Annotated in this window: 70 protein-coding genes and 1 pseudogene; 22 read left to right on the top strand and 49 right to left on the bottom strand. The window is 53.8% G+C overall.

Features of this window, described 5'->3' with window-relative positions; all coding sequences use genetic code 11:
• Nucleotides 1-410: 410 nt before the first annotated feature.
• Genes wecB through CSC3H3_RS21310 form a run of 4 tightly spaced genes read left to right on the top strand, consistent with a single transcriptional unit; the run spans nucleotide 411 to nucleotide 7,874 of the window.
• Entirely contained in the window at nucleotides 411-1,562 is a 1,152-nt protein-coding gene (wecB, locus tag CSC3H3_RS21325; RefSeq protein WP_101286455.1) for a non-hydrolyzing UDP-N-acetylglucosamine 2-epimerase, read from the top strand.
• Complete coding sequence (gene nfrB, locus CSC3H3_RS21320; RefSeq protein ID WP_101286454.1) at nucleotides 1,559-3,733, top strand: cyclic di-3',5'-guanylate-activated glycosyltransferase NfrB; 2,175 nt, start codon at nucleotides 1,559-1,561, stop codon at nucleotides 3,731-3,733. Before wecB ends, nfrB begins: the two co-directional genes overlap by 4 nt.
• The gene (locus CSC3H3_RS21315) at nucleotides 3,730-6,912 is read left to right on the top strand and encodes an NfrA family protein (RefSeq protein ID WP_101286453.1); all 3,183 of its coding nucleotides are present in this window, start codon (nucleotides 3,730-3,732) and stop codon (nucleotides 6,910-6,912) included. Before nfrB ends, CSC3H3_RS21315 begins: the two co-directional genes overlap by 4 nt.
• Nucleotides 6,912-7,874: a DUF4434 domain-containing protein gene (locus CSC3H3_RS21310; RefSeq protein WP_245881428.1), complete on the top strand. Its 963-nt coding sequence runs from the start codon at nucleotides 6,912-6,914 to the stop codon at nucleotides 7,872-7,874. Before CSC3H3_RS21315 ends, CSC3H3_RS21310 begins: the two co-directional genes overlap by 1 nt.
• Nucleotides 7,875-7,943: 69 nt before the next feature.
• Here the strand turns inward: CSC3H3_RS21310 and CSC3H3_RS21305 are convergent, their stop codons facing one another.
• The 13 genes from CSC3H3_RS21305 to CSC3H3_RS21245 all read right to left on the bottom strand — a co-directional run bounded on the left by CSC3H3_RS21305 (nucleotide 7,944) and on the right by CSC3H3_RS21245 (nucleotide 36,504).
• Nucleotides 7,944-9,356: a TolC family protein gene (locus tag CSC3H3_RS21305; protein WP_165791894.1), complete on the bottom strand. Its 1,413-nt coding sequence runs from the start codon at nucleotides 9,354-9,356 to the stop codon at nucleotides 7,944-7,946.
• A 33-nt stretch (nucleotides 9,357-9,389) separates the two neighbouring features.
• Nucleotides 9,390-10,253 (bottom strand): efflux RND transporter periplasmic adaptor subunit, encoded by an 864-nt coding sequence (locus tag CSC3H3_RS21300; protein ID WP_101286452.1) that lies wholly within the window; start codon nucleotides 10,251-10,253, stop codon nucleotides 9,390-9,392.
• Nucleotides 10,254-10,312: 59 nt separating this feature from the next.
• On the bottom strand, nucleotides 10,313-12,505 hold the full coding sequence (locus CSC3H3_RS21295; RefSeq protein ID WP_101286451.1) for a biotin/lipoyl-binding protein: 2,193 nt from the start codon (nucleotides 12,503-12,505) through the stop codon (nucleotides 10,313-10,315).
• Nucleotides 12,502-14,370 carry an efflux RND transporter periplasmic adaptor subunit gene (locus CSC3H3_RS21290; RefSeq protein WP_101269179.1) on the bottom strand — a complete coding sequence of 623 codons (1,869 nt, stop codon included), beginning with the start codon at nucleotides 14,368-14,370 and terminating at the stop codon, nucleotides 12,502-12,504. Before CSC3H3_RS21290 ends, CSC3H3_RS21295 begins: the two co-directional genes overlap by 4 nt.
• Before the next feature lie 83 nt (nucleotides 14,371-14,453).
• Entirely contained in the window at nucleotides 14,454-14,750 is a 297-nt protein-coding gene (locus tag CSC3H3_RS21285; protein ID WP_101269177.1) for a DUF3467 domain-containing protein, read from the bottom strand.
• Between the two features lie 57 nt (nucleotides 14,751-14,807).
• The gene (locus CSC3H3_RS21280; protein WP_101286450.1) at nucleotides 14,808-26,909 is read right to left on the bottom strand and encodes an LEPR-XLL domain-containing protein; all 12,102 of its coding nucleotides are present in this window, start codon (nucleotides 26,907-26,909) and stop codon (nucleotides 14,808-14,810) included.
• A 562-nt stretch (nucleotides 26,910-27,471) separates the two neighbouring features.
• Entirely contained in the window at nucleotides 27,472-27,900 is a 429-nt protein-coding gene (locus CSC3H3_RS21275; RefSeq protein WP_101269174.1) for a universal stress protein, read from the bottom strand.
• Between the two features lie 12 nt (nucleotides 27,901-27,912).
• Complete coding sequence (locus CSC3H3_RS21270) at nucleotides 27,913-30,504, bottom strand: TRAP transporter permease (RefSeq protein WP_101286449.1); 2,592 nt, start codon at nucleotides 30,502-30,504, stop codon at nucleotides 27,913-27,915.
• Between the two features lie 185 nt (nucleotides 30,505-30,689).
• Nucleotides 30,690-31,667 carry a TAXI family TRAP transporter solute-binding subunit gene (locus CSC3H3_RS21265; protein WP_101269170.1) on the bottom strand — a complete coding sequence of 326 codons (978 nt, stop codon included), beginning with the start codon at nucleotides 31,665-31,667 and terminating at the stop codon, nucleotides 30,690-30,692.
• A gap of 213 nt (nucleotides 31,668-31,880) precedes the next feature.
• Nucleotides 31,881-32,732 carry a beta-keto acid cleavage family enzyme gene (locus CSC3H3_RS21260; protein ID WP_101286448.1) on the bottom strand — a complete coding sequence of 284 codons (852 nt, stop codon included), beginning with the start codon at nucleotides 32,730-32,732 and terminating at the stop codon, nucleotides 31,881-31,883.
• Nucleotides 32,729-34,069 (bottom strand): aspartate aminotransferase family protein, encoded by a 1,341-nt coding sequence (locus CSC3H3_RS21255; protein ID WP_101286447.1) that lies wholly within the window; start codon nucleotides 34,067-34,069, stop codon nucleotides 32,729-32,731. Before CSC3H3_RS21255 ends, CSC3H3_RS21260 begins: the two co-directional genes overlap by 4 nt.
• Nucleotides 34,066-35,001, bottom strand: a complete 936-nt coding sequence (locus CSC3H3_RS21250; protein ID WP_101269166.1) for a MurR/RpiR family transcriptional regulator — start codon at nucleotides 34,999-35,001, stop codon at nucleotides 34,066-34,068. The genes CSC3H3_RS21255 and CSC3H3_RS21250 overlap by 4 nt, the downstream gene beginning before the upstream one ends.
• 333 nt (nucleotides 35,002-35,334) lie before the next feature.
• Nucleotides 35,335-36,504, bottom strand: coding sequence for a mandelate racemase/muconate lactonizing enzyme family protein (locus CSC3H3_RS21245; protein WP_172963479.1), 1,170 nt, complete (start codon nucleotides 36,502-36,504; stop codon nucleotides 35,335-35,337).
• 97 nt (nucleotides 36,505-36,601) lie between these two features.
• On the opposite strand from CSC3H3_RS21245, the gene CSC3H3_RS21240 reads away from it, so the two are divergent.
• A complete protein-coding gene (locus CSC3H3_RS21240; RefSeq protein ID WP_101286445.1) occupies nucleotides 36,602-37,519 on the top strand; it encodes a LysR substrate-binding domain-containing protein in 918 nt (305 codons plus the stop codon).
• Between the two features lie 133 nt (nucleotides 37,520-37,652).
• Here CSC3H3_RS21240 and CSC3H3_RS21235 read toward each other — a convergent pair whose 3' ends face one another.
• The gene (locus tag CSC3H3_RS21235; protein WP_101286444.1) at nucleotides 37,653-40,058 is read right to left on the bottom strand and encodes a PIG-L family deacetylase; all 2,406 of its coding nucleotides are present in this window, start codon (nucleotides 40,056-40,058) and stop codon (nucleotides 37,653-37,655) included.
• A 13-nt stretch (nucleotides 40,059-40,071) separates the two neighbouring features.
• Nucleotides 40,072-41,301, bottom strand: a complete 1,230-nt coding sequence (locus tag CSC3H3_RS21230; RefSeq protein WP_157831982.1) for an ROK family transcriptional regulator — start codon at nucleotides 41,299-41,301, stop codon at nucleotides 40,072-40,074.
• Nucleotides 41,302-41,495: 194 nt separating this feature from the next.
• Here CSC3H3_RS21230 and CSC3H3_RS21225 point away from each other — a divergent pair, with 194 nt between their 5' ends.
• From CSC3H3_RS21225 to CSC3H3_RS21195, 7 genes are all read left to right on the top strand, one after another.
• Nucleotides 41,496-42,749 carry a sugar ABC transporter substrate-binding protein gene (locus CSC3H3_RS21225; protein ID WP_101286443.1) on the top strand — a complete coding sequence of 418 codons (1,254 nt, stop codon included), beginning with the start codon at nucleotides 41,496-41,498 and terminating at the stop codon, nucleotides 42,747-42,749.
• Nucleotides 42,750-42,766: 17 nt separating this feature from the next.
• On the top strand, nucleotides 42,767-43,705 hold the full coding sequence (locus CSC3H3_RS21220; RefSeq protein ID WP_245881427.1) for a carbohydrate ABC transporter permease: 939 nt from the start codon (nucleotides 42,767-42,769) through the stop codon (nucleotides 43,703-43,705).
• A gap of 1 nt (nucleotide 43,706) precedes the next feature.
• On the top strand, nucleotides 43,707-44,555 hold the full coding sequence (locus CSC3H3_RS21215) for a carbohydrate ABC transporter permease (protein ID WP_101269156.1): 849 nt from the start codon (nucleotides 43,707-43,709) through the stop codon (nucleotides 44,553-44,555).
• A 4-nt stretch (nucleotides 44,556-44,559) separates the two neighbouring features.
• On the top strand, nucleotides 44,560-46,071 hold the full coding sequence (gene argH, locus CSC3H3_RS21210) for an argininosuccinate lyase (RefSeq protein WP_245881426.1): 1,512 nt from the start codon (nucleotides 44,560-44,562) through the stop codon (nucleotides 46,069-46,071).
• A complete protein-coding gene (locus CSC3H3_RS21205; RefSeq protein ID WP_101286441.1) occupies nucleotides 46,068-47,147 on the top strand; it encodes an ABC transporter ATP-binding protein in 1,080 nt (359 codons plus the stop codon). Before argH ends, CSC3H3_RS21205 begins: the two co-directional genes overlap by 4 nt.
• Nucleotides 47,144-48,052: a carbohydrate kinase family protein gene (locus CSC3H3_RS21200; RefSeq protein ID WP_101286440.1), complete on the top strand. Its 909-nt coding sequence runs from the start codon at nucleotides 47,144-47,146 to the stop codon at nucleotides 48,050-48,052. Before CSC3H3_RS21205 ends, CSC3H3_RS21200 begins: the two co-directional genes overlap by 4 nt.
• A gap of 234 nt (nucleotides 48,053-48,286) precedes the next feature.
• Entirely contained in the window at nucleotides 48,287-48,730 is a 444-nt protein-coding gene (locus tag CSC3H3_RS21195; protein ID WP_101269315.1) for a MaoC family dehydratase, read from the top strand.
• Nucleotides 48,731-48,777: 47 nt separating this feature from the next.
• Here the strand turns inward: CSC3H3_RS21195 and CSC3H3_RS21190 are convergent, their stop codons facing one another.
• The 6 genes from CSC3H3_RS21190 to CSC3H3_RS21165 all read right to left on the bottom strand — a co-directional run bounded on the left by CSC3H3_RS21190 (nucleotide 48,778) and on the right by CSC3H3_RS21165 (nucleotide 56,026).
• A complete protein-coding gene (locus CSC3H3_RS21190; protein WP_101286439.1) occupies nucleotides 48,778-49,323 on the bottom strand; it encodes a GNAT family N-acetyltransferase in 546 nt (181 codons plus the stop codon).
• Nucleotides 49,324-49,331: 8 nt separating this feature from the next.
• Nucleotides 49,332-49,898, bottom strand: coding sequence for a helix-turn-helix domain-containing protein (locus tag CSC3H3_RS21185; protein ID WP_101286438.1), 567 nt, complete (start codon nucleotides 49,896-49,898; stop codon nucleotides 49,332-49,334).
• 417 nt (nucleotides 49,899-50,315) lie between these two features.
• A complete protein-coding gene (locus tag CSC3H3_RS21180) occupies nucleotides 50,316-51,434 on the bottom strand; it encodes a replication initiator protein A (RefSeq protein ID WP_157831981.1) in 1,119 nt (372 codons plus the stop codon).
• 875 nt (nucleotides 51,435-52,309) lie between these two features.
• Nucleotides 52,310-52,831: a hypothetical protein gene (locus tag CSC3H3_RS21175; RefSeq protein ID WP_101286436.1), complete on the bottom strand. Its 522-nt coding sequence runs from the start codon at nucleotides 52,829-52,831 to the stop codon at nucleotides 52,310-52,312.
• Nucleotides 52,831-53,706 carry a ParA family protein gene (locus tag CSC3H3_RS21170; protein WP_101286435.1) on the bottom strand — a complete coding sequence of 292 codons (876 nt, stop codon included), beginning with the start codon at nucleotides 53,704-53,706 and terminating at the stop codon, nucleotides 52,831-52,833. The genes CSC3H3_RS21175 and CSC3H3_RS21170 overlap by 1 nt, the downstream gene beginning before the upstream one ends.
• Nucleotides 53,707-54,814: 1,108 nt before the next feature.
• Complete coding sequence (locus tag CSC3H3_RS21165) at nucleotides 54,815-56,026, bottom strand: helix-turn-helix transcriptional regulator (protein ID WP_101286434.1); 1,212 nt, start codon at nucleotides 56,024-56,026, stop codon at nucleotides 54,815-54,817.
• A 1,984-nt stretch (nucleotides 56,027-58,010) separates the two neighbouring features.
• Here CSC3H3_RS21165 and CSC3H3_RS21155 point away from each other — a divergent pair.
• The 3 genes from CSC3H3_RS21155 to CSC3H3_RS21145 are packed head-to-tail and all read left to right on the top strand — an operon-like array spanning nucleotide 58,011 to nucleotide 74,559.
• Nucleotides 58,011-59,720 carry a ShlB/FhaC/HecB family hemolysin secretion/activation protein gene (locus CSC3H3_RS21155; RefSeq protein ID WP_133125882.1) on the top strand — a complete coding sequence of 570 codons (1,710 nt, stop codon included), beginning with the start codon at nucleotides 58,011-58,013 and terminating at the stop codon, nucleotides 59,718-59,720.
• 15 nt (nucleotides 59,721-59,735) lie between these two features.
• Nucleotides 59,736-73,745 carry a filamentous hemagglutinin N-terminal domain-containing protein gene (locus CSC3H3_RS21150; protein ID WP_101286432.1) on the top strand — a complete coding sequence of 4,670 codons (14,010 nt, stop codon included), beginning with the start codon at nucleotides 59,736-59,738 and terminating at the stop codon, nucleotides 73,743-73,745.
• A 46-nt stretch (nucleotides 73,746-73,791) separates the two neighbouring features.
• Nucleotides 73,792-74,559: a SapC family protein gene (locus CSC3H3_RS21145; RefSeq protein ID WP_245881425.1), complete on the top strand. Its 768-nt coding sequence runs from the start codon at nucleotides 73,792-73,794 to the stop codon at nucleotides 74,557-74,559.
• A gap of 159 nt (nucleotides 74,560-74,718) precedes the next feature.
• Here the strand turns inward: CSC3H3_RS21145 and CSC3H3_RS21140 are convergent, their stop codons facing one another.
• The 8 genes from CSC3H3_RS21140 to CSC3H3_RS21105 form a co-directional block, all read right to left on the bottom strand.
• Nucleotides 74,719-76,023: a TRAP transporter large permease gene (locus tag CSC3H3_RS21140; RefSeq protein ID WP_101270800.1), complete on the bottom strand. Its 1,305-nt coding sequence runs from the start codon at nucleotides 76,021-76,023 to the stop codon at nucleotides 74,719-74,721.
• Nucleotides 76,020-76,568: a TRAP transporter small permease gene (locus tag CSC3H3_RS21135; RefSeq protein WP_101286431.1), complete on the bottom strand. Its 549-nt coding sequence runs from the start codon at nucleotides 76,566-76,568 to the stop codon at nucleotides 76,020-76,022. Before CSC3H3_RS21135 ends, CSC3H3_RS21140 begins: the two co-directional genes overlap by 4 nt.
• Before the next feature lie 75 nt (nucleotides 76,569-76,643).
• Nucleotides 76,644-77,663, bottom strand: coding sequence for a TRAP transporter substrate-binding protein (locus CSC3H3_RS21130; RefSeq protein WP_101286430.1), 1,020 nt, complete (start codon nucleotides 77,661-77,663; stop codon nucleotides 76,644-76,646).
• 87 nt (nucleotides 77,664-77,750) lie between these two features.
• Nucleotides 77,751-79,169, bottom strand: a complete 1,419-nt coding sequence (locus CSC3H3_RS21125) for a UbiD family decarboxylase (protein WP_101286429.1) — start codon at nucleotides 79,167-79,169, stop codon at nucleotides 77,751-77,753.
• Entirely contained in the window at nucleotides 79,166-80,839 is a 1,674-nt protein-coding gene (locus tag CSC3H3_RS21120) for a thiourocanate hydratase (RefSeq protein ID WP_101286428.1), read from the bottom strand. The genes CSC3H3_RS21125 and CSC3H3_RS21120 overlap by 4 nt, the downstream gene beginning before the upstream one ends.
• 43 nt (nucleotides 80,840-80,882) lie before the next feature.
• On the bottom strand, nucleotides 80,883-81,974 hold the full coding sequence (locus CSC3H3_RS21115; RefSeq protein WP_101286427.1) for a thiohydantoin desulfurase: 1,092 nt from the start codon (nucleotides 81,972-81,974) through the stop codon (nucleotides 80,883-80,885).
• A gap of 5 nt (nucleotides 81,975-81,979) precedes the next feature.
• Nucleotides 81,980-83,239: a Zn-dependent hydrolase gene (locus CSC3H3_RS21110; protein WP_101286426.1), complete on the bottom strand. Its 1,260-nt coding sequence runs from the start codon at nucleotides 83,237-83,239 to the stop codon at nucleotides 81,980-81,982.
• Nucleotides 83,236-84,618, bottom strand: coding sequence for a dihydroorotase (locus tag CSC3H3_RS21105; RefSeq protein WP_101270812.1), 1,383 nt, complete (start codon nucleotides 84,616-84,618; stop codon nucleotides 83,236-83,238). Before CSC3H3_RS21105 ends, CSC3H3_RS21110 begins: the two co-directional genes overlap by 4 nt.
• A 239-nt stretch (nucleotides 84,619-84,857) precedes the next feature.
• On the opposite strand from CSC3H3_RS21105, the gene CSC3H3_RS21100 reads away from it, so the two are divergent.
• The 3 genes from CSC3H3_RS21100 (at nucleotide 84,858) to CSC3H3_RS21090 (ending at nucleotide 87,594) form a co-directional block, all read left to right on the top strand.
• The gene (locus tag CSC3H3_RS21100; protein ID WP_101270814.1) at nucleotides 84,858-86,180 is read left to right on the top strand and encodes a LysR family transcriptional regulator; all 1,323 of its coding nucleotides are present in this window, start codon (nucleotides 84,858-84,860) and stop codon (nucleotides 86,178-86,180) included.
• 129 nt (nucleotides 86,181-86,309) lie between these two features.
• Entirely contained in the window at nucleotides 86,310-87,071 is a 762-nt protein-coding gene (locus tag CSC3H3_RS21095) for an SDR family oxidoreductase (protein WP_101286425.1), read from the top strand.
• Nucleotides 87,072-87,180: 109 nt separating this feature from the next.
• Nucleotides 87,181-87,594, top strand: a complete 414-nt coding sequence (locus CSC3H3_RS21090) for a cupin domain-containing protein (RefSeq protein ID WP_101286424.1) — start codon at nucleotides 87,181-87,183, stop codon at nucleotides 87,592-87,594.
• A 76-nt stretch (nucleotides 87,595-87,670) separates the two neighbouring features.
• Here CSC3H3_RS21090 and CSC3H3_RS21085 read toward each other — a convergent pair whose 3' ends face one another.
• The 17 genes from CSC3H3_RS21085 to CSC3H3_RS21005 all read right to left on the bottom strand — a co-directional run bounded on the left by CSC3H3_RS21085 (nucleotide 87,671) and on the right by CSC3H3_RS21005 (nucleotide 105,824).
• Nucleotides 87,671-88,477 carry an IclR family transcriptional regulator gene (locus tag CSC3H3_RS21085; RefSeq protein ID WP_101270819.1) on the bottom strand — a complete coding sequence of 269 codons (807 nt, stop codon included), beginning with the start codon at nucleotides 88,475-88,477 and terminating at the stop codon, nucleotides 87,671-87,673.
• Between the two features lie 51 nt (nucleotides 88,478-88,528).
• Complete coding sequence (locus tag CSC3H3_RS21080) at nucleotides 88,529-89,725, bottom strand: aminotransferase class V-fold PLP-dependent enzyme (protein ID WP_101286423.1); 1,197 nt, start codon at nucleotides 89,723-89,725, stop codon at nucleotides 88,529-88,531.
• 11 nt (nucleotides 89,726-89,736) lie between these two features.
• Complete coding sequence (locus CSC3H3_RS21075; protein WP_101286422.1) at nucleotides 89,737-90,228, bottom strand: RidA family protein; 492 nt, start codon at nucleotides 90,226-90,228, stop codon at nucleotides 89,737-89,739.
• 87 nt (nucleotides 90,229-90,315) lie between these two features.
• The gene (locus tag CSC3H3_RS21070; protein WP_101270825.1) at nucleotides 90,316-91,227 is read right to left on the bottom strand and encodes an ABC transporter ATP-binding protein; all 912 of its coding nucleotides are present in this window, start codon (nucleotides 91,225-91,227) and stop codon (nucleotides 90,316-90,318) included.
• On the bottom strand, nucleotides 91,224-92,042 hold the full coding sequence (locus CSC3H3_RS21065) for an ABC transporter ATP-binding protein (protein ID WP_101286421.1): 819 nt from the start codon (nucleotides 92,040-92,042) through the stop codon (nucleotides 91,224-91,226). Before CSC3H3_RS21065 ends, CSC3H3_RS21070 begins: the two co-directional genes overlap by 4 nt.
• Nucleotides 92,039-92,929: an ABC transporter permease gene (locus CSC3H3_RS21060; RefSeq protein WP_101286420.1), complete on the bottom strand. Its 891-nt coding sequence runs from the start codon at nucleotides 92,927-92,929 to the stop codon at nucleotides 92,039-92,041. Before CSC3H3_RS21060 ends, CSC3H3_RS21065 begins: the two co-directional genes overlap by 4 nt.
• A 1-nt stretch (nucleotide 92,930) precedes the next feature.
• Nucleotides 92,931-93,908 carry an ABC transporter permease gene (locus CSC3H3_RS21055; RefSeq protein ID WP_101286419.1) on the bottom strand — a complete coding sequence of 326 codons (978 nt, stop codon included), beginning with the start codon at nucleotides 93,906-93,908 and terminating at the stop codon, nucleotides 92,931-92,933.
• Between the two features lie 82 nt (nucleotides 93,909-93,990).
• Nucleotides 93,991-95,628: an ABC transporter substrate-binding protein gene (locus tag CSC3H3_RS21050; protein WP_172963494.1), complete on the bottom strand. Its 1,638-nt coding sequence runs from the start codon at nucleotides 95,626-95,628 to the stop codon at nucleotides 93,991-93,993.
• Between the two features lie 54 nt (nucleotides 95,629-95,682).
• Complete coding sequence (locus tag CSC3H3_RS21045) at nucleotides 95,683-96,699, bottom strand: glycoside hydrolase family 3 N-terminal domain-containing protein (RefSeq protein WP_101286417.1); 1,017 nt, start codon at nucleotides 96,697-96,699, stop codon at nucleotides 95,683-95,685.
• A gap of 82 nt (nucleotides 96,700-96,781) precedes the next feature.
• Entirely contained in the window at nucleotides 96,782-97,261 is a 480-nt protein-coding gene (locus CSC3H3_RS21040; protein ID WP_101286416.1) for a GNAT family N-acetyltransferase, read from the bottom strand.
• A gap of 479 nt (nucleotides 97,262-97,740) precedes the next feature.
• On the bottom strand, nucleotides 97,741-98,784 hold the full coding sequence (locus CSC3H3_RS21035; protein WP_101286415.1) for an ABC transporter ATP-binding protein: 1,044 nt from the start codon (nucleotides 98,782-98,784) through the stop codon (nucleotides 97,741-97,743).
• 2 nt (nucleotides 98,785-98,786) lie between these two features.
• Nucleotides 98,787-99,761 (bottom strand): ABC transporter ATP-binding protein, encoded by a 975-nt coding sequence (locus tag CSC3H3_RS21030; RefSeq protein ID WP_101286414.1) that lies wholly within the window; start codon nucleotides 99,759-99,761, stop codon nucleotides 98,787-98,789.
• A gap of 1 nt (nucleotide 99,762) precedes the next feature.
• Nucleotides 99,763-100,698 (bottom strand): ABC transporter permease, encoded by a 936-nt coding sequence (locus tag CSC3H3_RS21025; RefSeq protein ID WP_101270842.1) that lies wholly within the window; start codon nucleotides 100,696-100,698, stop codon nucleotides 99,763-99,765.
• 1 nt (nucleotide 100,699) lies between these two features.
• The gene (locus CSC3H3_RS21020) at nucleotides 100,700-101,677 is read right to left on the bottom strand and encodes an ABC transporter permease (RefSeq protein ID WP_101270844.1); all 978 of its coding nucleotides are present in this window, start codon (nucleotides 101,675-101,677) and stop codon (nucleotides 100,700-100,702) included.
• A gap of 21 nt (nucleotides 101,678-101,698) precedes the next feature.
• Nucleotides 101,699-103,309, bottom strand: coding sequence for a gamma-glutamyltransferase (gene ggt, locus CSC3H3_RS21015; RefSeq protein WP_101286413.1), 1,611 nt, complete (start codon nucleotides 103,307-103,309; stop codon nucleotides 101,699-101,701).
• The gene (locus CSC3H3_RS21010; protein WP_101286412.1) at nucleotides 103,306-104,160 is read right to left on the bottom strand and encodes an alpha/beta hydrolase; all 855 of its coding nucleotides are present in this window, start codon (nucleotides 104,158-104,160) and stop codon (nucleotides 103,306-103,308) included. Before CSC3H3_RS21010 ends, ggt begins: the two co-directional genes overlap by 4 nt.
• 74 nt (nucleotides 104,161-104,234) lie before the next feature.
• Nucleotides 104,235-105,824 (bottom strand): ABC transporter substrate-binding protein, encoded by a 1,590-nt coding sequence (locus tag CSC3H3_RS21005; protein WP_245881424.1) that lies wholly within the window; start codon nucleotides 105,822-105,824, stop codon nucleotides 104,235-104,237.
• Nucleotides 105,825-106,025: 201 nt separating this feature from the next.
• Here CSC3H3_RS21005 and CSC3H3_RS25060 point away from each other — a divergent pair.
• The 4 genes and pseudogenes from CSC3H3_RS25060 to CSC3H3_RS20990 form a co-directional block, all read left to right on the top strand.
• A pseudogene (locus CSC3H3_RS25060) lies at nucleotides 106,026-106,202 on the top strand (helix-turn-helix domain-containing protein); the annotation flags it as partial.
• Between the two features lie 51 nt (nucleotides 106,203-106,253).
• Nucleotides 106,254-106,802, top strand: a complete 549-nt coding sequence (locus tag CSC3H3_RS21000; protein ID WP_245881438.1) for an IclR family transcriptional regulator — start codon at nucleotides 106,254-106,256, stop codon at nucleotides 106,800-106,802.
• A gap of 25 nt (nucleotides 106,803-106,827) precedes the next feature.
• Complete coding sequence (locus tag CSC3H3_RS20995; protein ID WP_101286410.1) at nucleotides 106,828-108,072, top strand: glycosyltransferase family 4 protein; 1,245 nt, start codon at nucleotides 106,828-106,830, stop codon at nucleotides 108,070-108,072.
• A gap of 111 nt (nucleotides 108,073-108,183) precedes the next feature.
• On the top strand, nucleotides 108,184-109,107 hold the full coding sequence (locus tag CSC3H3_RS20990) for an SDR family NAD(P)-dependent oxidoreductase (protein WP_157831980.1): 924 nt from the start codon (nucleotides 108,184-108,186) through the stop codon (nucleotides 109,105-109,107).
• Between the two features lie 8 nt (nucleotides 109,108-109,115).
• On the opposite strand, the gene CSC3H3_RS20985 is transcribed toward CSC3H3_RS20990, so the two are convergent.
• Genes CSC3H3_RS20985 through CSC3H3_RS20975 form a run of 3 tightly spaced genes read right to left on the bottom strand, consistent with a single transcriptional unit; the run spans nucleotide 109,116 to nucleotide 115,108 of the window.
• Nucleotides 109,116-112,598: an error-prone DNA polymerase gene (locus CSC3H3_RS20985; protein WP_101286408.1), complete on the bottom strand. Its 3,483-nt coding sequence runs from the start codon at nucleotides 112,596-112,598 to the stop codon at nucleotides 109,116-109,118.
• Between the two features lie 7 nt (nucleotides 112,599-112,605).
• Entirely contained in the window at nucleotides 112,606-114,345 is a 1,740-nt protein-coding gene (locus CSC3H3_RS20980) for a Y-family DNA polymerase (RefSeq protein ID WP_101286407.1), read from the bottom strand.
• Nucleotides 114,239-115,108, bottom strand: a complete 870-nt coding sequence (locus tag CSC3H3_RS20975; protein ID WP_101286406.1) for an ImuA family protein — start codon at nucleotides 115,106-115,108, stop codon at nucleotides 114,239-114,241. Before CSC3H3_RS20975 ends, CSC3H3_RS20980 begins: the two co-directional genes overlap by 107 nt.
• Between the last annotated feature and the right edge of the window lie 235 nt (nucleotides 115,109-115,343).

The raw sequence follows: 115,343 nt of genomic DNA, 5'->3' as shown, positions 1-115,343 counted from the left end.
AATTACGATTTTTTGGCGAAATACTTGAGATTCTCCAATCTCTGCAATCGTTTTAAGAACGAATATTCCATAAATAATTGTACTTTAAAAAGAATTCCCCCGCACAATTGTAATAATTCGTCAGAATTGTGATTTTGACAATCAATTGAAATCCAGCGATATATCAGAAAACATTCATTTACATGGATGGTTTTAGCTTCGTCTAATTTTGGCAATTTGAAGTCAAATAACGCCATTATTTTGCCGAACATGGAACAATAAATATCGACTTTCGTTTAATTGAACCAATTCACTTAAACAATCGTACCCAATGAATACATATATTTTTCGCGAGCATCAGGAATGAAATACTTCCTGAAATAGCATCAGGCCGTGCCGAACAGAGACCAAGAACAGTAATCGAGATAAAAATGAACCTTAAAGTCATGATGGTTTTTGGTACCCGCCCCGAAGCAATCAAGATGGCGCCGTTGGCGCGCCTGCTTCAAAACCAGCCCGATATTGATTTGCACATCTGTTCCACCGGCCAGCATCGCGAAATGCTTGCATCTGTTATTTCGGCTTTTGACCTGCATCTTGACGAAGACCTTGATGTCATGACCCGCGATCAGACATTGAATGGTCTGTCAAAGGTGCTGCTTGAAAAGCTTGATCAAAGCTATCAGCAAAACCAGCCTGATATCGTACTGGTCCATGGTGATACCACCACCAGTTTTATCGCCTGCCTTGCAGCATTTCACCGCCATATTCCGGTTGCCCATATTGAGGCCGGTTTGCGCACAGGCGACCTGCAATCTCCCTGGCCCGAAGAAGCCAACCGCCGCCTGACCGGTGTTTTGGCAAACCTGCATTTCCCGCCGACAGAACAGGCAAAATTGAACCTTCTAAGCGAAGGCATTTTTGATAATTGCATCGTCGTAACCGGCAATACCGTGATTGATGCGCTGCTATGGATGAAAAACCAGCTTGATGAAACCGGCTGGCAGCCCGCACCCGGATCCCCACTTACCCGGATCAACCCGGCGCGGAAAATGGTGCTGATCACGGGTCACCGCCGCGAAAGTCTAGGACATGGCTTTGAGCAGATATGCCTGGCCCTGTCCGAACTGGCACACCGTTACCCTGATATCCAATTTGTTTATCCTGTGCACATGAACCCGCGTGTTCATGATGTGGTGCACCGGATGCTGGGCCATCACGACAATATCTTTTTGGTTCCACCGCAGGATTACCAGCATTTCGTCTGGCTGATGAACAATGCCTATCTGATCATGACCGATTCCGGCGGTGTGCAGGAAGAAGCCCCCGCCCTTGGCAAACCGGTAATGGTCCTGCGCAACGTGACCGAACGGCCATCCGGCCGCGATCAGGACCGTGATATGCTGGTTGGTACGGATCGGGAAAAGATCATCGCCCAGACCATTCGCCTGATCGAAGACCCGGTCTATTACAGCGAATTTGCCACCGCGCGCAGCCCGTTTGGCGATGGCCATGCCTGTGAACGCATTGTCAAACGCCTGCAGGAATGGAAACGTTCGCAATCACTGGATGAATGCGCATGAGTTTCGAACTGGTTGATGCGCTGATCTACGTTTTCTTTGCGCTTAAAATCGTTGTGATCATTCTGGCCGGGACGATTTTCCTGCTGGGGATCGATGATCTGTTTATTGATATCGTTTATTGGGCGCGCACCTGTTTTCGCCATTTCCGCATTTATGACAAATACGCCCCGGCCGACCAGAAACGCCTGTATGGCGTGCCGGAAAAGCCCCTTGCCATCATGGTCCCAGCCTGGCAGGAGGTCGGCGTGGTTGGTGAAATGGCCCGCCTTGCGGCGGCAACACTGGATTACGAAAACTATCAGATCTTTGTTGGCACCTATCCCAACGACCCCGACACCCAGCGCGATGTTGATGCAGTGTGCAAGCAGTTTCCCAATGTGCACAAAGTGGTTTGTGTGCGCCCCGGCCCGACAAGCAAGGCCGACTGCCTGAACAATATCATTGATGCCATTTTAACCTTCGAGGCCAATGCCAGCATCCAGTTTGCCGGTTTTATCCTGCATGATGCCGAAGACGTTATTTCGCCGCTCGAATTGCGCCTGTTTAACTATCTGCTGCCCAAAAAGGACCTGATCCAGGTTCCTGTATACCCCTATCCACCAAAATGGTGGGGCTTTACCGCCGGGCATTATGCCGACGAATTTGCCGAATATCACGGCAAGGACGTTATCGTGCGCGAGGCCCTTTCCGGCCAGGTGCCCAGTGCCGGTGTTGGCACCTGTTTTAGCCGCCGCGCCATTGCTGCCCTGCTTGAAGATGGCGACGGCATTGCCTTTGACGTGCAAAGTCTGACGGAAGATTACGATATCGGTTTCCGCCTGAAACAAAAGGGCATGGTGTGCATTTTTGCCCGGTTTTCGGTTTCTGACCCCAGCCTGGCGTTAAAAACCCGCTGGGTTCCCGGCATGAACCGCGCCACCGCCCAGGTCATTTGCGTACGTGAACATTTCCCGCGTTCCTTTGGCCATGCGGTGCGCCAGAAATCCCGCTGGATTACCGGCATCGTATTCCAGGGAACTAGCAATCTGGGCTGGAGCCCGCGTGGCGTGATCAACTATTTCCTGTGGCGCGACCGGCGCGGTTTGCTGACCAACCTGTTGGGTTTGCTGGTCAATATTCTGCTGGTTGTAACCCTGATCATGTGGCTGATCACCACCTTTGTTCCCGAAGCCTGGCATTTCCCCTCTATCCTGGGGGATGACCCGGCATTGCAGGCGGTTTTGCTGTGCAATGGCGTTTTGCTGGCCAACCGGCTGTTTCAACGGTGCTATTTCGTCACGCGGTTTTATGGCATCCATCAGGGCCTGCTTTCCATTCCCCGCGTGGTCTGGAGCAACGTTATCAATTTCTGCGCCAATTTGCGGGCCTTGCGCCAGGTTGTCAAAATCGGAGATTCCCGCCGGGTTGCCTGGGATAAGACCTCGCACGAATTTCCCACCGTTGATGCCACCGCACAGGTGCCCATTGGTCAACGCCTGATCCAAAAGGGCCTGTTGGCACCCGAACAGCTTGAAGCCGCCATTACCAGCCCTGATCGCCGCCGCCTTGGCCGGGAATTGATGGTTCGCGGCTTGATCAACAGCACCCAGCTGGTCGAAGTTCTGGCAGAACAGGCCGGCATGGAATGGGAAGATTTGGACCCCTTTGCCATTTCGGCCGATCTGATCGAAAAATTCCCGCGTTATCTGGCGCTGCGTTACGCCGTGGTGCCCATTGAACAGCAGGGTGAAACCCTTGTTTTGGCATCCGAACGCCCCATCAGTCAGGTGTCGCTGGGCGCGATCAGCCGGCAGTTAAAACAGCCTGTTTCCTGCCGGCTTGCCCCGCAGGGCCGCGTAACCCTTGCCCTGCGCAACTGGTATAGCGACCGCCACCAGAACGAGGAAACCCGCACCGTTCTGGAATTTGCCCGCGCCAATAGCAACCATCGCGACCGGATCGAACATATTTGCCAGCATCAGGTCATGCTGGGTGAACTTTTGCAGGTGCGCGGGATCGTATCGGCAGCCCTGTTTAACCAGGCCCTGATCGATTATGACCCGGAAAAGGAATCGCTTGGCACACACCTTATTTCGCGCGGCATCATCACCCAGGAACGCCTGGACGAAGCCCTGAAAGACCAGGCCCGCGAACAGCATGCCGCCTATCAATTCGCACTGGAGGCTGCATGACCCGCCCTCACCGTGCAATCGGCCTGTCTTTGCTGGCATTGCTGGCAACAGGCGTGATCCCGCTGGCCCCGGTGGCCCCAGCCCATGCCGACAGCCTTGATAAATTTGCCGATTTTCGCAGCTACCCCTATCTTGACCGCGCCTATCGCGAAGCCCGGCGTGAAAACTGGGCGGAAGTCGAAAAGCTGATGACACATCTGTTGTCGCTGGTGCCGGAAAATACCGAGGCACGCCGCCTGATCGTTCAGGCGCAAACCAACCAGGGGCATTTTGACCAGGCCCTGGAAAGCGCAAATGCCCTGCCCGATGGCACACAAAAGCGCGAAACCCTGCAGGAATTGCGCATCAAATGGATTGAAACATCCACCCCGACCGAGGCGCAAATTCGCGACTGGCTGGATCACACAGTTGAAATTGCCGATCGCGAACAAATCTGGCGGGCCTATGCCGATGCACTTTCCAAACAGCCCGATGGCGCACAAAAGGCACTGGCATGGCTTGAAAGCATCAAAGGCCGCGAAGATGGCGACAGCCTGCGCCGCGCACGCGCCATTTGGGCCGAACAGCTTGATAATTGGCGCACGGTCATTGCCGAACTTGCCCCGCTGGCCGATCAGGGCCGCCTGTCGCCTGAAAACTGGCAACGCCTTGCCACCGCCTACGCCAATGTTCAGGATGAACAGGGGCTGATCGCCCTACTGCCCAGTGCACCTGATAGCAAAAGCCAGGCACAGGCGCAGCTTGCGCTGGCGAACCGGACCATTGCACTAGGCAATATTGCCGTTGCCAAACGCTGGTTGCAGGCCCTGCCCGCGTCGCTGCGCGATGACCGCGCCCAGCAGGAAACCCTGTGGGAATTGGCCAAAGCAACCGGCGATACAAATTTGTATCAGGTTACCAGCAAGAATCTTGATCGTCCGTGCCTTGAAACTGCCGAATGGCTGTCGCGCCATGATGCGCAACTGGCAAAACAGCAATTTGCCCGGTGTGATGCCCAAACAGCCCCGCAAACATGGCTGATCCTGGCACAGCGTCTTGAGGCGATTGACGCGCTGAAAACACAAAGCCTGCCAGCACGCTGGCAGGACGAACGGCAAAATGTGCTGATCGGCATATTGCGCGACCGGGGCGAGGACCGTGCGGCCATTGCCTGGTTAAACGACCAGCCGCAAACCGTCGAAACTATGACCCTGAGTGCACAGATTTTGCAAAGCCTGCATGATGATGCCGGGGCAGAAAAATACTGGCTGGCGGTATATCGCAAAAATGGTGACTTAGGCGCCCTTGACCAGGCCAGTTACCTGGCCCTGAAACACAACCAGACAGGTAGTGCCAAAAAACTGCTGGAACAGGCCTATGACCAGCATCATGGCCAATTGCCCGAAGCCCTGTTACAGCGCCTGGCGGCGTTTTATGCCCAGAATATTGGTGCAGGCGATGTGCCACGTGTCAAGCAGGTGCTGGCAAAACTGGATGATAAAACACGCGGGCTGGTTTTATTGCAGCTTGCCAGCAATGATTATTGCGACATCGTAAAGGACGCAGCAACCGGCCAAACCAGTGAAACCGCAACCTTGGCTGCACTGGGCCAATGCGCGATGGATCAAACGCCGGGCATTGCATCGATTTACTATCAAAAGGCGGTTGATCTGGGCGATCAGGCCAGCCTGCCATCCCTTGCCTATGCCCTTGAAGCGGGCGGCAGCCCGGATGCAGCGTTAAAAATATGGCAGCGGGTTCCCGCCGGTCAAATGACGGACAATGCCCGCCTGACCGCCGCACGTAGCGCGCTGGAAGCTGGCCAACCCGACCAAGCCGAACATTTTTGGCAACAGGCTGAAAACCTGACAAAGGCGAATGACTGGGCCCTGGGGGCCACCATTGCCGAAGCACGTAACAAACCCGAACTGGCACTGGGCCGGCAAAAAATTGCCCTGCAAAACAGCCCGTCGCCCGAAAATTACTATGCGGCATCGGCCACGGCACAAAAGGCGGGCGATTTGCCGCAAAGCACGGAATGGCTGGCAAAGGCCCACGAATTGCAGCCTGATAACCCGCGTTATAACGCCGATCTGGGCATGCGCCTTGCCAGCCTTGACGATACCGGGCAACAAAATGCGGCAATCCCGTATCTGAAACGGGCTGTGCAGGATTATCCCGATGATTATCGCCTGCATGAAACCCTGGCCAACCGCTATAATGCTGTTGAAAACAGTACAGGTGCCCGCCGCGAACTGGAACATGCCATCGACCTTGAACAGAACCCGGTAACCCAAGGCGATGATTTTGGCAGCCTTGATGCCCGACGTTACCGCCAGCGACGTGCACACGAAACACTGGAACGGCGCAATAGTGTGACCCTTGCAAGCACTTGGTCCCCGGCTGGCACCACGGAACTACCCCTTGGCAACAACGCAACAGATCGTCGTGCAGCATCGCAGAATGTGCAAACGGCCCTGTGGGACCATGCCCTTGGCGATGAACCCAGCCGCAATGGCAGCACATTCTCGGTTTATGGACGGGTACTGACCGGGGCGGATGGCCATGCACGTTACGGCCAGACACTGGCAACCGGCCTTGGCCTGCGCTACAAACCGCTTGGGGATTATAACCTGAACCTTTATGGCGAACTGTTCAGCCAGACCCAACGGGACAAAAGCGGCACGCCCGGCATCAAAGCCGGTGATCTGATCAATCCCGGTAAACTGGTGGATGGCATCAGCGACCTTAACGACACCCACAAGCGCGATAATGACCTGATTTTGCGGGCAACGGCGTCCTTCCTTGATCAGGATGAATATCGCAATGACTGGCGGGTTGGTGAAGATGACTGGAACGAACGTTTCGTCAATCTTGACCTGTCATGGTGGACGCGATCAGGCAATCATATGGCGCTGTCACGCTATCAGCAGGGGCATAGTTTCAAACTGCCAACGCAGTCGGCACAAACGATCATGCCTTATGGCTTTGTCGAGGCCGCGGCCCAGGACCCGAACGATACCTGGCGTCAGGACCTGCGGACCGGTGTTGGCCTGCGCTGGCAGCTTTATACCGATGAAGATAAATACAATGCCTACCGAACGCGCGTGAATGCCCGGTTGGAATATCAAAAATCGGTTGGTGGTAACCTGTATGAAGGGGCGGATGGCATCCTGTTTGGGCTGGAGGTGAATTTCTGATGCGTATTTTCAGAACCCTGGTAATAACGACGGCCTTAACCATGATCGCGTTGCACCCGGCAGCGGCACAGGATGTCGCGGAGTGGGATAACCAGCAGGTACAGAACGGCCAGCAATCAAATGGTCAGGCCCTGTTTTATCAACCCCATGAAACTGACGCCAACATCACACCCGCGCAATGGAACAGGATTTGGCAAAAAACCCGCGAAAACAGGTTTAATACCGTCATCGTGCAATGGACATCCTATGGCGATATCGATTTTGGTGGCAAAAACGGCTGGTTGGCAAACAGCCTGAAGGATGCGCGCGATCAGGGTTTATCGCTGATTATGGGCCTGCATATGGACCCGGCCTATTATAACCGGCTTGCCGAAATTGATACGGCGGGAACTGGCGCGTATCTTGAACATCAATTGGGGCTGTCGTTAAAGCAGGCAAACACCATTCGCCAGGATTGGGGAATTTCAATTGCTGGCTGGTATGTGCCGCTGGAGCTTGATGACTGGAATTTCGAGCAAAAGGCCCGGCGCGATATCGTCAATGAACGGCTGGGGGGCCTTGCAAGCCGCCTTGATCTGCCGGTGCATGTCAGCGCCTTTAGCGGCGGCAAGCTGACACCCGATGCCTATGCCGGTTGGCTGGGCAGCCTTGAAAAAACCGGCATTCATGTATGGGCGCAGGATGGTGCCGGTACACGGACCCTGCCCGCAATGGCGCGCGAAACCTATATCAAGGCCCTACCCTGCGATATCGGCATCGTGCTTGAGGCCTTTCGCCAGACCAGTGGCAAAAATGAACCCTTCACCGCCGAACCCGCGAAGCCCAATAATGGCAGTGTGACCTGCCACCCGGCCGCCGTTTTTGGCCTGCGATATATGGCATGGGGCGGTGATTTAAGGCAGGCGATGCAAATGCATGCGACACCGGATGCTGCAGCACCCGAAAACAAATCCCGCCCATAAACAAAACACCCCCACCGGTAAACCCGGCAGGGGTGAGTTGAGAGCATGGCAAGTCCTTTTTAACCCGACTTACTGAACCGAAATCGGCATCGTGTCGTGGCTGTAGGTCGCAAAGTCGGTGCTTGCGGTAATCATCGGCAGGTTCGGATCCAGAAGCTGGTTGATCGATGCGATCTGGGCATCGTCCAGCGTGCCGGTAACCTGATGGATCAGGGCATAGTTCAGAAGGTGGCTATAGATCGCGGCAAGCGCCTGGCGTTCCATGGCAAACAGGTCTTCGTCTTCGTCAAGAACATCGAGAACGGTTGACTGGCCAGCATCAAATTTGATTTTGACGGCATCAACAATACGACGGTGGGTTTCAACACCTTTGACCAGCGCCTTGATGCGGTCCGGGCCGTTTACCAGTTCATTGATGGTGCCGGTAACCGTTTCGCGCAGTTCACGCAGGTAAATGGCACGCTGGTAACGGGCCTGGTCCACCTGGCTGCGGGTTTCAAGGGCTTCGTAACCACGGCCACCCGGGTTGAACAGCGGCACATTCAGGCGCAGCATCGCCACACCTTCATGGGTCAGGCTGCCGCCACCAAACAGCGACCCACCGGAATCACGGCGGGTATCGGTAAAGATGAAATCGAAGGTCGGCAGGGCCTGGCCAACGTCGGCAGCAAGGGCTGCTTTGCGTTCATCGATGGAATAATCCATCGCACGCACACGCGGGCTGCTTTTCAATGCGGCTTCCAGCCAATGGTCAACATCGGTTTCTGCCAGTTTCGGCAGTTCGACATTGTGTGCCAGGGTTGCCAGCGATGCCGGTAGGCTGCCAACGCGGCGCTGCAACTGGGCAAAGGCACGCTGATAGGAGGTGCGGGTGGCAACAACGCGGGCTTCGGCTTCGGCCAGGCGGGCAGCAACCAGGTCCGATTCATAGGACGTTGCTAGACCCTGTTTCTGGCGGGTGTCGATATCGACCTTGCGTTCAGCCATCGAGGCATGTTCGATCTGGGCCAGACGGGCATCGTCAGCTGCTGCAAGCGTGCTGAGATAGGCTTCAATCGTCTGATAGCCAACGTCAAGCTTGGCGGTTTCAAGCGATTTTTTCAACCGCATGCGGCCCATATCCGATGCCACGATATCCATGATGGTTTCAAAATCAAAGATATGCTGCTGCAGCTGGAAGGTACGCTGGCGGTTATCGAAATTGCCTTTACCAAGTGCAAACACGGTATTGTCCGAACGGTCAATACGCTGTTTGACCCATTCGCGGTCAAAGGTTGCCGATACCTGCGGCAAATAGCCCATGAAAGCATTGACCTGGCTTGCGACACCTTCACTGACCTGTTCTTCGGCCAGCGAGATATTCGGGTTTTCGGTCATTGCCATCTGATAGACGGTTGAAAGATCTTCTGCCCCAGCACGATCCGTTAAACCGATAGCAGAGATCCCCAGCACATACGCCGAAACGAGGATTTTCTTTTTCAACACCATGCTCTCCACAACAATATTATGTTCTGTTCACTGTTTTTTCGGTGACAGGAATTCGATATGACAGCCAATCCCCGCAGGGATGGCCAAATCCGGATTTGGCAATACCACTCGCATGCCAAAGGTTTTGCTTTTTGGTTCGACAATCTGGTCGACCAGTGAGATTTCGGCATCGCGCGGGCCAATATTCGGACCTTCAAAATGAACGGTCACTTTTTCGCCCTTGTGATATTTGCCAAACTGGGCAACCGGCAGGGAAACCTCGACAAAAAGCGGGTCAAGCTGTGCAATCAGCGCGATCGCCTTGCCGTCAACCTGTTCCCCAACGGTCAACAGCTTCTCGATCAGGACACCGTCGATCGGACTTTTGATCATACGGTCTGCCAATTGCGCCTTGGACAGCGCCAGTTCGGCTTTCATGATATCGATGTTCTCTCTGGCGGCATCGTAATCAAGCCGGGCACTGTCGCGGTCGGTTTCCAGGGTGTCGATCTCTTCTTGCGTCATCAATTTCGCAGCCCGAAGTTTTTCGGTCCGCTTGATGCGACGTTCGGCAAACTCAAGCTGCCGTTTGCGCGCAGCAACACCGCTTTGTGATTGCGCACGTACCTGTGCGTAATTCACCTGCGCTTTTTCAACATCTGCCTGCAATTCGGCAATCAGTTCGCCTTTTTTAACCCGTTGACCACGTTTGGCATGCATCGTGTGGATGACGCCTTCTACCGGGCTTGCCAGTTCCACCAGTTCACTGGCGGTTACCTGGCACACATTCTGTTCCTGCCCGGCAGCCTGGCTGCTGGTATCGGCACCCTGACGGGCATTTTCCAGCAATTTGGCAAACGGATCAGAATCAGCAGGTGCCGATGTATCCTGCGCCAAAGCAGCCGGTACCATGCCCCCCCAGAAAAGGCATAGCGCCAGCAGCGCGGGCGCAATATGTCGAAACGATAAAGTCAAACTTCAAACCTCTTTAAGAAGTTGCGGCGGACAACGCGATAAACCAGTACGGCTGCGGGCTCCCATCCCAGATCGAACCGCACATGTGCCCGGTCGCCATAATTTTCAGGCGCTAGCCCCTCGCAACAGGCGACGGTTGCGATAAAAACAGGGTTCACCAGTTCCGGTCGCTGGTTGGCTTCGGGTTTCAGGGCAAAGGGCCCGCCCCCTTCAAGCGACAGAACCGGGCTTGGTAACTGCAAAGTGGCCGTTGGCGACCAGGATTTGATGGTGCCAGGCACCACATCGCCAAAATGACCGGCAAATCGCAATTCAACGCCGCGCAAATGGTCCTGGACCAGATCCCCGTCCACTGCTGGCACCGCAACCTTGATCACCGGGGTCATGCCGGGTTCCAGCAGGTAACCCGCCTCGCCACCGCGCGGCAGGAAACGGCCGATCAGGTCGTTGGAAACGCCGGCTTCAAAAACACCGTCATGGCTGGCACGAATGGATAATGCTTCGATATCGCGGGTGGTGCGGCTCAGGCGTTCCTGCGCGTTGGCAAGGCGCTGGCGCGTAATCGATGCCGCGACCTGATCGGTGGCATTATCGGCATCAAGCTGCAACTTCAGCGCTTCGATCTCGGCGGTGACTTTGCGATGATCGGTGATCAGCTGATCGTTGCTCAGCGTCATCAACAGATCACCCTTTTTCACCTGTGCACCGCTTTGCTGGTGAATTTCGGTGATAAACCCGCTGGAGCGCGCACGCACCGCGGCATCATCGGGCAGCCAGACAACGCCTTGCGAAATAATGCGGTCAGGCACCGGCATAAAGGCAAGGGCGATCAATACCCCGGCAAGCATCAAACCCCGAATGATCGAACGGCGACGTTTGCCCTGCAGGGTTGGACTGGTCAGCAAAAAGCCGCTTCCCTTGATAACGGGCATGGCAAACATATTAAAAACAGTCCAGCAACCAAGAAGGGCACCCACAAAGAAATACCGTTCGGCCAGATGGATCGCGATGGTCACCAGGATCATCGAGCGATAGGCGAACGAAAACGGTGCATAAAACAAAAACCACCGCCGTTCGGACGGCAGCGCATCAAATTCGTATTCCCGATCAAGCCCGATGATGTAGCGCTTGATCAGGTAGCTGTAATATTTGGTCGATTTCAGCGCGAGATTGGGAATTTCGATCAGATCGCATAGCAGATAATAACTGTCAAAGCGCTGTAACGGGTTGCCGTTAAACAGCAGCGTCGAAACACCGCTGATGATCATGACATTATGCGCAACAGATCGCACAACACCCGGCTCTGCCGCCACCCAGACAAACATGGCAATGGATGCCATGGTCAGTTCCACCAGGATACCTGCACCATCAACAAAGGCGCGATGCCATTTGCTGCGGAAAGTGATGCTGGACGATGCATCAACATAGGGTACAGGCACAAACAGCAGGAACATCAAGCCAAGTTCGCGGACATTGCCACCATAATGGCGCACAACAACAGCATGGCCAAATTCGTGCACCAATTTCAAAACCGGATACACGAACCAGACGATCATAAGGTTTTCGGCACTGATAAACTGGTCAAGCCCGCCTTCGGTCAGCCCTTCCCAATGCACACCAGCCATCACAATGGCCGATCCCAGCAACAGGATGAAAAGAAAGGCCGTGATCGGGCTGAAAACCCAGCGCATTGCCGGTTCAAGATGATCCAGCACGCGGGTCAGGTCAAATAGCGGGATGCGCACATAAAGCGGGTTTTTAAACGGGGCGATCTGTTTGGCGCGCCGTGCTTTTACAATGCGCTTTTCAAGAACCTGGGTATTGGGTGCTTCCCCGGTGCGGATCAGTTCAAGGGATTTTAACTGATCAACGATCTGGGCAAAGTCGGCATCGTCGCCTTCGATTTCGCCTTTCTTTTCAAGATCACGGCGAATATCGGCTAGGGGGGTAACGCCATCCATGCGGCGCAGCAGGGCATGCGCAGCCGTTGTCAGGCGATGATAGCGGTTAGAAAGACGGTCATGGGCGATATAGGCTGCAACATTGTGATAGACGTGACGGAAAAACGAGATGTCGCTTCGCACCATTGGCTTGAGGCCAGACAGCGTTTCCCAACGCGACGGCTGGGCCGGCGCCATTGGCGAAGACATCATGTCACGTCCGTGTTCTGCAGCCAGCATATCGCTCATGGCATGACCCGCCACAATTGCAGACGCATCCAGTCCCAAAGCGGATGGGTATAAATCCAGAAAACCGACTGGGGCTGGGTTTTAACCTTGGCCACACCGCGCATACCAGGCTGCAAATCCTGCTGTGTATTCACCAGCAGTGCTTCGACATTGAAGTAGTTTTCACCGTCGCTGGCTTCGGAAATCGGTGAAATACGGTCAATGGTAATTTCATTAACACTGTTGGGCCGTGCATGAAGCAACAAGGCGCCATCCTGCCCAACGGCAATATGGCGAATGTCCTTTTCATTGACCTTCAATTTCAGGCGATACTGGTTAAGCGGGCTGAGTTCAAACAGAACATCGCCTTCCTTGACCGGGGACCCTATTTTTTGCGACAGGTCCCCATCAATGACAAAACCGCTAAAGGGGGCCTGCAATTCGGTCCGCGCCAACTGGCTTTTCACCAGTTCAAGTTCCGAAATGGCCTGCTGCATGCGGGACCGCAAAATGCGGGCCTCGGAAAGGTCACGCTCGCCAGTGGCTGCTTCAATCTTGCGCTGGCTTTCCACGATCGAGCTTTGCAATTCAAAACGGTGCAGTTCCAGTTCGCGCGTTTCCATGCGCCCCAGAACATCGCCCTTCTGAACCACATCCCCCGCACGCACCAGCCCCTCGGCGATAAAACCATCAAAGGGTGCGGGGACTGCACGTTGAACAAGGCCTTCAACCTCGGTCTCGGCGCTGACGCGATAGGGCATATGAATGATCAGGCTGGCGGCAAACAACAAAATGATCAGAGCAGCGACTGCCTTGATCCGCGTATGATGCAGGCCAAATACCCAGCCCATCGCCCGGTTTGCACGCCGGTAAAAACGTTGTAGGCTGCTGCGCGCTGCTGCCATTTGCAGGCCAAAAGCAGGCGCAACCAGGTTGGTAATAACACCCCCCAGGGCCTGAACACGGAGGCTTTGATCTAGGTTGCATTCGATCTGCACAACGATGACGCCATCGGCAACATCAGGCAGCACAACCGGCCAGGAACCAACCCAGGCCTTTTCGCGACCTTCCACCAGTTTGGCGTGGCTTTCGGTTGCGGTTTGCGAACTGCTGCCCGCACCGGAGAAATGAACCGGGGCATTTTCGTAAACCGCTTCGCGCATCGCATCGACGATCAGATGCACACGGTCGCTTTTGGGCGTGACAGATGCGGTATGCGATGACCCCAGAATACGGACATGGCGCCCCTGAACCAGGCCAATGGTGACCCGGTTGGCAACAAGGTCATCGGCCATGACGGTGGCGCAGCTGGTGGCACCGGCTTCCATATCTGTGCAGGAAAGAAGGGCAGCACTGGCATGCTGGCCATAGCGCAAGGCAACGGTTTCGGCGGTATCGCGGTATTGTTCACCACGCCAGAAACCCGCCAGCCACGCGGCATTCCATTGCAGGCAACGCATCGCAAGGTTCAAACGCTGGGTATCGGCAGTTGGCAAAACAACACCAACAGCACCTTTCAAATCATCATCAACGAAAATGACATTTGAAACATAGCCTGCACCAAGTTCCGGGTTGGTGGTTGCAACACCGCTTCGGACCACAAGGCTGCGCTGAACAACCTGGGTCAGCGTCGCACCGGGTTTGCTGTCGGCACCACGATAGGCAGCGACGCGAAAGTGCCTGTTGGCACCTTCGGCACTGTTGAATGCAACGACGATTTCGCTTGGCTTTACCCCCAGGACAAGTTCCAGGTTGGCCTGGCACAAATCGATCCATCCATCGGCCAGATCGGAAAAAGACCGCGCCGATGAAAGCTTGCGCCACAGTTCCGGGGAGATAAACCCCGATGCATCGCCAGTTGGCGGGTTACCGGGAATATTGTTCAAAACGCCCCCAATCCCCGATTTTCAGTCCCCCGCAAGTCATCTCCATTCCCCTCAAAACAGAGTAGTCTCAGGTAAACCTGGCCTTAGCCAAGTTTACCGTAAACGCGTTCATATTCGGCCAGCGTGTGGTCGAGGATCTTTTTCAGGCGCTTTGCCGCAAACGGGCTCATGATGATGCGGTCGCTCAGCTGAACGCGCACGTCATCCTGCGAGCTGCTCCAGACCTGGCTGGTGCCAAACAGGAACATCACTTCTTCGCGCGTGCTGGCAACGTTGGAAACGTTGGCATAGGTGCTGCGCATGTTGGAATCATCCCAGTTGATTTTGCGCTGGTCTGCATCCGTTGCGACGCCGGTTTGCGGTTTGGTGTTCTCGGCCATTCTGTGTAAATCCTTACATTCACTTACAAATTCACGATAACTGCGTAACGTTCAGGCTTATGCAGCCTTGATTACCGGTGCGGCTTCCGGTGCCGTGCTGGTCATGCCTTCGGCCAGTTCCGGCACAAATACCGGTGCGCCATCGGCCGCTGCATCATTCAGCCACAGGCCGGATTCAGCATCAAAGACCAGCGATGTGCCACCCGAAGGTGCCAGTGCGGCAAAGTCAACATAACGGCCATTTTCATCAAGCCAGAGGAATGCACCATCCTGCGGCTGTGCATCCTGGTTTGAACCATTATCGCCACCGTCAGACTGCGGTGCTGCCGTTGCCGGTACGTCACCTGCATCACCCGGTGCCCCTGCAGGCGCACTACCTGCCCCACCATCTGATGCCGACGGACCGGAATTTCCAGCCCCCTGCGATGCCGAACCATTTGCCGGACCCGCTGCAGGCTGATCATTCGCACCCGACGGGGTGTTGACCTGCCCACCAAACGATACGGACGGCGTTCCACCCAATTGCGAGGTCGACGAATGCTGGACCGGTTCAAGAACCGTTGCGCCCTCGATAAATTCGGCAATGGTTGTATTGACCAGCGTGCTGGTGCTTGCCGGAATAATCGGATGCGGCAGCAGCGATTTGGCAAACACGGAATTCTGACCAACAGAAACGGTCGGCTGCAAAATCGCCGTCGTCCGGGTCGGATCTAGTGCTGTCAGCCCCGATGTCGAAGACTGGCTGCCCGAAGATGACGTTTGGTGCGAAGACGTGCTTGTCAGCGGCTGCCAACCAGGGCTGCGTTCATCGACACTGGCAAAATAGGCTGCCTGCGGCTGCAGGATCGGGTCGCCCTGGAAGGCCGGGAATTCCGTTTTCGAGAAACGGGTTTCATCGATGCGGAATTCGCCGTTTTCGATCTGCACCAGGTCAAGCGTCGGGTCAGCAACAATGAAGTTCGGCTGTTCACCACCAAGGATGAAGTCAACCCCGCTGCCTGAATCCAGGGTATCGTGACGGCCGGTGAAGGATTCCGTCGAGCGTGCCATACGCGGCAGGCTGTCATGGTATTCCTTGCCCGCTTCACGCGGAACGAAGCCATAATAAACCTCGCCTTCGTCACCGATCAGGATGTCATCGTCAACACCGCCAAACAGGCTATCTTCAAAGGCACCACCGATCAGCTCGTCATTGCCTTCATTGCCATAAAGGGTGTCGTTGCCGTTATTTTCGGCCAGCAGTTCCTTGGTGTGAATTTCAAGACGATCGGTGGTATCGCGATAGGTTGCGGCACCCTGGTCACCAATGATGGCGTCATTGCCGGCATTGCCTTCCATGTAATCGTCAAACGAACCGCCAATGATAATGTCGTTACCATCATTGCCATAAACGGTGTCGTTGCCACCAACGGCCTGATTGCGGGTTTCAAGCGTGAAGTGGGTTCCAAGTTCCCAATCCTTCTTTTCCGCAATCACATAGATCGGCGAATTGTCGAGCTTGAGCGAACCTGCATCACCAATGATGGCATCATCGCCAGCACCCGCTGTGATCGTATCGCCACCCTGACCACCAAGAACCACGTCATTGCCTGCACCTGCGGAAATGGTATCAGCCCCGCCAATGTTTTCTTCAACGGTTTCAAACAGAACCAGCGTTCCGTCCGCCTTCCGGGTCAATTCGGCCAGGTCGCCAGAAATGTAATCGGCCCCCGTACCGGTGGTGATGACGTCTGCACCGGAACCACCAATCACGACGTTGTTGCCATTACCGGCATCAATCACGTCATCGGCTGCGTCGTCAAGGTCACCATTACGGCCCTTGACGTCGGCACCGCTGCTGCCCTTCGGCACGATAATGCCGAGGTCACCAAGGATGGTATCATCGCCGTTACCACTGGTGATGGTGTCTTTACCGATACCACCAAGAATGAAGTCGATGCCAGCACCTGAACCCGTTTCAATGCTGTCGTCACCGCTTACGGTTTCTTCAACAGTTTCAAAGCTGACAAGGTTGCCTTCGCTATCGCGTTTCAGTTCGGCCAGATCACCGGAAATATAGTTGGTGAAACCTGCACCACTAGTGGAACCCGTGCCGATCTTGATGGTGTCGTTGCCCGAACCACCCAGAACAACCTTGTTACCATCATCAGCGTAAATGTAGTCGCCATTGTTGGTACCGATGCTGCCATTACGAGCAATGACGTCCGGCCCGGCATTACCGACCGGAATGACGATGCCCAGATCGCCAATGATCGTGTCATTACCGTTATAGCCATAGATCGTATCGGCACCGATGCCGCCAAGAATGAAGTCGTCACCCGTCGACGTTCCGGTCGTGATGTTGTCATCACCACCGACGCTTTCGTCAACAGTTTCAAAGCTGACAAGCTTGCCTTCGCTATCGCGTTTCAGCTCGGCCAGATCACCCGAGATATAGTTGGTAAAGCCTGCACCATTGGTCGCACCCGTGCCGATGACAATGGTGTCATTACCCGAACCACCGAGAACAACCTTGTTACCATCATCAGCGTAAATGTGGTCGCCATTGTTGGTACCGATGCTGCCATTACGGGCAATGACGTCCGGCCCGGCATTACCAACCGGAATGACGATGCCCAGATCGCCAATGATCGTGTCGTTACCGTTATAGCCATAGATCGTATCGGCACCGATGCCGCCAAGAATGAAATCATCGCCCGTAGACGTTCCTGTCGTGATGGTGTCATCACCACCGACGCTTTCGTCAACAGTTTCAAAGCTGACAAGGTTGCCTTCGCTATCGCGTTTCAGCTCGGCCAGATCACCCGAGATATAGTTGGTGAAGCCTGCACCATTGGTCGCGCCTGTGCCGATGACAATGGTGTCGTTACCCGAACCACCCATAACGACCTTGTTGCCATCGCCTGCGGTGATAGTGTCGTTATTCGATGAACCAAGGTTACCGTTGCGGGCAACCACATCCGGGGTGGCATTGCCAACCGGGATAATCACACCAAGGTCACCAAGGATGATGTCATTGCCGTCACCGGCATTGATGGTGTCGCCGCCTGTACCACCCAGGATCACATCGTTACCGGCACCGGTAACGATGAAGTCATTACCGCCAGATGCTTCTTCTGCGGTTTCAAACTTCAGTACCGGGTCAGCCGCCAGTTCACTTAGCGGATCTTCGGAGCCTTCCGGCAGGGTAAAGACACTACGCGTGACTTCAGCATTGTCACCGGCGACCAGGTTGTTGCCTTCGCCCGCTTCAATGCGGTCATCGCCGCCGCCGCCAATCAGAACGTCATTGCCGGCATTGCCATAAATGGTGTCATTGCCGCCATCGGTGAAGTTACGTGCAACGATATCCGCCGTCGTACCATCAGCCGGGGTGACATAACCCAGATCGCCAAGAATGACATCAAGCCCGTCTTCGCCCGTCAGGGTATCGGCACCTGTACCGCCAAAGATCACGTCATTGCCATCGCGGCCATTGATGGTGTCGTTACCACCAATATTTTCGTTGGTGGTTTCCGCACGGGTAATGCGTGCAACCTTATCGCGCGTAACCGTACCGATATCACCCAGCAGGGTGTCATTGCCTTCACCGCCATCAATGGTGTCGTTACCGCCACCGCCGATGACAATGTCAAAGCCGCTATCAGCATTGATCAGGTCCGCACCGCTATTGGTGCCATCACGGCCGGTAACGGTTGCACCCAGGCCGGTTGACGGTTCGATCTTGCCGTAATCGCCAAGAATAAGGTCCGAACCCGTGCCGCCGGTGATGAAATCACCAAGTACAACAACATTATCACCGCCATTGCTGACGGACAGAGATTCCGTACCTCCGCCGCCAAGCAGCATGTCGGTGCCCGTACCACCGTCAATGACGTCCGAAGAACCCTGCCCTTCATCGACCGTTTCAACAGAAATGACGTTTAGGATGGTACTGGGCTGGCTGCGCAGCAGGCTGATATTATCGCCACCTATGGTATCGCGGCCGTTTTCACCCGAAAGGGTATCAGAGCCAAAACCACCAATCAGGATATCGTCACCGCTACCGCCCTTGATGGTATCAGAACCGGACGCACGATTATCACCCTTGACCAGATACTGACCTGGGGTCGAAGCACCAGCAGCACCCTGAACCAGACCGGTATCACCCAGCAGAATATCGTTGTGATTGCCGCCATTGATGAAGTCGTCGCCGATACCACCGAAGATAATATCTTCGTTGTCGCCGCCCAGCAGTGTATCGGCACCACCGATTGAAGGCGCAACGTCGGTATTGGCATTTACCAGCATGCCATTGACATCAAAGGTAACTGTACCGGTATCACCGAACATGATGTCGTTACCGTCGCCGCCGCTAACATAATCGGCGCCGGCACCGCCAAACATGTAATCGTCACCGTCATCGCCCAACAAGGAGTCATTACCCCCTTCTGACGACGACGAGACGAGAGTCAGGCTGGTTGCGGTCGAGCTGGTTTCGTCACCAAACATACGGTCAGAACCATCGCCACCGCTGAGGTAATCGTCACCTTTTCCGCCAACGATAAGGTCGAGGCCTTTTTCACCATACAGGGTGTCATTGCCATCTTCACCGAAGATATCGTCATTACCCGACCCACCATAAATGGTGTCATTGCCGGTGCCACCATAGATGGTGTCGTTGCCCGTGCCAGCATTGACATAGTCATTCCCGGCGCCCGCGACGATATAATCATCACCGGTATCACCATAAATGCTGTCATTCCCCGAACCGCCATAGACGGTATCGTTGCCTTTGCCTGCACGAATAACAGCGTTACCCGAGCTCATAGTGCCACCGTTAATGCCAACACCATCCAGACGGATGACGTCGTCACCGGAACCGCCATCGAGCACCATACTCGACATGATGCCGCTCAGGATAATTTCGTCATTCCCTGCACCACCGAAGGCAACGATGGACTGCACGTTCGAGAAAGTCTGACTGTGGCCGTTAAACTCGACTTTGATGGTCTCGTTATTGGCATCGCCACTGATATGGGTGATCTTGAAGGATTCATCACCATCTTCGGTGTTACCAACAAGACGGTCACCCGCATGGGTACCGATATTGATGGTCAGCGTACCACCATCATTAAGCGTTGCCAGGACCGGGTCACTTGGTGCGACGAGATCCCAGGTAAAGATGGTTGCCTTGAAGATCGTGATATCAAGTTCAAAGATCGTGATATCCTTGAACAGAAGATGCGCCGTCACATCGGCAATCGCCGCGACACGAATGTAAAGTTCACCGTGAATATCGAACAGATATTCAGGGGAAATTTCCATAAGTCCGAGGAATTCGGACGCACGCAGTTTTCCATCATCGTTCGGGTCGTTGATATCAAACGAAATCGTGGTACCCAGCGCCAGTTTCAGGCCGCCAGATGCCGAGACGATACCCGCGCTAACCTTGACGCTGGCCGAACCGTAGATTTCACCATTGAGAACGACTTCCGGCAGGTCCTTGGCACCATCATGCTGGTCGGTGATATAGAAGCCGTCAAACAGCGAAATCGGATCGCCACTATCAACGAATTCTTCCAGACCTTTGAGGTCATAGCCACCAGCAAGGTCAAAGGTTGCCTTAAGATCGGTACCGATACCGATATCAAGCATCAGAAGCGGCGGATAAAGCGGATACGGCCAGCTCTTGCTGAGGCTGAATTCCAGATCGAATTTTGGCAGGTCGAACTTGAACAGTTCTACAGCATCGGTCTGTCCCACCAGCAGTTTAAGCGGCAAGGTATTATCAGTCAGGATCGGGAACTGGAAGATGTTATGCCAGCTCTCTTTTGTCAGATCATCCAGCAGACCACCGACACCGTATTTGGTTTTCAGATCATCATAGTTACCGAACGCATAATTGCCCGTGATGATTTCGGTCAGGTTGATGCTTTCTACACCATTCTTGTTATGGAGAACCGTGTCACCGTCATAGGTGAAGGTTCCGAAGTCGGCACCAAGAGCGTTGGAGCCTGCATCCTGCTGGAACTTCTTAACCGTATCAATCAGATCGATCAGGTTATCGAGGGTATCGATAAAGGCAAACACGCCCCCGCTGGTCGCGCCAACCGAACGCGCCATATCAAGGATCGACATATTGCCAATCACCTCGGAAATCCCGGGGATAGGCGATGTCAGGAATTCGATCAGCGGACGGATCGGATCGAGCATTGAATCGATCGTTTCAAAGATCGGCATCAAAATATCATTGATGAGCCCGGTCAGGTTCATCGTGACATGACGGAATTCAAGCGAACCATAGTCGGCCACAGCCGCAGTACCGTTGCCGAACTGCTGGTGGAAATCGAAATCAACAAACAGTTCGTGATCGATTTCAGGCAGGCCAACACCCGCCGCCGCACCCGAGGCGGAGCTGTGAATGTTCAGGTCAAGCTGACCTTCGGCATCAATACGCGAATTAAACAAATGGCTGACGCTGCGGACTTCACCAAACGTCAGGCGGCCATCATGGGCACGATCGCCGCTGACGATGTTGTTATCAACGCTATTGCCTTGGTCAGGATTGATGTCAAAAGTGATTTTACCCGAGAAGGCAGAAGCTTCATTGGTGATATCAGAGTTCAGAATACCCTGCTGGCCTTCGGCATCAAGACCGTTAAAGCCCACAGTGAAGTTGACTACCAGTTCGTCGATCGCGCTGGAGTCGACAAAGAAGCCCTGTGAGGCATTCATGCCAAAGTCGAAGTCAAAATCCATACCAATGGCAAGATTGACCGAACCGCTGGAAATATCGATCCCAAGACCCGAAATACCAAGGTCTTCGGCAAGGGCGACGGCCTGATCAAAGAAGTCCCAATGGATATCCGCCGAGAAGCGCACTTCGTCGATATCGGCGTCATAAACGGCGATAACATCAACATCCTTGTTGTGATCCGACCCTTCAACAGCGCCAAGCTGTTTAAGCATGGCTTCAAGGGCAGTTTCAACAACGGTAGTCGTCGGGACGACCAGACCTGGATTGTCATCCTGGAAGTCCTGAATGGCTTCTGCAATCGAGTCAATCAAGCCTTCGTGAAGGTCGGCAAAATATTCGGCCGTAACGCCAAGGGCATCACTGATAAAGGGCAGGTCAAGTTCCAGCAGGCGGCTTTCGATCTGACCTTCAAGCTGGCTAAGGAAATAATCCAGACCGTTTAGCAGCAAGCCCGGATTATTGAGGATGCTGCCCGCATCCAGGCTGTCACCCAGATCAGCGCTGGTGACGGCAACCACTTTGCCATAGCCGAAATAGTCACTGGCTTCAACGCCAACACCCGGGTTGAATTCAACCCCGCCAATGGTCAACGGCAGGTCAGCCTTGACGGCAACATCGGACGTCACATTAGCAATATTTTCAATGTCATTGCTATCAAGTTCATTGAAATACAGGCGGTCGTCATTTGCCGAACCGTTATATTCATCATTCAGCGTCAACTGGAAATGTGCCGGGCCGGAAACACCAAACCCGTCCTGGCCAGCAACAGCACTACCCGCCAAACCACCGAGAGTAACCGATCCACCAGAAACCTTCCCGGTGGTGGCACCGAAGTTGGTATTGAAGGTCAAATTGCTCGCTGAAACAGAAACATCGAAACTTACCGACGTTTTATCGGTGTCGATGAAGAAACGTTCATTATTGCTGTCGGCATAAAGCTTGTTACCTGTCAGAACACCATCAACAACATTGGTCGAGGTTGATGCAATGCCAAGATCTTCCGCAGCGGTCGAACCATTGATCGATTTGATCACCAGCCCCGGCTGGGTGCTGGTTACGGCAACATCGGAAACCTGCAGCGTTGCGCTGCCCCCCAGAAGGTCTGTATCCGCACTAAGTGAAATCTGGTCAGAACCGTTGACCGAAACGCTGATCAGATTACCAAGCGAGGCATAGGACGGCACGGAGCTATCCACGCCATTGACACCTTCGGTGCTCATGAACGCTTTACCAAGGGCGCTTTGCAGGGCTGCTTCAAAGGCGTCGTTGGTGGTGCGGTTTGCATCGGCATCGAGATGGATGGTTACCGAAGCAGCACCATTAACCGAAATGGCAAATTCAAATGCCGCAGCCGGGTCAAAATCGTTCCCAAGGCTGCCTGTAATGACACTGCTGCTGTCATTGCTGTTAAGGCCAAGATCATCCAGCCCCGAGGAAATAGAGGAAGCATCGGCTGTAGTAAGATCGGTAAAGACAAGGCTGCCATTGGCATCGATGCCAATGGTCAGTTCGGTATTGTCGATACCGGCATCGGTTGCTGCCTGCGTGATCCCGGCAATAATATCGGAAACAGTCGCACCGCTGGTAATCAGCGCATCAAGATCAACTTCAAAGCTTTCGCCATTGGCCAGCTTAATCGACAGGTCGGTTTTATTGGACGCATTGGTGCCAATGCCCTGTCCACCATTGACATTGCCAACTACAGTTGTGCCGGTTGCCGGGGTGCCGTTTTCTGGCTGGGTCAGGCGGAAACCAAGGGTAAGACCAACGGTTGCCGCTGCCGTCACATCGACAAGACCGGTGCCGTTGACGTCAATCACGTCTTCGAGGCCGCCCAAAAGGTCTTTAACCGCCTGGTCGCCTGCCTGTTCGGCAAGATCACCGATGGCAAGATTGAGGGATTCCTTACCACTAAGGCTTGCGGGCGAGTAGTTGATATCAATCAGCAGGGCATCGCCCGAAAGTTTGACATCAATGCCATCGCTGTTGGCATCCATTCCAAAGGCGGTTTTGAGCGCGGACTCAAGATCACCCAAGCCAGAAGCAGGATTGTCCTGGAATGCCAGAAGCTTTGATTTAATATCGGCTGCGAAATCAAGGAGATCGGTTGCGCTCATGCCAAGAAGCGGGAGGTCCTTGGCAAGGTCCGAACCGGCATATTTGCCGCTGATATATTCAAGCGCGTTCTGCAGACCCGCCAGGATATTATCAACATTAAGATCAGCAAGGGCAGCAATGCTTTCATCAGCCAACCCGCCAAGATCAACTGTTGGCGTCAGGTTCTGGATATCACTGATGGAATCAAGCTGATCCATCGTGATCGAGATCGTACCGACATTAACGTTGTCCAGAACGTCACCAGATACATCAACATTGGTCAGCGACAACTGCGCATAGGGCTGATCACCATTACCTGAACTGAAATGCACATCGGCAATGGAATCAATGGTCGTGTTATCACCATAAGCCGCGACGAGGACATCGCGTGCTGTTGTGGCGTGGGTGTTAGATGTGCCGTAATCGGTGTAGGTGTTGTCAACCGACACAACAGCATTGAGAGAAACCGAACCCGTGCCATCGGCTGTAAAGTCGATCAGGCCGACGCGACCAGTCGCATCAAGGTTCGTGATCGCCATATCAATATGAACAGCCGCGTTCATATCCTGAATGCCGAGATGATTGGCATAGCTGTCGCCATGCAGGGCGCTACTGGTGATACGCGAAATGGATTCAGACGAATTTGCCTGATTGGACCCCTCGATACCCAGATTGAGGCCAACCAGGGAATCATTGATTGACGTCACCGTCAGATCAACCGCATCCAGACGCAGGGTAGAGTTCAGCAAATTGCGTTCGCTGATCTTCTTGGTATCTGAATTGATCACATTGGTCATAGTCGTTGCAACTTCGAGAACGTCTTTTCCGTCCTCGGAACCAACGGTGACATGAACAATGTCGCTGTAATGTTTAGATTCAACACCGAGTTCATCAGACGGAACATCGATGGATTGCAATGCCGCGTTCACGGCATCCGCAAAACCCTGTGCTGTCGTACGGCCCGCATCCGCCGCAATATTGACGATGACAGGTGCGAATTTACCAACCTTCAGAATAAACGCAGTTGCCGCGGTGAAGTCGGCATCATCGGCAATATTGCCGGTCAGAACTGCCGAAGGTGATGAATCGGTGGTATCTGTATAGGCATTCTTACCAAGATTCAGACCCAAATCACCGGCGTTGTCGCTGGTGCTGGCCGAGGAGTCTTCAAAGGTGATGCGGAATGTATCTGTATCCAGCGTAACATGCAGATCATTGCTAAGGGCATCGAGATGCGAAACCAGCTCGGCAACAGTCCAGGTCGGATCGACGTCAATTTTAAGCTGTGAGCCATCACGCAGCGTAATCTGAAGATCATCCTGGCCATCTTCGGCCGTAATAATGCCATTCCCGTCAAAAAGCTCGGAAAGGGCTGGTGTCGTGCTGCTCCAGTCGACGCTGCTGCCAAGGGCGTGCATGTCAAAAAGCAGGGTCGCCGAAATACCCAGTGCCGATTTAACAGTAATGTCGCCAGTACCCGTCAGGCTATCAAGACTGCCAAGTGCACTGCCAGCATCAAAATTGACATCGCCGCTATAGGTTTGACTATCGGCATAGGCAATATCCATCGCAATCGAACCATCGATAAAACGAAGGTTGAGCGCGTCAATCATCTGCGATGCGGTGCCGGTAAAGCCCAGCAGCTCGCCCGCCTGCTCGGAAAACTCGACAATATTGCTAAAGGAAGTTTTGCCCGCAAGGCTACCGATTTCAAGGGTTGCTGCAGTATTGTCATCATTTTTGGTGGCGACAAAAACCAGCTTGCCATCACGCTGGGTAACGCTGACGCGGTCTTTGACCGACGAGGTTGCAAGTGCTGCACTAACAGCGGTAACAAGATCACCGATACTGTCGATCGGCTGCTCGTCACCCTTCACATCCGGGTCCGGGTCAACATTAAGGATGTTGAGATTCACTTCCTGACCATCAAGCGTCAGAACAAAAGTCAGGCCACTATCGGGGAACGGATGTTCGCCAAAATCAATAACGTCACTTTCAAGCTCGACACTGGAATTAGCATCGCTCGCGGTTGCGCTCTGGTTTTCATCAAAACCGATCACGCCTACTTCGGAGCTGAGCTGATCGATTATGTGCTGCATTTTCGCAGCAAGATCGACAGCTTCGCCAATAGTCAGACCATCGGTAAAGGGCAGGCTGGCATCAAGCACATCGCCCTGATCGATACTGTCGACAACATTGACGAAGTTATTGAGGATCGAGAGAAAATCACGCGCATCAAAATTCGACAGAAGCTGCAGTTCCGAATTCATCGAAACATTGACTTCTTCGCTAAGCCCCACAGCGTGGCCCGTCACGGTAATGTCTGGCGAATTACCAACATCAATTCCCGAAATACCGGCAGCGTCACTCTGCAGGGTCAATGGCAGGCTGGCGAGCACGGTATTGGCATCACCGTTATTGGCAGCACTGACCGTTACATAGCTGTTCAGGTTAGAAATTGACGAAAGCTGCGATGTTGACAGGTTATCAAGTTTGCCATTGTCAGCAACGTTCAGCTTAACCGAATAGTGGATACCGCCATCGTCCGAATTATTTGCCGTACCGCCCACCGTAAAAGGAATAACACCCAACGTCAGGGTGTGACCGGTAAGGTCCTGATCAACTGTGCTTTGCAGGCTCAGGGCATCAAGGCTGAAGGAAACGGCCGAAGCCTCATCAACATTCGGATCAATTTTGATGGTGAAGTTAATATCGAAGGTCAGCTTCATTTCGCCATTGGTATCAAGCGAAATGTTATAATCATGCGTCGGATCATCTGCTCCGATGCTGAATTCGCGGTCAATCGACTGGGACATGGAAACAGTATAAACTTCGACGCCATCCACAGTGCTGTGATTAACGGTCAGCGAGCTGTCATCAGCGGAGTAATAACCTGAATCCTGGAAGAATGTCTGCCAGTCAGTTTCGAGATTGCTGAGGCCGTCACCGTTGTTGTCAGTGATGGTCGAAATGATGTTCTGAAGGGGATCAATCAGATTCTGATGAAAGATATCACTGATATCAGCAATGGCCCCGGCACCCGATGAATCATCCGTGCCCACCACCATCGGCAGCGGGTCGGCAAACAGGTCATGCCCCTCAAGATTATCGAGCAGGTTTTCGACCTGGGTCAGCGCAGCGCTGATGTCATCAGCATATTTTGTTTCGAGCGGATCAGCCGACAGCAGGATGCGCGGCTCAATCGGTTCTACATGCAAGCGCCGCGTGGTGCGAATGGGTGCGGCCAGCATTGCTGCGTGGCTGACCTTTGCATCACGGTCGTGTTTACGCTTGTTCGAAACCCATTTCCGGATTGTCCGCATCGAATGAAGCCTTTTCTCGAATGTCACTGAGACCCCCAGGTCCGCACCCCAATGCGGACACAACTATACCATAGTGGTACATCCGTAAATTTTATACAACAAACAGCCAGTGAACTGGACTCAGAAAATCTGACAAATACTGACAGCCAAATCTGATATTTGGTGCAGAGCGCTGTCCCTGCCGGAATTCCGGAAAAATGGCTTAACCTGCTGAGGTAAATACATAAAAAACGCTTCCAATTTTTAAGGAAACGGATTTTACCCAGCCTTAGCAGCAATGATAGACCCGCCCATTTTTGATATCATTACGTATAAATAAAATCATATACTACCCTATCCACCCGGATCGATTTTGGTGAAATTTCAGGCCCGGAAAAAGCAACCCATAATTGCAGCCCGCCCTGCCCGACCTTAAACCTTTCAGACAAAAGGATAATTTATACAGGGAATCCGGGGCGTTTTGCTGCGCTGCAGCTTTGCACGCGCGAAAAACAAAAAAAACGGGCCATCAAATGACGGCCCGTTTCCGGTAAAATATGGCGCGAATGCGCGAAAGGCAGGGTCAGTCGCGAACGACAAGCACCGAACAGGTGGCATGGCGCACAACACGCGCGGCATTCGGCCCCAAAAGGTAATCTTTAAGTTCCGGACGATGCGCACCCATCACGATCAGGTCACAGTTGGTTTTCTGGGCGATCTGCAGGATCACCTCGTAAACCGTGCCCTGGCCAACAATGTGCTGCACCTTGATTTCTGCCGGAACATTGGCAGCAACAAATTCGTGCAGGCGCTCGTTATAGGCTTCCAGAACCTTCTTTTCATATCCCTTGGGGAAGAACTGCCCGACCATGGACATGCCCACCGTCGGAACGACGGTCAGCACATGCAGGCGGGCACCTTCATTGCGGGCCTCGCGGACCGCAGCAGGCAAGGCCTTTTTCCATGATGAATCATGGTCAAGGTCGATGGTAACAAGGATATCCTTATACATCTTCGCCCCTCCTTATGCGCTTGCGGTGCTGCGATGGCGGCGACGCTGCAGGAAGATGATCAAGCCCAGCAGCAAAAATGCCGGCGCAAAGAACACTTCCTTGGGCATACGTTCGGCCTCAAGTTTGATCGCGGTGATTTCAAAGTCGAAATCAAGACCAACCTTTTCGGCAGGACCACCAAACACAACATCATCAATGAAAACGTGGCCATCTTCATTACGAACGGCAATACCGGCATTCAGCAGGCGATCTTCGCCTGATGCCTGCGGACCCAGCGGCAACATCACCGACTTTTTCACGTCTTCGCCTTCAATGCTGGTGCCCTGCACATCAATGCGCAGGTTGGCATTATCAGGCAGGTCAGCAACCTGCGAAACGATTTCGGTCGGTTTGACGTTTTCAAAGGGCGGCTCGATCAGATCCAGCCAGAAACCCGGGCGGAACAGCGTGAAGGCAACCAGCAGCAATGCTGCACTTTCCCACAGGCGCGAACGGGTAAAGAAATACCCCATCGTTGCCGCAGCAAAGACAAGCATGGCTATTATCGCCACCGCAATCACCCAGACCGCCTCGAACACATGGTCAATACCAATCATCAGAAGCTGGGTATTAAACAGGAACAGGAACGGCAGCACCGCCGTACGCATGCTGTAGAAGAATGCGACAAAGCCGGTTTTCATCGGATCAGCGCCCGATATGGCCGCCGCCGCAAAGGATGCCAGCCCCACCGGTGGTGTTACATCGGCCATGATGCCAAAATAGAACACAAACAGGTGAACCGCGATCAGCGGCACGATCAAACCGTTTTGCGCGCCCAGTTCCACAATGACCGGGGCCATCAGGCTGGAAACCACAATATAGTTTGCCGTGGTCGGCAGGCCCATGCCCAGGATCAGACTGATAAACGCCGTCATCACCAAAATCAGCATCAGGTTACCCCCTGAGATGATTTCGACGAATTCGACCATCACCTGACCGATACCGGTAAGCGAAACCGTCCCGACGACGATGCCAGCCGCCGCCGTAGCAACACCAATACCGATCATATTGCGGGCACCGGTGGCAAAGCCGTCAATCACATCGGCAAAGCCAACGCGAAACAGCGCCATATAATCGGGCTGCTTGCGGAAGAAGGCCTTGACCGGCTTTTGCGTCAGCATGATGAAAATCATCAGAACTGTTGCCCAGAAGGCAGACAGCCCCGGTGATTTCAGCTCGATCATCAGGAACCAGACCAGAACAACCACCGGCAGCAGATAATGCAAGCCGGCCTTTGCCGTTTCACCCAAAGCAGGCAATTCAACAACAGGCTGGTTGGGGTCATCCATTTCAAGATCGGGATATTTCGAGGCGTAATAAAGGCCCGCGAAATAGATCAGCGCGCATTCGACCGCAACGATCCAGCCAACAGCAGATCCAAACAGCTGCTGCTGTGCTTCAAGGGCGTAATAAACAACCCCGGAAAGGATCACCAGCGAGCACAGGAAGATCATCGAACGCAGAAGCGTCTGCTTGAGGTTCGGTGCCTCGCGGCGGGGCAGGCCCTGCATGTTCGCCTTGAGCGCTTCCAGATGCACGATATAGATCAGCGCAAGATAGGAAATGGTTGCAGGCAGGAAGGCATGCTTGATGACTTCGGGATAGGGAATACCAACATATTCCACCATCAGGAAGGCCGCAGCCCCCATCACCGGCGGCATGATCTGACCATTGACCGAGGATGCCACCTCGACCGCGCCAGCCTTTTCACCCGAGAAACCGACACGCTTCATCAGCGGGATGGTGAAGGTCCCCGTCGTCACCACGTTGGCAATCGAGGAGCCGGAAATAAGGCCGGTCATTGCCGAGGACAACACCGCAGCCTTTGCCGGGCCACCGCGCATATGCCCAAGGGCCGCAAATGCAACCTTGATGAAATAGTTGCCAGCGCCGGCCTTATCAAGCAGCGAGCCAAACAGCACGAACAGGAACACAAAGCTGGTTGAAACGCCCAGCGCGATCCCGAACACACCTTCGGTCGTCAGCCACTGGTGCGACATTGCCTTGGCAAAGCTGGCACCGCGCCATTGCAGAACGTCGGGAACCCAGGCTGCATTACCAAAAAAGACATAGGCCAGAAACACCAGAGCCACGCACATCAGGGGCGGGCCAAGGGCACGGCGGGTTGCCTCGAGCAACATGACCAAACCCACACCTGCCACGACCAGATCCATCGTGGTCGGCAGGCCCGGACGGCCCGAAAGCTCGACATAGGCGATATAAATGTAAGCGGCACAATAGGCACCCACCAGCGCCAGGACCCAGTCCGTAATCGGGATATAGGTGCGCGGCGAGCTTTTGAAGGCCGGATAGGCCATGAAAGCCAGAAAAACGGCAAAAGCCAGATGGATGGAACGAGCTTCGGTCGAGTTAAAGACGCCCGCATGAAAAATATAGGGCAAGGGTGATGCCAGCCAAAGCTGGAACAGCGACCACGCCACTGCCACATAAAGAAGGATTTTGGCAGTGATGCCACTGGGTTGGCGCGCACCGGTATCGGTTTCGGCAATCAGGTCCTGCAGGTCCTGATCCTTTCCGTCAGTCGCGCTTTGGTCGTTTGTCATGCTTATTTCCCCGGTCAAAACGGCAGGGCCGTTTCAGTTTCACCCAGAACCTGATTGATCCCTGCCAGGAAGGGCCAGGGATCATCTGCGGACACATTATTGATTTCGTTGGATTTTAATGCCCGCGCAGGACAGGAAAGACAGGCAAAACGGGAGGCATCGCTGCCTCCCGTTTCAAAGCGACCTTACATCAGGCCTGCTTCTTTGTAGTATTTAACCGCGCCGTCATGCAGCGGAGCAGACAGACCGTCTTTGATCATTTCTTCTTTTTTCAGATTTGCAAAAGCCGGGTGCAGCTTTTTGAAATCGTCGAAGTTTTCGAAGACAGCCTTAACAACATTATAAACAATGTCGTCTTCGGTTTTGGTCGAGGACACGAAGGTCGCACCAACACCAAAGGTTTTCACATCGTCCGGGTTACCGCGATACATGCCGCCCGGGATGGTGGCGATACGGTAATAGGGGTTGTCAGCAACCAGTTTGTCGATTTCCGGGCCGGAAACGTCAACCAGAACCGAATCACAGGCAGTGGTTGCTTCCTGGATCGAACCGGCCGGGTGGCCAACGGTATAGATCATGGCGTCGATCTTGTTATCGCAAAGAGCCTGCGACTGTTCGGCCGGCTTCAGTTCGGAAGCAAGCGCGAAGTCATCAACGGACCAGCCTTTGGCGGCCATGACAACATCCATGGTGTCGCGCTGACCGGAACCCGGGTTACCGATATTGACGCGTTTGCCTTTCAGATCATCAAAGGTTTTGATGCCGGAATCAGCACGGGCAACAACGGTGAACGGCTCGGGATGGATCGAGAAAACAGCGCGCAGTTCCTTGAACGGACCCTGTTCTTCGAATTTGCCGGTACCGTTATAGGCATAGTACTGGATGTCGGACTGGGCAACGCCCATATCGAGTTCGCCAGCGCGGATGGTGTTGACGTTGTAGACCGAACCACCGGTGGATTCGACAGAACAACGAATACCATGGTCCTTGCGGCCCTTATTGACCAGACGGCAGATTGCACCACCCGTCGGGTAGTACACGCCGGTCACACCACCGGTGCCGATGGTAATGAATTTCTGCTCAGCAGCCGAAGCCTGGCCCGAGAACATCGAGACACCAGCCAAGGCCACAACAGCACTTGCAATAGCAACAAGCTTTTTCATCAGGATTGTCTCCCTTAACACCCTGTTGGAATTATTCAACTGCGCCAAAGGCAGCAGAAGAAATTCGATGGAACTGCCACCATCACTGATAGCAGCCCCGATTTCGGGGACTATATTTAAAGCTGTGGGATTATGAACCCAACAGCTTGGGAAGTGGCCCCTAAACACTCCCTGACTGTGAAGCAGGTCACACTTTTCTCAATTTTTTTGGGCTCACCAGTCCGGACTAAGCAACTTTCGCGCTAGTTCGGCGTTAGCAACCTTTCGTCCCAGCATCAAAACGCCCTTTTTCGCCTGATCGATCAGGGCGGCATTTCCTGGCGCGGATGTGCCATCTATCAACTGGGTATTGTTTTCAAATCCGATCCGGGCATGACCGCCAAGGGCAATGGCCGCCATTGCACAGGCATTTTCAAATTGGCCAAAGGCACACATCATCCAGTTTGAAACCAGCGCTGGCTGGTTTCGAACCACGGGAGTTGCCAGAAAATCCAGCAAATCCACCGGGCTGGATTTTTGCCCAACCGTGTAACGCCCCAGCACATATAACAGTGGAAAGCCCGTACCCGGGATTACACCGCGACCAACAAGGTCGGCATAACGGGTTATATCTTCGGGCGCATAAAGAATAAATTGCGGGCGAATGCCTGCTTCGCGCATGAAGGCGCAAAAGGCGGCGAATTCCTTTTCGTCGCAACCTTCAGGGGCAACCTCGCGAATGGCAAGGGATACGGCTTCTGGCACGAGGTCGCGCACCATCGCCATTTGGGCTGCGGCATCGTAAATGCCCACCGCCTCGCTTGTAACCTGGATCAGCAGGTCATCGCCAACCGCGGCACGAATTTCGGCAATGGCTTCGCGGTAACGACCGGTATCGAGGCTGTGGCCCCCGGCATCATCGCGCACATGCAAATGAATGACCGATGCCCCAGCCGCCAGGCAATCGCGGGCCTCGCGCGCAAGTTCGGCCGGTGTGATGGGCAGGTTCGGGTAATCGGCCGGCATTTTACGCGCACCATTGGGTGCAACCGCCAGAATGGCTGGTATTTCGGAATACAGGGTCATGCCAGCCCCTCGGCGGCAAAAACCTGATCAACGGTTTTGGCAAACAGCGACACAATATCGCCGATCTGTTCGTCACTCACAATATAAGGAGGGGCAAACAGCACATGATCGCCCAGCTGACCATCAATCGTGCCTCCCATGGGATAGCACATCAGCCCGTTGGCAAAGGCTGTTTTCTTGATTTTGGCGTTGATCTTGCGTGCGGGATCAAACGGTTCCTTTGTGGCGCGATCGGCAACAAATTCAACGCCACGGAACAGGCCGCGCCCGCGAATGTCACCAATATAGGGGTGGTTGGCAAATTGCGCGGTCAGGGCATTTTGCAGGTTTTCGCCCTGGATATTCACATTTGCCAAAAGGTCGCGATCCCGAATGGCGCGCTGGGTGGCAAGGGCAGCGGCACAGGCGGTTGCATGGCCCTGATAGGTATGGCCGTGCTGGAAAAAACCACTGCCGCTGGCAATGGCGCGGTCAATTTTACCCGAAACCAGAACCGCGCCAATCGGCTGATAACCAGCCCCCAGGCCCTTGGCAATCGTTTGCAGATCGCCTGAAATGCCTTCCTGCTCGATCGCGTGAAGCGTACCTGTGCGGCCCATGCCACACATGACTTCATCAAGGATCAGCAGCACACCGTAACGGTCACAAATTTCGCGAATACGTTTGAAATAACCCGGCACGGCTGCAACCGCACCCGATGTTGCCCCGACAACCGGTTCGGCAACAAAGGCAGCAACCCGGCCCGTGCCCAGGGTCAAAATGGCTTCTTCAAGTTCGTTGGCAACGCGCAGGCCATATTGCTCGGCGGTTTCATTGGCCTGCTGGTCACGATAGGCATAACAGGGTGAAACGTGGCTGGCATCGATCAACAGGGGTTCAAACTGCCGGCGGCGCCACATATTGCCCCCCACGGATAACGCGCCAAGCGTATTGCCATGGTAGCTTTGGCGGCGCGCGATCACAAACTTGCGGTCAGGTTCGCCAAGTTCAAGGAAATATTGCCGTGCCATTTTAAGGGCGGCTTCAACGGCCTCGGACCCGCCAGAAACGAAATAGACCTTTTCCATCCCGGCCGGGGCATGGGCAATCAGGTCATCGGCAAGCTCTTCCATCGGGTCGGATGAAAAGAAACCGGAATGCGCATAGGCAAGCTTGCCAACCTGTTCAATGATCGCAGCCCTTACATCCGGGTCGGAATGCCCAAGGCAGGAAACAGCCGCCCCGCCCGAGGCATCAAGATAACGTTTGCCGTTCGCATCAATAATATAGATGCCATCGCCTGCCACCGCGCGCGGGGGTTGGACCAGACTGTTTCGATGTAAAACATGTGAGCTCATGATCGCGTATTCCGTTTGGGACCGGAGTCCTGCCAGTAAGTGTCAAAAACCGAAAGCTGCTTTTCTGCCACGGCAATTTGTTGCAGGGCGGTTTCGCCGCCCCGCGCAACAAGAAGCGTCACCAGCGCCTGCATTACAGACACGGCGGCAGTAAAACTTTGAAAAAAGGATGGTGAAGCATCCGAAATGACCAGATTGACGCTGGCATGACGCGCCAGCGGGGAAACATCGGAATCTGTTACGCTGATCACCGCTGATTTTTGCGCCAGTGCGTAATCAACCATCTGCAGGGTGTCGTTGGTATAGGGGCTAAGGCACACGGCCAGCATCACATCGCGCCGGCCCATGCCGCGCAACTGGTCGCCAAATGTACCTGCCGCACCATCCACCAGTGTCAAATTGTCGCCAAACAGGCGATAGGCATAGGCAAACTGAAACGCCGCCGGAAAAGCCCCACGCCGACCCAGCACAAAAACCCGCCGGGCATTTTCGATCAGCGTGCAGGCATTGATCAGCGCGGACCGCATTTCCGGGCCATAGGACCGCACCAGATTGCCATGTTCCTGATGCAGGATTTCATCGATCAGGGTGTTTTCACTGCTGCTGACGGTATCGCCCAAATTCATTGCCATTTCGCCAGCAACACCGCGATGCTGCAATTGTCGGGCACGCCCGGCATAACTGGCAGGCATGTCGCGCAGCCGGTTTTGGTAACCCAGCCGGAATTCCTGATAACTTTCAATGCCAATGGTTTTCATCAGCCGGACAATGGTGCTGGGCGGTACATCGGCCGAAACAGCAAGGGCACGCATCGATTTCAGGGCGACATCATCGGGATGATCGAGCATATAACGCGCGGCCCGCTGCAATTGCGGACTCATCGCGCCATATTCGGCGATCAGTCTTTCCCGGAAATCGGTATAAGCCCCCATCTGGTGCCCTGGCCTCCCTGTTGGTGATGAAAATTACGCCACATAACGCAACCCGAAACAACAAATGTTTCATAATCCCAATTATTGAAACATTTGTTTCTATTTTTGTTTCATATTTCGGCTATTGGCAGAAAATTTTTGTTATTTTTTTCAATTCTCTATCAGCACTTGACGGACAAAACATCACGCAAAAAAGCTAACGTAAATGTTTCATCCTGTTCCACATCAATCCCGCAAAAATTGTAGTTTGGAACGAATCGATTATCGGGTTTATGCCTCCCGCCAGCGACGGCCTAACCATATGACCATCACTGGCGGGAAACGAAACAGATGTTAGATGGCCGCCGCCTGCACCAGGGTTGGGGTGTCGAATGTGCCGGTTATGGCCGTGGCCAGGGCATATTTTTCAACCGCATCCATAATAAAATCAAAACCGACGCCAGGTTCCTGCGGCACGGCGATTTCACCATCGCGGGCGATAACGGGCCGGTCGATCAGTTCGGCGAAATTCAGAATGTCGCGGGTCGGGAAATATTCGACAAATTTTGCCGCTGGTGATGCCGCAACCAGATGCACATGCAAATCATGGAACCAGCAGGGGCTGAATTCGATGCCATTGGCCTGGGCGATATCGGCAATTTTCAGCCAGTCGGTAATGCCGCCACAGCGCGGGGCTTCGGCCTGAAACACGCCAACGGCCTTCTGGCTTGCCATTGCCTGAAACGCCGCGGGGGAAAAGTAAAATTCGCCCGTTGCCAGCACCGCGCCAACCTGCCGGTTCAGGCCGGATAATTCTTCGATCATATCGGGTTCGAAGGGGTCTTCGACCCAATAGGGATGAACATCCTGATAGGCAATAACCGATGGCAGGGCATCTTCAACCTGGGTCCAGCGGTTATAGGCATCAAGCATCAGGTTGGTTTTATCGCCCATAAAGCGACGGGCGGTTTTAACGCGGGCAATATCATCCTGCTGGCTGCCAAAGGCGCATTTCAGTTTGATGCTGGCAAAGCCTGCATCCAGCGCGGATTTAATTTCGCGTTCCAGTTCTGCCGGGCGGTATTCGCCATTCAGGTAACCGCCCGATGCATAAGCTGGCACCACTTTTTTGGCATCGGGGTTAATCATTTGTGCCAGCGGCAGGCCAGCAGCACGGCTGTTACGATCCCAAAGGGCGATGTCAAGCGCGCTAAAAGCATTGGCGACAATGCCGCCGCGCCCCTGGATACGGGTGGCAAATTTCAGCTTTTTTGAAATGGCTTCGGGGTTGGTCGGGTCTGCCCCCAACACATTTTGCAAAACAAATTCGTCAAACACCGCTGCGGTCGATTTGCCACCGCCCGTCCCGATATAACTAAAACCAATACCACGGCTGTTATCGGAACATTCCAGCATCACCAGCAAATAGTCCCGAAAGCTGATTTTAAGCTGGGGTGCCAATACCGGGGTCGCCAGTGGCACCCGCACGGCAACGGCACTTAGCCGGGTAATCATCACGGACATGTTCATTTCTCCATCTTGAACCTGACGTGACTTTGTTCGATACCTTATCGCCTGTAAAATTCGTATTTTTTGATCAGACATGATTTAAAGGAATACCATGCCGCCAAAACACCGTTTACCGTCGCTTAAAGCCCTGCGTGTTTTTGAGATGGCAGGCAAGCTTGGCAATTTTTCCGACACCGCATCGGCCCTGCTGGTGACGCAAAGTGCCGTCAGCCGGCAAATCCTGCTGCTAGAGGAAGAACTGGGCTGCAAACTTTTTGTCCGCGAAAGATCGGGCGTGCGATTAACGGCAATTGGCGAGGATTACCACCGCAAGGTTTCCAATGCGCTGGGCGATATTGCCAGTGCAACCACGGAACTGAAATTGCGCATCGCCGGGATGAACATCATCCGTATGACGACGCTGCCCACCCTGGCGATGCAATGGCTTCTGCCCAAATTACCCAATTTCAAGGCTGCCCACCCGCAAATTGCGGTTGATCTTTCAAGTTCGGACGAGCTGGTCGACCTTGTTTCGGGAAACATGGATGTCGGTATACGGTCCGGTCACGGGCAATGGCCGGGGCTGGAAATTACGCATCTGTTTAACGAAGAACTCATCACGGTTTGTGCGCCAGAACGGGCAGAAATGTTTGCAAAAGGCTTCGTCCGCGGGTTTGCGCAGGCACCCATGTTGCACACAACAACCCGGCCCTTTGCCTGGCAACACTGGGCCGAGGCCCACGCCCCGGATATTACCGCCGGTACAAACCAGCTAGCGGGCTACCAGGATTTTTTCATTACCATCCAGGCCGCCATATTGGGCCATGGGGTGGCTATCATACCGTCCTTTTTGGTGGAAAAAGAACTGGCAAGCGGCCGGCTGGTAGACCCGACCGGCAAAAGGTTGCATAGCGACCGCAAATATTACTTTATCACATCACGCAGCAATGCCACCCACCCGCCAATTGTTGCCTTTCGCGACTGGGTGCTGGCCTGCTGCCGGGAAATGGCGATTAACAGTGCGAATTAATCGGCATATCGCGGACATATCATTGTCCGCGATATGCCGAAGTTTTGCCAATACGCCCATAAAAGCACAACAGGTTTCGACGAAATTTAAAGCACTTTCATAGGTGTTCCAGCCAAGCCCTGCTTTGGCCGACCTAGCAAGCCTTGTTGATATGGCGCTGTCCCTGCACCAGATTGGCCAGCAACCGGAAGGCACCGGGAACACATTTATCAAGCTGATGATGCAAAACCAGGCTGGTATGGGTATGGCGCCCCGCACCGATTTCAGCCGAAACCAGCCCGCCGGTCAGCGGTTTTTCACCGCTATCTGACACCGCGATCAAGGGCTGATAGGCATCATCCCAACTGGCGGCAAAATAAAGCCCGCGTTCCTTGTCCCAGCCTTTCCAGTCATCCACACCAATTTTATTTGGCCCGTTAAATAATGGATGATGCGGCAGCAGCATGCGCACGGGTGCATTCGGGTCGGTAACACGCCAGCGCAGGGATGGTGCGCCAATTTTCAACATTGCTGGCGGCGTATGGTTTTCATCCCAATTATCTTTGGGCCGATGATAAAGCGTGAGCAAATGCCCACCCTTGCGGACATAATCATGCAGTTGCGCATGTGAATCACGCAAATCAGACCGCATTCCAAAGGCAAAAATGCCAATCACCAGCGTATCGAACTTTGACAAATCCCCCGCCAGATCTTCACGGCCAAGGTCCGTTACATCCAGCCCCATGCGGCGCATCCAGTTGCCCACATTATCGGCCCCGCCACCGACATAGCCAATGCAGACATTTTCCGGCAATTCAAGGTCCAGTGCCAAAATACGCAAGGGCTGGCGACGGTGATAAACCAGCTTCGACACATGCGGATAATCAATGACCGACTTGGTCACAAGCGGCAGGTCATCACGCACCGGCAAAATATCATATAACCCGGCCTTCAGATCAGCCGGGGCAATGATATCGATTTTGCCATGATTAACGGCCTTTGCCTGCCAGCCTTCCGGGGTTTTAAACGCCAGTTCGGCTGCGGGCACATTATGGTCCAGCACCATGGTCCAGCGCCGTGCCGGTTTGCCCAGCGGCGCAATAATCGCATCCTCGCTCCAGCACCCTTCATAGGCGGGAACAACCTGGACCGTTTCGGGCAAATCAAGCTGGCGTTCAATCACCTGCCCATCGCAGGTCGCGCTGATTTGCACATAAACCGGGCCGTTGCCCTGCCCCGCATGAAACAAGCGCGGGTAAACCGACCCAACCGGCGTTTCGGCATTGGTTGACACGGAAAATTGCAAATGCCCCGGCTTTTCATCCTGCAACTTGCTGGTGATGCCCCCTGTTGTTACAAGCGATATTTGTATATTTTTCAAATTACTACTTGATGAAAAACGGATATCGATTTTCGTGTTTCCGCCCGGAAACAGAAACGGGTTATCAATGCTGCTATCGAGTTTGAAATGCAGGGTTTCAAACAGGGCAATGGCAATTTCCTGCTTTTTGCGGGTCAAGCGGTGCCCATGGGAAGCGGCAAAATCGACCGGCAAAATGGCAAGCACCTTTGTCAGCCCACCATAGGCGCGCAGCAAAAACGGTTTGATCGCATCACGGTCAGGAAAGGCCGCAATGGCGCGGTTAATCGCCGTTTGTACCGAAACCAGCAATGCCTGTATTTCATTGGGGCAGGTTTCAAGTGCGGCAATATCGGCCAGGGTTGCTGGCAAATGATCATTGATATCGGTTTCTTTTTCGCCGGTGGAAAGGTGCAAATCCCACTGTGATTTCGGGCAATACAGCCACTGCCCCATGCCCTGCGAATGGTGAAAAGCACGCGACCATTGACCGATTTCGTCATAGGAAACACCGGTAATCGCATCATCCCTGGGCGCGTTTATCGAAACGGTTACGGGCGGCGGGGCAATTTCATCATCATAGGCATCACTGGCACCGGACCAGGCCGGCAGGTAAAATTTGGCAACTTTCCAGGGGGCCAGCCCACCGCAATCATAGATCGGATCGGCGGCAAGGGCGATGGCCCGTTCTGCGGCCAGGGTCATGGCACGGTGATGGCCATGCTGGCCCGGCACATCAAGAAAGGTGGGAATCACGATATCGGGTTTTTCCCGGCGATAGGCACGCACCATGCGATCAATCAACAGATATTCACCCCAGCGATCCAGGGTTTCTTCGCCGTTTTTGGAAAACCCGAAATCATGGATGCGGTCTTCGGGCCCATGTCCCACCCAGTGAATATCACAATCAAGTTCACGCGCGGCCTGTTCCATTTCGCGTGTGCGCAGCGCACCGAGTGCGCCCTGGCGTTCGGCCCCCAAAATATTCTGTCCACCTTCGCCCCGGGTGGAACAGGTAATCACCACCCGCATCCCCCGACCAAACCGCAAATAGGCCACCATGCCGCTTTGTTCATCATCAGGATGCGCGCCACTATGCATTACGGTCACGACCGATTGCAGGCGCGAAAGTGCGCGATGCAAACGAATGATCGCCGGATCGGATTTTTGGCGGCTCAGGCGTTCTCGGTCGTCAAGCAAGGGGAATCTCCTGTCAGTCAAGGGGGGCGCTAACCTTGGTATCAAGTTTCGGGGTCATGATTTCCCACAAAGGCAGGGTTGCCGCGCCAAGGGCGGCTGTCAGTTGGCCGGTATGGCCGCGCATCAGGCGTGGCTGGGTCCGAACCGCGCGGGTTGATACCGACATGGGCAACGGGTTGATGCGCGAAATGAGTTCATCAACAATTTCATCTGGCAGGGCACCGCCCAAAATGATCGTTTCAGGATCAAGGATGTTTTCCAGCGTCGACAGCATAGGGGCAAGATGCAGGCTGGCCTCGCTCAGCCATTCATCCATGATCGGGTCGTTTTGACGGTAAAGGTCGATCAGCCCGGCAAAATCGGGCCGTTCGCGCCCGGCCAGCGACAATTTTTCATAAAGGGCATAAAGCGAGGCGTAACGTTCAAGGCAACCACGCTGCCCGCAGGTACATTCGCGCCCGCCCGGTGCTGAAACGGCATGGCCGATTTCACCGGCATTGCCATATGCCCCGCGATAGGGCCGGCCTTCATGAATGATGCCAAGACCAAGTCCCGCACCAAAATAAACCAGCCCGAAGGACGAAATGGCCTGTGCAGCGCCAAAAAACCGTTCTCCCACTGCTGCGGCCGAGGCATCATTTTCCAGCACAACATCTTCGCCTGTTGCGTCGGATAACAGTGTTGCCGGGTTTTTACCCTGCCAGCCGGGCAAGGTCGTGGGGCCAACCGATGTCATGCCATCAATTTCAAAAGGCCCCGGCATAACAAGGCCAATACCCTGCAGCCGTTCAGGCGCAATGCCGGTTTGCCCGCGCAGCTTTGCCAGTTCCAGCAGGATAATGGGAATGACGTGGTCCGGGTCGGTATTTTCGACCTGCATCACCCGTTCCGCCCGCAATGTGCCGACCATATCAAGGGCAACCAGCACCAAATGGTCCGCCGCAATTTCAATACCAACGGTAAAGGCCCCGTCAGGATTAACTGCAAACTGAATGGGCGGCTGCCCACGACCGGACCGCAAACGCCCCTTTTCGATCAGCAAACCGTCGGCCACCAGTTCATCAACAATATTGGTGACAGCCTGGGGACTCAGATGGGCCAGTTTTGCGATCTGGGTGCGCCCCATCATGCCGTGGCTGCGAATGGCATCAAGAACAACACGCCGGTTATGGCTGCGGCTGCGTTCAGGATTATTGCCAATTGGCAGTTGGGTAACGTCCGGTTTTTTGCTGGTTTTGGGCAAGATCTGTGTCCTCCTGGGGTTATCATTTGCGCCCCATTAAAATAAATCAAGTAAATTATCTTATTGACAGAGAGCACCTGCCAAGCCGAAGCTATGGGCGATCATGGTGACCCAATCCAGGGCTAGAGAACGCAAAAACAGCCAATAACATCTTGGGGAACCTTTCAGGGGCTTTACAAAAACTGGAGACGACAATGCGTAAATATCTTGCACTGGCTGCAGTTGCAGCCGGTATCTGGGGGGCTGGTGCATCACAGGCCCACGCGGTTGAAATTGAATATTGGCAATATCTGTTCGACAGCCGCGTTACCGCCATGAACAAACTGATTGACCGGTTCGAGGAACTTAACCCCGACATTACGGTCAAGCAAACCACCTTCCCCTATGCCGATTACCAGACACGCCTTGTCGCCGCCAAGGCCGCAGGCAAAAGCCCCGAAGTGATGCAGCTTTTTTATGGCTGGCTCGATAAATTCGCCTCGGGCAAGCTGTTACAGCCGCTTTCCGAAGACGTGTTCCCCAGTGCCGAAATCGAAAAGGACTTCTTCCCGATCGTGACGGCGATGAAACGCGATGGCAAATATTACGGCCTGCCGACAGCTGTGCGCTCGCTTGCGCTTTTTTATAACAAAAAACTGTTCAAGGAAGCCGGCCTTGACCCGGAAAACCCGCCGCAAACCCTTGATGATATGATCAAAGCAGCAAAGGCCACCGTCAAACAGGATGGCAGTGGCAACATGATTTCGGCAGGTATCACCCTTGATATGGCCGGGCAGGACCAGCATTGGTGGCGCGAAGTTCTGGTGCGCCAGTTTGGTGGTGATCCCTATAAGGATGATTACACCAAGGTCAATTACAATGACGATGCCGGCTTAAAGGCCCTTAAATTCTATACCGGCCTGCAAACCGACGAAAAGGTTGGCAAAGTCGGCTTTATGGATGAAGGCCAGGCAGCTTTCCGCGCCGGACTGGCCGCCATGACGATTGATGGCACCTTCCGTTTGGGGGCGTTTTCATCGATCAAGAATTTTGACTGGGGTGTGACCGAACTTCCCGCCAATGCCGATGGCCTGCGTTCCAACTATGCCAGCTATTTTGCCAATGGCATTGCTGCCGGTGTTGAAGGCGAAAAACTTGAAGCAGCCGAAAAATTCCTGAAATTTGTTTCCTCCAAGGAAGCAATGGATATTTGGCTGAAAACCGTGGGTGAACTGCCTGCACGGCGCGAAGCGGCCATGACCGATGAAAACCTTAAAGACCCGATTTATGGTCCGTTCCTTAAGGGGCTGGATTACGCCCACACCACCATGTTTGTGGATGAATCCGCCCAGCGCCAGGTATCGATCGACATGGTCAATCGTGTTCTGCTGCAGGACCAGGCACCGGATGAAAGCCTGAAACAGGCCGCCGATGCCGAACAAGCCATCATCGATAAAGCCAAGAAATAATAGATAGGGTCAACGCCATGACCTCGGCCAATACGACACAGGTACAGGTTGCGCCCCAGGGTGGGCGCAGCCGGAAACGCCTTCGCATGCAAACCAAACGGGTTTTGTGGGCGTGGGGATTTCTGGCCCTGCCGATCGTTTTTTATTCCTGGATCCGTTTTTATCCAACGCTTGATGCTTTCTGGCTGTCCTTTACCGACTGGGACCTTTTAAACGAGCCAAATTTCATCGGCCTTGATAATTACCGCCAGCTTTTTAACGATCCCCAATTCTGGCAGGTGTTTAAAAACACATTCACCTACCTTCTGGCAGGAACACCGATCAGCCTGTGTTTTGCCTTTGTCATTGCCTATTTTCTGGACCGTGTCCGGTTTATGCAGGGCTTTATCCGTGCCCTCTATTTCCTGCCGTTCCTGACAACGGCATCGGCAATGGCCTGGGTCTGGCGTTGGTTCTATCAACCGGTTCCCATTGGGATCATCAATGGCTTGCTTGCCGATTTCGGCATATCGCAACAACCCTTCATCCGCTCGGTCGATCAGGCATTGCCATCGGTTCTGCTAACCGCGATCTGGGCGGGTGTCGGTTTTCAGATCGTCATTTTCATGGCCGGTTTGCGCGCCATTCCGCAAACCTATTATGAAGCCGCACGCATTGACGGGCTGGGGGAATGGGCCATTTTGCGCAAAATCACCCTGCCCCTTCTTAAGCCGACCACGGTGTTTCTGGTTGTGTTTTCATCCATCGGCTTCCTGCGCATTTTCGACCAGGTTTACAACATCACCACCAATGACCCGGGTGGGCCGCTTAATTCCACCAAGCCGCTGGTGCTGATGATCTATCAAAGTGCGTTTTCGTCCTATCAGATGGGCTATGCCGCCGCCCAGACCGTGGTTTTATTCACGATTTTGCTGATTGTGTCGCTGATCCAGCTTTGGGTGATGAGGAAACGTTGAAATGAGCACTGCAATTTCAGAAAGCCTCATGCAGGCAAAAGCCCGCCCCGGCCGCATCCTGACCTGGGCCGTCCTTCTGATCGGCGGGATCATCATGATAACGCCCATCCTGTTCATGTTTGGCACCTCCTTCAAGGATGCGGGCCAGGTCTATGACATGCGCCTGTTTCCCGAATATCCAACGCTGGATAATTACATCCAGGTTTTATCTGACGGCCGTTTTCTGCGCTGGTTTGCCAATTCCATGGGTATTGCCACAACCGTCACCCTGTCCAACGTGTTTTTTGACAGTCTGGTGGGCTACACGCTGGCGAAATTTGACTTTCGCGGACGGTATCTGATCTTCCTTGCCATCCTTTCCACCCTGATGATTCCAACCGAAATGCTGGTGATCCCGTGGTATCTGATGTCAAGCAAGCTGGGCTGGATTGATACTTATTGGGGGGTGATGTTCCCCGGCATGATGACGGCCTTTGGCACATTTTTGATGAAGCAGTTTTTTGAAACCGTACCCAACGATTTCCTTGAAGCTGCCCGCATTGATGGCCTTAACGAATTTCAGATCTGGTGGAAAATCGCGCTGCCGCTGGTTACCCCTGCCTTATCCGCCCTTGCGATTTTCACATTTCTGGGTAACTGGACGGCGTTTTTCTGGCCGCTGATTGTAACCACCAGCCAGGAATTTTACACCCTGCCCGTCGGTCTGACGAGTTTTGCCATCGAACAATCCATCCAGTGGGAAAAAATCATGACCGGTGCGGCCCTTGCCACCATTCCCACCCTGATTGTTTTTCTGGTTCTGCAGCGCTTTATCGTGCGTGGCATCATGCTGGCCGGGTTGAAAGGATAATATCGTGGCACATAATCCCCCTCACGACAGTTCGGTTTTCCCCGACCCGGTTTACAAGGATACCGTCCTTGGTCCGTTATTTGACGGTGCGCGTGATCATTTCGCCAGCGACTTTCAACGTATTGATCGCGCCCATCTGATCATGCTGTGCGAACAGGGCATTCTCAGCCAATCGCAGGCATCGCAAATTGCCGCTGCCCTGCAGGCGATTGAAACCGAAATTGACCCGGCAACACTAACCTATACCGGCGAGGTCGAAGATTTCTTTTTCCTGATCGAAAAGGAATTAAAGGCACGCCTCGGTGCGGATCTGGGCGGGCGGTTACATACTGCGCGCTCGCGCAATGACATTGACCATACCCTGTTCAAACTGCAGTTGCGCCGGCGCATCACCAGCCTTTTGGGCCAGGTGCTTGATTTGATCGACAGCGCAATCATCAAGGCCGATGCGCAAAAAGAAACGCTGATTGTTGCCTATACCCACGGCCAGCCAGCACAGCCCACAAGCTTTGCCCATTATCTTTCGGCAATGATCGAAGTTCTGCTGCGCGATGCCAAACGCCTGTTTGATGCCCTGGCAACAGTTAACCTTTCGCCCATGGGGGCTGCGGCCATTACCACGTCGGGATTTGATATTGACCGGCACCGCATGGCCGAACTTCTGGGTTTTGATGCGCCACTGCGCAATTCGTACGGCTGCATTGCCGCGATAGATTATGTCAGCGGCACCTATGGGGCGCTGGAATTGCTGTTTTTGCATCTGGGTCGGCCGATCCAGGACTTTCAATTCTGGTCAAGCTTCGAGGTCGGGCAGCTTTATGTACCCAATGCTCTGGTTCAGATTTCATCGATCATGCCGCAAAAGCGCAACCCCGTGCCAATCGAACATATGCGCCTTCTTGCCAGCCAGACATTTGGCCGGGCACGTGCAATGATCGAAATCATGCATAACACGCCATTTACCGACATGAATGACAGCGAAGGCGAAACCCAGGCATTTGGCTATCAGGCTTTTGCAACGGCCAGCCGCGTGATCGCCCTTATGACCAGCTTTGTGTCGGCCATTCGCATCAATGAAGACAGGGTGGCGGAAAATATTCGCAAATCCTGTATCACCATTACCGAACTGGCCGATGATCTGGTGCGCAATGAAGGACTTTCCTTCCGCGAGGCCCACGAAATTGCCGCCCATGTCGCCAAAACCATCGTTGCGCAAAATGGCGACCTTGTAACCGACGGCTACGCCCCCTTCTGCAAGGTCTTTGCCGACAGCACCGGGCGCGAAACCGCCATGGATGCCAAACGCTTTGCCACGGTTGTTTCAGCCGCCCATTTCGTTGCCGTTCGTGACCGGTTTGGGGGGCCGGGCGAAACGGCAATTGCCGATGCCATTACATCTTACCAGGATGATCTGGCAGCCCTGCGCGCTGCATTGGCAAAAGCCAATAATGACGCGGCACAGGCCGACATCCTGCTTCAGACAAAATTCAATGCTTTGCTGGGAGCCAGCGCATGACCGAAATCCAACTGGAAAAAATAACCAAGAAATACGGTTCGATCGAAACCATTCACGGGATCGATTTGACGGTCAAGGATGGCGAGTTTGTTGTGCTTGTCGGCCCATCCGGCTGTGGCAAATCAACGACATTGCGCATGATTGCCGGCCTTGAAACCATTACCGGCGGCAATTTGCGCATTGGCGGCGAAATCGTAAACGAACACGAACCCAAAGAACGCAACATTGCCATGGTGTTCCAGAATTATGCGATCTATCCGCATATGTCGGTGCGCCAGAATATCGGTTTCGGGCTTTATACCGCCAAACTTTCAAAGGCGGAAAAAGAACAGCGTATCGAAGAAACAGCCGCCCTTTTGGGGCTGGTGGAACTTCTGGATCGTAAACCATCGGCCCTGTCAGGCGGGCAGCGCCAGCGTGTGGCCATTGGCCGGGCAATGGTGCGTAACCCGGTTGCCTTTTTGTTTGATGAACCATTATCAAACCTTGATGCACAGTTACGTTCCCAGATGCGCATTGAAATCAAACGCCTGCATCAACGCCTGAAAAGCACGATTGTTTATGTCACCCACGACCAGGTCGAAGCCATGACCATGGCAGACCGCATTGTTGTGATGCGCGATGGTCATATTCTTCAAAGCGGGTCCCCCACCGACCTTTATGAAAACCCGGCTGACATGTTTACCGCGCGTTTCATTGGCAACCCGTCAATGAACATGGTTTCAGCACGTTCCAGCAACAACGCATTGATTGCGAAAAACGCCAATGCCGTTATTTCCGCCCCGGCCCCTGACCTTGCTGGCGAGCGTGACATTTCGGTTGGTGTGCGTTCCCATGCCCTTACCGTGGGCACCCCGACCGGCAAAACCGGGCTGACGATTACCGGTGAAATCTTGGTATTGGAACCGTTAGGGTCCGAAACACTGGTGCATATTGATACCGCCGATGGCGTCGTGATCGCATCGGCCCCGGCGCAACACCAACTGGCCGCCGGACAAACCGTTTCGGCAACAGCCAATGTCGAAAGCCTGTATTTCTTTGACAGCGACAGCCAGAAGGCTTTGATCCGCGCATGAATAAAAAAACAACCCAAAATGGCATTTTATGCATCGGCCGGACCTATTGCGACCTGTTGTTTTCCGGGCTGGATCATATGCCGGTTCTGGGTCGCGAAGTCTTTGCTGATGGCCTGGCAATCGAGGCCGGGGGTGGTGCCTTTATTACGGCGGCCCATTTGCATTACCTGGGCCAGCACAGTGCCCTTCTGAGCCGGATTGGCACCGATGCGCTATCAAACAGCCTTTTGGGCCTTCTGAAACAAAGCAATATTGACCTGCAGTTTCTGGAAAAATCTGCTGATGCCGGCCCGCAGGTAACGGTTGTGACCATTCAGGAAAACGACCGGGCGTTTTTGTCACGCCGGGCTGGTTCTGCCAAACCCAAAACGCTGCCTTTGGCTCTGAAATGGCCGAATGCCGGGCATTTACATATTGCCGAATATGCAACCCTTCATGAAATTCCCGGCCTTATAGCGGATGCCCAACAGGCAGGATTAACCATTTCGCTTGACCCAAGCTGGGATGAAACCCTGATTCATGGAACCGGCATTTTGGCGCATGGGGCAGGCATTGATGTTTTCATGCCCAATATGGAAGAAGCCAGCGCCATTACCGGCCATACAAACCCGCGGGACGCCATTACCACCCTGGCACAGCATTTTCCCGTCATTGCTCTTAAGGTCGGGGCAGATGGGGCCTATATGGCGTATCAGGGCGAAATTTTTCATCAGTCAGCACCAAAGGTACCGGTTATTGATACAACCGGGGCAGGTGATGCCTTTAATGCCGGGTTCCTGGCAGCCTGGTTAAACCATGCAAGCCCGGACGATTGCCTGAAGGCCGGTATTGATGCTGGCAGCCGTGCGGTGCAAATGGCAGGTGGCGCGGGAAAACTGTTTTCAAAACATCCTTCCGTCGCCTGAAAAGCCATTTGATATCCCCGGTATTTTGCAACTCCTAGCCCTGCTTTCAGCCACGATCGCGGTTATTGGTGACTTTTATCCGTTCCATTTCCTATGTCACTGTCAGATGCCCCTGCCCTGACAGATAGGCACGGCTTTGTTTGCATGGCCCTGCAAGCCTTGGTAAAACCCACATCATGTGAATATGATAACCGTCAGACAGGGGTTGGTTTACCCCGTGGCAAGGGGACCGGCGTGGAAAAAAAGCAGTATTTCAACGATTACCGCAAAGGTGATATCCGTCAGAGTGCGGCACGCACGGTAACCGAAGGCGATATTGTTACCCATGCCGGCCATACGGGCGACTTTTCACCGCATCATATGGATGCCGAATACGCTAAATCCACCCCGTTCAAACAGCGTATTGCCCACGGCACGCTGGTTTTTTCATTCGGGATCGGGCTGGCGTCACAAACGACAAACAACCCGGTTGCCTTTTCATCAGGATACGACCGGGTCCGTTTTGTGCGGCCGGTTTTTATTGGCGACACCCTGAAAACATCCATCACGGTAACGGACCTGCAAGCCAAAACCGATAACCCCGATTTTGGCCAGGTGATCGAACGCTTTGACGTTCTTAATCAGGATGGTGACATCGTCTTAACCGCTGACCATGTTTTGATGGTTGAACACGGTTAACGTCTGCTGGCCTTTCAACCACCATTCTCCTGCCCGGCAAACGGCCCTTAAAGCTGCTTATACATGATTGTGGTGGCATCGAACGTATCGGTAAACGGGTCTTTGGCAAATCCGGGAATGGTGCCAACGGTTTTATAGCCCAATGCAGTATAAAGTGGCTCTGCGTTGTCGCCTGTCCGGGTATCAAGTGTGATCAGGCTGCGGTTTTTTACCCGCGCAAGTTCTTCCAGCGCCATCATCAGCTTTTTTGCAAGCCCCTGACGGCGAAAATCGGGATGAACCAGCAATTTCGCCACCTCTGCCCGGTGGGGCTGATTGGGCGGCGTATCACAGTCAAGCTGGACCGAACCGGCTACAATGTCGCCCACCCTGGCAATTAACACTGATCGCGTTCCTGCAACCAGCCCCGGGCGTACTTTTGATTGCCAGAATGCCTTTGCAGCGGCGATGTCAAAAGGCTGAATGAAGCTGATACTGGCCCCCGCCTTCACGCAGGCATGAAGCAAACCCGCCAGACCATCAATATGCTGGTCAAATTGCTGAGCGGTGCAGTTTTCAAGGGTGAATTTGGCGGATATCGTGGACACCTGCATATCGGTTCTTACAAAATAAAAAGATGATATCGTGCACCGTTTCCGGGGCTGGTTTGAAAGCTGCTTTGCCCGGTTAACTGATAGCGCAGGCAATCGCCCTGTTTTAGGGCGTAGCGCACGTCATCAATGGAAAGGGTCAATTCCCCATCAATCATGACCAGGTGGTGCTCCAGGCCGATTTTAGGGGGCTGGGCATAGGTTATGGTGGTGTTGGGCGGAATTATGCATTCCAGCACTTCGCCTGTTAGCTGCGCTGCTGGCGGGGATACGGACCGTCTGACATATGCCGTTTCAGGATCGGTCCAAACCGGCTGGTCGCTGACGCTGTAAAATGGTTCATAATTTTCTTCGGCCAGCATCATCAAGCGTGACAGCGTTATGTCGTGTGCCGCACATAATTTGGCAAGCATTCCGGTGGTTGGGCTGACATCGGCCTTTTCCAGGCGAGATAGTGTTGATTTGCTGATACCGGTTTGGCTGGCAACATCATCGAGCGTCCAGTTACGCTGCTGGCGTAGGGACCGAAGCTGGTTTGCGATCTGCTGATCAAGGGATTTTTGCTGCGTTTGTTTCATAAGTGGGAATTTGTCCCAAATATGACGTTTTAACAAGCGTTTTTAGCGGATTATAGCCTGCAAGTATTCGTGTGGTGACACGTTCTGCTTTTATTGTGGACAGGGAACGGGCTGTGTGGTTTTATTTATTAACAAAATATTAATCCTTATATAACGTCCAAATGCCTTAGATTTGTTATATGAGTTAATAAAGATTGTTAGAGTAGAGTTATATAAGTTACGCGGAAATGGGACTCCTTTGGCTTTTCAGGAGTCCGGGTGGATCAAACGTCCGCGTTGTAACGATCTATTGTCCGCGAAGTATCAAATCTTTCGTCCGCAAAAGCACGACCGCAAAGTATCGAATAGTCGTCCGTGATGTGCCGATCTTTGGTCCGCGATATGCCGATGTGGATAAAAACTTATCCACAGACGGCCTTACATCTCGACGCTGCGGTTGGCGATATAACGCTCACAAAACGCCATAAAGGCCTTTTCCGGGTCCTTGATAACCAGCTGGTTGCGCTGGCTTGAACCTGCCCATTCCCGCTCCAGATGGTCTATATCCCAGTCAGGAAAGCGTTCACGGGCATTATTGATGACGTGGATGGAAAGCGGCTTGGGCCGGAATTGAGCATCCCCCCGTTCAAACAGCTTTTCCGGGCTTTCTTCGGTCGGATTGGCCGCAGCCTCGATTACTTCGTCACTTTGCGGACGGATGGGACGAACCTCAAGCATCCATTCCTTGGGGTTCCGGCTTTTGAAGGCGCTGTCAAAATCGGCTGATTTGCCCATGCGCAGCGTATAATCGGGGATATTTGCATCCTCGATGATCTTGCCAAGATCGGCGCGAAACTTGCGTTCTTCGCGGTCTGAACCGCATTTTTCCTTAAGCGAGGGGATGCTGATCAGCCAGCTGCGCTGCTGTCCGCAATGTTTGCGTGCAAGCTCGTAAATCCGGCGTTCCAGGCCCTTTGACAGGTCAAAATAACGCGGGCTGATGGTCAGAACACGGCGGTCAATGACAATGGCTTTGAACATCCATTCATTCAGCGTCACCTCGACCCCTGCCATGATCGAACGGCCGTTTTTGGTTTTGCGCTCGATAATGCGGTAGCTTTCAATCCAGCCGAAACCGGACCGGATTTTGTCATTCCCGGACTCAACGTTGGTACGCACACGGGTACCATCCAGGCGTTCAAGCATGTCAAGAAACAGCGAATAGCCCCGTTTTGACGTTTGACGCTTGGTTGAACGCAGGAAATCGTGGGCGGCGAAGGTAATTTTGCGGTCGCTGACTTTTTCGCCGCGCTCCAGCTTTTCGTTGATGATCGAGCCCAGATACATCAACAAATCCTTGTCATAGATGTTCGCCATGCCTTTGGCGCCCGGCTCTATGCGGATGTCAACGCCGCCCCGGCTGTAATGAAAAGGGGTCCGGCGCGGTTGCTTGGTCAGCGAGAACCACGGATGCTCCATCAGCATCCGGTCGTCCTTGAAAGGGGCACCATCGACCAGTTGATCCAGGAATAGATCTACCTGTTGTGAACTCGCCACGCTTTTGTCCCTTTACCCCTGATGTCCGCGATGTGCCGAGTTTGGTCAAATCTGCCCGATATATCAATGTTTTGATTCTTTTGTGTCCGCGATGTGCCGAGAAAAAATGTCCGCGTTATGCCGAAAACAACCGTGCTTAGGTAATTGAATATTCGGCATTTCACGGTCGCTTTTCAGCCATCGGTTTGGGGCCGTTTTTTTTAGGGCGTTTGGTTTTGGCCTCCAGTGACGAAAATTAACCCCTTTGTCCGCGATGTGACGATGTTTTTTGGCACCATATTTGACATGTCTGGAAAGCCATGTTTTTAAAGTGTTGGAATCATGTCTTTTTTATTCTTGAAGCGATGCTTTAAGTTGTGTTTCCAAAAGGTTAACGGGCATTTGTCCGCGAAATAACGAATCGTTTGTACGGCGAATCGTTACATCGCGGACGGTTTACCGGCGCATTTTGAGGCAGTTTATGCCTGTAGGTGGCCGAATTCGCGGTGGGGGGCGCTCTGAGAGATGGGGTGTGCAAACAATTTCGTCCGCGAAATGACGAAAGAAATGCTGTCGGGATTTTGCCCAAGCAGTAAAACCGTCGAAAATTGGCGGATTTCGGCGGTCCAGTGCATGTTATTGAAGTTTCTGGTGGGGAATAGCTTCAAACAAAACTTTGCAGGCCGGCAAACGATGTGATTTTCGGCTACCCTGCCCTGCCCTGCCCTGCCCTGTGGCTGTTGCGTGAGAGACTTATGCTTGCTGCGAGTTCATTCTGTATCGGCGAACTTGGAACCGATTAACCTGTACCGAAAAACAGCGGCCCCCGTTGGAAGGGCCGCTGTTATGGGCGCTTGGTGCGCGCCTTTTTAAGGTGTCCGCGAAGTTACGAACTTTTAATCTTCTTCCATAACCTTGCGTTGAAGCTCGATTCGATCATCGAAATTTCCGTCAAGGTCACGGCAGAAGCGGATCAGGGCTTCGCGCATGAAATCTGCACGGGTGTATTCCTCGCCTTCCGGCAGCGGATCGTTTTTCTGTAAATGGGCCTTACGCTTGCGAACCAGCATGCGGATGACGTGATCCACAGCCTCGTCCACTTTGGTTTCGATGCGTAAAAGGCCGATATATTCTTTGCCGGAATGCACGCCGGTTGATGCCTGAACGGCAGCCGCCGGTGCTACCGTTTCCTGTGGTGTATTTACTTGCGGTTGCGGCGCAACAGGGGCGGCTTCTGGCTGTTTTTCTTCGGCTTGCGGTTCTGTTTCTGCTTCAGGAAGCTGTTCGCTTAACTGGCTTGCGATATCGGCTTCGGTTTCTTCCGGGTTCCAGATCTCGGCAAGATCCTCCGGGCGCGGCGGAACCTTTTTAACGCGTTCGCGACGGGCCAGACGGGCGAAGTTTGGTTTGGTCGCCATTACGCTTCCTCCTTGCTCAGCCGGGTCACAAGCTCCAGCAGAAAACTATACATTTCATCGGCTGCAGTGCCGCGCTGATAACGGGTTATCGGCATGCCAACCGTTTGGGATTCCTGGAAGGCGACGCGTTTGCCAAGGCGCGTTTCAAAAACCTTGTCGCGGATGCTGTAGTAAAATTCGTCGGGTTCTGTCCCCTCGCCGCGCATCAGTTCGACATAATCCTTTTTGATTTTCGAGCTGTTATCGACATCGTTAAGGATGACGCCAAGCAGGTTAAGGCCCGGATTATATTTGCGTTTGAAGCGGGTAATGGTTTTGACGACGTTTTTGATCGCATCAGACGAATATTCGTCCGCATTTGCTGGCGAGAGGACGAAATCGGCGGCCATTGCCGCAGCCGTCACATGGTTCCCCGGTGTGGGCGGGCAATCAATGATCATGATGTCAAAATCCGTCTGTCGGGCCAGATATTCGTCAAGTTCAAGCAGCAGATCATGCTGAATGCCCATCAGGGCGACCAGGTTGGTATTGCCGGTATTAAGGGCCAAATTGTCACTTATGGCCAACGGCTTAACCCGTTCGTTGTCGTTTGAGAAAATGGTCATGGAATTGGCGCGATCAATGTCGACATCGTCGAAAACACGGTCATGCTGCAATTCACCATAACGAAGGGTCGTTTTGGTTAGGTTGCCTTGCGGGTCCAGGTCAACAGCAAGAACCTTCAAGCCAGCTTCTGCCAAATGGACGCAGACCTGAAAGGTCAGCGTGGTTTTGCCAACACCGCCCTTTTCATTAAGGGTCGCGACGACCATCGGCCCCTTGGCCCGGACTTTTTCGATCAGGTCTGAGGGCAAATCATAATTATAGCGTGCCATTTCGGTTCCTTGACCTTTGGTAATTCATGCTGCGTTGCGCCGGAAATCCGGTGTTCGCGTATCGATTTGCGGACGTTGTGAAATCGATACGCGAAGATCGGGAAATGAGGATCGGAAAATCTGGTTTCGGTCTTTCGGGTCCTGTTTTTTCGATAATCGTTCAGGAGATGATCGGTCTTCGTGACGTTGTTTGTCGATCTACGCTTTTCCGAAAGCCGTTTTCCGTGGCTCGATGTTCGATTTACGGGATACGGATCTCGATAACTGCAGTATCGGATTTTGCTTTTACGGTTATCGGTTTGCGATTTCTCCTTGTTCGGCAGATCGAAATGCGAAGAGCGCTTTTCCGAAAATTGGTTTCCAGATGAACGAGATTCGAAAGCCGATAAACGTCCAAGCGGGGGCCGGATTCTGATTTTCGGATTTCGTAACTCGCTTTGACGTTTTTGCGATTATCGATAGCCGCTGACACGTTTTTCGTCTTCGCGACATACGTACACCGAAAATCATATATCGTTCATTCGAGAAACGTATCACGCGGGAACGTTTCACGCAAATACGAAATGCGAATTTCGATACTCGGAGCTAGATTTTTCGATCATCGAAAAACGAAAAATGATGGATTGGTTCTCGTTTGTACGGTCTTGCGGATTTCGATAATTCAATTAACGCAATACGTTCACTCGATACACGAATGAACGGTTTTCGCTATAGCGATTGTTCCAATGTCGATTATCCATTGCACGATTATTTATTTCTCGATGATCGACATACGAAAATCACACTGTCGCATATCGTTAGCACACATATCGATTATCAGTTCTCGCATTCACGAGTTTCGATTATTCGATGGTCGTTTCATGAAGACTAAGTGTCTGTATTAAAATGATTATCTTGATCGTGTCGCAGGATAATCTCTGGCTGGCCGTTGTTGAAGGTTGCCCCAAAAGCAATCCGTGCAGAGCAGCGACCAGCAGCTTAGCACTCACTGATAAATAGTGGGAATTGAAATTAATGTTTTGTTAGGAATTTTGGCGTGGTTGGATCAGACGTCGGAAGGTCTGCACTGTCGTTTGCGCTAACCTCGACCAACCAGCAGGGCAGGGGCCTAGAGCTGGAGGAGAACATCCAAAAAATAATGACCGCCCACTTTGCCGCGTGCCCCACGGGTGAGGATGCCGGCATTCAACAGGCGCTTGATTTGATAATGCGCTGCCTGAGGTGTTAAATCACACAGATCTACAATATCTGCACTGCAGATTGTGCCTTTTTCAAACAGCCATTCGCAAATCTTCCCAATGCTCGTCCCGCGTCCCTCAGAAGATAGCTTTTCGGCTTTTTGCCAGTGAAGGGCGAGCAGCCTTTCTGTTTGTTCCAGTGCTTCAAGGCTGGCTGCCAGTACATTAATAGTGTGGGCGCGCGCATCTTCGGCTGTCGCCCCGCGATCAATCAAAGGCCGAAGTTTGACCTGGCAGTCTGTAAGGGCGGGACCGCACATCACCGGTATCTTAATACCATCACAAAAATGCATCACCAGATAACGGGGGAGGGCACGGGCAATCCGGTTCCAATAGATCGCTTGCGGGTTATCCGTTTCAAGCTGAAATGTGGAGTGTAACCCTGGATCACCAATGTCGCGACCTTCGAGATTCAATTCTCGCAGCAGCTTTGACACTATATATATGGCATCCGCAGCACCAATCAGCCCTGAATCTGACGGAATTTCACGTATCTTATTGATAAATCTGGATATTGTTTCGCCATCGACAGGGCAGGGGACGTGACGGTTGGCAATAATATCTTCCCATCTCGTCATATCCTGCGGATCAAGCCAGTTTCGCGACCGAAGGCTTGCGCGAACTGCGAGGGTTTCAACCAATTCTTCGCTTAACTGGTTGCCTTTCGGGGCTATCGGGTGGCCATGGAGCATAAACACATCCATAGCGCCGATCAGATTTTCATAATGCGATGATGCATCCCCTTCATAAGCCAGAAATTGCAGTAACCGGCGCGGTGTCGCGCCGCGTCCCTCAGCCGTTACCGTTTCGCATGCTTCTAGAAGGGCCGCCGCAAGCTGGCAGCGCTGAAATGCGACAGGATCACGAAAACGCTCTGCCAATTGCCCCAATTTTCGCTCTGCTTTTAGCGCTCGTGCGATATAGGCCGACTGATCAGATATCGGACGATTTACCGAAGATTTGGCCTCACTGGCTGCAATTTCCTTATAAATTTCGCCGGTTTCAGCCGAAATTTTGGCTCTGTCCTCGGCCAGTTTCCGCCGAAGTTCCTCCAGATTTTGCTGAAAAGAGCCCGTGGACATTGGTGATCTTTCTTGCGGCTTTATATGTGTATATTCAGATGACTATATCTTCATTATCAAAATAATACATACATTAATTTGATGTTATGAGTACCTTTCGCGGATAGCCGTAAAGTTTGGATTTCATCCTGGATTCCGGGGACCCAAAGCACGGCTTTCATACCTGGCAATAGCCGACCGACATCGTTGGTCATTGCCGTTGCGGCGCGCTTACAAAGGCCATTTCACGCGAAATATCTTAATTTTTCCTCTCCAGTGATCCCTAGGGCGGTATTGAATTGATCTCACGGGAACGAGGCACACCGGCCTACATGCATAATTGTAAGTTGTTCCCCAGCATTTCTGCTTCAAGAGCCGTCCCGGACCAAACGGTGCCAGGAATACGATTTCGCATGTTGATGGCACCATCTCGGGGAGCATGAAGGATAAATGAGAGCTGTTCAGAACGAAGACGTTTCAACGGCGTTTCCTGGTGATTTATGGTCATAGGCCATCGGGTGTGATCTTCATCCAAATACATAAACCGCCCACTGTTTCGGCGGGGAAAACACCATTGAGCCCGGTTTGCTGCGCCGGGCGGTTTGCGTTCATTTTGATCAGCTCTTTGTTTTCCGCTGCCGGTTTCCTTTTTTCTTGCATGTATTCTTGGCATCAGGCACCGCCATTCGGTCGCAACGGTCGCAACGGTCGCAACGGTCGCAACGGTCGCAACGGTCGCAACGGTCGCAACGGTCGCAACGGTCGCAACGGTCGCAACGGTCGCAACGGGCCAACGTCTTTCGGTGTGGAGCTCTCCAAGGACGGTTGAGTGTCCCGAAGCTTGGTACCCTGGCTAGCCCGGGGAGAGTGGGGAAGGGGCTTTCTTTTTCCAAATGTTGGAATTGGCCATCGATGACTTGAGAGCTGAACCGTATCAGGTAAAGCGCACGTCATAAATCCGCTGCCTGTTTCCGGGTGTTCGTTGACGTTGGGCCGATTGTTTCTTGATACATGCGGCTGAGAAGCGAATGTCGCCAATATCTGTTATCGAGGCCTTATTGTGGGCGCTGGAACGGATAGTTTGTCGCAACATCTCTATGTTTGGTTGAAAAATTGCTGTTAGCTTCAGCATATAGGCTGAAGAGCATTCTGAGCTGGCAGATCGAATTCGGGGCATCATCGGATCGTTGCTTGTTACACCATGCATTCAGTGGAACGTGGTTGTAAGGGCAGGGGGCTAGCAAGCAGTGCCTGTTCTTGTTTGGCGGTGTCCTTCGCCTTTTCACTTTCTGTCACGTAAAACAGTCCGCATCGATGCCCTAAATTTGCCAAAGGGATAGGGACGTTTAAGGAAGCAGATTGGCGATAGGCAGGGCCTGAAATTTGATCTGTTTTTCTGCACTTCGAAGTTGCTTTTGCGGCTCTGGACGCGCGCTTTGTTCACAGAGTTATGATATATCGATTCGTAAACAGGTTTTTTCTTAGAGGTTGTTTCCTCGGTATTTTGAGGTGCCTGGCGGCTAAAAATTTCTGTGCCAGGACAAATAAATTTTAAGTGGTAGAACGAGCGTTCTGTGAATGGCATTTAAGCCTTCACAAATTTGTAAATCCTGCGTTTCATTATTATTGAGTATATACCCGGAATCGGGAAAACTACCTGAAAGTATGGTTTGGCAATACGTTAAGCTGTAGTGCACAGCAGCTATCCATTAACGCGATTAATTCAAAAATAATTCAAAAAATCCCGATGCATGCCGGAATTAAGCCCGGATACAAATTTCGGGCGAGTTTGCAAGCGCCCTCGCACGAAAAAAGAAATTGCACACTGATTCCGAGGCAGATTATAAATATAGACTACCTATCTGATAGTATGTCTGGGTGCTGCTTTGGGTTAGCCATTTTGCTGCAATCGTAGAGCCAGTCTTCTACCAGTGTTTTTGGGGTGGCCGAATTGGCCGAACATGCGGGAAATCCGCGTTGCGACATAGATTCTTGGGGGAATCGCGTGAGAAAGAATAGTGGTATGGTGCGCCGTTACAGTGCGGCGGTTGCAACTTGTGCGTTATTTGCGCTTGGTTTTGCACCGGAAGTTTGGGCACAAACGGTACCCTCGCAACTGCCATCTGGTGCAGAAGCTGGCCGCGATTTATCCCAACCAGATCTTGCCATGCCATCAAGCAAAGCCGGCAGCATTACGGTGCCGGGTGCTGCTGCAGTTGAAGTGCCGGCGGGTGCCGCCGAAGCAAGCTTCGTTCTGAACTCGTTTGACATCGAGGGCGCGACGGCATTTTCCGCCGATGAGCTGATGCCGCTTTACCAGGAAATGCTGGGCAAGACCGTTACGGTTGCCGATGCCTTCCAGGTCGCGGCCAATATCGAATTGAAATATCGCAATGCCGGTTACGTTATTTCGCGCGTGGTTGTTCCCCCCCAGGAAATCACCAATGGCGACTTCAAAATCCGCGTGGTTGAAGGTTTTATTTCGGACATCGTCGTTCAGGAAGATGTCGGCCCGGTTAGTGAAGCGATCAAACGGCTGCTGAGCCCGCTGATTGGTAAAACGCCGGTGACCGTTGATGAAATGGAACGTCGCCTGTTGCTGGCCAATGACCTGGCCGGCATGACGGTGCGGGCAACCCTGAAACCATCTGAGAATGCACCGGGTGGTTCGGAAATGCTGGTTGAGGCAGACCGCGATGCCGTTTCTGGCACCGTTTCGATAGATAACCGGAATTCCCCCTATTCCGGCAATGCCGAAGGTCTGGGCCTGGTCCAGTTTAATTCATTTGGTTCCCATGCTGATCAACTTGGCATTCAGACCCAGCTTTCATCACCGATCGAGCGTTCCTATTCGCTCAGTGCCAACTATCAGGGCATGTATTCGGAAGATGGCCTTATGCTGGGCTTTAGCTCCAGCTATGGCCGTTCGCGCCCGGGCAAGGAACTTGATGCACTTGATGTGAACAGTGTCGTCATTGCCGAACGTGCAATTGCGACCTATCCGGTTATTCGCTCGCGCCTGCAGAACCTGCGCGTTTCGGGTGAATATGAATATCGCTCGATCGATACCGACGTGCTCGATAGTGCCTTTAACCGCGACCGTTTGCACATCGCGCGTGCCGGTATCAGCTATGATCTGACCGACAGTTTCCAGGGGATTACCGCGGTTCGTGCAACGATCCACCGTGGCCTTGATATCATGAATGCGACGGAAAAGGATGATCCGCTTGCTTCGCGCGCCGATGCCAGTGGCTCCTTTACCAAGGGCACCATCGATTTGACACGTGTTCAGCAGGTTACCCAAACCGTCAGCCTGCTGGCAACGGCAACCGGGCAGTATGCCGTTAACCCGCTTCTTGCCAGTGAAGAAATGGCAATTGGCGGCGGCAACTATGGCCGTGGTTTTGATACCAACGAATTCTCGGGCGATAATGGCTGGGCGACCTCGCTTGAAGTCCGTTATTCCCCCGATATTCCTGAAGTTTTCCCCAATGGAGTCCAGTTCTACAGCTTTGTGGATACCGGGCAGGTTTGGGACATCGACGACAATGTTTCACATGAACGGACCAGTGCTTCCTCGTTTGGGGGCGGTATGCGCGTGAACATTCTTGAAAATCTCTATGCATCGGCAGAAGTGGCAAAAGGGTTCCGGAAACCCACGTCGGATTCATCGACAAAGCCCCAGGCCTTTTTCACCCTTTCAGCCAAATTCTAAGTGCGGGTCAAAATTATGAGCAAAAACAGCTTTACCAATCCGTCACGTCGCCCCTCGAAAACCGCTGCGAAGCGTGCTGCATTGTCGCACCCGCAGGCAGGCGAGGCGTTGGCCCCCGCGCGTAAACGCCAGGCAAAAGGCCTGACGCCGTTTAATATTCTGGCTGGTGCAACGGCACTGGGTTCATTTTTCTATGCAACCGCCCATCCGGCACAGGCCCAGTCGGCCCTGCCGCAGGGGGGTACTGTTGTTGGTGGCAATGTCACGATTGGTCAGTCCTCGCCCGATACGATGAATGTCGTACAGGGCTCGAACTCGGCAATTGTGAACTGGCAAAGCTTTAACGTTGGTAGCGGAAATACGGTTAATTTCCAGCAGCCCAGCTCTAGCAGCGTGATCCTGAACCGTGTGGTTGGCAATGACCCGTCCGCCATTTTCGGAACGATTACGGCTAACGGTACCGTTATGCTGGTCAACCCCAACGGGGTGGTGTTTGGTCCGGGTTCGCGCGTTGACGTGGGTGGCCTTGTCGCCACGACCGCCAATATCCGTGATGCCGACTTCATGAACGGCAACTACAATTTTGATATCGCATCGGCCGATCCGTCAGCTTCCATCATCAATGCGGGCAATATCAGCATTCGTGATGCCGGCCTTGCTGCACTTGTTGCGCCGAATGTCCAGAACTCCGGCGTGATCAACGCGCGCCTGGGCAAAGTTTCACTGGGCGGTGCCAAGACTTTCGCACTTGATTTCCATGGTGACGGGCTGCTCAGCTTTGGTGTTGGCGCCGATGTTGATACCGCTCCGGTCGGGCAGGATGGCACCCAGGTTGCTTCGCTGGTCAGCAATAGTGGTTCGATCATTGCCGATGGTGGCGTGGTGGCGATTTCCGCCCGCGCAGTGAAGGACGTTATTGATAACGTTATCAACACCCAGGGTGTGATTCAGGCCAATAGTGTGTCTTCATCCAACGGCCGTATCATCCTTTCTGGTGGTGATAACGGCACGGTTGTTGCCGGTGGCAGCATCAAGGCAACAGGCAATGATGCCGGTGAAACCGGTGGCAGCATTGTAGCAACTGGCGATAAGATCGCCGTAAGTGCTGGTGCGGAAATTGATGCATCGGGCAAAGCCGGTGGTGGCCTGGTCGCCATTGGCAGCGAAGGTGACGGTGCAAATGGCCGTGGCACCGGCGCATGGTCCAACGAAGTCAGCATCGCAAAAACTGCCAGTCTGAAGGCCGATGCCATTGATAATGGCAATGGCGGCAATGTTACGGTTCTTTCCGAAAACCTGACCGACTTTGGCGGCAGCATTTCCGCCAAGGGTGGTTCCGAAGGCGGCAATGGCGGCTTTGCCGAAGTTTCAAGCCACAAGGGCGTTAAACTGACCGGATCGGTCGACCTGACCGCACTTAATGGTGATACCGGCACTTTCCTGCTCGACCCTGACAGCCTGACGATTGTTGCTGGTAGTGGCGGCAGCCTTGATGGGAATGCCGGTGACGGTTCCGTTGCCGGGTCCGATGCCAATAGCGGCGCCAATACCATTTCAGCCGATGTGCTTGAAGGTATAGCCGGGACATCAAATATCATCCTCGAAGCAACCGGGCTGATTACGGTTGATACCAGCCTTAGCCTTCAAACCGCCTCGGGGCATAGCTTTACGCTGAAATCAACCGGGTTGGGTGGCATTACCTTTACCGATGCGACCGATACCATTGCGACGAATGGCGGCGATATCGTGCTGCAGGCGACATCGCCTGGTGCAAGCATTACCAATATTGCCAATCTGTCGGCAAATGGCGGAACGGTTCTGATTCAGGCAGCACGTGATATTGAACTGGCGGGTAATATCAGTACCGGCGCAGGCACCGGTGCCGTTTTCCTTAATTCTGTTGCGGGTTCTATTTATAACAAAGCCGGTTTGCAGGCTGCTCCCACGGTAACCACCAAAGATCTTACCGTTTCAACAGGGACAGGTAATATCGGTGCTGTGGGCAACGCAATTGTTACCAGCGTTACCGGCCTGACCATCGAAGCAGGCGGCAGCTTTGCCATCGACAACAGCGATAGTGCGCTGACGTCGCTTAATCTGTCGATGGATCACCTTCTGTCGACCAATACCCAAACTTATGCTTTGACAGCAGCCGGTCTGACATTTGAGATGACAGATACGGCTGATGCCTATGTTTTGACGTCGCTGGTTTCCACAGATACCGATGTTACCTTTACCGGTGAAAAGGGCCTGAATATCGGCCAGATCAATGTTGGCACCGGTGATGTGACACTGACTGTCAATGCCGGTGCCATTTATGGCGCGGCGGCAAGTGGCAATCACATTGTTGCAGATAACCTGACGATCTCGACCCGTGATGGTGTTACGGGAAATGATGCAAACCGGAGCCTGCGCACAGACATTTCGTCACTGAATGCTACGACTGAAAGTGGCGGTCTCTATATCAGCAATACGGATACCAATAACAGTGGACTGACAGTCACGCGGTTTGAAGCTGCTGGCGGAAACGAGGTGACACAGCACGGTGTTCTTGGTTCCCTGCTATATACCAGCCGCAACCTTACCGTTGGTGATGTCACTGTCGCCAGCGGCAAGCTTTATGTTGAGGCAGGTTTTTCCATTGCTGACGAAGGCGATGATGCAACGTCCATTTCCGCGCAAACGGTTGAGCTGAAGGCTGGTACCACGATCGGCAATTCATCACGCGATTTGCAGGTTGACAGCAAGACGCTCAATGTTTCAGCCTTTCTTGACATTTATCTGGACGTCATCCCGACATCGGGCACCGTCACGCTCCAGAATTTGTCATCCGCAAGTGGCAAGATTGATCTGACCACGCATACCGACACCACAATTACGTCTGCATCAACCTCTGGTAGCAATAACATAGATATTGCTATGCGCTCGGACGAAACGTCCAGCAGCCCGGACCGGTTGAATATTTCCAGCCTGACTGCGGGTAGCAGTGGCGACGTCACGCTGACCCTGACGAACGGTTATGTTACTGCCAGCCAGCTTACCGCTGATGATCTGATTGTGTCGGCAACGGTTTCGCCGAACGGTAATGGCAGCACCAATTCGCTGACCACGTCGGTCAATACGGTTGATATCAAAACGCTGGGCAAAAGCGGTAGCCTTGTTGTGTCAAACAACAAGGCTCTGCTTGTTAAAAATATAGAAGCAGATGAAAATACCAGCTCCGTAAACGTGACCGCGTCCAGTGGCGATCTGACTATCGGCACCATTGATACCAGCGCGTCTGTCGATTTGGCGGCAAATAGCGGTAATATTCTGGCCCAGGATGCCAACAACAATGTGCATGGCACGTCGTTGTCACTGGTTGCGGCTAATAATATCGGTGGCTCTGGCGAAGAACTTAAAACATATGTCACCTCGCTGACCGTTCGGAACTCAGCCGATATTTATATCCAGAATATCGATTCAACGCTGACATCGCTGTCGATTACGAACTATCACGATCAGGGCCAGCAAAATGATACCAACGTTGTTCAACTGACGTCGGATCATCTTGATTTCAACGTTACCGACAGTGGTACTGCTGTTTCCCTGAACCGGGTAATTGGTGGTAACCTGGAGACATTTAATTACAAATCCGACAGCAGCCTTGTAATCGGTCAGATCGGCACCAATTCGGCCACCGTTACGCTAACGGCACAAGGCAGCATCAGCGACGATAACAATGCCAATACCCGTCTGATGACGAGTGGCTCGCTGACCCTTGATGCCGGTGAGGCCATTGGTGCAAGTGATGACTTCCTCGAAGTATCCGCAACCACGCTGAAAATTAAGGCCGGATCCAATGTCTTCCTTCGCGATATCGCTGATCTCGCAAGCCTTGATCTGAATATAAGCCATGCCGATAGCCAGCACCTCAACGCTTATGGCATTGAAGCAAACGGCTTTGAATTTTCCCTGACCGACGACCTTACGAACGGTTACACGCTCAGCAATCTTTACGATAATTCAACACTGAACTTTACCTTTACCACCGATGCCGACCTGACCGTTGGTTCCATTGACCTGTCCGATACCGGTTCGCTGACTCTGAATGTCGGTGGCGACCTTCTTGATGACGGCAATGCCGAAACCGATTTGATTGCAAAAAGCATTTCGCTGAATGCCGATAAGGGTATTGGTAGCGCTGATGATGCCGTTTCGGTGATGGCATCCACCCTGAGCGGTGATGCAGATAACGGACTGGTTAACATTATTGCGAAAGCCCCGATCGGGTCTGGCAATACCAATAGCCTGTTTACCGTTTCGTCGCTGCAGGCGACGCAGGGAACATCGTTGACGCTTAATCAGGGCGATCTCCTGTTGACGGGCCAGATTTATGGCGGTTCTGGTCAAAACATCAACGTAACGGTTGATGACGGTTCCATTCTTGGTGGAAGCAACGGTCAAATTTATGGTGGTTCTGGCAGCACTGTTAAAGTAAAGGCCAGTGGTGACATTGGTGTTAGCGAGGATGGCAATTATTACGACACCATCAGCATTTCCGGTTCCAATGTCGATATTCAGTCGACCAATGGCAATATCCTGACGTCTGGCAGTGTTTCTTCTGACACAACGCTGACAATGCAGGCTGGTGGAAGTTCTGCAAGCTATACGCAAACTTACGGAAACTTGCAGGTTGGTAACATAACGGTTGGAAATGGAGCTGGCACGCTTAACCTGAAAGCAAATTCAGGCGCTATTTATAATGGTATTCAAGGTGTTTTGACGGCCTCAAAGCTGACGTTGGATGCCTCTGCCTCTCTTGTTGAGCAAAAGACAACTGCTGCAGATTTGACGTTGAAATCTGGTGGTTTTATCGACATTGCTTCAAGCGCCATCATAACTGATTTGACGATTGTCGCCGAAGACCCGGGTGCAATCACTATTTCGAATAGTCAGTTGTCCTTCCAGTACACAAACGACGCTGACACTAACACCTTTCAAATTGGCTCACTGAGTAATGGTGGTTCTGATCTTAACTTCTCGTTGAGTCTGAATTCCAACATTTCGGTTGGTACGATTAACGTTCAGAACGGGTCGGTTGCACTTTCGTCAAATGGATCTATTACAGATGACGGTGACCATCTGTTTACAGCTATCATCGCCAAAAGCGTCAGTCTGGCAACAGGTGGCAACAATGATATTGGCGCGGCTGACAGTTTTATTGACCTGCTTACCAGTGATTTGACTGTCACTTCCGGCGGGAATATTTATGTAGCTAGTGGTTTAAACCTTACCCGTCTTGATGTTACCAGCACCAACTCTGCCAATAACTCCGACACAGTGTATTCGTTTGGCTCGGCCCCGGTCACTATCACTGATGGTGACACGGCATTGACCGCCGAAGTTTTGAACACAGGTTACACGTTGATCGATTTTAGCCTGACGTCGGCTAAAAACATCATTGCCAAAGACATCACTGCAAGCGGAACGGTCTCGCTGGAAACCACAAGCTCCGGCGTGAATAGTAACATCAGTAATTTTGATGCGAATACCGTAATTACGGCATCAAATGTTGAACTGAAAACAAATGCATCGAATAAGACTTATGGACAGATTGGGGCAAATGATTCCGCGCTGAAACTCGGAACTGGCAATTTGTCGATTACTTCCAAGGGAAGTTTTTACGTCGACAATACTTCGCACTCTCTGTCATCGTTGACACTTGATTTGGCCCATGTGAACGGGCAAACATCTACTACGCAGACTTATAGTTTGACGCATGATAACAATGTTGGCCTGACCCTGACTGACAGTGGATCGCAGGTTGCATTGTCATTAACATCGTCGTCGGCGATTGATTTTGCATTGTCAATGGACCGTCAATTAAGTCTCGGAACGGTCGATGCGGGTACATCGTCTACCGGTAGTGTTTCCCTGACCACAACGGGGCAGGCAAGCGGGACAGGCGAGCATGGATCTATTGTTCGTTCATCGGGCACGATTACTGGTGGAACTGTTGTTCTGAACTCCTATGAGTCTGTTACGGCAAATACCAATACCCAAAACTTGTCTATTGACTCCAGTTTCAACGTTAATGTTTCGAACAGCACGACACTGAACAGTTTGAAGCTGGATGTCGACCGGAACAACGTTGATACTGGTTACAGTTCCTCGAACATAACCTATACTATTTCCAGTACCGGTCTGACGTTTAGTAACGTGATCAATTACGGGTCAGGTAGTGAAGGTTTCAAGCTCGGTTCCATTAGCCAGTCTGGACTTGATCTGGAAATTACGGCGAACAAAACGATCACTGTTGAGAGTGTTAATGTTGGTTCGGGTAATTTGACGCTTACGTCAAGTAGCTCTATCGAATCAAGATCAGGAAGCAGTGTTATCACAGCAGGTGATTTGACACTTAATGCACAAAACGTTGGTCGTTATTCCTCCTCGGATTACTTCTATGTCGATGTAGATCGACTTTCAGGTACTGTCGAATCTTCGGCACGTATCTCGGACAATGGTGGTCTGACAGTTGATGGTTTTAGTGCAACCAGTTCTTCTGGCTCGATTGACTTGCAAGTGACGCAGGGTGATCTGGCAACCGAGGCCGGTAAATCGATCTCGGCTCATAGTGTTGGGCTGGTTGTGAATGACGGAAACATCGGGGTCAATAACAACCTTCTATCGACCGATGCCAAGCTCCTGACTGTACAGGGTCGCGGCAGTATGTATCTGAAAAACGCGTCAGACCTCTATGACTTCAATCTGACAGCGAACCACCTAAGTTCCACAAATTCCTATAACATTCAGGCTGATGATCTTGCATTCACGCTGACCGATGTTGGGTCCTCGATGATCATCCAGAATCTGGTTGATGACACCGGTCTTGATTTTACCTTCTCAACTGATCGGGCGCTTCAGCTTGGCGTTATGAATGTCGGCAAGGCTGGCACACTTGATATCAAAACCACCGCCACCAACAGTGACCTAACCATTGACAGCCTTAACAGCCGGTCGGATCTTACTGCGCGCAGCATTACCTTGCGTGCCACCGGTTCTATTGCTGATAGCTCACATCATTTGCAGACCAATGCGAAAGAACTGACGCTGTTTACTGGCGGGAATGTCTTTATTGACAACAGCCTTGACCTTGCCAGCCTTTCCATCACGTCCAGCCAGGGAACAGGTGGGACTGCGCCGTTCTATGAAATTACGGCTGCTGCGCTTACGTTTAATGTAACCGATGATGGCACTACCAACCTGACCGAGATCACCGATACATCCGGTCTGGAATTGTCCTTTGATACGGTTCGGGGCCAGAAAGTTGGTTCGATCAACACGACTTTGACGGGGTCTGTTGACCTCGAAAGCAACAATTCCATTCTGGGGATTGACGGTAACAATCATATCACCACGGGTGAAATGATTTTCACGAACGAGAATTCGGGTAATCTGGGTGAAAGTGGCACGTACATTAATTTGACGGCTGCGACGCTCTCGACCAGCACGATTGGTGATATTTATATCAACAATGATCGCCTGATGAGCAAGCTTTCGCTGTCCACCCAGAACAATGCTACCGGGACTTACAGTATCATTGATTCTGCCAATAATCCTGGTGGCGGACATGCCGTTGTTTCAGGCAGTGCGACAGCACAGGATGGCGTTACTTACGACAGTATCGCAGATAATACCGGCCTTTCCGTGCAGCTAAGCACTAACGATGATCTGACCATTAAAGATGTCGATCTGAATGGCGTTGGTATTTTCGATGCTTATAATTCGAGCGGAAATATCATTGGTGATAGCGACAGTAACACCACCATCAATGCCGCGACCGTTAATATTTATTCCAGTTCGGGAACGGTTGGCACGGTCGCAAATACCCTTCAGATCAAGGGTGGTGAACTGACCGTCGATGCAAATGGCGATATTGACCTGACTCTCAGCGGGCGCACCGACGTCAAATCTCTTACGATCCGGAATGGTACAGCCAAAATTCACAACGAAACCGGGGATATTGCCCTGGGTACTATCAATTTGTACGGTCATGAATTCTATCTTGATAACCAGGGTGGATCGATCCTGAGCGGCACGCTTAACGATGCCGGTACAGTCTCGCTGATTGCAAATGGCTCGATCGGTAATGTTAGTGCCATTTCAATTAACGCAAGTGGTGATAATACGACGACGCTGGCCGAAATCACGGCGACGACCAATAGTCGCGGTGCAACCGGGACGGTCAATATTTCGGAATCCTACGGTCTGAATATTACCCAGGTTACGGCTGCGTCTGATGTAACCATCTCTGCAGGGTCCGGCCAGTATAACACCAACGATATAACCATTCATTCAATCTCTGCTGGTACAGGTACTGTCACCATTTCCTCTGCATATGGCGATGTTTTCGGTGCTGGGTCAAACTTGGTGACAGCGGGCAAGCTGGCGATTTCAGCAACGCGCGGCAATATCGGTGCGTCTGGGGCGGCCATCAATACAAGTGCGACAGCACTGGAGCTGAGCTCTCCGCGGAATATCTATGTCAGTTCGACCAGCGATTTGTCATCACTGTCTATTGACCGTCGCAATGACATTACAAACAGCTACGACAGCAACGGCACCGTTTCAATTTCTGCGACAGGTCTGACCTGGACGGTTACCGATGCTTCCAACCTGACAACCTTGACCAATGTTACAGACCTTACCGGTCTGGATCTGACCTACAAATCGCTTGAAACAATCAGCATCGGTACGATCGATGTTGGGGCGGGATCGGTAAATCTTTCTGCTCTGTATTCGTCGAATGTTCCTAACGATACCACTGCAGCAAATATTATATCGATCAACAACAATTCGACGCTCAAGGCCGGTTCTTTGACGCTGACAGCATCGAATTCGAATTCTTCCATTGGTACATCCAGCCAGGCCCTGAAGACGAATGTTGATTCCCTGGTGGCGAATTCCGGCACCGGCGGGATTAATGTCAATAACGCCAAGTCGATGGAACTCGATGGTATTTCAACGTCGGGTGATCTTGCGATTACTATTGCTTCTGGTGATTTGGTCATTGATACGCTGTCATATGGATCGGACAAGAATCTCAGCCTTACGGCAAGTAACGGTTCGATCTTTACGGCTGTTGGTAAAACCCTGTCACTGGCAAGCGGCGACATTTCGCTTTCCGCATCGAATGGTATTGGTTCTGCGACGTCGCGCTTGCAGCTTTCGGGCAGCGGTGCCGGATTATTCAGTGCGAATGTTACTGGAAATGGCGACATTTACCTGAATGCCCAGAACGGCATGACCAACCAGCTTTCAGCCCACACCACCAATGGTGCGGTTGACATCGTCTCCAATGGCAACATTCGCCTGACAGACATTGGTGTTGGTCAGGATGCCGTTGGGAACAACATTATTGTCACCGCCAAATCGGGTAATATTACAATTGGTGGTGAAACAGGGTCGACAGGTGTTGTTGCCGGTGCCAATTATGGCAAAGTCAATCTGACGGCACAAAACGGTGCAATCTATGCTGGCAATGCCGACAGTGCACTTGGCGCCTTCGAGGTGCGTTTGACTGGTGCCAATGGTGTTGGCACCCAGAACAATGCGATCGCCGCTAGCGGTCAGCGTGTTCTGGTTTCGGCAACCAACCAGAATGCAGGTGTTTATCTGCGCTCCAGCGTTGATGGTACTTTCTCGTCCGTTTCGACCAATGGTGGCGTCATCTCGATTGCCGGTACAAACGGTGCCAGCATTCTGGTGGCTAATGCGATTTCCGCGGCAGGTACCTATAACCATGCCGGTGACATCATCATTTCGACGACCGGCGAGGGTGGTAACGTTATCGTTGGTAACCTGAATGCCAAGGGTAGTGCTGCTGATGGTAAAATCACCCTGACATCGAATTATGGCAGTGTTCTTGATGACAATATCACGGAAACCCGTATCACGGGTTCGCAGCTGGAAGTAAATTCCGCAACCGGTGTTGGTTCGAGCCAGAATTACCTGCAGACCACCGTTACCGAAATTACCGGTACCACCACCACTGGTGACGTCTTTATTGATGACAACAATGCCAATGGGGTGAACCTTGGTAAATCCGGCACGGCACTGCGTCTTGCCAATGGTTCGCTGACGGTGACGACCAGCAACAAGGTTACCCTTCAGAACATCAAGGCGGAAACTGATGGCAACAATGTCACGGTTACCGCGGCCGAAGGCGATGTGTCACTTGTTTCTGTTATGGCAGGTGCAACATCGTTCACGCCGCAAACCCAGCCTGTATCCTCGGCTGTAACGCTGAAGGCGACCAACGGTTCAATCGTTAATGGCGGTTCTGAAGCCAACCCGACCCTGATTGCCGGTCAGCTTTTGCTAGAAGCCAAAAACGATATCGGTGCCTTTAGCTGGGTTCCGGGGCAGTCTGCCAATATTGATGCTCTTCAGGTTATCGTTGGTGGCCTTGATGCGACCACCCATACCGATGGTTCCGTGATTTCGGTCTTTAACCAGGGCACGGGTGCCATTACGCTGGGTGACAATATCCATGCTGACGGCAGCGTTTCAGTTGCTATTGGCTCGAAGGGCAATGTGACCTGGGGCAGCTTTAACAGCAACACCATCGACAAGCTGTATCTGACGTCCGAAGACACTCTGACGCTTGGCGAAAACGTTCAGGCCGGTTCGATCTATCTGTCTGGCAAGAATGACATTGTTAGCGCATCCAACGAAACGCCCCGCACCCTGAAAATCGAAGCGACCACCAGCAACGGCATTGAACTGCATAGCGGTTCGGCCGGTGGCACCACAACGATTGACAGCACGGCATCGGCGATCCGGGCGGAAATTACCGAAAATGGCGGCGCACTGGTTGTCAACAACACGGGTGCTCTCAGCTCGATCAACCTTTCTGCCTATAATGATGTAACGCTTAACAGCAATGTTGCCGTAAGCGGTGGCACCATTACCACAAACGGTACGGGCCACACCGCGCGCATTACCGCTGAAACTGGTGATATTACAGTTGGTACGATCACGACGGGTTCTGAAGGCACGATTGAACTGATTTCAAACGCAGGCAGCATTGCCATCGTTGAAAACCAGTCGTCGATGACGGCAAAGACCCTGTCGCTGACCAGCGCGACCGGTATTGGCTCTGCCGATCAAAGCTTCCACACCAGCATTGAAACGCTGAATGCAACTGTTACCGGTACGGGTGACATTTACGTGGCTTACGATGCGGACCGTTCTACGGGTATTCTGAATGCCGATGATGGCGATATCTTTGTCACCGGTCTGGGCAATCTGGATGTGCTGTTGAACAAAATTGCACTGACGGATGGGCATAAACTCACCGTTAATGCAGGTCAGTCCGACGTGACGATGACGGGGCACTTCAACGGTGGTGACCAGGTCACCAGCTTTGATGTTACCGGTGGGAAAATCACAACGGGTGCCCTGACGACCGGTGGTAGCCAGACTTATACCGGCATGACCATCCTGAATGGCAATTTGCAGGCATCGGCCATTTCAATAAATGGCGATGTTCAGGCCAGCGGCACGGCACTTAGCCTTACCTCGTCGGACAACGGGAACATAACCGTCACCGGCAGCATCGAAGGTACCAATGCCAATGAAGACACTGCCGTTACAGTAAATGCTGGCGCAGGCGATGTTTCTATTGCATCGGCGACGGTTAAAATTGCCAATGTCGCGCTGACCGGTGCGAATATCACGGTTGGGGATGTTACCTCGTCGGGTAGCCAGATCTATACCGGTACGGCAAACCTGAATGGCGCGTATGTTTCTGGTGGTGAATTCAAGGTCACTGGTGCGGCGCTGCTGAACAGCAACTCCAACACCACGATCAATACCTCGTCGAACAACAGCAATGTTACCTTCGGTGGTACGATCGACAGTGCCAATAACCGCGGTCTGGAAATTACGTCCGGTTCGGGTTCGATCAATTTCAGCGGCGCGATTGGCGGAACCAACATTCTGCAATATCTCACGCTGAATTCATCGGCCAGCCAGCAAAACCTGCCGACTGACGGCCAGATCGTGTTTGACACGAACGCGAATGTCAAAGTCGTCGACGATTTCAAGCAGACCGGTAGTGGCCGGATTTCCCTGCCGTCTTCGATCGACAGCATGTATGGCAATGTCGATATCAGCGGTGCTGCTACCCTTAAGGCCGGTGCGACCAGCATTAAGGCCCTTAACGAAAATGAAGGTGCCCGTGTCCGCTTCATGAGCACGATTACCGGCAACAATACCCAGTTGAAGGTAGAATCCAGCGGCAGTATCGAGTTCTATGACGATTATTCTGACACTGGTGCAGCTTCGAGCGTTGAGCTGATTGCCCCGCAAATGACGGTCAGTGCTGTCAGCACCAAGGGTGCACAAAGCTATACCGGCCAGACCACCCGTATCACGGGTGATCTGACGGCAGGATCGATCCTGGTGGATGGCAATGCGATTTTGGCCGCGCAACTCCAGCTGTTTAGCCTGCCGCAGACTGAAACCACCACGTTTGATACCAGTGCTGCCAATGGTGCGATCACCATTAAAGGTACGCTTGATGGTGGTACTGACAATGTGGTCATGAAGGCTGGCAGCGGTGCGGTTGCCATTGATGATGCGGTAAGCAACAGCACCAGCCTGACGATCACCGGTGGCACGATTGCGCTGCATGACGTCACCACATCGGGTGATCAATCCTATACCGGGACCACCACCCTGGATGGCACGTATCAGGCTGGTCATGATTTCACCATTGATGGTCTGACCCGCATTGCCGATGACACCGAAATCAATACCGAAAGCGGCACGCTGCTGCTGAAGGGAACGGTTAACAGTGTCACCCATGCGGATCTGACCCTGAATACCGGCAACACCAAAACGGTCTTTGACTTTGCCCTGGGCAATACCAGCGCCCTTGGCAAGCTGACGATCAATGCCGGTGAAAATGGTGTGACCCAGTTTGCCCGCACGGCCAGCATTTCGGTTCTGGACGGGTTGATTTACACCGGCGGCATTGAATTGCTGCTGCCGGCAAACATCACCTCGACCAATGGCCCGATCACCCTTGGTAAGTTGAAACTGGTTGAAGATACCGATCCGCTGGATGAAATTGCGGTCAAACCGCAGTCGATTTCGGGTGTGATTGCAACCCTGCCGACCGGAACAGTCACCATTCGCAGCGGTGATGACATTACCATTGCCGGCCTGATCGGAAAGTCGACCGACCTTGTTATGACGGCGGGTACGGGTGATATCCGCATCGGTTCGAAGGAAGGCACCACTGATCAGAAAATCAATGTGAAATCATTGAATGTTGCGGTGGCTGGCACGGCAAATCTGTATGGCACAATCGGCGGTATTTCCGGGTTTGATGCATCCTATGAAATCGGGCCGCTAAAACTGGCACCGTACTTCATCAACGATGCATACTGGCGCACCCGTGACCTCCCGCCGGCAGCAACCAAGACGACCCCGCTGCCCAAACCGCCAAGCACCCCGCAGGTCGATGCCCTGTTTAACCTGACCACAACAACAACGGGCGTAACGCCGAACGTTATTACGGCCTTTGCTGCACCGACGGTTCTGACTGTTGGGACAACACCGGTCAGTATTTCGACAACCGTTAGCCCGAACGTGATCAATACGACGAGCACCGTATCAGGTGGTGGTCGTGTCACGATCAATTCGGGCCCGGCAACGGGAACACCGGTGATCATCGGTAACGGCAACGGCTCTACCGCCATCGTTGGCGGGGCCGCTGGCGTCAGTGCTGGTGCAGGCAGTACTGTTCCTGCGGGCGGCGGCGTAGGCAGCGGCATAGGTGGCGGAGTTAGTGCCGGTCCGGGCGCATCGGGTGGCCTTGGTTCGACAGGTACGACAGGTGGTAATGGCGGCGCTGCACCGGCAACGGGTGGTTCGTCTGATACCGGAAGCAATTCCAACGGTGGTAACCAACCTGGCGTCGTTGACGGACAGTCAAGTGATAGCGGTTTGATTCAGTCGAATGATCAATAATTCGATGGCGCAAGCCGAAGATAAACGAAAGATGTGAGGAAGACCCTTGGCTAAGGAAAGCAAAAATAACGGTGCGACCAAACAGGCGGCAGCAGCCCTGCCCCTGTTTTACAGCAAACCCCGCGCAGTTCTGGCAGAGCGTCATGGCAACATGTCGCTCAGCCCGACTTCGGATTTTTCATTTGCTGCAACCACTAATTCGGTACCGGTTGTTGCAACCGAACTGCCGATGGTCTGCAAGAATTATCCGATCCTGTTTACTGATGGGGCACAGACGCAAATGGTCGCCCTTTTGGGCCTGCGTGCATCTGAAAACCTGATGGTTGATGACAAGGGTAACTGGACCCCGGGCACCTATGTTCCCGCCTATATCCGCCGTTACCCCTTCATCTTTTTTGAAAATGAAGACAAAAGCCAATACACCCTTTGTGTCGATGAAGACGCAAAAACCGTTGTCGAAGGTACGGAAAATCCGTTCTTTGTTGATGGTGAGCCGTCCAAGATGACGCAGGGTGCGCTGGATTTCTGCCGTGACTACCAGGCGCATTATGCCGCAACCGCCGAGTTCCTGAAGGCCGTTGCCGAAGCGGACCTTCTGGTTGAAAACCGGGCTGATGCAACGCTGGCCGATGGCCGCAAGCTGAGCCTGTCGGGCTTTAAGGTTATCGACGAAGCCAAGTTTAATGCGCTGGATGATGAAACCTTCCTGGCATGGCGCAAGCGCGGCTGGCTGCATCTGGTTTATTGCCATTTCATTTCCAATGGCAACTGGAGCGCGCTGGTCGAACGCGCGGCGATGAAAGTCGCGAACTGATTTTTCAGGTAATCCTGTGAAAACAGAAAACCCCCGAAGGTGAAAATACCTTCGGGGGTTTTCTTTGCGTGCATCACCGGGCAAGGATGCCGCAATTGTAATGTCAGAACAGGTTGATCAATATTGATCAACCTGTTTCAGGATCGGCCTGGCCAGCCGTTATTTGACCAGTGAGGGCAGCCATGTTGCCAGTTGAGGGAACAGGACAACAAGCAGAAGGGCAATGACATTGGCGATCAGAAACGGCGTAATGCCGCGAAAGATGGTGCCAAGCGAGATATCGGGGCGCAGCCCCTTGATCACGAAAACATTGATGCCGACAGGCGGCGTGATCATGCCGATTTCAATGACCATGACATTGACGATCCCCCACCAAACCAGGTCATAACCCAGCCCCTGAATGATGGGCACGACAAAGGGCAGGGTCAAAACCATACCGGCGAGGGCATCAAACACGCAACCCAGAACGACATACATGCCAATCAGTGCAAAGATTACCGTAAGGGGTGAAACATCAAGGGCCTGTACCCAGGCGGCCAGATCAACAGGCATGTGCGACAGGGTCAGGAAATACCCGAAAATATTGGCCCCGATCACGATGGCATACAGCATCGCGATGGACCCGGCAGATTCACTAAGCGTTTCGATAAAGGACTGGCGGGTCATTTTGCCCCGTGCCAGCGCAAAAATCAGCGTTAGCACAAGACCAACACCGGCCCCTTCATTTACCGTGAAAAACCCGGAATAAATGCCGCCCATGACAACGACAATAACGGTTAGCGCGCTCCAGCCTTTTTTGGTTTCGCGCATACGCTGGCGCATCGGCATTTTTTCCGACCGCCCGCCATCGTCGGGATTAAGCATTAACTGAATGCGAATGGCGATGACAAACAGCACCACCGAAATCAGCGCAGGCACAATCGCCGCCAGGAACAGGTCAACAACGAACTGTTCGACCTGGACGGCATAAATCACCATGATGATGGAGGGTGGAATAAGCGAACCCAGCGTGCCGCCAGCCGCCAATGTGCCGCTGGCAAGTGACAGGCTGTAATGGCGTTTTTGCATTTCCGGCAGGGCGATTTTTGCCATGGTAGCCGAGGTGGCAATGGATGACCCGGCAATGGCCCCAAAACCGGCACAGCCAAGAATGGTTGCCATTGAAAGGCCACCACGAAAATGCCCGATCCAGGCATTTGCCACCCGGTAAATATCGGATGAAATACCCGCGGCACCGGCAAAACCACCCATCAGCAAAAACAGCATGACAACGGCGAAATCCTTGTTCGCCAGCATGTTTGCGGTTTCGGTGCCAAAAAGCGACAGCATCCCGGTGAAATTGTGGGTCAGCAGCACATAACCCGCCGCACCCACCGTTGCCATTGCAAAGCCAACAGGTACCTGCAGCATGATAACGATAATCAGGCAGAGCAGCCCAAGAAGGCCGGTTTCTATCGGCGTCATGACAATGGGTTTCCTTGGGGGAAGTTTTCGTCGGCGGTGGGAAGGGCGTTGCGTTCCGGGTTGTGTTTGCCACAGGCACCGGCAAGTTTGATGGCAAACATCAGCGCCTTGATCGGTACGCACAGGACAATGAAAAATGTCGCAAGCAACCAGACCGGCCAAACCGGAATGTATAGCAGCCAGGTTGTCTGGCCATTGGCATAAAGGTCCTGGGTATAAAGGCCCAGTTGCCATGCCATTAAGGCGAGAATAACCAGCATCGCAAGGTGACCCAGGGCATCCAGACCTTCGCGGATGCGCCAGTGCAGCATACCGGCAAAGCGCACGGCAACATGCTGGTTATTGGCAATGGAGGCCGGGAAACACGCGGCAGCAGCGGCAATGATGATCAGATCGCCAACATCGCTGAAACCATCGATGGGGACGTTAAACAGTTCACGGCCGAGAATGTCGATAATGGTAACGCATGCCAGCGCGACCATTGCGGCAAGCCCGAACCCGGCAAGATAGCCTGCCATGCGCTGTGTTTGTTGAATCGCAGACATGAAGTTCCCCAATGCGAAAATTAAAGGCGGGGGATGCCATATGGCGGTAACTCCGCCATATGGCAAAAGGGCAGATCAGTTGGTGCTGCCAATGGCGGCACGGGCTTTGGTCATTTCGGCGTAAAGATTGACGCCATCTTTTTCGACATCCCATTTGTCTTTCATCGATGCCAGTTTTTCTTTCATGGCATCAAGGTCAGCCTGCGGGAATTCAAGGAACTGGTGCTTGCCATCCTTTTTCAGGCTGGCAAGGGTTTCGTCATTCTGGGCATCGAGGTTTTGGGCCAGAACGCGCGAAAACCATTTGCCACCGACTTTGTCCAGGGCAGCCTTGGCCTTGGGCGGCAGGCTTTCATATTTGGCCTTGTTGATGGGGAACAGAACGGCAAAGTTACCCAGCGGAACATTGGTGACGTGGTAATCGGCAGCATCGGCAATGCGGAAGTTATAAAGATTGCCATTATCCATCAGGCTGCCATCAATCACCCCGCGCGAGATGTTTTCGGCAATCTGGGTTGCTGACATGCCGCCGACAGGAACGGCACCAAGGCGTTTCATGATTTCACCCTGAACCGGCCCCCCCACGCGAATTTTAAGGCCTTTCAGGCCATCAGCGCTGGTGACTTCCTTTTTGGTGTGAATGTAGTAGGGGCCAATGGCGGCAATGCCGACCAGCTTTAAATTGTCAAAGCCATGCAGCAGGCCTTCTTCATACATTTTATAGGCCGTCAGGCTGGCTTCGACGGTGGATTTATATTCAAACGGCAGTTCAAAAATCGGCAATTCCGGGAAACGGCCCGGGGTGTATGCCGCGGGAACCTCGGCAATATCCACAACGCCGTCTTCAACCAGCTTCAGCTGCGCAGCGGGGTTCGGGCCCAGAATACCGCCCGGATAATGTTCGATCTTTAACGTACCACCAGATTCCTTTTCGATTTCGGCGGCAAATTCCGGGATGCTTTTGGCATTGGTAATGCTTTTGGGCGAAAACGGGCTGGCAAATTTCAGGACGATGGGTTCATCGGCCCAGGCCGTGCTGGCAACCAGGCAACCAATGCCAAGGGCTGCAAGCGAAAACAGGTTTTTCGGGTTCATGTTTTTGGTCTCCCTGATGTGTGCATCCGACCCTGTATCGGAGGCATAAATGACAGCGCCGTATGTACGGGCTGTAATATCTGGTTTTCAGTACTGGTCGAGGGCATCCCTGACGCGGTTGAAAATATCGTGCGGTGGTGTGCAAAATTCAGACCGGCTGTCTTTGGCGCCATCACCGGGGTGGGTGGTGGCAACCATGCCGATTTTGGTTACAGTCAGGCCCTCATGGATGGGGTCGCAGCGATCTGCCTTCACACCTTCAATAACGACAAGGTCTTCCTGCCCGCGAAAACGCGCTGCAAGCGACCATTCAACATCCTGCGGGTTTTCCGGGTCGATATCGTCTTCGACAACAACGACATGCTTCAATAGGTTGACCAGCCCCATCGCCAGCAAAATGGCGCGTTTACCTTCGCCCGCGCGGGGCTGGTGCATGGCAATCACGGCATGAAGCCTGCCCATGCCCCCGTCGGTCACAACAACTCGTGTGACGCAGGGAATGGTTTTTTGCATTTGAAACGCCAGGCCTGCCTCAATCGCAATGGCACCCAAAATGCAGTGTTCCGGTGCATAACCTGGCAGGATGGCCTGAAAAACCGGGTTTTCACGGTGGGTTATGCAGGTGATGGCCCCGCCAATGCCCGCGCCGTAATTAACGTAGAAACCGGGAAATTCCGAAACCGGCCCTTCGTCGATCAGCTCGCCGGGGGATAATGTACCTTCGAGCACAATTTCCGCATGGGCGGGAACTTCAAGATCGACGGTTTTGCATCGCACCAGTTCAACCGGGCTTCCCTGCAGGCCACCGGCAATGTCATATTCATCATCGCCCAGCGCCATATACATTTGCGAGCCCAGCAACAGGGCTGCGTCATTGCCAATGACCACGGCAATTTCAAGATCATGCCCGCGTGCCAGGGCCTTGTCAGCCAGGCGATAGAGATGATGATTTTTGGCAATGCCCGCCATGATACGATTACCGCCTTCAAGGCGTAACCGGGCGATTGAAACGTTGCGTTTTCCCGTTGCCGGGTCTTTGGCAATAATCACGCCAGCGGTGATATAGGGGGCTGCTTCGCGTTCAAACCAGTGTGGTACAGGTAAAGCCGCCATCAGGTCGATATCGGTGGTTTTGACATGTGCCTGTACCGGGGCTGTATCGACCAGCACGGGTTTTATCGGGTTTGTCAGCGCGTTCATGCAATGCGATGCCAGCGCATTTGCCGGAATACCCAGTGACTGGGCAAAACGCGCGCGACTGTTAAACACATTGCCAATAACCGGCATGCTGTGCCCGGTAACATTTTCAAAAAACTGTGCCGGCCCGGTTTTTCGCAGGGACAGGACGGACGATATCTCAAAACGGGGATCGGTTGTCCGTTTTATGATGTATAATTCATTGTTGTTACGCAATTGTTCGATAAAATCACGCAGGCCGATTATTGGCGCGGGATGCGTGGTTGCCTGTATTTTCGCTGCCGGGGTGGTGGGTTGGGACGGGATCATATCGCGCCCTCCGCCAAGGGCAGGTAGCCGACATTGTGTTTTGCAGCGGCATCCCGTGCGGTTTCGTACCCGGCATCGGCATAGCGGATAATACCCAGCGAGGTATCGTTGGTCAGGGCTGTTTGCAGGCGTGATGTTGCCGCGATGGTGCCATCGGCAACCAGGGTGACACCAGCACTGGTCATATAACCGGCATAGCCACCACCACCTGAATGGATAACAACCAGATCGGCCATGGATGAACACATGGTCATGGCGTTTAAAAGTGGCCAGTCGGCAATGGCGTCGGATCCGTCACGCATATTTTCGGTCATGATATTGGGGTGCGCCATGGCACCGGCATCAAGATGATCGCGCGAAAAGGCGATGGGGCCTTTAAGTTCGCCATTGGCGACCATACTGTTTACGGCAACGGCCAGGCGCGTGCGTTCCATATGCCCCAGCCAGGCAATGCGTGCGGGCAAGCCTTCAAAGGGAACATATTTGCGGGCAAGATCGATCCAGTTGGTGACAATGTGATTGTCGGGAAACAGTTTTAAAACCAGGTCATCGATCTTGGCGATGTCGCTTTCTTCGCCAGAAAGGGCCATCCAGCGGAACGGGCCAATGGCCTCGCAAAATAGCGGGCGTAAATAGGCTTCGGTAAAAATTGGAATATCGAACGCATTTTCAACCCCGCCTTCGCGGGCTTGGGTGCGGATCAAATTGCCATTGTCAAAAACCTCGGCACCGGCCTTTTGCATATCAAGCATCGCCCCAACATGGCGCACGATGGAGGCACGGGATGCCGCCATCAGGTATTTGGGGTCATCGACACGCAGGCGGCGTACCTCGGCAAGCGGGATGCCAGAAGGCACATATCCGTAAACCAGATCGTGGGCCGATGTTTGATCCGTGACGATATCGGGCGTGATGCCCCGGCGTACGATTTCGGGATAAATGTCGGCGGCATTGGCCACCAGCCCGATTGATACGGGTTTTTGTTGTGCAACTGCCGTTTCAATTGCGGCAAGTGCGCTGTCAAGATCGGGGGCAATTTCGTCAAGAAAGCCAATTTCATGGCGGGTTTTGGCGCGGGCGGCATCGACATCGACCACCAAAATTGCCGCACCGGCCATGCGCCCGGCCAGGGGTTGCGCACCGCCCATGCCCCCCATGCCAGCCGTTAAAATGAATTTTCCGGCAAGCGAACCATCGAAGCGTTTTTCGGCAATCCGCATGAAGATTTCATAGGTACCCTGAATAACCCCCTGGGAGCCGATATATTGCCAGGCACCAGCCGTAAGCCCACCCCAGCAGATCAGGCCTTTCTTTTCCAGCTCATAGAAAATTTCGGCCTTCGCCCACTGGCCAACCAGATTACAATTTGCCATGACCACCAGCGGAGCGGATGCATGTGTTTTTAACAACGCCACCGGTTTGCCGGACTGGATAACCAAAGTCTGGTCTTCGTCCATGCCAATCAGCGTTTCAACAATGGCTTTGTGCGATGCCCAATTGCGCGCGGCCTTGCCAAGGGCGGCATAGACCACAAGGTTTTCCGGGTCTTCCCCAACAGAAAGAACATTTTCCAGTAGGCGCAGCAGGGCTTCCTGGCGCCAGCCTTTGGCGCGAAGGGTGTTGCCGTGCGGAACGGGAAAATTCGGGTGGCGCGATTGGGGTGCTGGCATCGCTTTGATCTTTCACATGGGGCTTTAACGGTGTGGGGCGTGGTTATTCGCCAAGGGCATATCGGGTAATTTCAATACCCATTGCCTTTTCAACAGGGGGATAAACCGCCGGGTCCTTGACGCTGGCCGATAGCGGAATAACCGTGCGCGGAACATGAAGGACAAAAATTTTCATGCCTTCTTCCAGTTCACCAACGCTCAGCGGGGCGCCTTCGGGCGATAGCGATGTGATGACATCGGGGAAGGTGGCGATGCGGGTGCCGTCGGCATCATCAACGGCCATATATTCATTCATGACATGCAGGGTGCGTGCCTGCGCGCCCGTGCCAATGGTTATGGTGCCAACATCAAACGCGTCGCTGGTATAAACAACGTTTTTACGCGAAATGATGCCTTCGGCCATAATCGTACCGTTGGTGGCACGCGTGATGGCATCAATCACGGCATGGCCGCCTTTGCGTTCGGCGTCAATGATGGCTTCGCCCAGTTTAAGGGCCATGGAAATACCGCCAAGGGCCGCATTGTCACGCACATAGGATGCCCGAAGCGGATTGCGGCATGATGCAATAAACCCGCCGGACTGATCAGCCGCTGTACGCAAAACCGGCGAAACACGTGCCGTTGCCCCGCGCACAACCAGTTCGATATAGCGGTTTTCATCGCGGTTGCCGCCTACGGCAGACTGGATCATCTGTTCGGGCGAACCGGCCATGCCAATGGACCCCATATCGCCGGTGGGATGGGCACGAATATCGCCAACGGCATCAACAACCTTTGTGCCCAGAATGGCCGATGGCAACCAGCCATTCAGGGTCGATGATTTGCCATTCTGGCCGACCATCAAGCCGCTGATTTTTTCGCCAAGCTCTTTTTGTACCAGTTCGACTGCCTTGATGTAATCGGTGCCGCGCATTTCCCAGGGCGTGGTGGATGCGGGCGCACCAATGGCGGCCGCGGTGGCAACCCAGTCATTTTCATCAAGTTCGTCAATGGAAACCAGTTCAGGCTTGCCAGCATTAACCGCAGCATAACCCAGCATACGGCCATGATCGGCCCAGCCGCCGCCGCCTGCGGCATAAACCGATCCGCCTTTTACGGCGGCTTCAACGTCTTTTTCGGTTAGAATGCGACCCATTCCGGTTACTCCTGCAAACTTTTATCTAGGCTGATGACGGCGTTGCGCAGAACGGCCGCACCAACAGCAATGTCGTGGTTTTCCGCCCATTCTTCGGGCGTGTGGCTGCGGCCTTTCAGGCAGGGGATAAAAACCATTCCTGCCTTGCTGACCGATGCGAGAAATGCCGCATCATGCCCGGCACCCGAGGCCATTTTTTTCCAACTGGCGCCAACCGCGTCGCTGGCATTTGCCAGGGTTTCGATGATGGTTTCATCCATCGGGGCGGATGGGTTGTCTGAAATGCGGCGGGGTTTGGAAATGCCAACACCGGTTTCAGCAGCCAGTTTTTCGGCGGCCTGATCAATACGGGCGCAGAAATCTTCCATCACTGCGCTGTCTTCGGCGCGGGCATCAATTAACAGGCGCACATGCGAGGGAACGACATTTGCGGCATTTGGCTGCATGTCAAATTCGCCAACGGTGGCGGCAAAATGCGTGGGCCCCTGGGCCAGTTCGCGCCCGAATGCCTGCACATCCATCACCAAACGTGATGCGGCACAAAGGGCATCGACGCGCAAATCCATGGGGGTGGTGCCGGCATGGTCGGCCTGCCCGGAAAAGGTAATTTCAATGCGGGTAATACCGGCAATGGCGCTGACAACGCCGATATCCTTTTTTTCCGCCTCCAGCACCGGGCCCTGTTCGATATGCAGTTCAAGGAAAGCTGCGATATCATTACGGGGTGTTACAATTGCCGGGTTGCCGCCGACCTGTGAAATACCCTGTGCCAGTGACAGGTCGCCTGACATACGGTTAAGCCAGGATTCCGGGCGCTGCCCGGTCATGCCACGGCTGCCAATGCAGGACACGCCGAAAATTGAAACTTCTTCAGCCAGGAAATCAACGATTTCCAGGTCGTGATCAAGTTCAATGCCCTGGTCCTGCAGGGAACGGGCCACTTCAAGCGCTGTGACAACGCCAGCAATGCCATCAAACCGGCCGCCATCGGGCACGGTATCGGAATGCGAACCCAGCATGATCACCCCTTTGCCCGGTTTTTTGCCGGGGCGATGACCAATCAGGTTGCCTGCCGCATCAACCCGGGTGGCAAGGCCTGCCTGCTGGAACCGGTCGTTAAGGTAGGCACGGCCGCGCATATAGGTCGTGCTGAAGGCGCGCCTTGTATAGGGGCGGTCCGGTTCGGTAATGCCAGAAAGGGTATCAATATCAGCAGCAATGCGGTCCGCATTGACCGGCAGATTGGATGTTACGGTGCGGGTCATGCAGCCCCCCGAATAACTGAGATGCTTTTGGGCGGGCGGACAAACTGCCCGTGACCTGGCTGGGCGATGACATTTTTGCCATCAAATACCAGTTCGCCGCGCAAATAGGTGCCCGCAACCCGCCAGGGCAGGGTGATGCCGTTATAAGGCGACCAACCGACAACGTTATTGCCGCTTTCGGCCGCGTCATAGGTGTATTCTTCCGGCGTCATGACGACGATGTCGGCATGTTTGCCAATTTCAAGCGCACCTTTAAGGTGATCAATACGGAAATGGCGGGCCGGGTTTAATGCCATCAGGCGGGCGGCCATATTTAACGGAATACCACGTTCCAGCGCACCTTTGATAAACAGGGGCAGCATGGCCTCCAACCCTGGCACACCCGATGCATTTGCCAGCATATCGGGGTTGGTTTTGCGGTCTTCGGACCAACTGACATGGTCGGTTGAAACCAGGGTTACATTGCCTGCCGCCACATGCCGCCAGATTTTTTCAACTTCGGTGCGCGGGCGAATGGGCGGGTTGATTTTGGCTTTGCCCCCCAGGCGGCGAACGTCGTTTTCTTCGTCAAGCACCAGGTAATGAATGCAGCATTCAATGGATGTTTCATATCCTTGCGCGCGGTAGGCCGCGGCAATGTCGTATCCACGGCCAAGCGAACAATGAACTACATGGGCCGGGCAGCCGGTTGCTGCACCAATTTCATAAATTTCGTTGATGGCCAGAAGTTCGGTCAGCGGCGGGCGCGACAGGCCATGTGCGCGATAATCGGAAATACCCGATGCCTTAGTTTTGGCGATTGCCGCGCGGACAAATTCGTCATCCTCGTTATGGACACCGGCACTTAGGCCTGTGGGGGCAATGGCGGCAAAACATTCCTGCAGCAGGGCCGCGGGAATACGCGGGAAGCGTTTGGGATCGGTGCCAAAGGTTGAAAATTTGAATGCGCTGACACCCGCTTCAACCATTTCGGGGATGCGGGCGGCACCTTCTTCGGGGGCGATGGTGCCATAAAGGGCAAAATCAACCCGCGCCTGCGGCGATGCATGGTCGATTTTCTTTTGCACGGCGGCGGCCGAACACACAAGGTTGCCTTCATCATAGGGCATATCGACAACGGTGGTGACCCCACCAGCCGCGGCAGAGCGCGTGGACCAGATGAAATCTTCCTGGTCTTTCTGGCTAAGGGAATGCACCTGGGCATCGATCAGGCCCGGCAGGATCAGGCCACGGCCCAGATCGTGCTGTTCGCGTGCATCGGGCATGGCACCACGGCCAACATCGGCAATCAGCCCGTCGCGAACGGCAACATAGCCATCCTGCAAAACGCGATCAGGCAGTACCACACAGCCCTTCAGAACCAGATCGTAATCAGACATTATTTGCTATCCCTTTGTCGCAGTCATTTCAGGCGCCAGCGGATGTATAGGTTTTGGCCGATCCCCGATATCGCCCGCCTGCCGCGATTTTTGCGGTGACCGGAAGACTGCATTGCATTTTGTTTTCGTCTTGAAGCTACCCTATTGGATGAATCCTGTTTTTGGCATATCCTATTTATTGAACAGGTGATGCGGCCAAAATGCAGGCAGATCATTTTTGTGATTAAAAAGGGTGCATTATGGATACAACGGCGCTGGCAGTGACCTATCAGGTGCTGGCACTGGGTGGGGTCAGGGCGGCGGCACGGGCGTTAAAACGGTCGCCGGGCAGCATTGCCGCGGCGGTTTCCAGGCTGGAAGGGCAAATCGCCGTACCGCTGACGCAAAAGGCGGGCAACGGCCTTTCGCTTACGCTTGAGGCACGGCGCCTGACGCCCGATTTTGAAATGGCAAACACCCTGATTGGCGAAATGGCCGCCCTTGTTATGCTAGGACCAAGTGCGCTGCCGCAAATGCCAGGCATAGGCAAAACGGACACCAAGCCGAACGACGTTACAAAGGCCAAATCAGCGGACAGGAGCGCCGCAAAAGGCAAAACCGCACCAAAAACCACAGGCAGAACGGAAAGTTTCGATGCTTTGCCCCCCACCATCAGCATGGTGGCGCTGGCGCGGTTTATTTTGGTGGTGCGCACTGGCAGCATTCGCCGTGCCGCGCGCGAAATTGGCATTGGGCAGCCGCAATTAACCCGGCAAATGTCCCATCTTGAAAGCCAGATCGGGCAGGCATTGCTGGTACGGTCGTGCGACGGGGTTTTGACAAGTGCTGTTGGCAGCCGCTTTCTGGCGATTGCCGAACAACTGGATGAAGTCTGGCTGCGCCTGTCAAACACGGCGAATGACAGGTTTCGTCGCATGGCGGCAACATCACGGTTAGGGTCGGTTACGCCGCTGGGTTATGAAAGTGAAACGGCGCGTCTGCTGGCAACGCTGGTGGCAAGCTGGCTGCGCGAACATCCGCAACGGCCATTATTTGTTTCAACCACCACGGCCGAGGAATTGCTCGCAGGGCTGAAAAGTGGCCTGTTTGATGTTGCCGTGCTTGATACCGACACCAAACCATCCGATCTGGGTGGGCAGACGATTTCGCGGTCGTCGCTGGTTCTGGCGGGGTCCAGCGCATTGATCGGCATGCCAGACCATGACGTGGCACGGGTTTTAACCAGTTTTCCCATTGCCGTGCCCAGCCTGCGTACCGGGTTGCGCCACAAAATTGCCAACGCGATTGCCGATGTGATCCCCGAAGAAAGCCAGCATAAAATCAATATGATCGAGGTGGATTCAATCCCTGTGATCGTGAACCTGATTTTGCAGCATGAATTTATCACCATTTTACCGGAATTTGCCGTTCATAATATTGGTGCGCCGCTGGTTTATACGCGTATGCCAGTTAATCACGATCTTTCATTGTCACTGGTATGGCCCAATAATGCGGCGGCGAAAACCCTTGCCATGTCGGTTCTGGAAATACTTGGTTTTCCAAGGCCTGCATCGCTTTCCTAGCAGCAACCTATTTTATTTCATTCTTTTTGGCGCGTGCCTGTAACAGTGCGCGGTTCTGTTTCGTCCTGTTGTCAGAAGCATGCAGCGGCTCATCGGGCGGCTGCGATATGGCAAGGCAGGACTGGAAAGATGAAAATTGTTGTTATTGGCGGGACGGGCCTGATCGGGGCAAAAACCGTCGCCCTTTTAAATCAGCGTGGCCATGATGTGATTGCAGCATCGCCGGGAACCGGTGTGAATGCCCTGACCGGCGAGGGGCTGGATATTGCGTTAAATGGCGCGGATGTGGTTGTTGACGTTGCCAATTCCCCATCCTTTGAAGATGACGCGGTTATGGCGTTTTTTACCCGCGCCGGGGCCAATTTGCGAGGTGCCATCGAACGGGCCGGGGTGAAACACCATGTTGTTTTATCGGTCGTGGGTACATCGAACCTGCTTGAAAGCGGGTATTTCCGGGCCAAACAGGCCCAGGAAGATATGGTTCGCGCCGGTAAAACCCCCTTTACCATCGTGCATTCAACCCAGTTTTTTGAATTTCTGCCTGGTATCGCTGCAGCCGGTTTTGACGGGCAATCGGTGCGGTTATCCAATGCTGGTATCCAGCCGATTACATCGGGCGATGTTGCCGGTTTTGTGGCTGATATTGCCCTGTCTGCCCCTGCCAATGGCACGCTTGAAATTGCCGGGCCACAGGTATTTGGCATGTGTGATCTGATCGAAAGTCACATGGTGGCAATTAACGATCCCCGCCCGGTCATATGCGATGCGGATGCGCCCTATTTCGGGGTGCGGTTATCGCAAAATTCCCTGTTGCCCCAATCCACGGCCCTGCTGGGGGCGACCCCCTATCATGAATGGCTGTCGCGGTTTGTATCGCTGAAAACTGCCTGAAACCGGCCTTTGCCGAACTGCTGTGATGGTTGAAATCACGGTGACCCACGCCAGGCCCTGCGATCCCCCCGTTAGCAGGGCCTGGAATGATAATTCAAGGAAAGATGAAATGCTGAAATCACTGTTGCTGGCCGTGTGCCTGCTGGTTACTGCGACATTTACGGCCCAGGCCGATGATGCCAAATCGAAAAATGCCAAAGTCACGGTCGTATACGAACACGAATTGCCCAATGTGCCGGGCAAAAGCATCAAGGGCGTTTTGGTTGAATATGGTCCGGGTGGTTATTCCCCGGCGCATACCCATGCCCCGTCGGCCTTTATTTATGCCACCGTGCTGGAAGGTGCGATTACCAGCCAGGTGAATGGCGGTCCTGTCACCACCTATCAGGCCGGTGAAAACTTTTCGGAAAATCCCGGTGACCATCATGCTGTCAGCCGCAATGCCAGCGACAGCAAACCGGCACGGTTACTGGCGGTTTTTGTGGTTAATACAACAGATGAAAATCTGACCACGGCAGATTAAACCTGCACACCATAAAGAAAGGGCCGACTGGCGTTTATACCTGTCGGCCCTTTTTGTTTTTTGAAAGCATAAGGTTTTATGCCCAGCCAAGCCTGCTTTCGATGCGTTTGGCACTTTCCTTTACCAGCCCGACCAGATCAGGCTCGCTTTGATTGACCTTGATGTCGGGGACGACAATGGAAATGGTTGCCAGGCATTCACCCTGCGGATTGCAAATGGGCGAGGCAATACAGGCAACCGAAAAATCGGACTCACCTGCCTGAATGGACAGCCGGTTGGCAAGGGCCTGTGCCGCCTTTTGTGATAGGGTGACGGGGTCAATTTCGGCCCGGCCGGTGGGGGAATTTTTGGCGCAACGGGTGAAAATATCGACCTGTTCGTTTTGCGCCAGATGCCCGACAAGCAATCGTCCCGATGCCGTCCAGTTTAGGGGCGTGCGTGTTCCAACCCGCGATGTAACCTGAAAATGATCGCGGCCTTCTTCCATCGCCAGAACCACCATCATGTCGTTATCGCGCCCGCAGATCTGAACGGTTTCGCCTGATTTTTGCGAAAGTTCGTGCATTTCGGCATTGGCAACACCCAAAAGATCCAACCGGCGCGAATAGGTCAGGCCATAATAATAAAGGCGCGGCCCCAGCCAAAGGGAACCATCCTTTTGCCGCAGCAACAGGTTTTTCCCCACCAGGTCTTCGACGATGGTGTAAATGGTCGAAAGTGGTGCACCGATACCATGGGCGATTTCATAGGCCGTTGCCGGTTTTTCAATCGCCTGCAGGAAATCAAGGATCTGAAGGATACGGTCAATCCCGCTGGTGCGGGACCGGCGTTTGGGTTCAGCCATTGGGGCGTCTGCGGCGGCCTTTGTCGCGGCTGAGGGCATTTTTTCCTCCTGATCCTTTATTTCCTGGCGTTAATTTCTATCGTGCTTTGTTCAATCGGGCCAGTTCAGGATGGCCCGTTCTTTTTTCAGGCTGCGTTCTTCAAACGGGGTCGCGATGATGTCGTTTGATTTTTGCGCGGCATCAAGTTCTTCGCCAAGGCGTTGGGCAACGATCTGTTCCTGGCCTGGCTGCAGGTTGCAGGGGTCCAGGAAGAAATAGCCATGTTCAACTTCGTGGTCGCGCGCAACAATTGGCTGTGTGCCCGATGCCAGCCTGTCAACCAGATCCCACGCCGTGATATGGGCGGCCTGGCTGTCGATATCGATGCGCAGGCGGTCCAGCGGGTTGTGGGTCGGATCCGGGGTAATGCGAACGGCAACGCCGGGGCGGCCATCCAGGGTTTCAAACCATAAATCCAGCGCCTGTTTTTCGCGGGCGCGAATGGCGGCATGGTCACGGGTTTTCCAGGCTTCCATGGCGGCAATGGCACCGGCAATGCCTTCCTTTCCCACTTTCATGCCCCGGCCAATGCCACGGTTTTGCAAATAGATATTGCGAACAATGTCCTTGCGCCCGGCAACGATACCCGATGTGGGACCACCCAAAAACTTGTGGCCGGAATAAAGCGCGATATCAGCGCCGTCGCGGATAAATCCGGTTAAATCATATTCCGATGCCGCGTCCACAATAACCGGGACATTGTGTTTTTTCGCGACAGCAGCAAAGGTTTTAAACGGGATTTGCCCATATTCCACCGTGTGGTGCGACACGACATAAAGGGCCGCAAGGGTATTTTCGTTGATCGCGCTTTCAAGGTGGAAGGCCGATGCACTGGTGGCCTGGCCGATTGGCACCACCTTCGCACCGGAAAGGCGCACGGCCTGGTCAACCGGTGCACCGTAATTCACCATATGGCCCATCTGCATGATGACGTTGCATTTGGCATTTGCATGGTCTGGCAGGCGTTCGATCGCGCCCAGATCATTGCCCGTCATAAGGGCGGCAATCGACAGGGTAATGCCTGCCGAACAGGACGCCGTGATAAAGCCTGCTTCGGCCCCGGTCAGTTCGGAAATGGTTTTGCTGGCCCGGCGTTGCAGATCATCGATTTCAACAAACTGGCCCAGAATACCGGCAACGGACTGAATGGCATTTTGCCCGACAATCGAGGCACCAAGCCCCGTCATGGTGCCCGAAGTGTTGATAACGTGCCGCAGATTGAGGGTCGAGAGGATATCATCTGACATGGTCGTTTTCCTTATGCGTCCTCAAGGGCGATGATGGCTTCGATTTCAACGGTGATCTGGTTGGGAAGCGACCCCATGCCAACAGCAGAACGGGCATGTACGCCCTTTGCGCCAAACACAGCGTTAAACAGGTCCGAACAGCCGTTGATCACGGCGGGGTGGTCGCAAAATTCAGGGGCAGCATTGACCATGCCCAGCAGTTTGACAACCCGCTTCACCCGGCCAAGATCGCCCAGCGCATCTTTCATCACAGCCAGAAGGTTGATGCCGGTAAGCCGGGCATCGTCATAGGCCTGTTGCACCGAAACACCGGCGCCAACCTTGCCTTTTGATAATACGCCATTGGCATCAAGCGGCCCCTGGCCGGACAGGAAAACAAGGTTTCCTTCCTGGATATGGGTAACGAAATTGGCAATCGGGGCCGGGGCAGGCGGCAGGGTAATGCCCAGTTCGGCCAGGCGCTGTTCCGGGTGGGTGCTGGTCGGGTTCTGGTTGTTTGACATTCTAGCTAAAGGCTCCGTTTTGCGGGCGTTGCCCGTTTGTGTCCTGTGTCGATAGGCCCTTTTAATGCGGGCCTTTTACGATTGGTTTTAACCGTCGATATGACGATAAAAATGGTTCGGTCCGGCCGAGCGGATATGGGGATGAAGCAGTTTTGCCTGTTCACGCACGCGGTTGACGGCGTTGGGTTCCAGGCGCGAACGCGGGTCATCAAACCGGATGTCTGGGTCGGGCACGGCGGCAAGCAACATGCGGGTATAATCATGCTGCGGGTTTGACAGCACGGCTTTGACATCGCCCCATTCCAGGATCTGACCGCCATACATCACCATGATATCCTCGGCGACATAATGGGCGGTGGCGACATCATGGGTGATGTAAAGAAGGGCCAGGCCCAAATCGCGTTTCATGCGATTTAACAGTTCCAGCACCCCCTGGCGTACCGAAACGTCGAGCATGGATGTCGGTTCATCGGCGATGATGGCTTTGGCCCCGACGGCCAGGGTGCGGGCAATATTGATGCGCTGGCGCTGCCCACCCGAAAGGTCGTGCGGGTGCTTGGGCGCAACAATTTCCGGGTCCAGTTCGACCTGGGTCAGCAGGTCGTGGATTTTATCGGTAACTGCCTGTCCCTTTAAATGCCCTTGATAAAGCGACAGGGGCCGGCGCAGGTGATAGTCAACGGTGTGCGCCGGGTTCAGGGATGCAAACGGGTCCTGAAAAATCATCTGTACGTTTTTACGGTACTGTTTCAGGCCCTTGGGGCTGTTATCGGTAATGGCGGAACCGTTAAACAGAAGTTCGCCGCTATCGGCGATATATTCGCGCATGATGATGCGGGCACAGGTGGTTTTGCCACTACCGGATTCCCCGACCAGTGCCAGCGTGCGCCCGGCATGCAGATCAAACGAAATATCGTGTGCGCCACGAATTTGGTGGGCGCCCAGATGAAATGTCTTGCCGATATTTTTAAGCGAGATGATGGCAGGTTGTGTGGTCATGACGGGCTTCCCTGCCTTTCGGGCTGCGGGGCATGAAAGGACGGAAACGACGCCCACAGCTTTTTGGTATAGTCGTGTTGGGGCTGGTGATAGATTTGTTCGGCCGTGCCCTGTTCCACCAGTTTCCCGCCCAGCATGATGCCGATACGGTCGCAAAACTGCACCATCAGGCCCAGGTCATGGGTGATAAACAGCACCGAAAAGCCCAGTTCACGGCGCAATTCGTTAATGCGTTGCAGGATTTCGCGCTGCACCACCACATCAAGGGCGGTGGTGGGTTCATCCATAACAATCAGTTTGGGCTGCAGGGCCAGACAAATGGCAATCACAATGCGCTGGCGCATTCCGCCGGAAAACTGGAACGGGTAATCGCGCATGCGATCCGCCGGGATATCAACCAGTTTCAACAGTTCGGCACAGCGTTCACGCGACTGGGCCTTGCTGTAACCGCGATGGCGTTTCAAAAGGTCGTGGAACTGGCTTTCAATGCGCAAAACCGGGTTTAGGGAATTCATCGCACTTTGAAAGACCATGGCAACCTCGCTCCAGCGGTAGCGGGCCAGTTCGGCGGCATCAAGGTCCAGGACATTGCGGCCGCCAACCATGATGTTGCCGCCGCTGATCAGTGCGGGTGGTTTGTGCAGGCGGCTGATGGCAAAGGCAATCGTGCTTTTGCCGCAACCTGATTCACCAGCAAGGCCAAAAACCTCGCCCGGGGCAACGTCAAAGCTGACATTTTGCACCGCTTTGAAATCGGTCTTGTCGCCAACATATTCGATGGAAAGGTTCTGAACGGATAAAAGCGGGTTGTTCACAGGCGTCCCTCCCCGGCGCGGACACGGCCGACCCAGCGGGCCAGCGAATTGCCGGTTCTTAGGCGTGGATTGGCAACTTCATCAATGGCGAAATTCAGCAACGACAGGCTGGCACCCAGCAAAACCAGGGCAAAACACGGTGTCAAAATATCCCACCATGCCCCCACCTGCAGGGCCGATGCGTTTTGCGCGCTATAAAGCATCACACCCCAGGAAACGGCCTGCGGGTCGCCCAGCCCTAAAAATTCCAGCGTGGCCTCGGTAATGACGGCAAAGACGATACTGCCAATGAAATTGATGCCGACAATGGAAATCAGGTTGGGCAGAATTTCGGTTGCCATGATGCGCCAGGATGGTTCGCCCAGCATTTCGGCAGCCTTGATGAAATCCTTTTGTTTGATGGAAAGGGTTTCGGCACGGGTCACGCGTGCGCCCCAGGCCCAACTGGTCCCGCCCAGAATAAGGGCAATCACCGCCGGGCTGGCCTGGCCGATAAAAGCAGCAAGTACAAGCAACAGCGGCAGGTTGGGCACAACCAGCACCATATTGGTCAGAAAGCTGATGGCTTCATCGATTTTTCCGCCTTTGTACCCGGCGGCAATGCCCATAATGGTGCCAATGGCGGTAATGATGAAACCGGCACCAAAGCCGACGGCAAGGGATGTGCGCGCGCCATAAAGCAGGCGGGCAAATACATCCTGGCCAATGCGCGTGGTGCCCAGCCAGTGATCGGCACTGGGCGGCTGGTGGGGCAGGCCCACCCGGCGGGCCGGGTCAAACTGGGTTAACAGCGGTGCCGCCACGGCCGCGATGATGATAATGGCAAGAATGATCAGCCCGGCGAGTGCCTTTTTGTTTCGCAGCAGGCCCATAAGAACGTTTTTCATGTCAGCCTCTCCGCAGCCGGGGATCAAGCAGCACATAGCTGACATCGACGATGAAATTCGCGCTCAGCATGGCCAGGGTCATGATCAGCAATTGCCCCTGGATGACGGGGTAATCACGGGCGAGAATGGCGTGGTAAAGGGTGTTGCCCAAACCGGGATAGTTAAACACCACCTCGGTCACAAGCGAGCCGCCCAGAATGGTGCCAATGGCAATGGCAAGGCCCGAAACCGTTGGCAGCAGGGCGTTGCGTGCTGCATACCAGAACATGACATTGCCATCAGACAGGCCCTTGGCCCGGCCCATGGTGATGTAATCTTCGCCCAGAAGATTGATCATGTTGTTGCGCATGGTCACAACAAAGCCGCCGGTCAAAACGATGGATAGGGTGATGATCGGCAAAATCGCGTGGTAAATGACGCTGCCGATATATTCCAGGCTGAAGGCCGGGTCGAGCGACGGGTCAGCCGCATAACCAGTGGGGAACCAGCCCAGTTGAAAGCCAAAGAAATAAAGGGCGACAAGGGACGTCACCATGGCCGGTACGGAGGTTGCGACAATGGCGGAAACGGAAAATAGCACGTCAAATTTGCTGCCACGGCGCCATGCGGCGACAATGCCCAGAAACGTGCCCAGCGTAAAACTGATCAGCGTTGCCGTGCCCATCAAGCCGACGGTCCAGATCAATGCCCGGCCCAGAACGGCGGTGACTGACAGCGGGAAATATTTGATCGACATGCCAAGGTCGCCGGTAAAGATACTGCCCAGATAGGTCAGATACTGTTTCCATAACGGCGCATCGACGAAACCGAATGTCAGTTTCAGGGCTGTCAGGTTTTCAGGCGACAGGGTGCTTCCCGCACTGGAAAACATGATCTGGATCGGGTCGCCAGGCAAAAGGCGCGGCAGGAAAAAATTGATGGTCGCCGCCGCAATGAAGGCTGCCAGATAAAAACATATTCGCCGGAGCAGAAATACCATGGTGTCCTCGAAATCGTTAATGTCGCGGGCTGCCAGGGGAGGTGAGGAGGCGGCAGCCCGCGACGGTCATTGCGGATCGGTTTTATTTAACCGGGCGCAATGCAAGCAGATGCAACAGACGCGCATGGTTCTGACGCGACAGGGTCGGGTTGACAAAGGGATTGTCCGGGGTCGACCAGCCGGTAAAGCGCGTGGTGTTGTACTGATACCAGGTCGGGTTGTTGTAAACCGGCAGCAAAGGCAGGTTTTCAGCAACGATGCGCTGGGCCTTTGTCATGATTTCCTTTTGTTTGTCCATATCCGAGGTATTGGTGAATTCGCCCAGCAGTTTGGACAGGTCATCATTGAACCAGCGCTGCGCGGTAAAGCGGGTTTTGCCCACATCATCGCGGTTAAAGGCCTGCTGATAGGGGTAATAGGGCAGGGCGGCGGCACGGATGCTGTTGATGGCGGCGTCAAATTTGCCGGTGATCAGGTCCTGGCCCCAAACGGCTTCTTCCGGGGTGCCGATATTGGCATTGATGCCCGCATCATGCATGCCTTCAACAGCGATGCGCACGGTATCGAGCCAGTCGGTCCAGGAATTGGGAACGATGATGTCAAACTTGATCGGGGTGCCATCGGGATTGTCGCGGAAACCATCCCCATCGGCATCGACATAGCCCGCTTCATCGAGCAGTTCCTTGGCGCCATCAATGTCATAGGTGGTGTATTTGCCGAATTCTTCCAGCACTTTGGGGTCTGTCCAGCTGGAATAAACCTGGCCAAAGGTGGTCGGGTCTTCGTTCAGTGTCGGGTAACCATAACCGGCAACATTGACCATGCCTTGGCGGTCGAGCGTCATGCTCATGGCACGGCGGAATTTAACGTCCGAAAATGCCTTTTTGTTATCGGCATTGGCTGTTTCCTGGTTGAAAATAAACTCAACCATGCTGCCTGCTGTGTACCAGTAATGGAAATGGTCCGGGTCCTTGGCGACATAGGTCTGTTCGACATTGGGCAGGAAGGATGTGCCCCAATCCAGTTCGCCGCTGGCGGTTGCCGTCAGCATCTGGTTGTTGTCGGAAAGCTGCGGGAAACGGAAACAGTCGACCTTCAGGTTTTCGGCATCCCAGTAATGCGGGTTGCGGCACTGGTCGTATGTTTGCGGAGTAAAGCGGGTGATTTCCGTCATCGGGCCGCTGCCAACCGGGGTTTCGTTGGCAAAGGTGACGGGTTCGGCAATATCGGCCCAGACATGTTCGGGCACGATCGGCAGTTCGATCAGGCGGTTAACCGCAAGGGAACTGGGGCTTGAAAGGGTGAATTTGACGGTGTGTTCGTCAACGGCTTCGACCTTTTCCAGGATGTTCCAGATCGAAACAAAATCCAGCGCCGGGTTTTTCTTGACGTAGTTGAAGGTGAAGACAACGTCATTGACGGTCAGATCCTTGCCGTCCGACCATTTCAGGCCGTCGCGCAGGGTGAATTCAACGCTTTTGAGGTCGTCCGCGATTTTATAGCTTTTGGCGAGGCGGTAATTGGCCTTGTCATGGTCAAAGCGGTTAAAAATCACCAGCGGTTCATAAATGAAATCCGATGTGCTTTGGCGGGCGGATGTTTGGTTGAACGGGTTGAAGTTCTGAACCCAGGTGGTGGCCGGTTCGATATTGGCCGTCAGGATGGTTTCGGCACTGGCAGCAAGCGGTGGCATGATGGCAAGGCCGAAAACGGCAGCCATCAGAAGGCGTTTTTGCGTGATCATTGGTCTTTTCCCTGATTTTAAACGGTATTGTTATGCGCCGAAAATTTCTTCGACTTCGGCGTGAAGCTGGTTGATATCCACTTCGAGATTGCCCAGGCGGGCTTTTGCCGCGTTCATACGACGAATGGTTTCGTCACTTAGCGGACGGGCAGCTTTGGCAGCGGCAAGGGTTTCGGTGTTGTTGCCATGGCTGTGCAGGGCGATATCGCAGCCTGCATCAAGGGTTTGGCGCACACGCTCGGGCAATGTGCCCGAAAGGGATTCCATATAAACGCAGTCGGAAATCAGCACGCCGTCATAGCCCAGTTCATCGCGAATGACGTCCTGGCAAATCACGGGTGAAACCGATGCCGGGTTCTGGTTGTCATAGGCGGTGTAAACAACATGGGAAACCATTGCCCAGGGCGTGTCGATCAGGTCGATAAACGGTTTGAAATCGGTGGCGCGCAACAGGGCCTTGTCGGCATCAACGCGCGGGGTTTCCTTGTGGCTGTCCACCGTTGCCTGGCCATGGCCGGGAATGTGTTTCATGATCGGCATATTGCCAACTTCAAGCAGACCATCGACCACTTCGCGGCCCAGCGCGCTGATCAGGGCGGGGTCCTCGCCAAAGGCGCGTGCGCCGATGACATCGCTGGTATCACCAAAAACAAGGTCAAGAACCGGCGAACAGCCGCTATCAAGGCCCAGTTTGGTCATCATGGCACCCATTGCCTGCGATGACAGGCGCAGTGCGCGTTTGCCAAGTTCAAGGTCGCGGCGTGCCAGCGCGCCAAATTCACCAAAGGACCGAAAAAGCGGCCAGGAACCGCTATCAAGATGCGAAACACGCCCGCCTTCCTGATCGGTGAAAATGGGGGCATCGTCGCGGCCAACAGCAGTGCGGAACTGTTCGGTCAGTTTTTTGACCTGGTCGGGGTTTTTAAGGCTGCGGCGGCCCACAAACAGACCCAGCGGATTGGTTTCGCGAAACAGGGCGATTTCGTCACTGGATAAATGGTCGTTCGGAATGCCGATAAACAGGGCAAGCGGCGTGGTCGAGGACATGAAACATCACCTGAAAGCTGGGGTCGTCGGACCCGGATAGCAAAAGGACGGGCAGCAGGGCACAGCCCGGATAAAGGCACGGTTATTTGCGCGGCGCGCGCAGCATGTCGGCGTAAATTCCCTTGCCGGGCAGGGGGATTTCGATTGCGCCAACGCTATCGACGTAAAACTGTGTCGGGCCGGGATCGCCAATAATGGCGTAGGCATAGCCCATGGTTTTCATGGTTTGCAGGGTGCGATGCAGAAGTGCCGCGCCAATGCCCTGTTTGCGGGCATCAAGGGCAACGCCGGTCGGGCCAAAAAAGCCGCGTGCTGTGGCGTCATAGCAGGCAAAGCCCAATATTTCGCCATCACGAATGGCAATCAGGCAGGCCGATGGCTGCCGGGCAATGGCAACCAGGGCTTCGCTGGCCCAGTTATCGCTGAAATTGTCGCGCACCCAGTCAACCACCAGGCGCTGTTCGGGTGCCAGCACGGGGCGGATAGTGATGTCGGTTTTGGCAACCTTTTCGCCCAGGGCATCAAGTGCCGGGGCATACAGGCTTACAACCAGATCTGCCATTCCCTGTATTCCATTATTATGAAATTTATGTCGTTATTAAGTGATGTTATGGAGATTCCGGGAAGACGTCAAGTCAAATTGGCATCTTATTGGTATTCAAAATGTCGGAATTGGATAAAACCACTTTGATAAATCGGCACTTTTCTGGGGCGGCGTTGGGCACGTTGCCTGCTGACTGCTCCCGGATTTGTGGCTGGTAGCGGTCTTTTGCCGGTTTACGGGCAAGGATTCGGTTTTGGGATGCTCGATATCGGGGGATATGCAGTGCAGGTGACGGTTGGAGTCTGCCGCACTTCCGGTGCCCGGGAAGCCGCCATTGCGCACAGAGTCATTTCTATCCGGGGCGCTGGTTGGGGGAAGGATACGTGGTGGCAGGGTGTATAAAACCGCCTGTTTTTGCCAAAAAATTGCGCCGGGCGTGATAAACACACCCGGCGTCATTGATCGTCTGATTATTCGCAACCTTGGGCAAACCTGACCTAAAGTGCCAGTTCTGCTTCGTTTGCGGGTGCCAGATTTGAATTGGTATCATCATTCAAATGGCAGGCTGAAAAATGGCCCGGGGCAATTTCGCGTTTTTGCGGGACGTGCGTTCGGCATTTTTCCATGGCAAAGGGGCAGCGCGGATGAAAATGGCAGCCCGGCGGTGGGGCGATGGGACTGGGTAATTCGCCATCAATGACCTTGAATTTGCGTTTGGTCAGTTCAATACGCGGAATTTCCGATAGCAGCGCCTGGGTATAGGGGTGATTGGGCCGGTTGAAGATTTCTTCCGTCGGGGCATCCTCAACAATACGGCCCAGATACATGATCACGACACGATCGGAAATATGCTCCACCACGCCCAGATCATGGCTGACAAACAGGTAAGTCAGCCCCAACTGTTCGCGAAGATCCATGAACAGGTTGATGACCTGTGCCTGAATGGAAACATCAAGTGCTGCAACGCTTTCATCACACACCAGAAATTCTGGCCGAACGGCAAGGGCGCGGGCAATATTGACGCGCTGGCGCTGCCCGCCAGAAAATTCATGCGGGAAGCGGAATTTCATTTCCGGGTCAAACCCTGCCATGCGCAAATACTTATCGGCATGTTCGGCGCTTGAACCTTCCAGCATACCGTGTGTTTTGGGGGCTTCGGTGATGATGTCTTCAATACGCATGCGCGGGTTAAGGGCCGCCATCGGGTTTTGAAAAATCATCTGAATGGCAAGGTCGGCCTGTTTCTGGCTGCGGGTTGTGTTGGCATCGGCATGGCGAATGACGTCGCCTTCCGAAGGCGGGATAATCCCGGCCACAACGCGCCCCAGGGTCGATTTGCCACAACCGCTTTCACCCACCAGACCAACGACTTCGCCCTTATGGATGGTCAAATCGACATTATCCATGGCATGGACGACGGGGGGCTGCGGGCTGAGGCCCAGGGCGATCATGGCCTTGCCGATCAGATCGGGTTTTGCGCCAAACCGGCGGGAAACCTTTTTTAATTCGACAATTGGCTGTTTGTCATTTTGGCCGGTCATGATCAAAGCCCCCCTGTGACAGGATGAAAGCAGCGATAGCTGCGCGTTCCGGTATCGGTCCGGTCCGGGATGGTGTGGCATTGTTCGGTGGCAAAGCTGCACCGGGTGCGAAAGCTGCAACCGGTGGGAAGGCGCGTTAGGCTGGGTGTCATGCCGGTAATCTGATGCAGGCGACTGCCCCGCTGGTTCTGGCTGGGAACGGATTGGATCAGTCCCTGGGTGTAGGGGTGGCGCGGATCACCCAGTATTTTTTCAACGGGCCCGGTTTCAACCAGCCGCCCGGCATACATGACGGCAATATCATCGGCCAGGCGCGACACAATCGCCAGATCGTGGGTAATCCAGATAACCGCCGTACCGCTGATTTCAGCCATTTTCTGAAATTCGGCGATGATTTGCGACTGGATAGTAACATCCAGTGCGGTGGTGGGTTCGTCGGCAATGATCAGATCGGGGTGGTGCAGCATGGCAATGGCAATGGCAACGCGCTGGCGCATCCCGCCTGAAAATTCGTGCGGATAGGCATCAAGCCGTTCTTCGGGGCTTGGAATACCCACCAGCCCCAGGGCATCACGCGCCCTGGCGCGGGCGGCCTGTTTGCTCATGGGGTCGTGAGCGAGGATGGCCTCGGTAATTTGGGTGCCAATGCGCAAAACCGGGTTTAACGTCATCATCGGGTCCTGAAAAACCATGGCGATGCGTTTGCCGCGCAATTGGCGCATTTCTTCGTGGTTCAGTCCCAGAAGGTCGCGGTTATCAAAAATGATGCGTCCACCGGTAACCCGGCCGGGGCGGTCAACCAGCCCCATGATGGAAAAGCCGGTAACCGATTTTCCCGATCCACTTTCGCCGACAAGGCCAAGAACGCGGCCTTTTTCCAGGCTGAAGGAAACATCATTTACCGCACGCAAACCGGGCGTGGTTTTGCTGCCGCCAAATTCGGTGACAAGGTTTGAAACGGTCAGAAGATTCACCATCTCAGATGCTCCTCGGATTAAGAATGTCGCGCAGCCGATCACCAACCAGATTGATGGCAACAATGGTGATCAAAAGGGCAATGCCGGGAAAAAAGCTGATCCAGTAAAGGCCGGACAGCAGATACTGGTAGCCATTTGAAATCAGCATCCCCAGCGAGGGTTCGGTTACCGATGCCCCAAGCCCCAGAAAGGACAGGGTTGCTTCAAGGCCGATGGCACGTGCCACCTGCATGGTTGAAATCACGATAACCGGTGCGAGGCAGTTGGGCAGAAGATGGCGAAACAAAATCCGATAACCGGGAAGGCGCAGGCAATGTGCGGCTTCGATATATTCCTTTTCGCGTTCCACCAGGGCGGAACTGCGTACAGTTCGGGCATAGGTTGCCCATTCGGCAATGATCAGTGCAATCACCACATTGATCAGGCCTTTTCCCAAAAAGGCCAGCATCATCAGAGCCATCAGGATGGTCGGAAAAGACAGCTGCAAATCGACCAGACGCATCAGAAGCGTTTCGGTGCGCCCGCCAATATAGGCCGCAATCAGGCCAATGGTGGTGCCGATGGTGGCCGCAGCAAAGGCCGATAACACACCCACAATCAGCGATGTGCGCAGGCCATAAAGAATGCCTGACAGAATATCGCGCCCCTGATCATCCGTACCCAGATAATAGGGCACCCCGTCAAAAGATGACGACCCCGGTGCCAAGCGACCATCAAGAATATCAAGCTGGGTCAGATCATAGGGATTTTGCGGGGCAATTAGCGGGGCAAGAACGGCAAGCACAATAATCAGGATCAGTGCGCCTAGCCCGATGGCGGCCCCCGGTGACATGACAAATTTTTGCGATAGTTTGCCAAACCGTGCCAGCCGGGTTGCGGATGGCAGGCTTTCCTGTGTGATTGTGGTGGTGCTGGAATCATGTGCGGCGTGGGACATGTTATTTGCCCTTCGTGTCCAGCCGGACACGCGGGTCCAGCAAAGTATAACAGATGTCGATGATAAAATTCAGCGCGACAAACAGCATGACCATCATCATCAGATAGGCGACGATCACGGGACGATCGAGGTTGTTGATGCTGTCAATGATCAGCTTGCCCATGCCCGGCCAGGCAAAGATGCTTTCGGTCACAACGGAAAAGGCAATCAGCGATCCAAATTCCAGGCCGGTAATGGTTACGACCGGGATCATCAGGTTTTTCAAAACATGGGTGTAAATCACACGCTTTTCCGTCAGGCCCTTGGCGCGGGCAAATTTGACGTAATCCTGTGGCAGGACTTCCTGTACCCCGGCACGGGTTAATCGCAGGATCAGCGACGTTTTGAAAAGGGCCAGGTTAAGGGCGGGCAAAATCAGATGTTGCAAACCATCACTGGTAAGAAAGGACCAGTTGGCATCAAGAAAACCCGCCGTTTCGCCGCGCCCGCCCGATGGCAGCCAGCCCAGTTGTACCGAAAACAGCAGAATAAACATCAAACCAACCCAGAATGTGGGCAGGGAAAAACCCAGGATCGAGCCGCTCATGATCAGGCGGGCGGACATCCGTTCGGGATGCAGCCCGGCATAAAGACCCAGCGGCAAACCCACGACAATGGCAATCAGAAGGGCGGTTACCGCCAGTTCCAGTGTCGCGGGCAGCCGTTCGGCGATCAGAGAAAGGGCAGGTTTGTTATAAACAAAGCTGGTGCCGAAATCGCCATGCATGATGCCCTGAAGAAACATCAGATATTGTTGCCAAAGCGGCCGGTCCAGGCCCAGATGGGCCACCACGCGCGCATATTCTGCCTGACTGGCGTCAGGATTGATCAGGATATCAACAGGGTTGCCGATGACATTTACACCGACAAACACAATGATTGTCATGGCCAGAATAACCATGACGGCCTGTATCAATCGGCGCAATAGGGATGCGAGCATAGTGCTTCTCCTGCCCGGGGCTTAATCGATTGAAATGGCAACGCCATCGCGCTGCGGGTCTGCCGCGCCTTTGGATATGCCATTATCAACACTGATGGCATGCAGGGCGGCAAAGGCATAGCTTTGCGGCGAACGGGCAATATCATAACCCTCGCTGCGCAGCGATTTTTCAACCGACCGACGGATGCGATTGCAGATATCGATTTTGTTCGACACCCCGATAACACGCGGGGCACTTACGGCTTCGGATATCGACATGTCGAAATCAATGACATTCATAATACCCTGCGCAACGGTCGGTGCGATATAGCTTCCGCCCGGTGCGCCGATAACCATGCGGGGTTTTTCGCCCTGAAAAACTATGGTTGGTGCGGCCGAACTGGCGCGCCGTTTCCCCGGCGCAATCGATGCCGCGCGACCTGGTCTGGGGTCAAACCGGCCCATTGTGCCATTATACATAAAGCCCAGCCCGTCGGTAATTGCGCCCGATGGGCTGCCAAGGGTGTGGGTCATGGAAACGGCATTGCCATCTTTGTCGATGACGGAAATATGCGTTGTGTCGCGTTGCGACATGGCAAGGCGTTCCACCGATGCCCGTTCACCCGAACGGATGGATGCGGCCAGCCGGGCAGTATATTCCGGTGTCAGCAGTTTTTCAAAAGGCACATCAATATAGGCCGGGTCGCCCATATAGGTGTCCTTGTCGATGGTCATGCGTTTCATGGCTTCAAACAGGGTCAGCACATGGTCGTGGCTGCCGTGTTTCATGCCGGAAATGTCGAAATGTTCCAGAATATGAAGAAGTTCCAGCATCGGAAAACCCGAACCGGGCGGGGGGCTGGTGGCAATGCGGTGCCCGCGATATTCGCCCCAGATCGGGTCGGTTTTGGTGATGTCATAGGCGGCAAGGTCATCAAGGCCGATCAACCCGCCGGACTGTTTAAAATCATCGGCAATCTGCCGGGCAATTTCGCCATGATAGAAAATATCGGCACTGCCGCTTTTGGCGATGCGTTCCAGCGTATTGGCCATATCGGGGTTGCGCAGGATTTCGCCGACATTGCGCAGGCGGCCATCTTCGTGGAAGTAAACTTCGCGGCCGGTTTTGGAAAATTTCAGCTTGTCGATGGTATTGGCATACTGGTCGCTGGACTGGTCCTTCGCCCAGTACCAGTGCATATGCGGGCGGATCAGAATGCCGTTTCGCGCATAATCCACTGCCGGGGCAATGATATCGGCCCAGTCAAAGGTGCCATAATCGCGAAGGGCGGTTTCATAGCCCTTAAGCGAACCCGGCGTACAAACTGCAAGATAGCCGATATCGGAAATATTGTTTTCCAGGATAAAGCCAAAACCATCGCGGCTTTGACCAACCAGTTTGTCTTCCCACATGGTTTCGGTCGCGGCCAGGGGCGCGCGGGCATAAAATTCCAGAATTTCATGGACGCCCTTGCCCGGCATATAAACTTGCATGGAGCCAAAACCGCCAATACCGGCCATTTGTGGGTCGGCAACACCCTGGACAAAGGCGCAGGCCAGGGCCGCGTCAATGGCGTTGCCGCCACGTTCAAGAATTTCCGCACCGGCTTCCGCGGCTTCGGGTTGCGGGGCGACGATGGTTGCATTTGTCATTGTTGGCGGATCTCTTTTAACGTGCGCGTCAGAAACGCCTTTACGGTATCAAGCACTTTCATGCGGTCATGCGAAACGCCGGGAACTTCGTTCAGCGTTACTGTGATGCCGGCATTTTCAAACGACCGGGCAAGGGCCTTCAGGCGTTCGGGTCGTGTATTGCCGGCATCATTGGCACCTTCCATGTAATATTGCGAACCGGGGGCGTGCATGATTTCCCAGTTTTCAAGGTCGGCGGAACCAACAACCATCTGAACCGGAACTTTCTGCAATGCCGGGATATCAAGGCTGATGCCGAATTTTTCCTTGATGTCCTTTACGCCGACCCACCAGTTACGTTCGGTATCGAGCAAGGTAACCGAACCGGGCGCACCAATGCAGGATGCCCATAAATTTTGTGGGTGCAGCAGGGTAAAGCGGTGGGTGAAATGCCCGCCACCCGAAAAGCCGAACATGGCAAATTTTGACCAGTCCTGGTCATATTTTTTTGCCATTTCTGCAACCATGGACAGCAAAATCTCGTCGTAGCGAATGTCCCCTTCAAGAATGTATTTATATCCTGAACGGGCCCCGTCGCCACGGGCATTCATCGGGAAAATCGGGCACAGGATTGCGCAGTCGTTATACAGGCCAAATTCGGCGAAACCGTCGCGAAATTCGATGGCGGATGTGCGCCCCGTGCCATGAACCGCGACCAGAAGATCGACCTTTTTGCCTTCGGCGGCTGCTGGCGGCACATAAAGCAGCATGTGAAAGCGGGGGTCGGCCTGGCTTGCGAATATGGCGGTATGACCATAGTCATAGATCGCCTTTGCACGCGCGGCTGAGCCGCTCGAACTTAGTTCCTGCATTCAATTTCTCCAAGGGAGGGTGGCGCGCATCCGGCAAGGGAGAGAAATTCCGGATGCACGCCGGGGTGGACTGGTTATTTGGCGGCGCTTTTCACGTCATATGCCAGGGTATATTTGTCGCCACGCGGGGCGTAGCTGATGGATTTTTTCGCAGCCAGAACCACGTTTTCGTAGTGAAGCGGCAAAATCCAAAGTTTGTTGAAGGTCAGCTCGGATACTTTTTCAAGCAGCGGCTTGCGCGATGCTTCGTCCAGTGTCGAGGTGGCTTCATCCAGAAGTTTGTTGATTTTCGGGTCATTCACACCGCCGCCATTATAACGGCCGGTGCCTTTTTCTTCGTCACGTCCGGCGACCACGGCCAGGGCGGGGTTGGAAACTTCGCCGGTATTGATGCCCCACGAACCCAGGAACACGCTGTAATCACCGGTGGTGTATTTTTTTGAATACATGGACCACGGCATGACTTCGACGGCGGTTTCAATGCCAATGCGCGAAAACATCTGGCCAACAGCCTGCAATACGGCGCTGTCATTTACATAACGGCCGGCAGGGCCCTGGATGGTCATTTTAAAACCATCACCCCAGCCTGCTTCTTCCAGCAGCTTTTTCGCTCCGGCCGGGTCATATTTGACCGGCTCCACGGCATCGGAATGCCCGAAATAGCCCTTGGCAACAAACTGGTCGGCAACGGTGCCGTTTTTCTGCATAACGCGATCAACAATCGCCGGACGGTTGATGGACATCAGAAGGGCGCGGCGAACACGTTCGTCCTGCAGCGGGTTTTTCTCAAGCTTCGAGCCGTCTTTGGCGGTGATGAAGGCAGTGGGGGCATCCATGACATTAACGCCAAGGAATACCAGACGGGTCGATTGGCCGCGGATCAGTTGAAGCTTGTCGGAATTCTCGACACGGTCAACGCCCTCGGCAGGCATGGTTTCGATCAGGTCGAGGTCACCCGAAAGCAGGGCGGCAAGACGTGCGCCATTATCGGGGATCATGCGCAGGGTGACGTTTTTCCATTCCGACGGGCCAGCGAAATAATCGTCATTGCGTTCGAGAACCAGACGGTCCCCCGGGGAATAGGAAACAAATTTGAACGGGCCGGTGCCGATGGCGGCTTTGCCTGAATCAAAATCCGCAACGCTGTCTTTGGCGTGATCGGCGCTGATGATGCGAATGCGGCTAAGCGAATTCAAAATCATCGGGTCCGGGACGGTGGTTTCGACCACAACGGTATAGGGATCGGATTCCGTAACGTCCTTGATATTGCGGGTATAGGAGGCGAAAGCCTGGCTGGGTTTGTCGCGGGCACGCAGCAATGATGCAATGACGTCTTCGGCATCAAATGTTGTGCCATCATGGAACTTCACGCCCTTGCGCAAATGAAATTCCCAATGGGTCGGGTCCAGAACCTTCCAGTCGGTTGCCAGTTGCGGGTTGTTTTCGGCCGCACCGCCACGATTGATCAGGCTGTCGAAAATGTGCCGGCTGGCGGCATTGTTGGGCGAGCTTGATGTTTCGTGCGGATCAACGGTGGTGAAGGTGGTGGACATGCCGATGGTCAGGCTTGCATCGGCAGCCATTGCCATTGACGGAAGTGCCAGGCCAAGCAACAGGCCAAAGCCCGCCTTGCATGCTTTTCCCAGTGTCGGGGTGAGCGACATTATCGTCTCCATTTCGTTAGAGGTCTTTCGCGGAGCCAGTCCCGGATCGGATATTCGGTTAGTCGCAACTCTGCGGGTTGCTGATGAAGCATGATCGGCAGGTTGGCCGATTTGTGTCAATTTTTTTTCTTGCGGTGTTACGCTATGTGTAACACAATTTTCACAGGAATACCGTTATCGGATATGCAGGTTTAATTGCTCATGCTTTTAGAATCAGTTTCAGATAAAAAACAAATAATTCAATCAGTTGATACCGCGCTTTCGGTTTTATTAGAAGTTTCGCGTGAACCGGGGCAGACCCTGTCGTCCCTCGCCCGTAATCTGGGGGAGACAAAGCAAAAAACTTTGCGAATGTTACGCACAATGGAACACCGAAAATTCATCCAGCGGGCGGAAGATGGGGGATATAACCTTGGAAACGCGATTTTGGTGCTTGGAACCTCCGCGTCGACCCAGGTTGATCTGGTGAAATTGGCGAGTCCGGTGCTTGAGACACTGGGCCAGAAAATGAACGAAACCATCCAGATGCGTATTCGCGACAATACCGAGGCATTGTGTATTGCAAAGTTTGAACCCTCGCGGGATTTGCGGGTGCATGCGGTGGTGGGCCGGCGACGGCCTCTTCATGCCGGATCCAGCAAAATTCTGCTGGCATTTTTATCTGACAGCCTGATTGCGCGGGTATTGCCCAAAACCTTGGACCGGATGACGAATAATACCATCACCAGCCATAATGACCTGATGCGCGAATTGATGACGATCCGCAAACAGGGCTTTTGCATCAGCCATGGCGAAGTCAGTGATCAACTGGTGTCGGTGTCGGTGCCGGTCTTTGCCGTGGATGGTTCGGTTATTGCCGCCATCAATGTGGCGGCCCCGGCCTTTCGCACCCAGAAATCCGACCTTGACCGTTTTGTCAGCCTGCTGACCGAGGCCGCACGGGGCATTTCCCGCGGTTTGGGCTGGGTTGGCAAATGACTTTGACAGGGGGGGAGATAGGGTAATGGATCAGCCAAAGGCTTTGGATGTTACAGTTTTACAGATCATTCCACGGTTAAACAGCGGGGGTGCCGAACGCACGACGCTGGAAATCGCCCAGGCGTTAAAACAGGTTGGCGCCAATGCGGTTATCGTGTCGGAAGGTGGGCGGTTGGTTAATGAAATCCGCGCCACAGGGGCGATTTTTATTGCCCTGCCGGTTGCCAGCAAAAACCCGTTTCGCATTATTGGCAATATTTGGAAAATTGGTAAAATCATTCGCGACCATGGGGTGACGCTGGTTCATGCGCGTAGTCGCGCGCCCGCTATTTCGGCATTTTTTGCTGCCCGTCAGGCGCAACTGCCTTTTGTGACCACCTATCATTCGACCTATTCCCTGCCACGTAGGCAGCCATTCAGGGCGCTTAAAAACTTTTACAGCAGTATCATGGCCCGCGGGGATCGGGTGATTGCCAATTCGCGCTTCATTGGCGATTTGATTGCAGCGCGTCACCCTGTCGGGGCAAAAAAGGTGCGTGTGATATATCGTGGGCTTGATAGGGCCTATTTCAACCCGGACCGTTTTTTAGCCAACGATATTGCCCGTTTGCGGGCGGATTGGGGTGTTGATATCCGTGACAGGGTCGTTCTTTTCCCCTCGCGTATTTCACCAACCAAGGGGCAGTTGGTGGTGATTGATGCGGTCGCACGCCTAAGCACGGCAGATAGGGAAAACCTTAAGGTCGTTTTTCCAGGCCCGGAATTGGGAACGCCCGATTATGTCGCGCTGTTGCGCCAGCGTGTCCATGATCTGGGGTTGGATGATATTGTGCGTTTCGTGCCGGAATGCCGTGAAATGCCTTTGGCCTATCTGGCAGCCGATGTTGCCATTGGCGGTTCACTTGTCCGGCCCGAGGCCTTTGGCCGCACCGCGATCGAGGCCCAGGGCATGGGTTGCCCCGTTATCGCCAACCAGGAAGGTGGCCCCGCTGAAACTGTGCTTGATGCCGCGAAAGAAGGTGGTGAGGCCTTCACCGGCTGGCTTATCCCGCCGCAGGATTCTGCGGCACTTGCCAGTTCGCTTTCCAGCGCCCTTTCACTAACCTTGGCCGATCGTCAAACTTTGCGGTTACGGGCGCGTAAACACATCCTTGCGCATTTCAATGCCGATCAAATGCGGACCGATACCCTGGCTGTTTATGACGAATTGCTTGGCAGTGAACTGGCGGTTTTGTTTCAGCAAAAGGCGGTGCATCAGGAACAAAACTAGTTTCAGGTTAGTGGATTGTTTTGACGCAGACATTTGCAGGTGAAGTTCAAGGTTTATGTGTTAAAAGCACGCATATTATTGAGGCATGATTATTTGGGATTGGGGGCGGTTTTGAGTAAGGTTCTGGTTACAGGCGGTGCGGGTTTTATTGGTCGTTATACTTGCCGGGCGCTCGTAGCAGCAGGGCACGATGTTATCATTTATGATAATTTCAGTAATGCCAGCCACGATGGTTTGAATGGCCTTGGTCGTGTGATTGAAGCTGATATTCGTGATCGGGATTCTTTGTTGGATGCCGTGGCAAACGCTGATCATGTTGTTCATCTTGCCGCACTTGTCAGCGTGCCAATTTCAATTGAAATGCCCAAGCAGGTTTTTGATATCAATGTTGCCGCGACAGAGCAGCTGTTTGATATCTGCCGCGAAACCGGTTTTGCCGGGCGCGTGATTTACGCCAGTTCCGCTTCTGTTTATTCCAACGACCTTGGCGGAAATTTCAAGGAAGAATGGGCGACGGGACAGGGACTTTTATCCCCTTATGCGTCCAGCAAATTCATGAACGAAGTGCAGGCCGGGATTTATAGAACCTGCTACGGGCAGAAAACCACGGCATTTCGCTTTTTTAATGTTTACGGCGCAGGCCAGGACCCGAAAAGCCCCTATAGTGGTGTCATTACCCGTTTGCTTGAAGCCCGCGATGAAGGCAAAAAATTCACCATCTTTGGTGATGGGTCGATCACCCGTGATTATATCGCGGTTGAAGATATTGCTGGTGCGATTGCCCTTTTGGCGGGTTTTGACGGCGATGCACCGCGTGTCATGAATTTGGGCACTGGGCAGCAAACAACTTTGAACGAATTGGTTGAAGCCTGGCAGGACGCAACGGGACAGGGGCTTGATTATTCCTATGGTCCCGCCCGTTCGGGTGATCAGCAACATAGCTGTGCCGATATTGCGTTGGTTCAAAAAACATTGCCGGCGTGGCAACCGGTTTCGCTTGCTGAAGGGCTGGTGCGCTGGGTAGGGGCTGTTTAGCCTGACTTTTAATGAAAGTCATGACTGTCGACTTTCAGGCGGCTGGATTTGGCGTGGTCCTGTTCGTGGCGCTGGCCCAGTTCTTCGAGTTGGCGGGTGGTGTTTGTTGCGGGTTGTTCCGTTGTTTTTGTAGCCGGGGGCAGGGTGGGGATACCGCCGGTGCCGGTGGCCCAGCGCAGGTTGCGGGGATGGCCGCCGGACTGGCGGCTGATTTTTGTGTTGTCGGTCAGGCTTTGTAACATGCCGGAAAGATCGACCAGTTTTTCTGCCACGATATGGGTGACATTGTCTTCGCGCTGAAACTTGCCCGAAACGCCCAGCAATGTTGCCGTCATGACCTCGCGGCGGTGTTCTTCCATCACTTTGGACCAGACGACAAGGTTGGTAATGCCGGTTTCATCTTCGAGCGTGATGAAAACCACGCCCGAAGCTGTACCAGGCCGCTGCCGGACAATGGCAAGCCCGGCATGGGTGACCTTATCGCCATCGCGCGCGGCATTAAGGTCAATCGCACGTTTGACACCTGCCCCCTGCAAAGCATCGCGCAGCATGGTCAGGGGGTGCCCCTTAAGGGACAGGCGCAGGCTGGCGTAATCTTCGATGATTTCTTCACCCGGCTGCATGACAGGCAGGTTCACAGCAGGTTCCGGGCCAAATTCAGCAGAAACGCCCATATTATGGTTAAAGCTTTGGGCCGCTTCAAACAAAGGCAGGGCTGCGGGGGCCTTGCGGCCTTTGCCAAAGCGTTTAACCGCCCAAAGAGCTTCGCGCCGGCGCAGGGCCAGGGATTGAAAGGCATCGGCCTCGGCCAGTTTTTCAAGTGCGGCCGGGGAAAGGCCGGTTTGACGCGCCATCAAATAAATATCCTGAAATCCGCCAATGGGCCGGTTGGTAATCAGTTTGGCGATTTCCAGTTCGCCAAGACCCCGGATTTGCCGGAACCCCAACCGCACGGCGAGATAGCCCGATGACCGGCCCATTTCGCGTTCCATGGTGTTATCCCAGAAACTGTAATTCACATCGACTTCCAGAACCCGGACCCCGTGATTGCGGGCATCATTGACCAGTTGCGCCGGGGCATAGAACCCCATGGGCTGGGCATTGAGAAGGGCACATAAAAACACATCGGGATGATGATGTTTCAGCCAGGACGAGGCATAGGCCAGAATGGCAAAACTGGCGGCGTGGCTTTCGGGAAAGCCATAATCGGCGAAACCTTCGATCTGTTTGAAGCAGCGTTCGGCGAAATCGGCGTCATAACCGTTACGCAGCATGCCATTGATGAATTTGTCGCGATGTTCGCCAATGGTGCCGGTACGTTTGAAGGTTGCCATGGCGCGGCGCAGATTATCGGCTTCACCGCCGCTAAAGCCTGCGCCGACAATGGCGATCTGCATCGCCTGTTCCTGAAACAGCGGCACACCTTCGGTGCGTTTCAAAACAGCCTTCAGTTCTTCGGACGGATAATCGACTTTTTCCCGTTTCATCCGCCGTTGCAAAAACGGATGCACCATGCCGCCCTGGATCGGGCCGGGGCGGACAATGGCGATTTGGATGGTCAGATCGTACAGGCATTTGGGTTGCAGGCGGGGCAGCATGCTCATTTGTGCGCGGGATTCGACCTGAAAGGTTCCAATGCTGTCGGCCTTGCACAGCATGTGGTAAACGGCAGGGTCTTCCTTGGGCAGGGAGGCAAGGTCGTAATCGATGTTTTTGTGCTGGCGCAGTTCGTCAAATGCCTTGCGAATACAGCTTAGCATTCCCAGTGCCAGTACATCGACCTTCAGGATGCCCAGGGCATCGATATCGTCCTTGTCCCATTCAATGGTGGTGCGATCCTCCATCGCGGCATTGGCAATGGGGGAAAGTTCGCATAACGGCCCGCGCGTAATGACAAAGCCGCCCACATGTTGCGACAGATGGCGGGGAAACCCGGTAAGTTCGCCTGCCAGGCGCAAAATGGCCTGAATGCGTGTTTCATCGGGGTTAATGCCGGACTGGCGCATCATGGCATCATGCGGGCCACGGCTGCTGGAGCCCCAGATGGTTTTGGTCAGTTTGACGATGCTGTCTTCGGACAGACCAAAGACCTTGCCTACATCGCGCAAGGCACTGCGCGAACGATAGGAAATGACTGTGGCCGTCAACCCGGCGCGATCCCGCCCGTAACGCTGATAGATATGCTGGATGACTTCTTCGCGGCGTTCATGTTCAAAATCGACATCGATATCGGGTGGTTCATCGCGGGCATTGCTGATAAAGCGCGAAAACAGCAATTCAACCTTTGCCGGGTCGACGGCGGTAATATGCAAACAAAAACAGACCGATGAATTGGCTGCCGAACCACGGCCCTGGCATAAAATGCCTTTTGAGCGGGCAAAGGCCACAATGTCATGCACGGTTAAAAAATAGGGGGCATAACCCAGCTGATCAATCAGGGCCAGTTCGGCATTCAGCAGGCCTTCGACTTTGCCGGGAATACCATCGGGATAGCGTTTATGCGCCCCTTCCCAGGTTAGCCGCGTCAGGCGCTGCTGGGTTGTTTCGCCAGATCCGTCATTTTCATCGGGATATTCATAGCGCAATTCACGTAAATGAAAGCTGCATTGCCGGGCAATTTCAACGCTGCGCTCCAGCCAGTGTGGATGGTCGGGGAACAGGGCCGCCATTTCCTGTGGGGATTTGATATGGCGTTCGCCATTGGGAAATAAACGGTATCCGGCATCCTCGATCCGGCAGTGATGGCGAATGCAGGTGAGAACATCCTGCAGGGGTTTGCGCGAACGCACATGCATATGCACATCATTGGTAACAACAACGGGAATGTTCAGGTTTGTTTCCACATGTTCGGCAAAGGCCAGCCGATCGCGATCAAACCCGTCCATGAAACGGCCAACCGATAGCCACAACCGGCCAGCAAAATGGGCCTGCAGGATTTGAAGCTGATCATAAAATGCCGCATCGGGCACCTGTGGCGGGACGGCAATGAAGAGCAGCCCCTCGCCATATTCCACCACATCATTGAGATAGATTTCGCATTCGCCCTTGGGGGCACGGCGTTTGCCCAGGGTCAGCAACCGGCATAACCGGGCATAGGCCTGCCGGTCGGTTGGATAGCATAAAAGCGAGGGGGCATCGCCCAGATCAAGCCGGCAGCCAACAATATATTGCAAATGATCCTGCCATGCCTGATGCGCACTAAATCCCCGGACAATTCCCGCCAGACTGTTGCGGTCGGTAATGGCAAGGCCATGCAATCCCTTGCTGGCCGTGGTCAGAACCAGTTCTTCTGCATGGGATGCACCGCGTAAAAAGGAAAAATTGCTGCTGACTTGTAGTTCGGCATATCGCGGACATTTTTCCGGGTTGGTTTGATAATCTGCCGGTTGCCGGGGCTGCGCTGATGCAGTTGTGCCCGGCAGGCTGTTGGGGCTTGTGCCGGGATTTGGGGATTGTCGCGAATAAAGGGGTGGTTTTACGGAACGGGCCATTTAAACCTCAGGCAAACAGGCCATGGACCGACCATAAATCCTGATCGGGTTGGGGCGTGTTTTGTGGTTGGGGCCATGAAAATGCCTGCTGGGCCGGGGTGGTGTTTGTGGGGTTTGCAGTGTCTGCAAAGGAGATTTCTGGATTTCGCCGGGCCGGATGGCGGCAAAGCCATAGCCAGCGACCAGCCTGGTCGTGGACATGGAAATAGTCGCGGGTTTCCGCGCCCAGGGCGAAATCATCCTGGTTTAAGTGATGCCACCATTCCGGGCATATCCGTTCCGGGCCCTGCAGTTTCAGGATCTTTAGGGGCATGCGGCGCCAGCATATTTCAAGCGGCAGGCCGTTGGCACCGCGCTGAAGAATCTGGATCGGTTCGGGCGGATCAATCAGGCGGATCGGGCGGTTGGGCAGGGGTGTTTCCGGCTGGCGGGCACGGGTTCCCCTGGCTGAGATATGCTTTTTCCCGGCGGCAAGTTCCGGCAAATGGCTGGTATGGTGGGACGGGCGGTAAAGCTGGTCCTTGGGGCCAAGATGGTGGCTGATACGATCAAACAGTTCGTTTAAGGCGATGGTGTCGTTTCCGGCGGGCTGTTGTGCGTCCAGGCTGATTTGGCGAAAGGCGATATTTTCCACCCATGGGGCAAAAATGATGACTTCTTCGATGCCGAAACCGGTATCGACACCGGGCAGTTTTTCACCCAGCAGGCGCAACAGGTGCGGGGCGGACTGGCAGGGGCTGCTGGTGGTGATGGTAACGGTATGGGTATGCCCGTCCACGCGGATGCAACGCAAAATGATCCGCCGTAATCCTTTGTGATCGGACTGCAAATTTTGGCAAAGCGATTGCACCAGTTGCGTGATTGCAGCTTCCAGATTGGCCGCATCGCCCAGTGGTTCGGCGTAATGCTGGCGCAAAAGCCAGGGTTGGCTGGGCAAATGAAAATTCAGATGTTCGGGCAGGCGACCATAAAACTGGTCTAGTTTTTCCAAAACATCTGGCCCCAGACGGGTGGTAAGGGTGGCACGCGGCAGGTCGGCCAGGTCGTGAAGATGATGAATGCCCAGGCGGTGCAAAATTGCCAGTGTGGCAGGCGGCAGGCGCAACCCGGTGACCGGTAATTGCCGTGCCTGTGCATGGTCTGCTGGCAGGGAAAGGATACGTAAAGGCTGGTCCTGCGGAAATTGCGCACAGGCCCAGGCTGCTCCGGCGGTATCGGCCATGCCGGTTTGGCAGGTAAAGCCCATTTGGCGCAAATCCCGTTCGATTTGCGTCATCAGGGTTTCTTCATTGCCAAACAGGTGAATGCCGCCGGTCATTTCCAGCCAGAAACCATTATGTCCCGCAAGGTTTTCGCGGGCATGTGCCCGATCGGCAGCAATCCAGGGGCTGTAACGGTCCAGATGGCGAATGATCCGGGCCTGATAATGTTCATAAAGGGCCGGTTCTTCGGTGATATTGGCAATGTCTGGCAAAATGCTGCGGGCTTCTGCCAGGCGCATGGCAGGCAAAATACCCGATGCACGTGCCTGTGCCGTCAGGCCACAAACAAGCACACCTTTATGGTCATTGCGGGTGACAACAAAGGTCTGGTTGCGGGCTTTGGCAGCACGGCCATTGGTCTGGGGTGCTTGTTTGTCCTTAGGCGTGGACCGGGTATCGCATTCTGGATGTGGGTGTGGATTGTGATTGCGGTGGCAGTCCGTTTTCCAGTGGGGCAGCCACAGATACAAGAAGCGTTGCTTCATCAATATAGACTTTCCAGCTTGCCGGTCGAACCCCGCGTCCCCCGATCAGGCTGAGTTTGCGATAAATGCCGTGGGCAGTGATGTGCCAGCGTGACCATGCCGGAGACGGGGCAATTTTTTGCCCGGCCCGGTGGTGGCGCAGCACAATCAGGCGGCAGGAACCTGCCTCGCAGGCCAGTTGCAGGCGGCGTGCGGTGGTCAGGTCATAGTCTGTTGTTTCGAGTATGATATTGCCAACCTGCCCGGATTTTGCGGCTTCTTCGCATGTCCAAAGGGCAGTTTGTTGCTGGTCAATATTCATCATCACCAGATCAGGATGATGCGTATGGCGGGCCGTGGAGGTATCCTTGTGGGAGGATGCAAACAGTGCCGGGGCATAAACCTGCCCCTGATCCAGGGCCTTGCGTTGTTGGACCCACAAAATGGTAGCCGGTTTGGGACTGGCCCCGTTTGTGCTGTTTGCGGCCCATGCCATGTTATTCTGGCTTGGTGCTGTTTTGCCGTGGCCGGTTTTCATATCGGCCGTCAGGCTGGCGATATGCCAGGCAAGGGCAGATGCAGCGCTGTCGTGATGTTCCGTCATGATTTCATGCAGGCCGGTTGGCATAAGACCGCCTGCCGAGAAATATGTGGTCAGGTCGATATCGCCAAAGGCACGGGTAATCAGGGCCGGGCGCCCGCCATGAACGCAGGCGGCACTGCCTTGCCATTGCCTTTCCGCCCGAAGAAGGGCTGCGCGTGCCTGTTGCAACCTGCTGTTCATGGGAATGTGCCTGGTTAATGTTCCTATTTTGTTCTGATTTATGTAATGACGGGGCGCTGAGAGTCAAGATCAAAGCAGGTGAAAGAAAAACATGCCTGATTTTCCCGTCGCATCAGGGGGTTGGCGAGGAAGGGGTTAAGTTTTAGCTTTCAGGGGCGGTGTTGTAAGGTGGTTTTGAAAGATGATCACGGCGAATCCTGATTGAGGCCCAATGAACGCGGATGCTGTTTCGCAA

It is taken from the genome of Thalassospira marina, assembly GCF_002844375.1.
Classification (GTDB): Bacteria; Pseudomonadota; Alphaproteobacteria; order Rhodospirillales; family Thalassospiraceae; genus Thalassospira; species Thalassospira marina.
Note: the sequence above shows the minus strand (reverse complement) of the source record. Positions and strands in the feature narration are given on the sequence as shown.

Excerpts from the sequence above, each read along its gene's own strand:
- wecB (WP_101286455.1), top strand. The coding sequence starts at position 411 with ATGAACCTTAAAGTCATGATGGTTTTTGGTACCCGCCCCGAAGCAATC.
- nfrB (WP_101286454.1), top strand. The coding sequence starts at position 1,559 with ATGAGTTTCGAACTGGTTGATGCGCTGATCTACGTTTTCTTTGCGCTT.
- CSC3H3_RS21315 (WP_101286453.1), top strand. The coding sequence starts at position 3,730 with ATGACCCGCCCTCACCGTGCAATCGGCCTGTCTTTGCTGGCATTGCTG.
- CSC3H3_RS21310 (WP_245881428.1), top strand. The coding sequence starts at position 6,912 with ATGCGTATTTTCAGAACCCTGGTAATAACGACGGCCTTAACCATGATC.
- CSC3H3_RS21300 (WP_101286452.1), bottom strand. The coding sequence starts at position 10,253 with ATGGTACCGGCTGCTTTGGCGCAGGATACATCGGCACCTGCTGATTCT.
- CSC3H3_RS21295 (WP_101286451.1), bottom strand. The coding sequence starts at position 12,505 with ATGAGCGATATGCTGGCTGCAGAACACGGACGTGACATGATGTCTTCG.
- CSC3H3_RS21285 (WP_101269177.1), bottom strand. The coding sequence starts at position 14,750 with ATGGCCGAGAACACCAAACCGCAAACCGGCGTCGCAACGGATGCAGAC.
- CSC3H3_RS21280 (WP_101286450.1), bottom strand. The coding sequence starts at position 26,909 with ATGCGGACAATCCGGAAATGGGTTTCGAACAAGCGTAAACACGACCGT.
- CSC3H3_RS21275 (WP_101269174.1), bottom strand. The coding sequence starts at position 27,900 with ATGTATAAGGATATCCTTGTTACCATCGACCTTGACCATGATTCATCA.
- CSC3H3_RS21270 (WP_101286449.1), bottom strand. The coding sequence starts at position 30,504 with ATGACAAACGACCAAAGCGCGACTGACGGAAAGGATCAGGACCTGCAG.
- CSC3H3_RS21265 (WP_101269170.1), bottom strand. The coding sequence starts at position 31,667 with ATGAAAAAGCTTGTTGCTATTGCAAGTGCTGTTGTGGCCTTGGCTGGT.
- CSC3H3_RS21260 (WP_101286448.1), bottom strand. The coding sequence starts at position 32,732 with ATGACCCTGTATTCCGAAATACCAGCCATTCTGGCGGTTGCACCCAAT.
- CSC3H3_RS21255 (WP_101286447.1), bottom strand. The coding sequence starts at position 34,069 with ATGAGCTCACATGTTTTACATCGAAACAGTCTGGTCCAACCCCCGCGC.
- CSC3H3_RS21250 (WP_101269166.1), bottom strand. The coding sequence starts at position 35,001 with ATGGGGGCTTATACCGATTTCCGGGAAAGACTGATCGCCGAATATGGC.
- CSC3H3_RS21245 (WP_172963479.1), bottom strand. The coding sequence starts at position 36,504 with ATGTCCGTGATGATTACCCGGCTAAGTGCCGTTGCCGTGCGGGTGCCA.
- CSC3H3_RS21240 (WP_101286445.1), top strand. The coding sequence starts at position 36,602 with ATGCCGCCAAAACACCGTTTACCGTCGCTTAAAGCCCTGCGTGTTTTT.
- CSC3H3_RS21225 (WP_101286443.1), top strand. The coding sequence starts at position 41,496 with ATGCGTAAATATCTTGCACTGGCTGCAGTTGCAGCCGGTATCTGGGGG.
- CSC3H3_RS21220 (WP_245881427.1), top strand. The coding sequence starts at position 42,767 with ATGACCTCGGCCAATACGACACAGGTACAGGTTGCGCCCCAGGGTGGG.
- CSC3H3_RS21215 (WP_101269156.1), top strand. The coding sequence starts at position 43,707 with ATGAGCACTGCAATTTCAGAAAGCCTCATGCAGGCAAAAGCCCGCCCC.
- CSC3H3_RS21205 (WP_101286441.1), top strand. The coding sequence starts at position 46,068 with ATGACCGAAATCCAACTGGAAAAAATAACCAAGAAATACGGTTCGATC.
- CSC3H3_RS21200 (WP_101286440.1), top strand. The coding sequence starts at position 47,144 with ATGAATAAAAAAACAACCCAAAATGGCATTTTATGCATCGGCCGGACC.
- CSC3H3_RS21190 (WP_101286439.1), bottom strand. The coding sequence starts at position 49,323 with ATGCAGGTGTCCACGATATCCGCCAAATTCACCCTTGAAAACTGCACC.
- CSC3H3_RS21185 (WP_101286438.1), bottom strand. The coding sequence starts at position 49,898 with ATGAAACAAACGCAGCAAAAATCCCTTGATCAGCAGATCGCAAACCAG.
- CSC3H3_RS21175 (WP_101286436.1), bottom strand. The coding sequence starts at position 52,831 with ATGGCGACCAAACCAAACTTCGCCCGTCTGGCCCGTCGCGAACGCGTT.
- CSC3H3_RS21170 (WP_101286435.1), bottom strand. The coding sequence starts at position 53,706 with ATGGCACGCTATAATTATGATTTGCCCTCAGACCTGATCGAAAAAGTC.
- CSC3H3_RS21165 (WP_101286434.1), bottom strand. The coding sequence starts at position 56,026 with ATGTCCACGGGCTCTTTTCAGCAAAATCTGGAGGAACTTCGGCGGAAA.
- CSC3H3_RS21150 (WP_101286432.1), top strand. The coding sequence starts at position 59,736 with ATGAGCAAAAACAGCTTTACCAATCCGTCACGTCGCCCCTCGAAAACC.
- CSC3H3_RS21140 (WP_101270800.1), bottom strand. The coding sequence starts at position 76,023 with ATGACGCCGATAGAAACCGGCCTTCTTGGGCTGCTCTGCCTGATTATC.
- CSC3H3_RS21135 (WP_101286431.1), bottom strand. The coding sequence starts at position 76,568 with ATGTCTGCGATTCAACAAACACAGCGCATGGCAGGCTATCTTGCCGGG.
- CSC3H3_RS21130 (WP_101286430.1), bottom strand. The coding sequence starts at position 77,663 with ATGAACCCGAAAAACCTGTTTTCGCTTGCAGCCCTTGGCATTGGTTGC.
- CSC3H3_RS21125 (WP_101286429.1), bottom strand. The coding sequence starts at position 79,169 with ATGATCCCGTCCCAACCCACCACCCCGGCAGCGAAAATACAGGCAACC.
- CSC3H3_RS21120 (WP_101286428.1), bottom strand. The coding sequence starts at position 80,839 with ATGCCAGCACCCCAATCGCGCCACCCGAATTTTCCCGTTCCGCACGGC.
- CSC3H3_RS21115 (WP_101286427.1), bottom strand. The coding sequence starts at position 81,974 with ATGGGTCGCATTCTAACCGAAAAAGACGTTGAAGCCGCCGTAAAAGGC.
- CSC3H3_RS21110 (WP_101286426.1), bottom strand. The coding sequence starts at position 83,239 with ATGACCCGCACCGTAACATCCAATCTGCCGGTCAATGCGGACCGCATT.
- CSC3H3_RS21105 (WP_101270812.1), bottom strand. The coding sequence starts at position 84,618 with ATGTCTGATTACGATCTGGTTCTGAAGGGCTGTGTGGTACTGCCTGAT.
- CSC3H3_RS21100 (WP_101270814.1), top strand. The coding sequence starts at position 84,858 with ATGGATACAACGGCGCTGGCAGTGACCTATCAGGTGCTGGCACTGGGT.
- CSC3H3_RS21095 (WP_101286425.1), top strand. The coding sequence starts at position 86,310 with ATGAAAATTGTTGTTATTGGCGGGACGGGCCTGATCGGGGCAAAAACC.
- CSC3H3_RS21090 (WP_101286424.1), top strand. The coding sequence starts at position 87,181 with ATGCTGAAATCACTGTTGCTGGCCGTGTGCCTGCTGGTTACTGCGACA.
- CSC3H3_RS21085 (WP_101270819.1), bottom strand. The coding sequence starts at position 88,477 with ATGCCCTCAGCCGCGACAAAGGCCGCCGCAGACGCCCCAATGGCTGAA.
- CSC3H3_RS21080 (WP_101286423.1), bottom strand. The coding sequence starts at position 89,725 with ATGTCAGATGATATCCTCTCGACCCTCAATCTGCGGCACGTTATCAAC.
- CSC3H3_RS21075 (WP_101286422.1), bottom strand. The coding sequence starts at position 90,228 with ATGTCAAACAACCAGAACCCGACCAGCACCCACCCGGAACAGCGCCTG.
- CSC3H3_RS21070 (WP_101270825.1), bottom strand. The coding sequence starts at position 91,227 with ATGACCACACAACCTGCCATCATCTCGCTTAAAAATATCGGCAAGACA.
- CSC3H3_RS21060 (WP_101286420.1), bottom strand. The coding sequence starts at position 92,929 with ATGAAAAACGTTCTTATGGGCCTGCTGCGAAACAAAAAGGCACTCGCC.
- CSC3H3_RS21055 (WP_101286419.1), bottom strand. The coding sequence starts at position 93,908 with ATGGTATTTCTGCTCCGGCGAATATGTTTTTATCTGGCAGCCTTCATT.
- CSC3H3_RS21050 (WP_172963494.1), bottom strand. The coding sequence starts at position 95,628 with ATGGCTGCCGTTTTCGGCCTTGCCATCATGCCACCGCTTGCTGCCAGT.
- CSC3H3_RS21045 (WP_101286417.1), bottom strand. The coding sequence starts at position 96,699 with ATGTCCTCGACCACGCCGCTTGCCCTGTTTATCGGCATTCCGAACGAC.
- CSC3H3_RS21040 (WP_101286416.1), bottom strand. The coding sequence starts at position 97,261 with ATGGCAGATCTGGTTGTAAGCCTGTATGCCCCGGCACTTGATGCCCTG.
- CSC3H3_RS21035 (WP_101286415.1), bottom strand. The coding sequence starts at position 98,784 with ATGACCGGCCAAAATGACAAACAGCCAATTGTCGAATTAAAAAAGGTT.
- CSC3H3_RS21030 (WP_101286414.1), bottom strand. The coding sequence starts at position 99,761 with ATGGTGAATCTTCTGACCGTTTCAAACCTTGTCACCGAATTTGGCGGC.
- CSC3H3_RS21025 (WP_101270842.1), bottom strand. The coding sequence starts at position 100,698 with ATGTCCCACGCCGCACATGATTCCAGCACCACCACAATCACACAGGAA.
- CSC3H3_RS21020 (WP_101270844.1), bottom strand. The coding sequence starts at position 101,677 with ATGCTCGCATCCCTATTGCGCCGATTGATACAGGCCGTCATGGTTATT.
- ggt (WP_101286413.1), bottom strand. The coding sequence starts at position 103,309 with ATGACAAATGCAACCATCGTCGCCCCGCAACCCGAAGCCGCGGAAGCC.
- CSC3H3_RS21010 (WP_101286412.1), bottom strand. The coding sequence starts at position 104,160 with ATGCAGGAACTAAGTTCGAGCGGCTCAGCCGCGCGTGCAAAGGCGATC.
- CSC3H3_RS21005 (WP_245881424.1), bottom strand. The coding sequence starts at position 105,824 with ATGTCGCTCACCCCGACACTGGGAAAAGCATGCAAGGCGGGCTTTGGC.
- CSC3H3_RS20995 (WP_101286410.1), top strand. The coding sequence starts at position 106,828 with ATGGATCAGCCAAAGGCTTTGGATGTTACAGTTTTACAGATCATTCCA.
- CSC3H3_RS20985 (WP_101286408.1), bottom strand. The coding sequence starts at position 112,598 with ATGGCCCGTTCCGTAAAACCACCCCTTTATTCGCGACAATCCCCAAAT.
- CSC3H3_RS20980 (WP_101286407.1), bottom strand. The coding sequence starts at position 114,345 with ATGAAGCAACGCTTCTTGTATCTGTGGCTGCCCCACTGGAAAACGGAC.
- CSC3H3_RS20975 (WP_101286406.1), bottom strand. The coding sequence starts at position 115,108 with ATGAACAGCAGGTTGCAACAGGCACGCGCAGCCCTTCTTCGGGCGGAA.